At 42.7% G+C, this 115,343-nt stretch carries 98 protein-coding genes (2 of these 98 cut by a window edge); 61 read left to right on the top strand and 37 right to left on the bottom strand.

Going from position 1 to position 115,343, the window contains the following annotated elements:
• Nucleotides 1-252: the final stretch of an orotidine-5'-phosphate decarboxylase gene (gene pyrF, locus AC1RM2_RS30795; protein ID WP_492989292.1), read on the top strand. Its footprint begins 579 nt before the window's first position; only the last 252 of its 831 coding nucleotides appear in the window; the start codon falls outside the window, past its left edge; its stop codon occupies nucleotides 250-252.
• Between the two features lie 49 nt (nucleotides 253-301).
• On the opposite strand, the gene AC1RM2_RS30790 is transcribed toward pyrF, so the two are convergent.
• Complete coding sequence (locus tag AC1RM2_RS30790) at nucleotides 302-1,717, bottom strand: B12-binding domain-containing radical SAM protein (RefSeq protein WP_492988966.1); 1,416 nt, start codon at nucleotides 1,715-1,717, stop codon at nucleotides 302-304.
• Between the two features lie 424 nt (nucleotides 1,718-2,141).
• Between AC1RM2_RS30790 and AC1RM2_RS30785 the strand changes: the two genes are divergently transcribed.
• Complete coding sequence (locus tag AC1RM2_RS30785; RefSeq protein WP_492988965.1) at nucleotides 2,142-4,109, top strand: S9 family peptidase; 1,968 nt, start codon at nucleotides 2,142-2,144, stop codon at nucleotides 4,107-4,109.
• A gap of 29 nt (nucleotides 4,110-4,138) precedes the next feature.
• Here the strand turns inward: AC1RM2_RS30785 and AC1RM2_RS30780 are convergent, their stop codons facing one another.
• A complete protein-coding gene (locus AC1RM2_RS30780; protein WP_492988964.1) occupies nucleotides 4,139-4,504 on the bottom strand; it encodes a hypothetical protein in 366 nt (121 codons plus the stop codon).
• A gap of 115 nt (nucleotides 4,505-4,619) precedes the next feature.
• On the opposite strand from AC1RM2_RS30780, the gene AC1RM2_RS30775 reads away from it, so the two are divergent.
• From AC1RM2_RS30775 to AC1RM2_RS30750, 6 genes are all read left to right on the top strand, one after another.
• Nucleotides 4,620-4,772, top strand: a complete 153-nt coding sequence (locus AC1RM2_RS30775) for a DUF3330 domain-containing protein (protein ID WP_492989291.1) — start codon at nucleotides 4,620-4,622, stop codon at nucleotides 4,770-4,772.
• Nucleotides 4,735-6,675 carry a prolyl oligopeptidase family serine peptidase gene (locus AC1RM2_RS30770; RefSeq protein ID WP_492989290.1) on the top strand — a complete coding sequence of 647 codons (1,941 nt, stop codon included), beginning with the start codon at nucleotides 4,735-4,737 and terminating at the stop codon, nucleotides 6,673-6,675. The genes AC1RM2_RS30775 and AC1RM2_RS30770 overlap by 38 nt, the downstream gene beginning before the upstream one ends.
• A gap of 103 nt (nucleotides 6,676-6,778) precedes the next feature.
• On the top strand, nucleotides 6,779-7,201 hold the full coding sequence (locus tag AC1RM2_RS30765) for a hypothetical protein (protein WP_492988963.1): 423 nt from the start codon (nucleotides 6,779-6,781) through the stop codon (nucleotides 7,199-7,201).
• A gap of 96 nt (nucleotides 7,202-7,297) precedes the next feature.
• Nucleotides 7,298-8,761: a TolC family protein gene (locus tag AC1RM2_RS30760; protein WP_492988962.1), complete on the top strand. Its 1,464-nt coding sequence runs from the start codon at nucleotides 7,298-7,300 to the stop codon at nucleotides 8,759-8,761.
• Between the two features lie 12 nt (nucleotides 8,762-8,773).
• Nucleotides 8,774-12,028, top strand: coding sequence for an efflux RND transporter permease subunit (locus tag AC1RM2_RS30755; protein ID WP_492988961.1), 3,255 nt, complete (start codon nucleotides 8,774-8,776; stop codon nucleotides 12,026-12,028).
• Nucleotides 12,029-12,032: 4 nt separating this feature from the next.
• Nucleotides 12,033-13,115, top strand: a complete 1,083-nt coding sequence (locus AC1RM2_RS30750; protein WP_492988960.1) for an efflux RND transporter periplasmic adaptor subunit — start codon at nucleotides 12,033-12,035, stop codon at nucleotides 13,113-13,115.
• A gap of 70 nt (nucleotides 13,116-13,185) precedes the next feature.
• On the opposite strand, the gene AC1RM2_RS30745 is transcribed toward AC1RM2_RS30750, so the two are convergent.
• From AC1RM2_RS30745 to AC1RM2_RS30725, 5 genes are all read right to left on the bottom strand, one after another.
• Entirely contained in the window at nucleotides 13,186-14,550 is a 1,365-nt protein-coding gene (locus AC1RM2_RS30745) for an exonuclease domain-containing protein (protein ID WP_492988959.1), read from the bottom strand.
• Between the two features lie 378 nt (nucleotides 14,551-14,928).
• Complete coding sequence (locus tag AC1RM2_RS30740; protein ID WP_492988958.1) at nucleotides 14,929-15,687, bottom strand: ABC transporter ATP-binding protein; 759 nt, start codon at nucleotides 15,685-15,687, stop codon at nucleotides 14,929-14,931.
• A gap of 189 nt (nucleotides 15,688-15,876) precedes the next feature.
• Nucleotides 15,877-16,167, bottom strand: coding sequence for an Asp-tRNA(Asn)/Glu-tRNA(Gln) amidotransferase subunit GatC (gene gatC / locus AC1RM2_RS30735; protein ID WP_492988957.1), 291 nt, complete (start codon nucleotides 16,165-16,167; stop codon nucleotides 15,877-15,879).
• The gene (locus tag AC1RM2_RS30730; RefSeq protein WP_492988955.1) at nucleotides 16,164-16,895 is read right to left on the bottom strand and encodes a lysophospholipid acyltransferase family protein; all 732 of its coding nucleotides are present in this window, start codon (nucleotides 16,893-16,895) and stop codon (nucleotides 16,164-16,166) included. Before AC1RM2_RS30730 ends, gatC begins: the two co-directional genes overlap by 4 nt.
• A gap of 108 nt (nucleotides 16,896-17,003) precedes the next feature.
• Nucleotides 17,004-17,636: a lysophospholipid acyltransferase family protein gene (locus AC1RM2_RS30725; protein WP_492988954.1), complete on the bottom strand. Its 633-nt coding sequence runs from the start codon at nucleotides 17,634-17,636 to the stop codon at nucleotides 17,004-17,006.
• Between the two features lie 159 nt (nucleotides 17,637-17,795).
• Here AC1RM2_RS30725 and trpS point away from each other — a divergent pair, with 159 nt between their 5' ends.
• The 4 genes from trpS to AC1RM2_RS30705 all read left to right on the top strand — a co-directional run bounded on the left by trpS (nucleotide 17,796) and on the right by AC1RM2_RS30705 (nucleotide 20,995).
• On the top strand, nucleotides 17,796-18,791 hold the full coding sequence (trpS, locus tag AC1RM2_RS30720) for a tryptophan--tRNA ligase (RefSeq protein ID WP_492988953.1): 996 nt from the start codon (nucleotides 17,796-17,798) through the stop codon (nucleotides 18,789-18,791).
• 120 nt (nucleotides 18,792-18,911) lie between these two features.
• Nucleotides 18,912-19,526, top strand: coding sequence for a deoxynucleoside kinase (locus tag AC1RM2_RS30715; protein WP_090652037.1), 615 nt, complete (start codon nucleotides 18,912-18,914; stop codon nucleotides 19,524-19,526).
• A gap of 100 nt (nucleotides 19,527-19,626) precedes the next feature.
• Entirely contained in the window at nucleotides 19,627-20,361 is a 735-nt protein-coding gene (kdsB, locus tag AC1RM2_RS30710) for a 3-deoxy-manno-octulosonate cytidylyltransferase (protein WP_492988952.1), read from the top strand.
• 55 nt (nucleotides 20,362-20,416) lie between these two features.
• The gene (locus AC1RM2_RS30705) at nucleotides 20,417-20,995 is read left to right on the top strand and encodes a hypothetical protein (RefSeq protein ID WP_492988951.1); all 579 of its coding nucleotides are present in this window, start codon (nucleotides 20,417-20,419) and stop codon (nucleotides 20,993-20,995) included.
• 258 nt (nucleotides 20,996-21,253) lie between these two features.
• Here the strand turns inward: AC1RM2_RS30705 and AC1RM2_RS30700 are convergent, their stop codons facing one another.
• Complete coding sequence (locus AC1RM2_RS30700) at nucleotides 21,254-24,283, bottom strand: glycosyltransferase family 117 protein (RefSeq protein ID WP_492988950.1); 3,030 nt, start codon at nucleotides 24,281-24,283, stop codon at nucleotides 21,254-21,256.
• A gap of 426 nt (nucleotides 24,284-24,709) precedes the next feature.
• Between AC1RM2_RS30700 and AC1RM2_RS30695 the strand changes: the two genes are divergently transcribed.
• The 5 genes from AC1RM2_RS30695 to AC1RM2_RS30675 all read left to right on the top strand — a co-directional run bounded on the left by AC1RM2_RS30695 (nucleotide 24,710) and on the right by AC1RM2_RS30675 (nucleotide 32,454).
• Nucleotides 24,710-25,846 carry an FIST signal transduction protein gene (locus AC1RM2_RS30695; RefSeq protein WP_492988949.1) on the top strand — a complete coding sequence of 379 codons (1,137 nt, stop codon included), beginning with the start codon at nucleotides 24,710-24,712 and terminating at the stop codon, nucleotides 25,844-25,846.
• 3 nt (nucleotides 25,847-25,849) lie between these two features.
• Nucleotides 25,850-27,382 (top strand): response regulator, encoded by a 1,533-nt coding sequence (locus tag AC1RM2_RS30690; protein ID WP_492988948.1) that lies wholly within the window; start codon nucleotides 25,850-25,852, stop codon nucleotides 27,380-27,382.
• Between the two features lie 199 nt (nucleotides 27,383-27,581).
• The gene (gene pyrG / locus AC1RM2_RS30685) at nucleotides 27,582-29,192 is read left to right on the top strand and encodes a CTP synthase (protein WP_492988947.1); all 1,611 of its coding nucleotides are present in this window, start codon (nucleotides 27,582-27,584) and stop codon (nucleotides 29,190-29,192) included.
• A gap of 21 nt (nucleotides 29,193-29,213) precedes the next feature.
• A complete protein-coding gene (gene yidC, locus AC1RM2_RS30680; RefSeq protein ID WP_492988946.1) occupies nucleotides 29,214-31,034 on the top strand; it encodes a membrane protein insertase YidC in 1,821 nt (606 codons plus the stop codon).
• Nucleotides 31,035-31,251: 217 nt separating this feature from the next.
• A complete protein-coding gene (locus AC1RM2_RS30675; RefSeq protein ID WP_492988945.1) occupies nucleotides 31,252-32,454 on the top strand; it encodes a sensor histidine kinase in 1,203 nt (400 codons plus the stop codon).
• On the opposite strand, the gene AC1RM2_RS30670 is transcribed toward AC1RM2_RS30675, so the two are convergent.
• Nucleotides 32,455-33,243: a hypothetical protein gene (locus AC1RM2_RS30670; RefSeq protein WP_492988944.1), complete on the bottom strand. Its 789-nt coding sequence runs from the start codon at nucleotides 33,241-33,243 to the stop codon at nucleotides 32,455-32,457.
• 76 nt (nucleotides 33,244-33,319) lie between these two features.
• Nucleotides 33,320-34,336 (bottom strand): chitinase, encoded by a 1,017-nt coding sequence (locus AC1RM2_RS30665; RefSeq protein ID WP_492988943.1) that lies wholly within the window; start codon nucleotides 34,334-34,336, stop codon nucleotides 33,320-33,322.
• Nucleotides 34,337-34,518: 182 nt separating this feature from the next.
• Between AC1RM2_RS30665 and AC1RM2_RS30660 the strand changes: the two genes are divergently transcribed.
• From AC1RM2_RS30660 to AC1RM2_RS30650, 3 genes are all read left to right on the top strand, one after another.
• Nucleotides 34,519-35,067, top strand: coding sequence for a cob(I)yrinic acid a,c-diamide adenosyltransferase (locus tag AC1RM2_RS30660; RefSeq protein WP_492988942.1), 549 nt, complete (start codon nucleotides 34,519-34,521; stop codon nucleotides 35,065-35,067).
• A gap of 92 nt (nucleotides 35,068-35,159) precedes the next feature.
• A complete protein-coding gene (locus tag AC1RM2_RS30655; protein WP_002996718.1) occupies nucleotides 35,160-35,381 on the top strand; it encodes a DUF2795 domain-containing protein in 222 nt (73 codons plus the stop codon).
• A 103-nt stretch (nucleotides 35,382-35,484) separates the two neighbouring features.
• Nucleotides 35,485-35,631: a lmo0937 family membrane protein gene (locus AC1RM2_RS30650; protein ID WP_143065512.1), complete on the top strand. Its 147-nt coding sequence runs from the start codon at nucleotides 35,485-35,487 to the stop codon at nucleotides 35,629-35,631.
• Between the two features lie 34 nt (nucleotides 35,632-35,665).
• On the opposite strand, the gene AC1RM2_RS30645 is transcribed toward AC1RM2_RS30650, so the two are convergent.
• Together AC1RM2_RS30645 and queA are read right to left on the bottom strand one after the other, a co-directional pair.
• Nucleotides 35,666-36,388: a 2-C-methyl-D-erythritol 4-phosphate cytidylyltransferase gene (locus AC1RM2_RS30645; protein WP_492988941.1), complete on the bottom strand. Its 723-nt coding sequence runs from the start codon at nucleotides 36,386-36,388 to the stop codon at nucleotides 35,666-35,668.
• A 387-nt stretch (nucleotides 36,389-36,775) separates the two neighbouring features.
• Nucleotides 36,776-37,825: a tRNA preQ1(34) S-adenosylmethionine ribosyltransferase-isomerase QueA gene (gene queA, locus AC1RM2_RS30640; protein WP_090652026.1), complete on the bottom strand. Its 1,050-nt coding sequence runs from the start codon at nucleotides 37,823-37,825 to the stop codon at nucleotides 36,776-36,778.
• 238 nt (nucleotides 37,826-38,063) lie between these two features.
• Here queA and AC1RM2_RS30635 point away from each other — a divergent pair, with 238 nt between their 5' ends.
• Complete coding sequence (locus tag AC1RM2_RS30635; protein WP_492988940.1) at nucleotides 38,064-39,311, top strand: ABC transporter permease; 1,248 nt, start codon at nucleotides 38,064-38,066, stop codon at nucleotides 39,309-39,311.
• Nucleotides 39,312-39,319: 8 nt separating this feature from the next.
• Nucleotides 39,320-39,847: a DUF3347 domain-containing protein gene (locus AC1RM2_RS30630; RefSeq protein WP_492988939.1), complete on the top strand. Its 528-nt coding sequence runs from the start codon at nucleotides 39,320-39,322 to the stop codon at nucleotides 39,845-39,847.
• A 12-nt stretch (nucleotides 39,848-39,859) separates the two neighbouring features.
• Here the strand turns inward: AC1RM2_RS30630 and AC1RM2_RS30625 are convergent, their stop codons facing one another.
• The gene (locus AC1RM2_RS30625) at nucleotides 39,860-43,129 is read right to left on the bottom strand and encodes a PAS domain S-box protein (protein WP_492988938.1); all 3,270 of its coding nucleotides are present in this window, start codon (nucleotides 43,127-43,129) and stop codon (nucleotides 39,860-39,862) included.
• 153 nt (nucleotides 43,130-43,282) lie between these two features.
• Here AC1RM2_RS30625 and AC1RM2_RS30620 point away from each other — a divergent pair, with 153 nt between their 5' ends.
• The gene (locus AC1RM2_RS30620) at nucleotides 43,283-44,569 is read left to right on the top strand and encodes a citrate synthase (protein WP_492988937.1); all 1,287 of its coding nucleotides are present in this window, start codon (nucleotides 43,283-43,285) and stop codon (nucleotides 44,567-44,569) included.
• A gap of 235 nt (nucleotides 44,570-44,804) precedes the next feature.
• Here the strand turns inward: AC1RM2_RS30620 and AC1RM2_RS30615 are convergent, their stop codons facing one another.
• From AC1RM2_RS30615 to AC1RM2_RS30600, 4 genes are all read right to left on the bottom strand, one after another.
• The gene (locus AC1RM2_RS30615; protein WP_492988936.1) at nucleotides 44,805-45,827 is read right to left on the bottom strand and encodes a SusE domain-containing protein; all 1,023 of its coding nucleotides are present in this window, start codon (nucleotides 45,825-45,827) and stop codon (nucleotides 44,805-44,807) included.
• Between the two features lie 79 nt (nucleotides 45,828-45,906).
• Nucleotides 45,907-46,842 (bottom strand): RagB/SusD family nutrient uptake outer membrane protein, encoded by a 936-nt coding sequence (locus AC1RM2_RS30610; protein ID WP_492988935.1) that lies wholly within the window; start codon nucleotides 46,840-46,842, stop codon nucleotides 45,907-45,909.
• 17 nt (nucleotides 46,843-46,859) lie between these two features.
• Entirely contained in the window at nucleotides 46,860-47,501 is a 642-nt protein-coding gene (locus AC1RM2_RS30605; protein ID WP_492988934.1) for a hypothetical protein, read from the bottom strand.
• A 20-nt stretch (nucleotides 47,502-47,521) separates the two neighbouring features.
• The gene (locus tag AC1RM2_RS30600) at nucleotides 47,522-50,467 is read right to left on the bottom strand and encodes a SusC/RagA family TonB-linked outer membrane protein (protein WP_492988933.1); all 2,946 of its coding nucleotides are present in this window, start codon (nucleotides 50,465-50,467) and stop codon (nucleotides 47,522-47,524) included.
• A gap of 347 nt (nucleotides 50,468-50,814) precedes the next feature.
• On the opposite strand from AC1RM2_RS30600, the gene AC1RM2_RS30595 reads away from it, so the two are divergent.
• The 4 genes from AC1RM2_RS30595 (at nucleotide 50,815) to AC1RM2_RS30580 (ending at nucleotide 55,557) form a co-directional block, all read left to right on the top strand.
• Nucleotides 50,815-51,984, top strand: coding sequence for an alpha/beta hydrolase-fold protein (locus AC1RM2_RS30595; protein WP_492988932.1), 1,170 nt, complete (start codon nucleotides 50,815-50,817; stop codon nucleotides 51,982-51,984).
• Between the two features lie 121 nt (nucleotides 51,985-52,105).
• Nucleotides 52,106-53,998 carry a RecQ family ATP-dependent DNA helicase gene (locus AC1RM2_RS30590; RefSeq protein ID WP_492988931.1) on the top strand — a complete coding sequence of 631 codons (1,893 nt, stop codon included), beginning with the start codon at nucleotides 52,106-52,108 and terminating at the stop codon, nucleotides 53,996-53,998.
• A 268-nt stretch (nucleotides 53,999-54,266) separates the two neighbouring features.
• Nucleotides 54,267-54,866: a GIN domain-containing protein gene (locus AC1RM2_RS30585; RefSeq protein ID WP_492988930.1), complete on the top strand. Its 600-nt coding sequence runs from the start codon at nucleotides 54,267-54,269 to the stop codon at nucleotides 54,864-54,866.
• 502 nt (nucleotides 54,867-55,368) lie between these two features.
• Complete coding sequence (locus AC1RM2_RS30580) at nucleotides 55,369-55,557, top strand: hypothetical protein (protein ID WP_090652016.1); 189 nt, start codon at nucleotides 55,369-55,371, stop codon at nucleotides 55,555-55,557.
• A gap of 235 nt (nucleotides 55,558-55,792) precedes the next feature.
• Here the strand turns inward: AC1RM2_RS30580 and AC1RM2_RS30575 are convergent, their stop codons facing one another.
• Nucleotides 55,793-55,930, bottom strand: a complete 138-nt coding sequence (locus AC1RM2_RS30575) for a hypothetical protein (RefSeq protein WP_492988929.1) — start codon at nucleotides 55,928-55,930, stop codon at nucleotides 55,793-55,795.
• Between the two features lie 92 nt (nucleotides 55,931-56,022).
• On the opposite strand from AC1RM2_RS30575, the gene AC1RM2_RS30570 reads away from it, so the two are divergent.
• Both AC1RM2_RS30570 and AC1RM2_RS30565 read left to right on the top strand, forming a co-directional pair.
• Complete coding sequence (locus AC1RM2_RS30570) at nucleotides 56,023-56,271, top strand: hypothetical protein (protein ID WP_492988928.1); 249 nt, start codon at nucleotides 56,023-56,025, stop codon at nucleotides 56,269-56,271.
• Between the two features lie 34 nt (nucleotides 56,272-56,305).
• Nucleotides 56,306-56,503 carry a hypothetical protein gene (locus AC1RM2_RS30565; RefSeq protein ID WP_147052093.1) on the top strand — a complete coding sequence of 66 codons (198 nt, stop codon included), beginning with the start codon at nucleotides 56,306-56,308 and terminating at the stop codon, nucleotides 56,501-56,503.
• A 97-nt stretch (nucleotides 56,504-56,600) separates the two neighbouring features.
• On the opposite strand, the gene AC1RM2_RS30560 is transcribed toward AC1RM2_RS30565, so the two are convergent.
• A complete protein-coding gene (locus AC1RM2_RS30560; RefSeq protein ID WP_090652012.1) occupies nucleotides 56,601-56,930 on the bottom strand; it encodes a YbjQ family protein in 330 nt (109 codons plus the stop codon).
• 62 nt (nucleotides 56,931-56,992) lie between these two features.
• Nucleotides 56,993-57,274 carry a pyrimidine/purine nucleoside phosphorylase gene (gene ppnP / locus AC1RM2_RS30555; protein WP_492988927.1) on the bottom strand — a complete coding sequence of 94 codons (282 nt, stop codon included), beginning with the start codon at nucleotides 57,272-57,274 and terminating at the stop codon, nucleotides 56,993-56,995.
• A gap of 193 nt (nucleotides 57,275-57,467) precedes the next feature.
• On the opposite strand from ppnP, the gene AC1RM2_RS30550 reads away from it, so the two are divergent.
• A complete protein-coding gene (locus AC1RM2_RS30550) occupies nucleotides 57,468-58,040 on the top strand; it encodes a hypothetical protein (protein WP_492988926.1) in 573 nt (190 codons plus the stop codon).
• 130 nt (nucleotides 58,041-58,170) lie between these two features.
• Here the strand turns inward: AC1RM2_RS30550 and AC1RM2_RS30545 are convergent, their stop codons facing one another.
• Entirely contained in the window at nucleotides 58,171-58,563 is a 393-nt protein-coding gene (locus AC1RM2_RS30545; RefSeq protein ID WP_492988925.1) for a hypothetical protein, read from the bottom strand.
• A gap of 198 nt (nucleotides 58,564-58,761) precedes the next feature.
• On the opposite strand from AC1RM2_RS30545, the gene AC1RM2_RS30540 reads away from it, so the two are divergent.
• On the top strand, nucleotides 58,762-59,697 hold the full coding sequence (locus AC1RM2_RS30540) for a cation diffusion facilitator family transporter (protein ID WP_492988924.1): 936 nt from the start codon (nucleotides 58,762-58,764) through the stop codon (nucleotides 59,695-59,697).
• A gap of 164 nt (nucleotides 59,698-59,861) precedes the next feature.
• The gene (locus AC1RM2_RS30535) at nucleotides 59,862-60,266 is read left to right on the top strand and encodes a hypothetical protein (protein ID WP_492988923.1); all 405 of its coding nucleotides are present in this window, start codon (nucleotides 59,862-59,864) and stop codon (nucleotides 60,264-60,266) included.
• Nucleotides 60,267-60,447: 181 nt separating this feature from the next.
• Here AC1RM2_RS30535 and AC1RM2_RS30530 read toward each other — a convergent pair whose 3' ends face one another.
• Both AC1RM2_RS30530 and AC1RM2_RS30525 read right to left on the bottom strand, forming a co-directional pair.
• Complete coding sequence (locus AC1RM2_RS30530) at nucleotides 60,448-61,206, bottom strand: oxygenase MpaB family protein (RefSeq protein ID WP_492988922.1); 759 nt, start codon at nucleotides 61,204-61,206, stop codon at nucleotides 60,448-60,450.
• Nucleotides 61,207-61,210: 4 nt separating this feature from the next.
• Nucleotides 61,211-61,600, bottom strand: coding sequence for a ribosomal maturation YjgA family protein (locus AC1RM2_RS30525; RefSeq protein ID WP_492988921.1), 390 nt, complete (start codon nucleotides 61,598-61,600; stop codon nucleotides 61,211-61,213).
• Nucleotides 61,601-61,705: 105 nt separating this feature from the next.
• Between AC1RM2_RS30525 and AC1RM2_RS30520 the strand changes: the two genes are divergently transcribed.
• Nucleotides 61,706-62,263: a sugar O-acetyltransferase gene (locus tag AC1RM2_RS30520; protein WP_492988919.1), complete on the top strand. Its 558-nt coding sequence runs from the start codon at nucleotides 61,706-61,708 to the stop codon at nucleotides 62,261-62,263.
• A 9-nt stretch (nucleotides 62,264-62,272) separates the two neighbouring features.
• Complete coding sequence (locus AC1RM2_RS30515) at nucleotides 62,273-62,689, top strand: hypothetical protein (protein WP_492988918.1); 417 nt, start codon at nucleotides 62,273-62,275, stop codon at nucleotides 62,687-62,689.
• A gap of 16 nt (nucleotides 62,690-62,705) precedes the next feature.
• Here AC1RM2_RS30515 and AC1RM2_RS30510 read toward each other — a convergent pair whose 3' ends face one another.
• Nucleotides 62,706-63,413 (bottom strand): DNA alkylation repair protein, encoded by a 708-nt coding sequence (locus AC1RM2_RS30510; RefSeq protein WP_492988917.1) that lies wholly within the window; start codon nucleotides 63,411-63,413, stop codon nucleotides 62,706-62,708.
• A gap of 286 nt (nucleotides 63,414-63,699) precedes the next feature.
• Between AC1RM2_RS30510 and mutS the strand changes: the two genes are divergently transcribed.
• From mutS to AC1RM2_RS30490, 4 genes are all read left to right on the top strand, one after another.
• Nucleotides 63,700-66,309, top strand: coding sequence for a DNA mismatch repair protein MutS (gene mutS / locus AC1RM2_RS30505; protein WP_492988916.1), 2,610 nt, complete (start codon nucleotides 63,700-63,702; stop codon nucleotides 66,307-66,309).
• 161 nt (nucleotides 66,310-66,470) lie between these two features.
• Nucleotides 66,471-67,034: a C40 family peptidase gene (locus tag AC1RM2_RS30500; protein WP_492988915.1), complete on the top strand. Its 564-nt coding sequence runs from the start codon at nucleotides 66,471-66,473 to the stop codon at nucleotides 67,032-67,034.
• Between the two features lie 102 nt (nucleotides 67,035-67,136).
• A complete protein-coding gene (locus AC1RM2_RS30495; RefSeq protein ID WP_492988914.1) occupies nucleotides 67,137-67,748 on the top strand; it encodes a hypothetical protein in 612 nt (203 codons plus the stop codon).
• A gap of 117 nt (nucleotides 67,749-67,865) precedes the next feature.
• Nucleotides 67,866-67,994, top strand: coding sequence for a hypothetical protein (locus tag AC1RM2_RS30490; protein ID WP_255369896.1), 129 nt, complete (start codon nucleotides 67,866-67,868; stop codon nucleotides 67,992-67,994).
• Here the strand turns inward: AC1RM2_RS30490 and AC1RM2_RS30485 are convergent.
• Nucleotides 67,981-69,894: a DUF3857 domain-containing protein gene (locus AC1RM2_RS30485; protein WP_492988913.1), complete on the bottom strand. Its 1,914-nt coding sequence runs from the start codon at nucleotides 69,892-69,894 to the stop codon at nucleotides 67,981-67,983. The genes AC1RM2_RS30490 and AC1RM2_RS30485 overlap by 14 nt on opposite strands.
• Nucleotides 69,894-71,873, bottom strand: coding sequence for a DUF3858 domain-containing protein (locus AC1RM2_RS30480; RefSeq protein WP_492988912.1), 1,980 nt, complete (start codon nucleotides 71,871-71,873; stop codon nucleotides 69,894-69,896). Before AC1RM2_RS30480 ends, AC1RM2_RS30485 begins: the two co-directional genes overlap by 1 nt.
• Nucleotides 71,874-72,003: 130 nt before the next feature.
• Between AC1RM2_RS30480 and AC1RM2_RS30475 the strand changes: the two genes are divergently transcribed.
• Complete coding sequence (locus AC1RM2_RS30475; RefSeq protein ID WP_492988911.1) at nucleotides 72,004-73,041, top strand: exonuclease domain-containing protein; 1,038 nt, start codon at nucleotides 72,004-72,006, stop codon at nucleotides 73,039-73,041.
• Between the two features lie 218 nt (nucleotides 73,042-73,259).
• Here AC1RM2_RS30475 and AC1RM2_RS30470 read toward each other — a convergent pair whose 3' ends face one another.
• Both AC1RM2_RS30470 and queG read right to left on the bottom strand, forming a co-directional pair.
• Nucleotides 73,260-73,853 carry a hypothetical protein gene (locus tag AC1RM2_RS30470; protein ID WP_492988910.1) on the bottom strand — a complete coding sequence of 198 codons (594 nt, stop codon included), beginning with the start codon at nucleotides 73,851-73,853 and terminating at the stop codon, nucleotides 73,260-73,262.
• A gap of 195 nt (nucleotides 73,854-74,048) precedes the next feature.
• The gene (gene queG / locus AC1RM2_RS30465) at nucleotides 74,049-74,975 is read right to left on the bottom strand and encodes a tRNA epoxyqueuosine(34) reductase QueG (RefSeq protein ID WP_492988909.1); all 927 of its coding nucleotides are present in this window, start codon (nucleotides 74,973-74,975) and stop codon (nucleotides 74,049-74,051) included.
• A gap of 163 nt (nucleotides 74,976-75,138) precedes the next feature.
• Here queG and AC1RM2_RS30460 point away from each other — a divergent pair, with 163 nt between their 5' ends.
• A complete protein-coding gene (locus tag AC1RM2_RS30460) occupies nucleotides 75,139-75,504 on the top strand; it encodes a SpoIIAA family protein (protein ID WP_492988908.1) in 366 nt (121 codons plus the stop codon).
• A 55-nt stretch (nucleotides 75,505-75,559) separates the two neighbouring features.
• Here the strand turns inward: AC1RM2_RS30460 and AC1RM2_RS30455 are convergent, their stop codons facing one another.
• Complete coding sequence (locus tag AC1RM2_RS30455; RefSeq protein WP_492988907.1) at nucleotides 75,560-76,243, bottom strand: hypothetical protein; 684 nt, start codon at nucleotides 76,241-76,243, stop codon at nucleotides 75,560-75,562.
• 203 nt (nucleotides 76,244-76,446) lie between these two features.
• Here AC1RM2_RS30455 and AC1RM2_RS30450 point away from each other — a divergent pair, with 203 nt between their 5' ends.
• The 20 genes from AC1RM2_RS30450 (at nucleotide 76,447) to AC1RM2_RS30355 (ending at nucleotide 102,982) form a co-directional block, all read left to right on the top strand.
• The gene (locus tag AC1RM2_RS30450) at nucleotides 76,447-77,013 is read left to right on the top strand and encodes an acyl-CoA thioesterase (protein WP_492988906.1); all 567 of its coding nucleotides are present in this window, start codon (nucleotides 76,447-76,449) and stop codon (nucleotides 77,011-77,013) included.
• Nucleotides 77,014-77,124: 111 nt separating this feature from the next.
• On the top strand, nucleotides 77,125-79,068 hold the full coding sequence (locus AC1RM2_RS30445) for a tetratricopeptide repeat-containing sensor histidine kinase (protein ID WP_492988905.1): 1,944 nt from the start codon (nucleotides 77,125-77,127) through the stop codon (nucleotides 79,066-79,068).
• A gap of 208 nt (nucleotides 79,069-79,276) precedes the next feature.
• Entirely contained in the window at nucleotides 79,277-80,359 is a 1,083-nt protein-coding gene (locus AC1RM2_RS30440; protein WP_492988904.1) for a fatty acid desaturase, read from the top strand.
• Nucleotides 80,360-80,565: 206 nt separating this feature from the next.
• Nucleotides 80,566-82,101: a hypothetical protein gene (locus tag AC1RM2_RS30435; protein WP_492988903.1), complete on the top strand. Its 1,536-nt coding sequence runs from the start codon at nucleotides 80,566-80,568 to the stop codon at nucleotides 82,099-82,101.
• Between the two features lie 143 nt (nucleotides 82,102-82,244).
• Entirely contained in the window at nucleotides 82,245-83,153 is a 909-nt protein-coding gene (locus AC1RM2_RS30430; protein WP_492988902.1) for a sugar phosphate isomerase/epimerase family protein, read from the top strand.
• 172 nt (nucleotides 83,154-83,325) lie between these two features.
• Nucleotides 83,326-83,880 carry a gluconate 2-dehydrogenase subunit 3 family protein gene (locus AC1RM2_RS30425; RefSeq protein ID WP_492988901.1) on the top strand — a complete coding sequence of 185 codons (555 nt, stop codon included), beginning with the start codon at nucleotides 83,326-83,328 and terminating at the stop codon, nucleotides 83,878-83,880.
• 3 nt (nucleotides 83,881-83,883) lie between these two features.
• Nucleotides 83,884-85,599, top strand: coding sequence for a GMC oxidoreductase (locus AC1RM2_RS30420; RefSeq protein ID WP_492988900.1), 1,716 nt, complete (start codon nucleotides 83,884-83,886; stop codon nucleotides 85,597-85,599).
• A 240-nt stretch (nucleotides 85,600-85,839) separates the two neighbouring features.
• Entirely contained in the window at nucleotides 85,840-87,519 is a 1,680-nt protein-coding gene (locus AC1RM2_RS30415; protein WP_492988899.1) for a GMC oxidoreductase, read from the top strand.
• A 24-nt stretch (nucleotides 87,520-87,543) separates the two neighbouring features.
• Complete coding sequence (locus tag AC1RM2_RS30410) at nucleotides 87,544-88,974, top strand: Gfo/Idh/MocA family protein (protein ID WP_492988898.1); 1,431 nt, start codon at nucleotides 87,544-87,546, stop codon at nucleotides 88,972-88,974.
• A gap of 156 nt (nucleotides 88,975-89,130) precedes the next feature.
• Nucleotides 89,131-89,703, top strand: a complete 573-nt coding sequence (locus tag AC1RM2_RS30405; RefSeq protein ID WP_492988897.1) for a gluconate 2-dehydrogenase subunit 3 family protein — start codon at nucleotides 89,131-89,133, stop codon at nucleotides 89,701-89,703.
• Between the two features lie 413 nt (nucleotides 89,704-90,116).
• Nucleotides 90,117-91,268, top strand: coding sequence for a Gfo/Idh/MocA family protein (locus AC1RM2_RS30400; RefSeq protein WP_492988896.1), 1,152 nt, complete (start codon nucleotides 90,117-90,119; stop codon nucleotides 91,266-91,268).
• Nucleotides 91,269-91,277: 9 nt separating this feature from the next.
• On the top strand, nucleotides 91,278-92,330 hold the full coding sequence (locus tag AC1RM2_RS30395) for a sugar phosphate isomerase/epimerase family protein (protein ID WP_477446666.1): 1,053 nt from the start codon (nucleotides 91,278-91,280) through the stop codon (nucleotides 92,328-92,330).
• Nucleotides 92,331-92,386: 56 nt separating this feature from the next.
• Nucleotides 92,387-93,694, top strand: a complete 1,308-nt coding sequence (locus tag AC1RM2_RS30390) for an MFS transporter (protein ID WP_492988895.1) — start codon at nucleotides 92,387-92,389, stop codon at nucleotides 93,692-93,694.
• Between the two features lie 177 nt (nucleotides 93,695-93,871).
• Nucleotides 93,872-94,312, top strand: a complete 441-nt coding sequence (locus tag AC1RM2_RS30385; protein WP_492988894.1) for a c-type cytochrome — start codon at nucleotides 93,872-93,874, stop codon at nucleotides 94,310-94,312.
• Nucleotides 94,313-94,477: 165 nt separating this feature from the next.
• Nucleotides 94,478-95,368: a hydroxypyruvate isomerase family protein gene (locus AC1RM2_RS30380; RefSeq protein WP_492988893.1), complete on the top strand. Its 891-nt coding sequence runs from the start codon at nucleotides 94,478-94,480 to the stop codon at nucleotides 95,366-95,368.
• Between the two features lie 50 nt (nucleotides 95,369-95,418).
• A complete protein-coding gene (locus AC1RM2_RS30375; RefSeq protein WP_492988892.1) occupies nucleotides 95,419-96,294 on the top strand; it encodes a sugar phosphate isomerase/epimerase family protein in 876 nt (291 codons plus the stop codon).
• A gap of 16 nt (nucleotides 96,295-96,310) precedes the next feature.
• Entirely contained in the window at nucleotides 96,311-97,081 is a 771-nt protein-coding gene (locus AC1RM2_RS30370; protein ID WP_492988891.1) for a 3-keto-disaccharide hydrolase, read from the top strand.
• 279 nt (nucleotides 97,082-97,360) lie between these two features.
• Nucleotides 97,361-101,563: a hybrid sensor histidine kinase/response regulator gene (locus tag AC1RM2_RS30365; protein ID WP_492988890.1), complete on the top strand. Its 4,203-nt coding sequence runs from the start codon at nucleotides 97,361-97,363 to the stop codon at nucleotides 101,561-101,563.
• Between the two features lie 36 nt (nucleotides 101,564-101,599).
• On the top strand, nucleotides 101,600-102,382 hold the full coding sequence (locus tag AC1RM2_RS30360) for an NIPSNAP family protein (RefSeq protein ID WP_492988889.1): 783 nt from the start codon (nucleotides 101,600-101,602) through the stop codon (nucleotides 102,380-102,382).
• 261 nt (nucleotides 102,383-102,643) lie between these two features.
• Nucleotides 102,644-102,982 carry a response regulator transcription factor gene (locus tag AC1RM2_RS30355; RefSeq protein WP_192910120.1) on the top strand — a complete coding sequence of 113 codons (339 nt, stop codon included), beginning with the start codon at nucleotides 102,644-102,646 and terminating at the stop codon, nucleotides 102,980-102,982.
• Between the two features lie 73 nt (nucleotides 102,983-103,055).
• Here AC1RM2_RS30355 and AC1RM2_RS30350 read toward each other — a convergent pair whose 3' ends face one another.
• The 8 genes from AC1RM2_RS30350 to AC1RM2_RS30315 all read right to left on the bottom strand — a co-directional run bounded on the left by AC1RM2_RS30350 (nucleotide 103,056) and on the right by AC1RM2_RS30315 (nucleotide 113,680).
• Nucleotides 103,056-104,726, bottom strand: a complete 1,671-nt coding sequence (locus AC1RM2_RS30350; protein ID WP_492988888.1) for an alpha-amylase family protein — start codon at nucleotides 104,724-104,726, stop codon at nucleotides 103,056-103,058.
• A gap of 108 nt (nucleotides 104,727-104,834) precedes the next feature.
• Nucleotides 104,835-106,133 (bottom strand): sensor histidine kinase, encoded by a 1,299-nt coding sequence (locus AC1RM2_RS30345; protein ID WP_492988887.1) that lies wholly within the window; start codon nucleotides 106,131-106,133, stop codon nucleotides 104,835-104,837.
• A complete protein-coding gene (locus tag AC1RM2_RS30340; protein WP_492988886.1) occupies nucleotides 106,117-107,490 on the bottom strand; it encodes a sigma-54-dependent transcriptional regulator in 1,374 nt (457 codons plus the stop codon). The genes AC1RM2_RS30345 and AC1RM2_RS30340 overlap by 17 nt, the downstream gene beginning before the upstream one ends.
• Before the next feature lie 75 nt (nucleotides 107,491-107,565).
• The gene (locus AC1RM2_RS30335) at nucleotides 107,566-108,753 is read right to left on the bottom strand and encodes an ABC transporter permease (protein ID WP_492988885.1); all 1,188 of its coding nucleotides are present in this window, start codon (nucleotides 108,751-108,753) and stop codon (nucleotides 107,566-107,568) included.
• A 29-nt stretch (nucleotides 108,754-108,782) separates the two neighbouring features.
• Nucleotides 108,783-110,015: an ABC transporter permease gene (locus AC1RM2_RS30330; RefSeq protein ID WP_492988884.1), complete on the bottom strand. Its 1,233-nt coding sequence runs from the start codon at nucleotides 110,013-110,015 to the stop codon at nucleotides 108,783-108,785.
• Nucleotides 110,016-110,037: 22 nt separating this feature from the next.
• On the bottom strand, nucleotides 110,038-110,703 hold the full coding sequence (locus tag AC1RM2_RS30325; RefSeq protein ID WP_492988883.1) for an ABC transporter ATP-binding protein: 666 nt from the start codon (nucleotides 110,701-110,703) through the stop codon (nucleotides 110,038-110,040).
• A 167-nt stretch (nucleotides 110,704-110,870) separates the two neighbouring features.
• Entirely contained in the window at nucleotides 110,871-112,328 is a 1,458-nt protein-coding gene (locus AC1RM2_RS30320) for a TolC family protein (protein WP_492988882.1), read from the bottom strand.
• A 107-nt stretch (nucleotides 112,329-112,435) separates the two neighbouring features.
• A complete protein-coding gene (locus AC1RM2_RS30315; protein ID WP_492988881.1) occupies nucleotides 112,436-113,680 on the bottom strand; it encodes an efflux RND transporter periplasmic adaptor subunit in 1,245 nt (414 codons plus the stop codon).
• 556 nt (nucleotides 113,681-114,236) lie between these two features.
• Between AC1RM2_RS30315 and AC1RM2_RS30310 the strand changes: the two genes are divergently transcribed.
• Nucleotides 114,237-115,343: the 5' portion of a hypothetical protein gene (locus AC1RM2_RS30310; protein WP_492988880.1), read on the top strand. Its footprint extends 204 nt past the window's final position; only the first 1,107 of its 1,311 coding nucleotides appear in the window; it begins with the start codon at nucleotides 114,237-114,239; its stop codon lies off the right edge, out of view.

Genomic DNA, 115,343 nt, shown 5'->3' with positions numbered 1-115,343 from the left:
ACCGAATTTACCAACATTCGAAAATATGCGCCGGATAACTTTCTGCTGGTACCGGGCGTAGGCGCGCAGGGGGGCAGTCTGGAAGAAGTGTGTAAATACGGTATTACCAAAGATTGCGGCCTGATTGTAAATGCATCACGCTCCATCATCTACGCCGGCAATGACGAAAACTTTGCCGAAGCCGCCCGTGCTGAAGCATTGCGCATGCAGCAACAAATGGAAGTGGAATTGGAAAAGGCGGGAGTTTTATAGTATCAAGTAGTAAGTATCAAGTATCAAGATTTTTGAGTAGTTGATTAGGTTAAGCTTCTGGTAAATATAGGGGCATTGGTTCATCTGTATTGCCTTGGTTATTGCCGAAGTTTATTTTTGATAGCACAGTTTCGAGGGCTGGGAGCGTATTGTTTAGGTTTTTTGTTTTGATGAGGAAATTCCAAACCGGTTCAAATTTTTTCCAGCCGCCTGCATAAAAAAAGTGTTTGAGTTTGTGCATATGCGATTGGTGCTGAATGCTGGCCTTGAATATGTTGTTCCATTTATAAAATTCCTTATAAGCCCACCAGTAACCGTCCTCCAGTTCCTGTGCGCTCAGCCCAATGGTTTGGTAAACCACTTTGCGGGTATCATACAAATCCCAGTTTTTGGTAATTATCCTTCCCTGCCTTTCCATAGTTTTAAATAATTCGGTACCGGGATAAGGAGTTAACACGTGATAGGTTGATGTAGTAATAGAATGTTTTACGCCCCAATCAACGGTTCGCTTAAAAACATCTTTGTCATCATCATCCAACCCAAAAACAAAACTGCCGTTTATCATGATGCCAAGGCTGTGGAGCCTGTTTACGGCTTTTACATAATCTTTTTCGAGGTTTTGCTTTTTATTACTTTGTTTAAGGTTTTGCGGCGAAAATGTTTCGAAGCCCACAAATAAACTCCTTAATCCCGCTTCGGCGGCCTTTTCAATAAGGTTTCCCCTTAATATCGAATCTACAGTTGCCGCTCCCTGGAAAACACGGCTCATACCCTTCATACCGTCAAATAAAGCAGCCGAGAATTTAGTGTTGCCCAATAGGTGATCATCTAAAAAATATAAATGCCTGCCCGGCAGCCGATCAATTTCGGCAAGGGCATCGTCAACCTCCTGGGTATAAAAAGTACGCCCTCCTTCAAAAAAAGCATCCTTATAACAAAAGCTGCAATGATGCGGGCAGCCCCTGGTTACCACAATGGAGTTTGGTACAAGATACAAATGCCTTTTGATGAGATCACGGCGAATTGGCGGCACTTTTTCGAGCGTACGGATGGTTGAATTGTATATTTTTTGAGGGCAGCGGTTTTTAAAATCCAACAAAAATTTAGGAAATGTATCTTCTCCCGGCCCTGTAAAAATACTATCGGCGTGTGGCGCCGCCTCAAATGGCAGGGATGTAACGTGCAGGCCGCCAAGAATAACGTAAGCTCCCTTTGCCCGGTAATGGTCGGCAATTTTGTAGGCGCGGTAAGCATTGGTGATGTACACCTGGATAATCACCAGGTCGGGGTTGTCGTCTAAATTAAGTTTCTCTACATGTTGGTCCTGCAAATCTATTTCATCATCGGGAGATAGATAGGCCGCCAATGTTGCCAGCCCAAGCGGCGGGAATAGCGAATATTTTATCGGCCTCCAAAACGGACTTTCGGCTTCGGTTAAGGCGGGGAGGATCATTTTAACTTTCATGTCTATTGTAAATAAAAGTACTTTGGTATACAAAGTAAATGAATCGAATTTAATTAAACAAGCAATCTGTTTTATAAATTTGGTTTGCCTGCGGAACATACTATTCCGATAAGCAAAAGGATGATTTAATTCGACCAAAGACCATATGTATGAAATGCCGGCTTAATCAGCGTGGTCAATTAAATAATATCTATCGGTGGTCAACTGTTGCGATTTTGTTGCGATTTTTACTTTGTGACAATTGGTAATTTGTTGATTATTAGATAAATAATGTTTTTTGTTGTTTCACCTGTTGCGCAACACTACAGTTTGGAATAATACACTTTTCAAAAAGTCTTAACTCTTGATTCTTGCCTCTTGATTCTTCTTTGCAGATTCTTATTATTGGAAAAATCCCTAACTTACCACCTCGTAAGTTGACGCTATGAAAAAAATACTACTCTCGCTTTTTGCGCTATCCTGTGCGTTGTATGCTACTGCTCAAACAAAACCATTTAAACCAGCCGATTTTGATAAAATCCCAACTGTAAGCGATCCGCAGCTTTCGCCTGATGGCAAATGGGTGGCCTATAGCGTATCTGAAGTTGATACGGCAAAGGATAAACGGGTATCGCACCTGTGGATGCAAAGCTGGGATGGTAAGGAGTCATTGGAGTTAACGCATGGCGACGAAGCAGCTTCGGCGCCGCGATGGTCGCCGGATGGTAAGTATTTGTCGTTTGTTTCGTCCCGCGATTCAAAAAAGGGCGGCCAGATCTGGCTGATGGACAGGCGCGGAGGCGAAGGCGTGAAGCTGACAGACATTAAAGGCGATGTGGGCGAATATGCCTGGTCGCCGGATGGTAAAAAACTGGTAATTGTTATTGGCGACCCTGAAAATAAGGGTAAAGAGGAGCCAAAAACACCCAACCCCATTGTTATTGACCGTTATCATTTTAAACAGGATATAGAAGGGTACCTGCAGCACCTGCACAAGCATTTGTACCTGTTTGATGTTACAGCAAAAAAGCTTGATACCTTAACCAAGGGAGATAAGGATGAGAGCTCGCCGGTATGGTCGCCGGATGGCAAAACGATAGCTTTTGTGAGCAACCGCAGTGCCGACCCTGATAAAAACGAAAATACCGATATTTTTACCGTTGATGCCCGGCCAAATGCCAGCATACTCCAGGTAACATCATGGAAAGGCCCCGACACAAATCCGCAATGGAGCCCCGACGGTAAACTGATTGCCTTTTTGCGTTCCACCAGCGACGCCGATTACATGATGTACGATCAAAAGATGTTGTGCACCATGGATGTGGTTGGTTCAAACAAAAAGATACTTACCCAGCAGCTCGACCGCCCGGTTACTGACCTGGCCTGGGCAAAAGACAGTAAGAATATCTCGTTTTTGGTAGTTGACGACCGTGAACGCTATGTGGCCAGCGTGAACGTAAACAACGGTAAAATAAGCACGGTAAATAAAGGCACGTACAGCATTACCGATATCAACACCAACTTAAGCGGCAACTGGGTTGTTCAAAAAACAGATCCATATACCCCTGCCGAGTTATTCGCGTTGGAAGGGGGGAAACTGCGCCGCTTAACCTTCCATCAGCAAGCCTGGTTATCCAATGTTAAACTGGCCCATGTAGAAGGTTTTGAATCTGCCAGCGCAGATGGTACTCTGGTTAATGGTATTGTTTTAACGCCCGATAGTAATGCCAAAAAGTTACCCTTTATTTTGTTTATACACGGCGGCCCCGTTGGGCAGGATGAATACGCCTTTGACGCCGTAAGGCAGGTTTTGGCCTGCGCGGGTTATGCCGTTGCCGGCGTAAATTATAGGGGTAGCAATGGCCGTGGCCTTGATTATTGCAAGGCCATTTATGCCGATTGGGGAAATAAAGAGGTTAAAGACCTGCTGGGCGCGGTAGATAAACTGGAAAAATTAGGCATTGCCGATCCCGACCATTTAGGTATAGGCGGATGGAGTTATGGCGGTATCCTTACCGATTATACCATCGCATCTGATACCCGTTTTAAAGCCGCGGCCAGCGGCGCCGGCAGTGCCTTGCAATTAGCAGTTTATGGCAGCGATCAGTATGTTTTACAATACGAAAACGAAATTGGTGTACCCTGGAAAAATGCCGATAAATGGATTGCCTTATCGTATCCTTTTTTTCATGCCGATAAGATCAAAACACCTGTACTATATATGTCCGGTTTGAAAGATTTCAACGTACCAACCATCGGCAGCGAACAAATGTACCAGGCCCTGCGGTCGCAGGGGGTACCTACGGAGTTAATACTTTATCCAAATTCATACCATAGCATCACCAAGCCAAGCTACCAGGTTGATAGGTTGCAGCGGTACGTGGATTGGTATGATAGGTATTTGAAGAAGTAGGGCATTTAAGATTATTCGATTAAGAAGAATTATTCATTGTCATGGCTTCTTCTTAGCTTAACTGTTCTTAGTAAGTCATCTTTAACTGCCGGGCTCAGTGTGTCAAGTTCGGAAAGATCGACGACGTTATAAGTCAATTGATATTCCAGCGTTGAAACTATATGTGACCCACGCATGTCATCATATTGGCGGGCGATATGCTTATTAAAATCGCGTATTTCTGCATATAATGTAGCATAATGCTCTTGATGATTATCGTCCTCAGCTCGCCATTTCGCTAAAAGAGAATGAAAATTTTCCATGCCTCTTCTAAACTCTTCTTTTATTCCTTTGGCTATAAGGTCACGAACTATCTTTTTATCTGTTTTGTTTAATTCCTGATATCTGTTTTGCATGGCTTTAAGTTCTAATGATCACAAAAATAATTATTAGTCAATACAGGTTACATCAATTTTATCGCAAGCAAAAGTTAACTTCTTTTGCTTCGCCACATAAAAGTCATTCGATGTAATCTATCATCTAATCTACCCAATAATTGCTAAATTACCTGCGCTTACATCTGCTTTTGAACCCCATGAACAAAAATATACTGCTCATTATTGCTGCATTCGCTGTTACAGGCGTTATGGCGCAAACGGCAAAGCGCCCTTTAAAACCGTCTGACGTAAATAATATCCCCACACTTGCCGATCCGCAATTATCGCCTGATGGTAAGTGGTTGGCTTATAGTGTTTTGGATGTGGATACGGCAAAAGATAACCGGGTATCACATTTGTGGATGCAAAGTGTTGACGGCAAGCAGCCTATTCAACTCACTTATGGTGCCGAACCGGCTTCGTCGCCAAAATGGACGCCGGATGGTAAGTTTTTGTCATTTGTATCAGAGCGCGATTCAAAAAGCGGCGGACAGGTTTGGCTGATGGACCGCAGAGGAGGCGAGGGGCATAAATTGACAGACCTGAAAAAGGGCAACCTGGAAGATTACGCATGGTCGCCGGATAGTAAAAAACTGGTGCTGGTGATTAAAGACCCGGAGAATGACGGTCAAAAACCTAAAACAATTCCGCCTATAAAAATAGACCGTTACCATTTTAAGCAGGATATTGACGGGTACCTGCAACACAGGCACACGCATTTGTACCTGTATGATATGGAGAGCAGAAAACTGGATACATTGACGACCGGCGATAGGGACGATCAATCGCCGGTGTGGAGCCCGGATGGCAAATACATAGCTTTTGTAAGCAACCATACTAATGACCCCGACAGGAACGAAAATTCGGAAATTTTTACGGTTGAGGCCAAAGACGATGGCGAGATTAAGCAGCTGACTACTTTTACCGGCCACGATATTCAGCCGCTTTGGAGCCCGGATGGTAAGCACATTGCCTACCTGCGATCGACAAGTGACGCCGACTATTATATTTATCAGCACGATTTGTTGTGCGTGATGGATGCCGACGGAAAAAATAATCGGGTACTTACCGAAGCACTCGACAGACCCGTAAGCAATGTAGCCTGGAGCCGCGATAGCAAAAATATAGGCTACCTGGTAAGCAGCGACCGCACCAGGTATATTGCTCAGTACAACTTGATGCTCCGTAAATCAACTATAGTATATAAAGGTGCCGAGTGCAGTTTTGAAAACGTTATTGGTGCAACGCCCGGCGTGTGGATTGCTAAAATGAGCACGCCCTATATGCCTCATGAACTGGTGGCTATCGAAAACGGCAAAATCAGGCGGCTCACTTTTCACCAGGACAAGTGGCTAAGTGGGGTAAAACTGGCTTATGTGAAAGGTTTTCAATCTTTTAGTGCCGATGGTACGCTGGTATCGGGAATTTTGTATACCCCCGATAGCGTAGTAAATAAAAAGCTGCCATTCGTCTTGTATATCCACGGCGGCCCTACTGACCAGGACGAGTTTGAATTTGATATGATCCGTCAAACTTTAGCTTCGGCAGGGTATGCGGTGGCCGCGGTAAACTATCGCGGTAGCACAGGTCGAGGGCTGGAATACACCAAGGCGATTTATGCCGATTGGGGTAATAAGGAAGTTCAGGATTTGTTGGGCGCGGTTGACGAAATGGTGAAGTTTGGCATAGCCGACCGTGACCATTTAGGTATAGGTGGCTGGAGCTACGGCGGTATTTTGACCGATTATACCATAGCAACCGATCCGCGCTTTAAAGCAGCATCCAGCGGGGCGGGCAGCGCTATGCAACTGGCTATTTATGGCAGCGACCAATGGGTGGTTCAATATGATAATGAACTGGGCGCTCCCTGGAAAAATCCTGAAAAATATATCAAGTTATCATATCCGTTTTTTCATGCAGATAAAATCAAAACCCCAACGCAGTTTATGTCTGGCCTGAAGGATTTTAATGTGCCAACCAGCGGCGGCGAGCAGATGTACCAGGCCCTTAAATCGCAGGGAGTGCCTACCCAAATGGTGCTTTACCCCGGTCAGTTTCATGGCATTACGGTGCCAAGCTACCAGGTAGATAGACTACAGCGCTATATTGATTGGTATGATAAGTATTTAAAAGGCCCCCCAACCCCCTGAAGGGGGAGCTTTAGTCCGGTTTATGTAGAATTCATGAAGATTGCTCTCGCCGACTCAATTGCAACAATACTTTTGCATAAAAACATATTTTTTATTTTGATGTTTGCATCCGAAAGAATACCGTGTGACAATGTTGAGCGAAAAAAATGGTGTAGTTAAAGATTTAAAAGTGCTGCTTGTGGTGGCTTGGTATGTCTTTATAGCTGTTTCGCATATTTTTTTGCTTCCCAAACTCACTGAACAAGGCAACCGGCCCGCTTCAGGCCACAATTCTATCTTCAAAAGAAACTCCGATAATTTAACGCTGAATGCTGTGCATTGGAATTTTATTCAGCGCACAGATAAGGTGGTGATTAATGATAAAAAATCGGTGATCGACCTCCTGAAGGCGGTTATCAGCAGTTTTATCCTGCTTTTCTTTGCCCTCAAGATTTGGACAATGCGACCCGTTTGGCAACCGCTTTCCCGTGTTCTGTTTAGTGATTACCGGTATTCATACCTTTCTTTCTGTTCCTTCCGGATTTGATGTGATGGCCTGTTACGGGCATCCGCCTAAGCTATCCTGCTTTAGGCGTTCATTTAAATTTATTTAAATCATTTACCGGTATTAGCCAGGTTTGCTATGTTCTGTTCTGTTTTACATAGTTTGCTGCCCGGCGTGCGGTACCGGTACATCAAATTCCAGGAAACGTATATGCAAATCATAAAACGAAATGTATTCATACTGATGGGACTGCTCATCAGCCTGAATACTTTTGCACAGCAAAATATAACACCTATCGGCCTTAAAACCCTGCTGAACCAGGTAAACGCCAACGCACCGGCGCTGATTACAGATTCGGCGGCAATAGGCATCCGCCAGGCGCAGGCAGCCGAAACACGCAGCAATTGGCTGCCCAATTTAAAGCTTAATTACCAGGCCGATATTGGTACAAATAATAACGTAGCCGGGCCCTATTTTGGTTTTGGGATTATCCCGTCCGATTCGCGGGGAGTGCGTACACAAAGTAATACCACCGCGGTATCTGCCAATGTAGGCGTAGCCGCCCTGGATTGGGAAGTATATAATTTTGGCGCTTATGGTGCCCAAAATAAAGTGGCTAATTCCGATATCCGGGTGCAACAAAGCCAGTTTGCCAACTCAAAATATCAATTACAGGCTTACACCATCGGCAATTATTTATTGCTGATGAGGCTGCAAAACTTTTTGGATATTCAGTCACGAAACATTCAGCGTAATGTCGAGATCAGGCGATCTGTACAATCATTGGCCAAAAGCGGTGTAAGAGCAGGCGTGGATACCAGTATTGCCGAAGCCGAACTCTCCAAAGCCCGGTTAAATTATATCGAGCTGGCCAACCAGGTAAAACAGGTACAATTGCAGCTTTCGGCAGTAAGTGGCTTGCCCTATCAATCTATAGTACCTGATACTGCCACCGAAACCGCATTGATAGATCGGCCTGCCACATTACAGCCAATTGAGCAGGATACTGTTAACCACCCGCTTATCAATTATTACCGGTCGGTTTATCAAAACAGCCTGCAACGCGAAGATTTGGTGAAAAAAAGCTATAATCCTAAAATTATGTTAGAGGGTGCCGTGTGGGGCAGGGGATCAAGCGTTGATGCAAATGATCATTTTAACAGCCTATCCACCGGCTGGGGCTTCGACCGTAATAATTACCTTGTGGGTATCGGTATCAGCTATAATTTGTTCGATCTGCGCCGCAAGCAGCTAAAACTCCGCACCCAAAAGGTCGAAACCAGTTATAACTCGCGTAAGCTTCATGAACAAAAGCAATTGCTTGCAGTAAACGCTAACCAGGCCGATGTGGAGCTGGAAACCGCCCGCCAGCGCCTGCAGGAAATTCCACACCAGTTGAGGGCCGCTAATGACGGATATCGGCAAAAATTGTCGCTTTATAAAAACGGCCTTACAGATATCATCGAACTGAACGCGGCGCTCAATATCCTTTATCGTGCCGAAACTGATTTCGCACAGGCAAAATACAGTTATTCAAGCGCGTTGTTCCAAAAAGCGGTTACCGATAACCAGGTAAACGCAGTTTTAAACCTCTTAAAATAAGCTAATATGTCAATGGTCACATCCGCACTCAAAAGGCCCATTACTACGGTGGTTATCACCATGAGCCTTTTACTTTTTGCAGTGCTTGGTGCAATAAAAATACCTATCGATATTTTCCCGCAGTTAAACCTGCCCACTATATATGTAATTGAATCGTACGGCGGCATGTCGCCACAGCAAATGGAGGGTTTTTTCTCTACCCGTTTGCAAGATCAGTTTCTGTATGTAAACGGGATAAAAAGTATCACCAGTAAAAATATACAAGGTTTAACCCTCATCAAACTGTCGTTTTACGAAACTACCAACATGGCCGAAGCATCGGCCCAGGTGGCTTTGCAGGTAAACAGGGCAACCGCTTTTTTTCCGCCGGGGGCATTGCCGCCGCAGGTAATCCGGTTTGATGCTTCTTCATTACCGGTTGGTCAGCTGGTTTTTTCCAGCCCTACACGTAGCTTAAAAGATATTTATGATCTGGCTGCTACCAAAATACGGCCCATGTTTGCAACTATACCCGGGCTTTCGGCACCGCCGCCATTTGGGGCAAATGCACGGTCGATAACCGTGAGTGTTGATCCGGATAAGTTACGCAGTTACAATTTAACACCCGATGAGGTAGTTGAAGCCTTATCTAAATTTAACGTGATGTCGCCATCGGGTAATCTACGGTTAAATAACACCATGTTTTTAACCACCATGAACTCGCTGATTAAAAGCCCGGATAACTTCGGCGATATACCCGTAAAAACGCAAAATGGCGTACCCATATTTATAAAAGATGTGGCCCGCGTTGCTGATGCTGCAGACGTTACGGTGGATTATGCCCTAATTAACGGCAAGCGTTCGGTTTATATCCCGGTGGTAAAAACAGCCGATGCTTCTACCTGGACAGTAGTTCAAACCCTTAAAAGCAAACTGCCCGAAATGCAAAGCCTGCTGCCCGATGACGTAAAGGTGAGCTATGCCTTTGATCAGTCGGTATTTGTGGTTAACGCGGTTAAAAGCTTGATGACCGAGGGTGGACTGGGCGCCCTGCTTACCGGTTTAATGGTACTGCTGTTTTTGCGCGATTGGCGAAGCAGCCTTATCGTAGTAATAACCATCCCGGTTTCTATCCTGATAGGGGTGTTATTGTTGAGCCTGTTCGGGCAAACCATCAACATCATGACATTGAGCGGGTTGGCCCTGGCTATCGGTATCCTGGTAGACCAGGCAACTGTAACCATCGAAAATATCCATCAGCACCTGGAAATGGGTAAATCAAAAAAACAGGCAATTTATGATGCCTGCGAAGAGATCTCGTTCCCGCTGTTGCTGATATTGTTGTGTATCCTGGCGGTATTCGCGCCATCGTTCATGATGTCGGGGGTGCCTAAAGCGATGTTTTTACCACTTTCATTATCAATCGGTTTAACCATGATCGTATCGTACATCCTTGCCCAAACAGGTGTGCCGATATTAAGTAACTGGCTTATTAAAGCCGAACGTTATCAACACTATCACCATGGTAAGGTACACGCCCATGCAGGCGAATCATTGGATGATAAGGAACAAAAACAAGTTGAAAAACACCTGCAAAACGAGCAGGCGCATCCCGAAAACAACGACCTGTTTGAAAAGGTTAAACTCTGGCTCATTAACACCCTTAATAATTCTATGCCCCGAAAGCGGCTTATTGTGTCTGTTTATTTAGGCGTGGTTATCATTTTAGCGGGATTATGCTTTGTTTTTATCGGCAAGGATATGATGCCAAAAATTAATAACGGGCAGTTTCAGATCAGGCTGAAAGAGCCGGACGGTACCCGGTTGGAGCGTACCGAGGATGCCTTTAAACAGGTATTGCAAGTTATCAATCAAACGGTAAATAACCATGTAGAAATTACATCGGGATACGTGGGGTTAATACCCAGCAGCTACGGTACCAGTAACCTTTATATTTTTAATACCGGTACCCAGGAAGCCGTATTACAGGTAAACCTTGATGAAAAGTATAAGGTAAATATGGATGAACTAAAAGATGCGCTGCGCAAAAACATCCATTATAAACTTCCCGAGCTGCAAATAACCTTTGAGCCAATAGATATGACCGAAAAGATCATGAGCCAGGGAGCCTCGTCGCCTATTGAAGTACAGGTGGCCGGTAAGGATATGCTGCAGATTGAAGGTTACGCCAACAAGGTAGTAACCAAGCTGAAGAATATCAGTTATTTACGCGATGTGCAGATAGAGCAGCCTTTGAAGTTCCCTGTAATAAAAATTACTTTGGATAGGTTAAAAGCTGCTCAGCTGGGGCTGAATATTAAAGATATTGCCCGCTCGGTTACGGCAAGCACATCATCCAGCCGTTTTACTGATAAAAACTTGTGGCTTGATGAAAAAGGTGCCTATACCTACCAGGTGCAGGTACAAATTCCCGAGTATGTAATGAACACCCTGGATCAGCTGAAAGAGGTGCCGCTGGTAAAAGGGCAAAGCAGCCCGGTTTTAAGCGATATTGCCACATTTACCACAACCTACGTCCCCGGCGAGTACGACAGGGCCGGGCCAAGGCGGTTTTTAACTATCAGCGCTAATATTTATAAGACCGATTTGGGTACTGCCACTACAGATGTGCAAAAAGCGCTGAACTCAATAGGCGCACCCCCAAAAGGATTGATTGCCACCATGGGAGGAATGTCGACCCTGTTAACAGATACATTGGGCAGTTTACAAAACGGACTAATGCTTGCCATTGTAGTTATCTTTTTATTGTTGGCTGCCAACTATCAATCTTTTAAAGTATCGCTTGCTGTATTATCAACAGTGCCGGCGGTTATTTTGGGATCGTTGCTGATGTTGCTGCTTACAGGATCAACCTTAAACCTCCAATCCTATATGGGGATGATCATGTCGACCGGGGTATCCGTGGCCAATGCCATTTTGATTGTAACCAATGCCGAAAAATTGCGGATTGATTATAAGGACGCCACGAAAGCGGCTATAACCAGTGCATCCATCCGCTTACGCCCCATCCTGATGACCAGCCTGGCCATGATAGCAGGTATGATCCCTATGGCTTCGGGCATGGGCGAAGCAGGCGAGCAGTCGGCACCTTTAGGGCGTGCGGTTATTGGTGGTTTGTTTGCATCAACGCTTGCGGCCTTATTCATTTTGCCCCAGGTATTTGCGTGGGTACAGCAAAAAACAGATTTTTTATCGCCTTCGCTAATGCCTGGTGAACCCGACGAACAATCAGCTAAAATAACAGAACCAGAAACCTCCATAGTTTAAAATCATGAAATTTCAATCAATTATATTAATAGCAGTCGTAAGCCTGTTTGCCGCATGCGGTGGCAATCAAAAGCCGGTAGATATTTCGGCCCCGGCTGCAAAAAGTAAAGCGGGTACCGAAACGGGTATTGTAACAGAAAAAGCCTTATCGAGTAACGCCCGCCTGCCCGGCCAGCTTAAGCCTTATAACGAAGTAAATATTTTCCCGAAGGTAAATGGCTTCGTGAAAAGTATGTACGTAGATAGGGGTACCATTGTAAAAAAAGGACAACTATTGGTCACCCTTGAAGCGCCCGAAATGGAATCGCAATTGCAGGCTGCCAATTCAAGGTATCTGCAAGCGCAGGAAAATGCCGTTGCCAGTAAAGAAAAATACCAGCGGTTAAAAGAAGCTGCCAAAGAGCCTGGCTCGGTATCGCCGCTCGACCTGGATAACGCATCGGCCAAAATGAGGGCCGATGAAGCCATGGCAAAATCAGAACAATCCAACGTGGCTTCGGTACGTACCATGCAGGATTATTTGAATATCCGGGCACCGTTTGATGGAATGATTGTTCAGCGTAATGTTTCGCCGGGTGCGCTGGTTTCGCCGGGTAAAGGAACAGACCAGCCAATGTTAATCCTGCAGGATATCAGTAAATTGCGTTTAGAGGTTTTTATCCCCGAAGATTATGTAGATAAGGTAGATTTGACCAGGCCGGTGAATTTTACCTACAATTCTGTGCCCGGTACACAGCAAATAGCCAGGATCAGCCGGTCGGCAAATGCGTTGGGCAGTATGCGGTCTGAGGCTATTGAGATTGATGTTGAGAACAAAAACGGCAACTTAAAACCGGGCATGTATGCCGAGGTGCATATCCCGATGCTATCGGGTGCTAAGTCATTACTGGTTCCTAACCAGGCCATCGTCCGGTCGACAGAGCGCGAATATGTGATTGTGGTGAAAGATGGCAGGGCCCAATTACAGGATATTAAAGAAGGGCTTTCCCGGAACGACTCGACCGAAGTATTCGGCAATTTAAAAGCCGGTGATACCATTGTAAAACATGCCAGCGACGAAATGCGGCAAGGGGATGCGATAAATTAATAGCAAATCATGAAACCTTACGAAGTTTCTGAAACTTCGTAAGGTTTATTACGGCGGCGTTACGCCAAGCCTACGTAAACACCACCATTCTATCCGGGTACCTTGTAGCATAACTCGATACAATATTCTTGATATAATCATTGCCCGGGTAGGGGGTCAGGTAGTTTTTGAGCTGCTGCACGTTATCGGCATCAAAATAGTGCGAGATGTACCCCATGCCGTAAAACTGGCCTTTTTCAACTAAAATACAGCTGTGTTCATCGCCGTTGCGGCCTTCATCGCGGATGGCGTAGGTGGGCAGGGCAAGTTTCAGCTGGTCGATTGCGTTGCTTACTTTTTTATTGTAGTCCTCTACAGATTCAACACCTTCGCAGGCACATTGGCTGCCTGCGGTACCGGTACATGGGGCCGTGTTGGTTTGTATAAAGCAAAGCTTGGGGCATAGGCCAAATGCTTCTATCAGTTTATTGAGCAAATTATAGCCATCCAGCAATGAGTTACAGGTATAAATAACATCGCTGAATTTGCGGCGTTTATCAACCGCCAGCCTGGTATAGCCGCGCTGATCTTCAAAGGCATACAGGCAATAGGCGTTTTCAAAGCGTTTTAATGAGCGGTTGTATTTTGGCCAAAGGCGTTTAATCTCGATGGCCTCCAGTACAAAGGCAATCAGCTCGGTGCCGCAAACCTGGTAGCTTACCTGGTGAATATTGCGTAAAAACTCCTGCCGTTGTAAGCCCGGGTTGTTGCCGGTAAAATGGCTGCTTACCCGTTTCTTGATGTTTTTGGCTTTGCCAACATAAATCACTTTCCCTTTTTGATCATGAAAATAATATACACCCGGTGAGTATGGCAATTGCTCTACATCTTTTTTTGGCAGGTTGGCTGGCAATACCTGTTCTTTCGAATTTTGCTTAAGTGCTTGTTTAATATGGCCTTCTGTATCGCTGTTTATTAACAGGGTAAACAATTCTGCCGTGGCTTCGGCATCGCCGGCGGCACGGTGGCGGGCTTCGTTACCGATGCCTAAATGGCGGCACAGGCGGCCAAGGCTGTAGGATGGCAGGCCCGGCAATATCTTGCGGCCCAGGCGTACGGTACAAAGCTTGTTTAGCTGTAAATCGTATCCGGCGGCGGCAAGGTGATAGCGTACAAATGAATAATCGAAGTTTACGTTATGCGCGACGAAGATTTTGCCGTGTATCAAATGGTAAATATCAGCTGCTACATCCTCAAAGGGAGGTGCGCTTTGCACCATCTCGTTGGTAATACCTGTTAAGGCGCTGATATATATCGGTATTTCGCGTTGAGGGTTAACCAGGGTTTGAAAGCGTTTTACAACTTTTTTACCATCATGTATGCATATGGCAATTTCTGTAATGCCATTGGCGCTGGCATGCCCCCCGGTAGTCTCTATATCAACAATTGCATACATATTTCAAATGTAATACAAGTTTGCTAATTATTTTAGTGTTATTTTTATTTTTCTTAGTCCGAAAGTTGGGAAGTCCAAAAGGCAGTAAGACGGAAAGTTAAGAAGATCGAAAGTTTTGAAAATCAAAATAGCTAATGGAATGAGCAATATAAGCATCAACCCACACCTTGTTTTTATTGGCTGATCCTGGCTAAATGATCCAGCTACCGAAGGGGGTATTGGCCAACAACAGGCACAAGTATTTTGATGCGCCTAAATTGAGCTCAGTTTAGTGTTAACCATGATTAAATATAAGATATTGATTGTTAAATACTTACAAGTATTTAACCTGAAATGTGTTAAGTTATGTTAACCCAATTAGATGCGTTTGCCCTGCTCTTAGTGCGCATCCATTTCTGTGTTTTCCACAGCAAGTCTTCTGTCAACTTTTTGGATATGCTCGTTTTGGTAATCTTTTTCAATGAGGCCGTCGCGCATACGTACAATGCGGTGTGCGTGCATGGCAATATCTTCTTCGTGGGTTACCAGTATAATGGTATTGCCTTTGGCGTGAATGTCTTCCAGCAGCCCCATGATTTCTATAGATGTTTTGGTATCCAGGTTACCGGTAGGCTCATCGGCCAATATAATAGAGGGATTATTGATAAGCGCCCGGGCCACGGCCACACGCTGGCGCTGCCCACCCGAAAGCTCGTTGGGCTTATGATCAACCCGGTTCTCTAAACCAACATTTTTAAGAGCGGCATTGGCGCGCTCGGTACGTTTTTCTTTGCTGATGCCTGCATAAATCAAGGGCAGGGCAACGTTATCAAGGGCGGTATTACGGGGCAATAAGTTAAATGTCTGGAAAACGAAACCGATCTCGGAGTTACGTACTTCGGCCAATTCGTTATCAGTCATGTGGCTCACGTTTATCCCGTTCAGGATATACACACCCTTGGTTGGTGTATCCAGGCAACCCAAAATATTCATCAGCGTTGATTTACCCGAGCCCGAAGGGCCCATCAAAGCCACAAATTCGCCTTTATTTATGGTTAACGATACCGATTTAAGCGCGTGAATAACTTCGCTACCTATCACGTACTTGCGTCCAATCTCGTTTATGGTAATTAAAGGCTTGTCTTTTAATGGCTCCATGAATGTTTTTTTATTTGGACTGCTAATAGGTACGGAATGTTACAAGCTTTTTGTTTTTAATTGGTCGGGAAGTCCGAGAGTCCGGAAGACGGAAAGACCTGACGTTTTTGTTAAGCGGAAAAGTCTGAAAGTGTTGTTTCACTTACTGTCCGACTTTCTGACTTCTGGACTTTCCGACTTCTTTAAATATTACTTCTCAATCACCTTAGCCACCAAAAAGTAGTCTTTATCGTGCTTCGGGGCGTTTTCAAGTGCTTCTTCGTGGGTTATCTGTTGTTTTACCACGTCGTCGCGCAGTACGTTGGCGCCATCGGTCATATAAACCAAGGGCTCCACACCGGTGGTATCCAGTTCGTTTAGTTTGGCCATAAAATCAAGAATCTTGCTCATATCCTGTATCATGTCCTGCTTTTCGGTCTCGCTTAACTCTAAGCGGGCCAGGTGGGCAACTTTTTCAACTGTTTCTTTATCTATGGTCATGCAGTTTGCAGTTTTTTATTAATCAAATCAAATACTTGGTCACGCAGTGCATCGGCATCATCCAGTGTTAAATGGGCCGTTTCAATGGGTTTATGTACAAATATATTACAAATTCCGGGTCTGCTGCCATATTCTTTGCCGGTATCCCAAAGCACTTTCCAGGTATCAAGGGATGATATGGGCAAAATGGGCACTTTCATTTCGATAGCCAGCCTGAACGGGCCGTTCTTAAAACTATGTAACTCGGGCGGATAATTCTTCGGGATAGTCGCTTCGGGGAAAATAACTACGCTCACCCCGTTTTTAATACGTTCTGCAGCAGTTTTAAAAGCGCGGAATGACGACATTTTACTTTCCCTGTTAACCGTAACATCAATGGTTTTAAAGAAATAGCCAAGTACATAGTTGTTTAGCAATTCTTCTTTCCCCATAAAACAAATATTGTTTTTAAGGATGGTATTGATGGCCGATACGTCAAGGTTTGATGTGTGGTTGCCGCATATTACGTAAGTTTTTTTCCAATCCGGCGGCTCTTCAAAAGTGGCGCTGTAAAAAATTCCCGAAATGCTCGAACTCAAAAAAATAATAAGTCGCCGCATTTGGTTAATGTACCGGTACCGGCTGGTTTTTTGCCTGAGTATAAATAAAACCGGGTAACAAAGGGTGAAAAAGACGGCTATGCTATACCTGTAAAAATTGGTATGGATCCTTTTCAGTGTTAATTTCATGTTCCCCAAATGTAAAAAAAATACTTGTTTCAGAAAGCTCAAAGCTTCATGCGCAAAGCCTAAAGCTAAAATTTTCACGTTAACTTCATTTGCAGGGCTCAATAAATTTTATGCAATTGTTTGAGGTTTTTCTGAAGCGGCCAGTTTTTGTTGGATGATGGCGTAAACGTCATCGCGCAGGGTATCGGCATCGGCAATGGTAAGGTTACTGGTATTTATCGGTTTATGTACGTAAAAGTGGCAAATGCCGGGCCTGCTGCCATATCTGGTGCCGGTATCCCAAAGTATTTGCCAGGTGTTTACAGATGTTACCGGGATGATAGGTATTTTATGTTCAATAGCCAGGCGAAATGGCCCGTTTTTAAACTCGGCCAATTTGGGGGGATAATCATCCGAGATCATACCCTCGGGGAAGATCACCAGCGAAACTCCTTCCTTTAACTTTTCAGATGCTTTTTTAAATGCCCGAAAAGACGACATTTTACTTTCGCGGTTAACTGGGATATCAACCGAGCGGAAGAAAATGCCGGTTACCAGCCCGTCCTCCAGTTCCTGCTTGCCCATAAAGCTGCAATTGCTGTTTACAAGAATGCACATGGCCGAAATATCGAGGTTGGATGTGTGGTTGGGACATATGATATAGGTTTTGCTCCAATCAACTGGCTCCTCATACTTAAAATTATAAAAGATACCCACCAGCGCCGAACTTATGAATCCCCAGGCACGCCGCAGCTTGTTCATGCTATGGTACCGCGATGGATTTTTAGAGAAAAATTTGAAAAAAGGCCATAATAAAAAGTAGGATAGCGCTACACACAATACGTATAAATAGATGTGCACTTTTTTCAATATCATTTTCATCGTCATCAAAAATAGAAAAATTCCTTACTTTCGCCACCTATGGAAACTGTTGTTAGTGGCATCCGTTCGACCGGAAATTTGCACTTAGGAAACTATTACGGGGCTTTGCAGAACTTTATAAAAATGCAGAATGAATATAACTGCTTTTTTTTTATTGCCGATCTGCACTCGTTAACCACGCACCCAACACCTGCCAACCTGCATAGTAATGTAAAGCAGGTTTTGGTGGAGTACCTTGCCGCGGGTATCGACCCGGAAAAGGCGACCATCTACGTACAATCAGATGTGCCCGAGATTAGCGAGCTATATTTATATTTAAACATGAATGCCTACCTGGGCGAACTGGAACGCGCTACATCGTTTAAAGACAAGGTGCGTGCCAGTCCCGATAATGTGAACGCGGGCCTGCTTACCTACCCGGTATTAATGGCCGCCGATATCATTATCCACAAAGCCACCAAAGTACCAGTAGGTAAAGACCAGGAGCAACACCTGGAAATGGCCCGTACCTTTGGTAACCGTTTTAACCGGCTGTATAACCACGATTATTTTCCTGAGCCTTTTGCATTTAATTACAGCAGCAACCTGGTGAAAATTCCGGGGTTGGATGGTAAAGGCAAAATGGGTAAATCGGAAGGGGAGGGTAACGCTATTTTTCTTGGTGATAGCCCCGAAGCTATCAAAAAGAAAGTAATGCGTGCTGTTACCGATGGCGGGCCAACAACCGAAAACCAAACCAAACCCCAGGAAATTCAAAACCTGTTTGATTTGATGAAGGTAGTATCATCTGCCGATACGGTTGCCCATTTTGACGATTTGTATAATAAAATGGCTATCCGTTACGGCGACCTTAAAAAGCAGCTTACCGAGGATATGATCATCGCTACGGCACCCATCCGCGACAGGATAAATGCCATTGCTGCCGATGCTGACTATTTAAGGAAGGTTGCCGCCATGGGCGAAGAAAAAGCCCGCGCAAGCGCTTCAAAAACCATCAGGGAAGTACGGGAAATTATAGGGTTTAAGAAATTTTGATTGGTTCATAGTTGATAGTTGATGGTTCATGGTGTATATTAGGCGGAGTTTGAATTTTCGAAAATGTATATTATGTAGATCGTCGGCTATGATCTATGAACCATTAACCATGAACTAAAAATGCACATAGCTATTGTAGGAAATATTGGCGCCGGTAAAACCACGCTGACTGAAATGCTGGCCCATAACTACGGCTGGGAACCACTTTTTGAAGCCGTAGACAATAACCCCTACCTGGAAGATTTTTACAGCGACATGAAACGCTGGAGTTTTAACCTGCAAATTTATTTCCTGAACAGCCGTTACCGCCAGATCATCGATATCCAGAAAACCGGCCGCAATATTTTACAGGACCGTACCATTTATGAAGATGCCTACATATTTGCCGAAAACCTGCACGATATGGGCCTAATGACCACCCGCGATTATCAAAACTACGAATCGATATTTGAGAATATTACCGAGTTTATAAAACCGCCAGATTTGCTGGTTTACCTTAAAGCATCGGTACCAACACTGGTAAGCAACATACAGCGCCGCGGCCGCGAATATGAAATAGGCATCCGCCTGGATTACCTGTCAAAACTGAACGAGAAGTACGATAAATGGATCAAAAACTATAAACTGGGTAAATTGCTGATCCTCGATAAAGACAACCTCGATTTCGCCAATAATACCGAAGATATGGCTACCATAGTTCAGTTGATTGAGCGGGAAATTAATGGGTTGTTTTAGTGGTTAGTTAGGTTTTACGTTGGACGTTTTAAGTTTTACGTAAAACAAATGAAAAAAATATTCAAAAACGTATAACGTAATACGTAAAACGTACAACTGAATGAACATTTTAGGTATAATCCCCGCCCGTTACGCGTCTTCCCGTTTTCCCGGCAAGCCGTTGGTTGACATTGCCGGTAAAAGCATGATTCAAAGGGTGTATGAGCAGGCAAAGAAATGCGTTAATGTTGCCGAGGTGATAGTGGCTACCGACGATAGCCGAATATTTGACCATGTACAGGCCTTTGGAGGAGTTGCCGTGATGACAGCCGATTACCATCAAAGCGGCACAGACCGCTGTGCCGAAGTTGCCTCCTTGCATCCTGAATACGATGTGATTATCAATATCCAGGGCGATGAACCTTATATCGACCCGGAACAGATTACCAAGTTGACAGCCTGCTTCAATGATGCAAATACCCAAATAGCTACGCTGATAAAAAAGATACTGACCAGGGAGGAATTGTTTAACTATAATTCGCCTAAAGTAGTTATCAATAAACTATCCGAGGCCATATATTTTTCAAGAGCTACGTTGCCGCATATTCGCGCACAAGAGCCCGATAACTGGCTTGAATTTTATACTTATTTTAAACACATAGGCATTTATGGCTACCGGGCAGATGTGCTGCAGCAAATTACCAAGCTCCCCATCTCTGGCCTCGAAAAAGCCGAAAGCCTTGAACAACTGCGCTGGATTGAGAATGGCTACCGTATAAAAGTTGCCGAAACGGAGCTGGAAACACACGCTGTTGATATACCTGCCGATTTGGAAAAATTGAATTTGTTTAAATAAATATTAACTTGCACCCGTAGCAAATAATTTAAAACTAAACCTTAATTACATTTTAATGAAAATTTCTTTATTGACCATTGCCTTGCTTTTTGTAGTAGGCCTTAAATCTTATGCCCAGGATGATTATATTATCACCGCCAAAGGTGATTCTGTCCCCTGTAAAATAAAGATACCCTTTGGTGGCGGCACCGCTACTTATTTCAAAAAGGGGATGTACGAGCCCAAATCAATGGCTTACTGGGAAGTGAAGCGATATTACATTGCCGATAAAAAACAACTTTTTCAATCAGTAGTACTAAAGGGCACTAAAGACCATTATTACATGAACCTGCTGGAAAACGGCAAGATAAAGCTGTTTGAAGTTAAAGACGTGGATTATTCCCGCCGTGGTCCGGGTATGTATGACAAACATGTAACCATGGTTTGGTTTATTAACGCCGGTGTAGATACCGTTCAGGAAATAAAAACTACAATGGGCTTTGGGGCTTTCCAGGGTAGGGAAAAACGCCGTGATGAGTTGTCAGAGATGTTAAAGGACAACAAGGAATTGTATGATCTGTATGTAACCAACGAAGTAAACTTTAAAGACCTCAGAAGAATTATCCACTCCTACAATACCGGCGAACCTTTTTAAAGCTCCTAAGAACGAAAATTATTCATTGCCGTTGACTTTAGTCAACGGCAAAAGAAAGCATCAAGGCGGGCTTTAGCCCAATTATTCAAGCGGAATTTTGGCTAAAGCCTCTCGTCTTTTAATTCTTATTTCGTTGACTAAAGTCAACGGCAATGATTTATAAATAATCTAAATCAAATCGAGACGGCTTCTAAAGCAAAAGGCTAAAAGGCCAATGGTTGGGCTTTCAGCCTTTTGCTTTATGCTTCCAGCTCATTTTTACCTGTTCTCCAACACCGCAAACTTACTCCCGTAATCATTTAGCTCATCCTGGAACTGTTTATGTAGCCCGCTTTCGTTATATGCTTTGGTGGTTTCTGCCAATCCGTTCAACACATACAGCTGAAATTGTACCTCTCCAGGGTTAAGGGCTTCGGGTTTATCTTTTAAAAGGGTGTAATTATAGGCAAGCTGGTCGGTAAGGTAATTGCCTATCCCTTTGGCATAACGGTTGGCCAGTTCTTTATCATTGAGTTTATAGGCTAACTGTGCCAACAGCAGTTTACGGTGAGCGGTATCAATGTTGGGGTTGATGTCGGGCATTTCCTGGTCAAATTTGTGTAGCGCATTTAGGGCAAGGTCGTTGCGGCCGTCCTTAATCAGTCCTTGGGCAAGGTCATGAAAGGTAGTTTCCATGAAGGGGTAAAACTCGGTTTTGCTTACATCGTCAAGGTAGCGGGCATGTTTAAAATTGCCATATTTAAACTTGTTCATTACGTTATTATACATCACCAGGCTGTTTACCTTGCCTAATTGGTCGTGCACTGCGGTATCGGCTTTAAATGGAATGAGGCGATAGGTAAAACCTTCTTTATACAGGTAAGGCTGCATTCCCATCATGTATTCAGGAGCTACGCCGATGGTGAAACATACCGGGCGTTTCCAGTCGTTATGTGCCAGCAGGTCTATTATGGCCAGTTTATCCTTATATAGGTAGTCGCCGGTGAATTTCCACTCCATGCTGTTGGTCAGCTTAGCTTTTTGCTGCGGGGTTACAACACCGTTTTTTACCAGCTCGTCCGGTTCAACTTTAAGTTTAAAGTTTTTGGTGGGCAGGTAGTTCATACTTTCGCCGCTTTGGTATTGCACTTTGGTGCGTTCATCATCTGATGTAATAAAATCAAATACCTCCTTTACGTCAACAGAACCGGGTATTTTGGCATCGTTATAAGCCATAAAATCGCGTACGCCCTGTTTGTATTTATCAAAAGGCATGGTAATGGGCAGCGGGGCCGACTGGTTCATGGGCTTTTGCATCTGGCGGATATACCAGTCACCGCTAAACAGGCTGGTACAAACGATGCGCACATCGGGCCTCACGCCTTCAACCTCCTGATCGTACCAAAGGGAGTAGGTGTCGTTATCGCCATTGGTAAACAGGATGGCATTTTTGGGACACGAGATCAGGAAATTATAAGCCATATCATGCGGTGTCATCTTGGTCGAGCGGTCATGATTACCCAATTCCTGCCTGGCCATTAAAACAGGCGCTACAAGTAAGCAAACAGTCACTGAAGCCAATGCCGCTCCCTTGGCGTTTACTTTATGCCGTATAAAATCGTTAATAGCCAGCACGCCCAGGCCTATCCAGATGGCAAAGGCGTAAAAGGAGCCCACGTATGAGTAATCGCGCTCGCGGGGCTGAATATTGGCCTGGTTAACGTATAATACAATAGCCAGCCCTGTAAAAAACCAAAGCAGGCCAATAACCATGGCATCGGCTTTTTTGCGCTTAATGTGGTAGGCCATACCCAATAAACCAATAACCAAAGGCAAGGCATATAACGGCGTATACGTATTGGCATTGGTTACCGATTTGGGCAGATGTTTGCTGCCATCAAACCAGCCCGATGTCCAGTTGCCATCAATGGATGCCGTGCTGGTTTGGCCATCAGTGTCGTTGTACCGGCCAACAAAATTCCATAAAAAGTAGCGCCAGTACATCTGGTACATTTGCCAGCTTAACATCCATTTCATGTTATCGGCAAAAGTGGGGCTTTGCCCGTCGGCTAGTTGCAGCCATTGTTTGTAAAACTGCACATTTTGAGCATATTGCGGATCGCCATGGGTGCTGTGCATGCGCGGTATAAGCGTATTATGATCATAGGTATTGATGAGTTTTTTGCCGCTTACTTCGTACCGTTCGGCCCCTTTGCGGTACAGGTTTTTACCTTCCTGCTGACCGGTAAGTTTGGCATCAAAGTAGGGGCCGTAAAGCAGCGGCGTTTCGCCATACTGGATGCGGCCAAGATAATCGTTAAACGTAAAGGCATTATCCGGGTGCGAGTTATTCAGATCGGTATTGGCGGTAGCCCTGATAGGGATATAAAAAAAAGATCCGTAGCCAAAGTAAATGAAGGCCAGGCAAATCAGCGCCAGGTTTAGCGCAGGTTTTTTATGGCGGATGCTGTACCAGATACCCAAGGCTAATGAAGCTACAATAAGCAGTACAAAACACATGGCGCCGCTGCCAAAACCCAGGCCCAGTGTATTCACAAAAAACAGATCGGCGTAAGCCGCGAATTTGATGGTGTATTCCCTGATGCCATATTGTACCAAACCAAGTAATACAATACTTAGCAAAAATACCACGATGCCGCTTTTTACAGTTGGGTTTTTATACCTGCGGAAATAATATACCATGGTAATGGCCGGGATGGTTAACAGGTTAAGCAGGTGGATACCTACCGACAGGCCCATGACATAGGCTATCAAAACTATCCATTTATCGGCGCCGCGTTCATCAGCATGTGCCTCCCATTTTAAAATGGCCCAGAATACTACAGCTGTACAAAGCGAGGACAGGGCGAATACAATAGTCTCTACCGCCGAAAACCAAAAAGTATCGGTATAAGCAAAGGCTAAAGAACCAACCAGGCCGGCTCCCATTATCGCAATCAGCTGTGATGATGTGATTGTTTCGCCTTTGGCGATAAGCAGCTTTTTGGCCAGTGCGGTAATTGTCCAGAACAAAAATATTACCGTGACGGCGCTTGCAAGGGCCGAACCGAGGTTGGTAAAATAAGGTACTTTGGTTTTATCGCCCATGGATAGCAGCGAAAATACTTTGCCCAGCATCGCAAACATAGGGTAGCCCGGCTGGTGCGATACCTGCAGGCGGTAGGCGCAGGCTATAAATTCGCCGCAATCCCAAAAGCTAACTGATGGCTCGAGGGTTAAAATGTAAGTTGCGAGGGCAATGAGCAGGCAGGCCCAGCCCAGCAGATTGTTGATTTTGTTGTACTGCATTATCAATGAGGTTGTAATAGTTTTATCATACGTTAATGCGGTACAATTTCGAAGTAAATTATCAGAAGGCCATAGGCATTAACATCCGCTTAACATCTTTTAACAAAATTTAACTTATTGATTTTGAGCAGGTAGGCAAAACCGGAATGCCGCAATGTTACGGCATATAACAGCCGTTTGTAAATAGAAACTAAAAAAATCAACATTATTAAATATTCAACGTATAAAAGAGATAAGCCGAATTAGTAAGTACCCGCAAAGCAGCGGAACAAAATGCTTGGTTAACCAATAAGAAAAACAGATAACTATCATTAATTAAGGAAATTCACCATTACAATAAATGGTTCAGATATTTAATATTTTTGGCCGCTATTGATCTTTCTTTTATTAAATTACAACAGTACCCCAGGATAAACCTTTTCAGTCATGAGAACCAGACAGCATCATTTTATCAATAACAAGTGGATAGATTTCAATGCCGATAGTGAATTTGAGGAGGCAAAATGCCAGCTTGTACTTGTATTTGGCGCCGCCCAGTTAATTACAGTGCCAGCAGTTTATGAGTATCTGCAAATAAAATATCCCGCTGCCGATATTGTTTTTTCTTCAACTTCGGGCGAGATACTGGACAACGAGGTTTATGACGATAGTATTGTAGTTACTGCCATCGAGTTTGAAAAATCAGGCATAAGTTGCGCTACAACCCATGTAAGTAATCAAACCAGCAGCTTTGAAACCGGCGCTTACCTGATGTCGCAGCTGGATAAAAATGGCTTGAAATGTGTGTTCATTATCTCCGATGGTACGTTTATCAATGGCAGCGACCTGGTGGCTGGTTTTAATAGCGATAACCTGAGTAATGTACCGGTAACAGGTGGCCTGGCAGGCGATGCAGCCAGGTTTAACAGCACTTTTACCAGCCTTAACAGCATACCCGTGCAAGGTAATGTAATCGCCATTGGCTTTTATGGCGATAATCTGGTTATCAGACACGGTTCAAACGGGGGATGGGATGAGTTTGGCCCGCAGCGTACTATTACCAAATCTGATAAAAATGTATTGTTCGAGATTGATAACAAGAGTGCGCTTGACCTTTACAAAGAATATCTTGGCGAATATGTAAAAGAGTTGCCGGGATCGGCCTTATTGTTTCCATTGTCGTTAAGTATACCTGGCTCCGATAAAAAGTTAGTACGTACAATTTTGAGTGTTAACGAACAGGAAAAATCCATGACCTTTGCAGGTAACCTGCCAGAGGGGAGCCACGTGCGGCTGATGAAAGCCAATTTTGATAAGCTGATAAATGCATCGTCAACTGCGGCAACAGATGCTTCGGATAGGGCGGCGGCCACTAATCTTGCCATTATGGTGAGCTGCGTAGGTCGTAAACTGGTGCTTAACGAGCGTACCGACGAGGAATTAATGGTGGCTAAACAGGTTTTTGGCGATAAAACGGTGATTGCAGGCTTTTACTCCTACGGCGAGTTATCCCCATTGAACAAAGGCTCAAATTGCGAACTGCACAATCAAACCATGACCATTACCACTTTTACTGAGAACTAATTTATGGACTACCATTACCTGTTAGCTAAGCAAATAAGAAAAATGCTGCCGGCCCAATACCTGCAGGATGAGGCTATTTTGCAGTTTTTGAGTGCTGTAGATAATAGTTTTAAAAACTTCGACAAATCAATAAAACTTGCCGATCATGCCTTTAACATCAGCGAACGCGAATACCTGGCTGTAACGGATGATCTTAGACAGCAAAATGAGATCAAAAAAAGATCTATACAGCAATTGAAGGAAGCTATAAAAGCACTTAGCCCCGATGTTGAGCTAAACTTTTCCGATTCGGATGATGACCTGATCCATATCATCAGTTTTTTGCAGGAACGTATAACCAAGGCCAAAGAACTGGAAGTAGAGCTTATTCAATCAAAGGAACTGGCCGAAAAAGCGGCCATGGCCAAAGCGCAGTTTCTGAGTATCATGAGCCATGAAATACGTACCCCAATGAATGCCGTAATAGGCTTCACGCATTTACTCATTCATCAGGACCCTAAGCCGGAGCAGAAAGAATTTTTGGGCTTTTTAAAATTTTCGGCCGAAAACCTCTTGGTGCTTATTAATGATATATTGGATTTTAGCAAAATTGAGGCGGGTAAAGTTGAATTTGAACACGTTGATTTCAGTATTACCGATCTGATAAAAAACACCCGCTTATCGCTTTTGCAAAAGGCAAACGAAAAAAACATCCAGATAAAACTGATGATGGATCATGACCTGCCAAACGCTATTATTGGCGATCCGGTTAGGCTGGGACAGATTTTGACCAATTTAATAAGCAATGCAGTTAAATTTACCGAAAAAGGAAAGGTTACCATTACAGCTACAATGGCCGGTAACGACGGCGACAGATCAATCATCGATTTTGAGGTTGCTGATACCGGTATAGGAATTATGCCCGATAAAATTGACCATATTTTTGATAGCTTTAGCCAGGCCAGCACCGATACTACCCGCAAATACGGAGGCACGGGATTAGGTTTAACCATTACAAAACGCCTTTTGCAGTTACTGGGTACCGATATAAAAGTGAAAAGCGAATTTGGCGTAGGATCTGTTTTTAGCTTTAGCCTTGCGTTTAAAAAAAGCAAAAGGCACTTGAGCAGTACATCAGACAGCGACGAGTTTTATGCCTTAAAAAGTTTAAAAGGCACCAGGTTGCTAATAGCCGAGGATAACCAGATTAACGTAATACTGGCTAAGCATTTTATGAAGCAATGGGATGTAGAGTGTGATGTGGCCGAGAATGGCGAAATTGCACTGATGCTGGTACAAACCCGTGATTACGATATGGTGCTGATGGATTTACAGATGCCCGAGATGGATGGCTACCAAACCACCACGGCAATACGCAACTTAGAGGGCGAGAAATATAAAAACCTGCCCATTATAGCGCTTACCGCTTCGGCCATGCTGGATATACAGGATATGGCATTTACCGTTGGGATGAATGATTACGTGAGCAAGCCATTTAATCCTAACGAACTTCACCGCAAAATAGCTTTGTATAGCAGGCATAAGACAACAGTTTAACTATTGTCATTTCATCGGTTTGTATATTTTGTAATTATCTCAATTATAAAATGTTACAAATCCGCATGTTTATTAAATACCATGGTTCGGCCGTTTTTTCTCCACAAGTGCGCCAAAGCCTGAAAATTTTCTTACTTTTGTATCCCGTACACAAACATTTGGTTTCGGTATAAAACCGTGGCCATTTTTCAAAAAAATCATGACTAAATATATTTTTGTTACGGGTGGCGTTACCTCGTCTTTAGGGAAGGGTATTATCTCAGCCTCATTAGCCAAATTACTTCAATCGCGCGGTTATCGTGTCACAATCCAAAAGTTTGACCCCTATATCAATATTGATCCGGGAACGTTAAACCCTTACGAGCATGGCGAATGCTACGTAACCGAGGATGGCGCCGAAACAGATTTAGACCTTGGTCATTACGAACGCTTTTTAAATACCCCAACATCAAAAGCTAATAACATTACTACCGGTCGCATTTATCAAAATGTAATCAATAAAGAGCGTGAAGGTGCTTTTTTAGGTAAAACGGTACAGGTGGTACCGCACATTACCGACGAAATTAAACGCAATTTCCGCATCCTTGGCGAAAGCGGCGATTACGATATCGTAATAACCGAATTAGGGGGCACCGTGGGTGATATCGAATCATTGCCATATATCGAGGCGGTACGCCAGTTCAGGTGGGAGATAGGATCGGGTAACTCATTGGTTATTCACCTTACTTTGGTTCCTTTCCTTGCGGCCGCAGGCGAGTTAAAAACCAAGCCAACCCAGCACTCTGTAAAAATGCTGCTTGAATATGGCATTCAGCCCGATATTTTGGTTTGCCGTACCGAGCATCACCTGAATATGGATATCCGTAAAAAAATCGCGCTTTTCTGTAACGTGAATATCAACGCGGTAATCGAATCTATAGATGCATCAACCATTTACGATGTGCCCTTATTGATGCTGAAAGAGCAACTGGATAAAACCGTACTTACCAAATTAAAACTATCGCACAAAAATGAGCCAAGTCTTGAAAACTGGAAAGATTTCCTGGGCCGTTTAAAAAACCCTACCGCCGATGTGCGCATCGCCCTGGTAGGTAAATATGTAGAATTACCGGATGCCTATAAATCCATCACCGAAGCGTTCATTCACGCGGGTGCTGCCAAAGAGTGTAAAGTAAGGGTTGAATATATACCATCAGAAAGCCTGACGCCCGGAAACGCTGTAGAAAAGCTTAAAGGCCTGCACGGTGTGCTGGTTGCCCCCGGTTTTGGCGAGCGCGGTTTTGAAGGTAAGATTGAAGCTATCCGCTATGTTCGCGAAAACAATATACCTTTCTTTGGTATTTGTTTGGGCATGCAGTGCGCGGTAGTGGAGTTTGGCCGTAACGTGTTGGGCCTTGAAAATGCCAACAGCACCGAAATGAACCCCGATACCAAGCACCCGGTTATTGGTATGATGGAAGATCAAAAAACCATCACCAACAAAGGTGGCACCATGCGCCTTGGGGCCTATGCCTGCGAGTTGAAAAAGAACAGTAAGGCTGCGGCTATATATGGCAAAACCAGCATATCCGAAAGACATCGCCATCGTTACGAGTTTAATAATAACTACCTAAAACAGTACGAAACCGCTGGATTAATCCCTTCGGGAATTAACCCCGAGAACAATTTGGTGGAGATTGTAGAGTTAAAAAATCACCCGTTTTTTGTGGGCTCGCAATTTCATCCCGAATTAAAATCAACAGTTGCAAATCCACACCCACTTTTTATTAACTTTGTCGCCGCTTCACTGGCTTATGCCCGTAAGAAATAAGTAATTGTACGATACAATATAATGGATAAAAATACTTTCACAGGATTATTCCTGATTATGGCTATCATAGCCGGCTCAATTTATTTTTTAAAGCCGAATGAAGCCGAATTGAAAAAAGAACGCCTGGTGCAGCACCAGGATTCGGTAAAAAAAGGCTTGTTCAATAAAACCAATACGCCGGTTGCCGCTAAGGTTGATACTGCTAAAGCCGCGGTTAAAACCGTTGCCGATTCGGAAACTTTAAAAAGCCCCTTCGGCGCTGCATCTGTAGGCAGCGAGAAGTTTATCACCATAGAAAACCAGGAATTAGTAGTTAAACTGAATACCAAGGGTGGTAAAGTAGCATCTGTTGAGTTAAAAAATTACAAAACCTTTGATAAAAAGCCGCTGGTACTGTTCAGTGGCGATAAAGGTCATTTTGGTTTAAACTTTAACGTTGGCGCTAAAAGCATCAATACCGACGAGTATTATTTTACGCCAAGTGGTACCGATTTAAAAGTAGCCGAAAAAGATTCGGCTTCCATTACCCTGCGTTTAAGCTACAGCCCTACACAATATATTGATTATGTATACAGCTTAAAAGGTACCGGCTTTAAATTAGGTCTTACCATTAAGCCAACCGGGCTTGATGGCGTTATGGCCAACAGCAGCAACCTTAACCTTAACTGGGCAGCCAGCCTGCACAAACAGGAAAAGGATATGAAACAGGAGCGCCAGTATACCACTGTTTACTATTACAATACCGAAGGTACTATTGATTGGCTGAATGAAAATAAAGACGATCAAAAAGAAGTTGCCGACAAAAAGATGAACTGGGTTGCCTTTAAACAACACTTTTTCTCCAACGCGCTGATTGCTAAAAATGGCATAAGCAAATCAAGCCTTGCAGCTACAACAGATGTGGCCGATACCACTGATGTCAGGCAATTGAAGGCCGATTTAACTTTGGCACGCTCGGCCGATGGCAGCGTTCCTTTGGAGTTTTATTTTGGCCCTAACCGTTACTCAACGCTAAAAGCACAGGGAGCCGACCTGCAAAAACTGGTTAACCTGGGCTGGGGACCTTTAAAATACATTAACCAGTTTGCGGTATTGCCATTGTTTAACTTCCTGAACCAGTTTAACTGGAACTATGGGTTAATCATTTTGATACTGACAATTGCCCTTAAGCTGGTATTATCGCCGCTTACTTATAAATCGTACCTGTCGATGGCTAAAATGCGTGTGCTGAAGCCCGAGATGGACGAGATAAAAACGAAGGTGGGAGAGGATAACCCAACACTTTTACAACAGGAATACCTGAAGCTTTATAAAAAAGCGGGTGTAAACCCATTGGGTGGCTGTTTGCCTTTGGTAATACAGATGCCAATTGTTATCGCCTTCTTTAAGTTTTTCCCAAGCTTATTTGAGCTGCGCGGACAAAGCTTTTTGTGGATGCACGACTTATCAACTTATGACTCGGTAATCAAATTTGCGCCTATCATGAATGTTGATCACATCAGTTTGATGTGTTTGCTGATGACCATCTCTACATTGATCTATACTTATTTTAATAACCAGATATCCGGAGCTACCGGGCAGATGAAATATATCGGTTACATTACGCCGCTGATATTCCTGATCACTTTGAATAGCTATCCATCAGGTTTGAATTATTACTACTTTTTGGCCAACATGCTTACCTTTTTACAACAATACCTGATTAAATTCATGGTGGATGATAAAAAGATTCATGCCCAAATCCAGGAAAACAAAAAGAAACCCGAGGAAAAGAAAAAGAAATCAGGTTTCCAGGCCCGTATGGAAGAAATGATGAAAAATCAGCAACAGGCTAAAAAATAAATTTCGGACCGAAAGATCTAAGCGATGAAATATCCCGGGAGGTTAGCCTTTCGGGATATTTTGTTTTTGATAGATGGGAAACGACAATTGTGCTAATACAAGGCTGTAGTTGATTTATCGAATACACGGGCGAGTTGTAATTTTAATGATACAAATATTCCTTAATTGCAATTACATTTTTTTAACTTAGAAGCTGTTTTGTTATCAATAAAATTTAATGATAAAACCCTCTGTTCCGGAAAATGAAAATGAGCGTCTCGCCGCTTTAAACTCCTACCAAATTCTGGACACCCTGCCCGAGCAGGCTTTTGATGAAATCACCCTCATTGCATCCGAAATTTGCCAAACGCCTATCTCGTTAGTAAGCTTAATTGATAACGACAGGCAATGGTTTAAATCGAACAAAGGTCTTGAAGCTACTCAAACACCTAAAGAACTTGCTTTTTGCGCTCATGCTATTTTAGAGCCCGAAAAAGTAATGGTTGTTGCCGATGCGCAAATTGATGAGCGATTTGCCGATAATCCACTGGTAACAGGAGCTCCACAGGTAGTTTTTTATACAGGTGTGCCTTTGATTAATCCGGACGGATATGCGCTGGGGACCCTTTGCGTTATTGACCACAAAGCACGCCAGCTCAATAACGCCCAAATACTCGCCCTTAAAGCACTGGCTAACCAGGTGGTGGCACAGCTTGAACTTAAAAAGAAAGTTAACGAGCTTAACACAGCCCGGCTCCAACTGGAAGAATCAAATCAATATCTTGAAAAATTTGCTATGATGGCGGCTCATGATATCCGCAACCCGCTCACCAATATTTTGCTTACCGGGCAGGTATTAAAAGATAGGTTTAAAGATAAGCTTGATGAAAAAGGGAACAAATTTCTGGATATCATTAATGCATCGTCCTATAAATTGATCTCGTTGCTTGAAAAGATGCTCGACTATTCAAAATCGAGTAAGGTGCTGATGCAGAACAGGGAGGAAGTTGAAGTAGCGCCCTTGTTAAACGATGTGCTTAAAATGGTAAATGTACCCTCTACTTTTACAGTTAATATATCATCGCGGCCTGTTAAAATTACAACGTCGGTTGTGGCGTTTGAGCAGATTATGACTAACCTGATCAATAACGCTATCCGTTATAGCAACAAGCCAGAGGGTATTATACAAATTGAATTTACTGCCGACAGCTGGTTTTACACTTTTACTATTACCGACAACGGCATAGGCATTGCCCCGGAAAATCACACCAAAATATTTGAGCCCATGACCACACTGGGCGTTAAAGACAGGTTTGATATCCAAGGCTCGGGCGTTGGTTTAAGTACCGTAAAAAGCCTGGTTGAGGCATTAGGGGGTACGGTAAGGGTTAACTCGGTTATTAACGAGTTTACTACGTTTACTTTTACGCTTAAAAGGTAGCTATTTCCACCATTCAGCTTTTTCTTCTTTTAAAGCCATTTTTGAATTTGGCTTATTGCCAATATAAGCATCTCTAACGGTCTGCCAACCATACTTTAAGTACTTGTCATTAGGGCTAAATTCACCCGCCCCTAAATCCAAATCGCCGCTATTTGGGATTCGAAAATCGCCCCAATTGCAGCGCTGGGTAAAATTGCTGTCGTACATTTTCCAGATGCCGGCAAACTCGTTGTTGGCATAACCATCGGCATCTAAATCAATATCGTCGTAAATAATGGTGTTACTTTTATCCAAATAGAAAGACGTTTCGAAGCTTCCTTCAAATGTGCCGGAGTGAGGCTGCCCTTTGGTTTCGGCAAAGCTGTAATTTCCCTTCATTACAAACCGGCCTTTTATCCCTTTGTTTTTATATTCATCATCAACTCCATAGGAAATATTTTCAAGCTTAGATATATCGGTTATGGCGATAGTTCCAGTGAAGTCGCAGATGTTGGTTTTAACCATTGATCTACCTACCACCGTATACGTATTAGTTGCTGGTATCTTTTTAATGGATATGAATTTGACTCGAATACGTTGGTATTGATCTCCTATAAACCCATAAATATTTTGATTTGTTGTTTTTGTCCACAGTTTGGCAAAATCCCGGCTAATAAATTGAGGGGCTAAATTCTTTTTAATGGCTGGGCCATTCGTTCCCTCCCGGCTTTTATTTGGTTTGGCGCTGGTTTGCGCAAAGCAAAAATGTACAATCGTGATTAGCAAGAAAAATAAAGCAAGCTTTTTCATAGTCTAAATATAAGATTATGAAATTATCCGATGAATTTGTTACGCTTATTTTATTTTACGTTGAAAGTTAATCTGTTTAATATTTATACGGCTTCATTGTAGCACATGAACAGGCGCAATTTGTATCGGTGACGCCGAGCTTCTTTAAAAAGAACTGGTAAAAGCCAATACGATCTGTCATTCCGAAGTTATCGCCTTTGCCACATTCTACGTCGCCGTTAACAATGTTGATCGTCATGCCAAAGCCGGGTGTGGTACGGCCGTTTGCTTTATCATTAGCTGTGGGTTGCCATTTTCCGGTCATTACATCATGGGCCGATGGCTTGTGGGTTTCGGGGGTCATCCAAAAATATATGGCGGCTTTAAAAGCTATAACCGGGTCTTGCTCTACCAATTCGGGGTTGTTGAGCAATATTTTTGAGTTGCCAAAAATAATGTTCGAGGCAAAACCATAGTTTCCGTTATAACTTAATTGCATAGGGCCGCGGCCGTAGTATTTTTTCCCTTTAACCGCGGGATATTCGTCGCTGTCGGATATATATACGTTTGATGTATTGTCTTCATGTATCAGCATTAATCCGTCGGTATAACTTCCGTTCATGCCGTGGCGCGTTTCGTGAGCTATTTGTGCAAAAAATGCCGCGAGTTCTTTTTTGTTAATGTCGGCTGGCGAGGCAGTGCAAAAGTCGCCATAGTCAACAGTAAACACGCTATCGGGTTTCTTTTTCGCCCATTCTTCATTCCAATCGGCATCCTGACGGGCAACAGAATCTTTACCCGTTTTTTTGTTGGTGCGGATAAATTGATAAACCGACACGGCCCTGCGGGATACCTTTACTTTAACCAGCCCCAATTCATTAACCGCTTTAATAAATGCGGCATAAGTATAAAATTTATTACGTTGTGGGAAAAGCTCATTGAACTGTTTCTCGGTAAGTATGCTGCTGATAGATGCCTTAGGTGCAGTTGTAACTATTGCGGCAGTATCCTGAGCTTTTTTATCCCCGGTGCTGCCGCCGCAGCTAACAGATGATATAATCATGGTGCTGGCGGCAACAAACAATAGCTTAGATGATAATATGATCGATTTCATGATTTTCATTAAATAACGGTTTTGACTATATTATAGGTGCAAGTTTAACGCTATCATTTTATAAAAGCATTTTATATGTAAAAATTACACAAAAGTGTTGTGTTATAATATTGGAATTGCGCTATTTGTTTCCAGTAAAAGTGATATATTCACTTTGGCCGAAATGGGTACGAAAAGAATTCATGAAGATATATACTAAAACAGGAGATAAAGGGTTTACATCATTGATAGGCGGCACCCGGGTAGCTAAATACCACTTGCGGATTGAAAGCTATGGAACTGTTGATGAGCTAAACTCGTACATCGGCCTTATTCGCGATCAGGATATTGCCGATCATGATAAGGAGATATTGAAGCAGATACAGGACAGATTGTTTACAATAGGCTCCTGTTTGGCAGCAGATCCCGAACGGTCAAAAATGGTGATACCTGATTTGCATATGGAAGATGTGGAGTTGCTTGAACAAGAAATGGACAGCATGAATGAACAATTGCCCGAGCTGCGTCATTTTATTTTACCGGGTGGCAGTAATGCCATTTCGTTTTGCCATATTGCAAGATGTATATGCAGGCGCGCCGAGCGGATAACCGTTGAACTGGCTACCGGGAGTACTGTAGATGAAAAAGTGAATATTTACCTGAACAGGCTGAGCGATTACCTGTTCACTTTGGCCCGTAAGATTGGATATGATGATAAAGTGCCTGAAAATCAATGGATACCGAGAATTTGATAATGTGAAAAAAAATATTGATATTCCACTTAAAAATATTATAGTTTTGCGAAAAAGTTAATTTACTTATAAATTATAAAATATAGAGAAATATGTATTGGACACTTGAACTTGCATCGCATCTTGAAGATGCCCCATGGCCAGCAACAAAAGATGAATTAATTGATTATGCTATCCGTTCCGGAGCCCCTGTTGAGGTGATTGAAAACCTGCAGGCGTTGGAAGATGATGGTGAACCGTACGAAAATATAGAAGAGATATGGCCGGATTATCCGACCAAAGATGATTTCTTTTTTAACGAAGACGAATACTAATCAGCATAAAAAAGCCTCTGAAAGGGGCTTTTTTATTTAGGTCGCATTTTTGGAATGATTTTAGTAATAAGCTTAACACATTTATCACTTTAAACATACAAAAATGAGAGGCTTATTGTACATCATCGCGGTTATCCTGGTAATAGGATGGCTATTCGGCTTTTTCTTTGGACACGCCGGCAATTTAATTCACATCCTTTTGGTAATAGCCATTATAGCTTTACTATTAGGCGTAATCAGGCGGGCCTAACAAACCCCTGTAATAAAATAAAAGAGCCGCTGAACTATACAGTGGCTCTTTTGCTTAAAAGTAATTCTGCTATCGCAATGTCTTCCGGGAACGTAATTTTGATGTTTTCATGACTGCCCTCGGTAAGTTGGATATCAATCCCGGTTTGCTCAACAACGCTGGCATCATCGGTAAATTTAGGGCTGAAGGCTTGCTCATAAGCTTTTCTTAATAAACCGGCTTTAAAGGTTTGGGGTGTTTGTACCAGGTAAACTTCATCCCGCAATAAACTTACCGATTTATAGGCATTGCCCTGCCTTACCGAATCGCGGCTTTTAACGGCTGTTACCGCGTTGCCATGCTCATGGGTATGGTTGTATGATGTTTGGATGATAGAAGCGCTGGTGAGCGGCCGAACGGCGTCATGCACGGCAATCAAATCGTCATCGTCACTACAAATAGCATTTAACCCGTATTTTACAGAATGAAAGCGTGTTTCGCCGCCGGCTACTAATAGGTGAGGAATGCTGAAATCGTATTTTTTGCACAACTCATGCCAGTATGCATGAAAATCAGGATGAAGAACAAGTACGATATCGGGATTAACGCCGGAATTGTAAAATGCCAGCATAGTATGCATTAATACGGGCAAACCATTAATCAAAAGAAATTGTTTTGGCACGGCAGTCTGCATACGGGTACCCGAGCCCCCGGCTACTATAATAGCATATTTAGATTTGAGATTTGAGATTTGAGATAGGAGATTGGCTTCGGTCATTTTTCTTTTGTTTAACCATTTACCTGCCGTGCTTCGTTCTTCAGCACGATAGCTTCAATTTTTCTGTCATCCTGAGTAACTTTTATTTGCGCACAAATGATCGCATTGCAAGTGACACTTTTTTTTCAATTGATAATCAGTAAGTTACAAATGTGTCAATGGCAGGCACGAAGGATCGATCGGCTATGCATGACCCATAGAAAAGTTCGCGAATAGATGCTTCGTTCCTCAGCATGACAGTTTTTTATTTTTGAATGTCATTCCTCTTTGAGAATTTCATGAAATTTTACTGCTCAGGATGACATTAATTTTCAGTAAATCTAAAACAAAAAAAATGAGATATGAGTTTTAGTCTCATATCTCAAATCTGATATCTCAAATCTAAACTTATATAATCAGCATGGCATCGCCATAGCTGTAGAAGCGATATTTTTCTTTAACGGCAACCTCGTAAGCGTTCATTACATGCTCGTAACCGCCAAATGCCGATACCATCATCAACAGGGTTGATTCTGGTGTATGGAAGTTGGTGATCATGGAGTTTGCAATGCTGAAATCGTACGGAGGGAAAATGAACTTGCTGGTCCAGTCGTTAGCAGCTTTCAATGTTTTACCAGCAGATACTGCCGATTCGATGGCACGCATAGAAGTAGTACCAACAGCACATATCCGTGCTTTGCGCTCAATACCGCGGTTTACAATATCGGCTTGTTTTTGCTCGATAATAAACTGCTCCGAATCCATTTTGTGTTTGGTTAAATCCTCCACCTCAACCGGGCGGAAAGTTCCTAAACCTACGTGAAGGGTAACTTCGGCAAAATCAACACCTTTTAATTCAAGGCGTTTCATCAGCTCTCGGCTAAAGTGCAAACCGGCAGTAGGGGCTGCAACAGCGCCTTCGTGTTTGGCAAAAATAGTTTGGTAGCGTTCTTTATCTTCGGCAGTAGCTTTACGCTTGATGTATTTTGGCAGCGGTGTTTCGCCCAGAATTTCTACATTGCGGCGGAATTCCTCGTCGGTGCCATCAAACAAAAAGCGAATGGTACGGCCACGTGAGGTGGTATTGTCAACAACTTCGGCAATTAACAAATCGTCATCGCCAAAATATAATTTATTGCCTACGCGTATTTTACGGGCCGGATCAACCAGCACATCCCATAAGCGTAGTTCTTTGTTTAGCTCGCGTAATAAAAAAACTTCGATGGTAGCGCCTGTTTTTTCTTTATTTCCATACAAACGGGCAGGGAATACTTTGGTATTGTTAAGGATCATTACGTCCTTATCATCAAAATAGTCAAGTACGTCTTTAAATATTTTATGCTCAATTTTGCCAGAATCCTTGTGTAATACCATTAAACGGGCTTCGTCGCGGGTAGCTGATGGGTTGTGTGCAATTAATGACTCTGGTAAATTGAATTTAAATTGAGATAATTTCATGTTTGTGTATATGAATTTTCAGGGCGCAAATGTATGAATTTTTTTGTTAAATTCACGGATTTTTTTAAGGGTCTCCTTGTTTTATAAACCTTTAAGTTTAATATTAAAATGCTGTAACTTAAACGCAGCAATACCGTCTAAAAAACAAAAACATTCAACCGGGTAAAATCTGTTCTTTTTGGCTTTTGCTACGGTGCAAATGCAGTAAGGTTAACCATTGAAACCAAAATAAGTTTATATGCTGTTTTTAAAACTTTTCGGGGAAAGCTTTTTGTTTGCTTTTGATGCGCTAAAACAAAACAAAACCCGCACAACGCTTTCGTTATTAGGGGTAACCATAGGCATATTCACCATTATAGCTGTATTTTCGGCTGTTGATACTCTGCGAAATAACCTGCAAAGCAGCGTTAATAAACTGGGTAACAATAGTATTTACGTGGAAAAATGGCCATGGGTAGGGGGCAGCGATTTTCCGTGGTGGAAATACCTGCAAAGGCCGGTAGCCAAGCTTAAGGATTTTAATGAACTATCTCGCCGTAGTCAAACCGCCAAAGCATTATCCTACGAAATTAGTATCGATAACCGCACCATTAAATATAAAAGCAATACAGTTGATGGCGCGCAAATAGATGCAGCCTCACAAGATCATAATAAAACCTGGAATTTTGATTTTGCCGAAGGCCGGTATTTTACCGATATGGAATCAAAAACCGGCGCGCCCATAACTGATATTGGATTTGATATAGCCCAAAATCTTTTCCCGGCGGGCGATGCAGTAGGCAAGCAGATAAAAGTAATGGGGCGTTATGTTACGGTTGTTGGCGTATTTTCAAAACAGGGAAAAGATATGCTTGGCATATCGACTGATAAGGAAGTGCTTTTGCCGTTAAACTTTGCCCATAACCTGATAGATATCCAGGCCGAAAACTATCACCCGTCGATTATTGTGCGCGGTAAAGATGGTATCCCTACAGACGATGTGGAAAGCGAGATCAGGGGGCTGATGCGTTCAATCAGGAGTTTAAGGCCCGGGGTCGAAGATAACTTTGCGCTTAACCGCACCACTATGTTAACTCAGCAATTAGATAGCGTTTTTAAAGTTTTAAATACTGGGGGAGCCATAATAGGTTTGTTTTCGATGCTGGTTGGCGGGTTTGGTATAGCCAACATCATGTTTGTATCTGTAAAAGAACGTACTAACATTATAGGCATCCAAAAATCATTGGGTGCTAAAAACTATTTCATATTATTACAGTTTTTAATTGAATCCGTATCACTTTGCCTCATGGGGGGATTAATAGGCCTGTTGTTTGTATACTTTTTAACTTTTGGCATCAAAGCCGTATTTGATGTGCAGGTGATACTTGGCGCTTCAAATATTATAACAGGGTTAAGCTTCTCGCTGATAACAGGTGTTTTATCCGGAATTATACCGGCCTATTTTGCCTCGGTACTTGACCCTGTTGAAGCAATACGGACTAACTAACGTAATAAATGAAAATTATAAACCGTATTTCTGTTCTTGCCGTTGTGGCAGCCATATCGGCATGTAACCAACCTGCAAAACAGCAGGACGCTGTCAAAACCGATACTACCGCCGTTAAAGTTGTAGATGCAAAAATTGCAGATACTGCTAATACAACCCAGGCTTTTTCTGCTTACATTGAACTTAAAAACCAATTTCTGAAATCGGATGTAGTAGGGATTAAGGCAGCAGCTTCGGTACTTGAAAATAAACTTATCGGTATTAAAGGTTGCTCGGAAACTGCAACGCTGGCCAGGAAAGTTGTTGCAACCGATGATATCAAAGATCAGCGTGCTGCCTTTTTAACGCTAAGTAATGATGTAATTACCCTGGTAAAAGGAAGCAAGATAAAAACCGCCACCATTTATGTTGATTATTGCCCTATGGCTGATGGCGGTAACGGGGGCTATTGGTTGTCGCTCGATAAAAAAATACAAAATCCATACTTTCCCGAGCAGATGAAAGAATGCGGATCTGTTAAAGAAAAGATGAATTAACAGCTTCTTTATTTACTGATCGATGTTAACTGCCGGGTTGTAGTATTTGGCTGCTTTTTCAAACAAAGTTTCTGGCGCAAAAGGCTTGGTAAGATAATCGCTCATGCCCGCATCTAAAGCCTTGTTATAGGTTTCGGGCATGGCATCGGCCGTTAACGCTATAATGGGGATATCCGGGTGCGATCTTTTGATAATGGCGGTAGCCTCAAATCCATCCATAACTGGCATCTGTAAGTCCATAATAATAAGGTTGTAGCTGTTGTTGTTTACCATATCTACGGCTATCTCGCCATTTAGCGCCTCATCGGTACTGGCATCCCACTTCCTCAAAAAGCGCGTGGCAATCATCAGGTTCATCTTATTGTCGTCAACCACTAATATATTCATTCCGGTAAGGCTAAATGTAAGTCCGGCCACTGCGGGCGTCATCGCCTGATGGGCGATGATTTTTGGAGCTATATTAAAGGTAATGGAGAATATAAAGGATGTGCCTTTTCCCAGTTCGCTTGTAACAGATATGGTGCTGTTGTGCAGTTCAACCAGGCGTTTGGTAATGGCAAGGCCAAGGCCGGTACCACCATAGTCGTTATTAATTACCTGCTTATCCTGCATAAACGGGTCAAAAACAATATCAAAGCTATCAGGACTGATGCCTATCCCGGTATCAGTAACAGTAAACCTCACGGTAACCGCCGTGTTGCTTATCAGTTCTTTCTCCAGCTTAATACTAACGCCGCCTATATGCGTAAACTTTACAGCATTGCTCACCAGGTTGTTCATTACCTGGCTTAAGCGCATGTTGTCGCCGGTTACCATTTCTGGTATACCTTCGTCAATTACAACATCCAGGGATAATTGTTTTTCGGCAACCCTGGGGTGAAAGGACTGCTTTATTTTATGGATCAATTGATGAAGGTTGAACGGCGAATTGTTAAGCTCAAGTTTGCCTGCCTCAATTTTATTATAATCTAATATATCATTTATGATAGCCAGCAGGTTCTCGCCCGAGAATTTTAATGTATTCAGGTATTCCATTTGCCCTGGCAAGGGATTTTCTGAAAGCAATAAATTGGTAGTGCCAATAACCGCGTTCATCGGGGTGCGTATCTCATGGCTCATGATCGACAAAAACTCCGATTTGAATTTTGACGCTTTCTCAGCTACTTCTTTAGCCCAGATTAACTCCTGCCGCGCTTTTTGCTGGTCGGTTATATCTTCGCCTATGCTGGTGGTTTCTCTAAGGTCGCCGTTTTCGTCAAAAATAATGGTGTTTTGCCAGCTTATAACCCGCTCCTCGCCATTGCGGCAAATAATAGGGTTAATAAAATGGGCTTCAACCGCATTGTTTTTAAACCAGTTGGTCATAAAATCTTTTAAGTCGTGCGGTATAAAGTGTTCCATCCAATTCATGCCTGCAATTTCGGCCTGGGAGTAGCCAAGCAGTTTGGCCAGGTATTTATTGCAAAAAATTACGTTGCCATTTTTATCTAAAGTAACGGCTGCCAGGTTAATGGTCTCTAAAACCAGTTTGTATTTGCTTTCCGATTGCCGGTAATCCAATTCGGCTTGTTTGCGTTCGGTAATATCCTGCAGGGTGCCAATAATTTTACGGATGCTGCCATCGTCGCGCCTCATCAGCTTACCTATAATTACACTTAGGTATTTTATATTACCATTTGGGGTAATTATTCGGTACTCTTGCGAGATATCTTTTAAGTTTTCGGGGTTTCTGATTAATTGCTTTAAAATGTGCCTGTCATTAGGATGAACATATTTTAATAACAGTCTCATCTGGTTTAATCCCGGTAAGTCAACTGCCGAAACTTCATGTATAATGTTCAATTCATCCGACCAGGCAAGCAGGTTTGTGGTTAAGTTCCATTTCCAGTTGCCTATTTTTGCAATGGTTTGGGCTTCCACCAGTTCTACCTGGCTAACTTTTACCGCTTTTTCGGATAATTTAGCTTCTGTGATATCCTGTAATACCCCAAAGATCTTTTTACCGGTACCATCGTCATTCTGTAACAGTTCGCCACGGATTATCTTAATATACTTTAGATTCCCTTTTGGCGTAATAAATTTATGCTCAAACTGCGGTTGTGTTATTTGATGAATGCTTGACAGGTAGGCTTCCGCATTTTGGCGGTCGTTCGGGTGGATGAGGCTGATATAGTAGTGGAATTTACTGATATTAGCCGGTATAGTGTCAATTTCCAGCAGGGTGAATAAATTATCAGACCAATAGGTTTCGCTTGAAACGCTGTCATACCACCAGTTGCCGGTTTTGGATATAGCCTGGGCTTCAAGTAAAAGGGCCTCGTTGGCTTTCAGCGCGTTTGCATATTTTTTTTGTTCAGATATATCTACAAAAACTACCGAAATACGTCGCATATAAACGCCGTTCCGGTCGAAAATAGGCACAACCTTAGCAATAAACCAAAGATCGGGATTGAAATCCGACATGAAATCAAATGATATTGGCAAGCGGTTTTGTATAACGAAATCAAGCGCTACATTATATTTATTCGCCCTGTCTTCGCCCAATACATCTTCTATCTTTTTACCTATAAATGCTTTCGGGTCAATTGATATTTTTGTTAAATTACTAAACCAGGCGTTTTGGCAAACCTTATCTTCATTAAACTCATAAATAATATCGTTCAACGAGTTAATGAGCGAGGTAAGGTCTTCCCTGTTTTGGCGTAGCATACCGTCATTAGCCAAAAGGTTACTATTAAGCTGCATTACATTATCTACAGCATTTTTAAGCTTATATTGAAATGATTTTACAACCAGGAATGATACATAAGCTATAATGGAAAAAACTACAATAAGCACCACCAGCACCGGCATCGATATGTTTAGCTGCGGGGCATTAATATACGCAGTTATAATTGCCAGCAGATTAAGGCAGCATATAATAACAAACTCCCAGCCCTGTTCACAAAACAGGGTAAGGGCTATAAATATGGTAATTGAACTAAAAAGGTACGCATGCTCAAAACCGTTTATGCTTAATAAAAAGAAGTTGTTAATGATCAGAAAGGAAAAAATTGTGACATAAGTACTTACAGTATAGATGGTTTTGTTGTTGCCGAAAGACAGGCCAAGTGAAATAATACAAAAAAAACTGTTAATAAGCCTCAACCAAATTGGGTCATATGAGTTATAATAACAAAGGTAGTGTAGCGAAGGGCTTGCAATAAATAAGCCGATGAGCAATAACCGGTAAATTGTGTCGTCGTTTTGGATTATTAATACTGTTTTAACTTTCAACGACATTAACGGATACTTTTTAATGATTCAGGACAATATTACTTAGCAGAAGAGGGGTAATTTAATAATTTTGCAGTTAAAAATTTACAAATAGTAAATTATCTTAGCGGGTATTAATACGCAGATTTAATTACATTTGTTGCAGATACAAAAATTTCTATGTCGGAAACAGCAGAGCTAAAAATTGGTGATAAAACATTTGAACTCCCGGTAATTGAGGGTACAGAAGGCGAAAAAGCAATAGATATTTCAAAACTAAGAGATCAAAGCGGTTACGTAACGCTGGATATCGGCTACAAAAATACGGGCGCTACCAAAAGCGCTATTACTTTTTTGGATGGCGAAAAAGGCATCCTTAAATATCGTGGTTACTCTATAGAACAGCTGGCCGAGAATGCCAGTTTTATTGAGGTAGCTTACCTTTTGATATACGGTGAATTACCTAAAGAACAAGAACTGGCCGATTTTCAATACCAGATAAGCCGCCATACCCTGGTTCATGAGGATATGAAGAAGTTTTTTGATGGTTTTCCGTCAAAATCACATCCTATGGGCCAATTGTCGTCGTTAATTGGCGCACTGGCTGCTTTTAACCCCGAATCGTTAAAACCCGGATTATCTGCTGATGAAGTGAACCTGGAGATCATGAAGCTGCTGGCCAAAATGAGCACCGTGGTATCATGGATCTACAAAAAATCATTAGGTCACCCGGTTGTTTACCCTCAAAACAAATACGACTACGTTACAAACTTCCTGTACATGACGTTTGCCGAGCGTACAGAAGATTATAAAGTTGATAGGGTAGTGGTAGATGTAATGAACAAATTACTAATACTGCATGCCGATCATGAGCAAAACTGCTCAACCTCAACAGTACGTATTGTGGGCTCATCGGATGCTAATTTATACGCCTCTATTTCGGCGGGTATTTCGGCACTTTGGGGCCCTCTGCACGGTGGTGCCAACCAGGCGGTGATAGAAATGCTCGAGAAAATTAAAGACGACGGCGGAGATACCGATAAATGGATAGCCAAGGCAAAAGATAAAAACGATCCTTTCCGCTTAATGGGCTTTGGTCACCGCGTGTATAAAAATTTCGACCCGAGGGCTAAAATCATTAAGAAAGCTTGTGATGACATATTAGAAAAATTAGGCATTAATGACGAGGTACTGGAGATAGCCAAAAAACTGGAAGAAGTTGCCCTGAAAGATCCATATTTTGTTGAGCGTAAGCTGTACCCTAATGTTGATTTTTACTCAGGTATTATTTACCGGGCTTTAGGTTTCCCAACTGAAATGTTTACCGTATTGTTTGCCCTTGGCCGCTTACCAGGCTGGATTGCCCAATGGAAAGAGATGAAAGCCAACAAAGAGCCCATTGGCCGCCCGCGCCAGATTTATACCGGCGATACCGACAAAGAGTATAGGGATATAAAGGAACGGTAGTTTTTTGGTTCATTAGTTCACTGGTTCATTGGTCTGCTTGTTTAGATCGGCAGCTTATGATAAAGCAATAAAGAAAAAAGCGATTGGTAAACCCGATCGCTTTTTTTATGTAGTCAATAGCCTGCGTACAAGACCAATGAACTAATGAACCATTGAACCAATGAACTAAAAAGAAAAAGACCCGCTGGTTTTCACCGGGCGGGCCTTTCAAATCAATCAACCGTAAATAAGTATCTTATAGTTTTGTAATAGTATAAGTATTGGCGTTGGCATCAAGTACTATTTTGTAGTTGCCGCTTGCCGCCACATCAATGTTTGGTCCGTTTTGGGTAAGGCCGGATGTTGGGCCGCCAAGGTTAAAGTCCCAGCCATGATTAAATCTGAATTTGAATTGTTTGCCACCAACAAGGGCAACGGTAACAGCGTATTTTTTTGTTCCTGCATCATAGGTCATATCGGTATCATCGCTCCAGCCACCTGGTGTAGCATCGCCAATAACAGCCCATATTTGTTTGGTAGCAGTAAACGTCATTTTATCTGCGTTTAAGTCAAGATGCAAAGCATATAAACCAGCCGATGGAACAGATAAGTTGCCACCAGAGGTACTTACCTTGCCGCTGCCTGCGTCGCCATAGGCTACATCCCAGGTTCTTTTAGGTGTAATTTTAAACTCAAGATTACCCGGGGTATAAGCAACGAAACCATCGTAAATGTTATCGCTGTTTGGCGATTTTAAGCTATCTGCCGTTGCCGGGCTCCATCCCTGGTAAGCACCGGGTACATATACGTAGCTGGCCAGTTTGTAAGGCTTTACCGTTAACGTAAGCACATTTGTGTACGATATTGAGTTAGCTGCAATAGCAGATTTAACACGCACTTCCAGATCGGTACTGTTGTCATAAGATAGCGCCATAGTAAGTAATATTGCGTTTAAACTGCCAACAGTGTATGACTGCGTAGTTCCGCTTAAAGCAACCTCGGTTAGTTTGGTTGATTTAAAGCTGCTGCCTTTTACATCTATTTGCAAGGTGTAGCTAACTTTTGCAGCATACCCGGTAACCGAAGTGGCGGGCCATGAAAAAGTAACTGCAACATCAGTTGCATGATCCTTTGACAACACAGGAGCGGTAGATGTAGCCGCTAATGTACCTGCCTTGCCAACGTTTGCAACCACCCTTGTTTCATCCTTTTTACAGGATGGCAGCAATAATAGCCCAAGGCTGCTTATCGCTAAAATTTTGGTTAAAAGTCTTTTCATTTTTCTCTTTTAATCTGTTTAATAAATGTTTTTATAAAGTACCATAAGGCACTTTGCGCCTTATGGTAAGTAATGAATGCTATTTATAACCCGGGTTTTGTTTTAAAGTAGGGTTGTTAACTATATCTGCTGATGGTATTGGCATTAGGTTAAGATCGGTAGATACACTTGTACCGGCTTTAACGCCACCTTTCCAGGCCCAGATGTAATCACCACCGGCAAATTTGCCAAAACGGATCAAATCTGTCCTTCTGTGCATTTCAAACAGGAACTCGCGGCCTCTCTCATCAAGTATGAAAGGAAGTGTTAGTTGTAGCGCTGTGATATTACCGGTTACACTACCATTATAAGCTCTTGTACGTATCTGGTTTACATATTGTAACGCTGTAACCAGGTTGCCACCAGCACCGCCGCGCAAAACAGCTTCGGCATAAATCAAATAGGCATCAGCTAAACGGAACATCGGGAAATCTGTGTCCGGGAAGTTACCGGTTGCGTCAGAACCCACAGCTCCTGTCGAGGTTACATTTCTGAATTTTTGGATGGCATAACCGTCAGTAAAGGTGTACTCGTCGTTTATCTCCAGATTTTGTCCATCTGTAAAGAAAAGAGCCCTTTTATCGGTATTTCCGCTTGCGTCGCTAAATAAACTTACATACTGTTTTGTCGTACGCAAACCAGACCAGCCTCCATTAATACCAAAGTCGGAAGGAGTCATTTTACCGCCAACCTGGGCATGTACAAGGTATGTAATGCCGCCGTACCCGGTTGTATGGATACCGTCAAATGTAATAGGGAAAATTATCTCGTTTGATTTGTTGTTATCGGCAAGGAACAGGTTTTTAAAATTAGGTTCCAAAGTATAACCGGCAGATATTACTTTGCTGGCATAAGTTATAGCATCGGTGCTTCTGTCTGTACCTGTATAAACTTTGGCGTTAAGGTAAAGTTTAGCCAGTAACATCCAGTTAGCTGCCTTATCGGCGCGGCCATACTCAAAACGAGGTGCCCCCATGTCTGCTTCGCAAGTTTTTAACTCACTTTCAATGTATGCGAAGATTTCGGCACGTGATTTTGCTTTGGAAAAAATACACCCACAACGTCATTTTCGGTTACAAATGGTATGGAGCCGAAAAGGTCAATGCCATGCCAATAAGCTAACGCTCTTATGAAGCGGGCTTCCGCACGGTATTGTTTTGCTAATGTGAGGTTATCCCCGGTAATACCATTGCCTGATAATTTATCGTCGGTTGTTTGACGGATAAATTCATTTGATATTGAAATGGTGTAAAATATCCGGTTATACATGGCTGTTATAAATTCGTTTTGCGAATTCCAGGTCATGTTGTGCAAGTTATGAATGGTGCCATCATTCCATACAATAGCGGCTTCGTCTGTGGTTAATTCCTGCATGTTGTAATATTCGCGCAGGTAATTGCTAAAGCCTTCATCAATACCCGCGATATCGGCATTGCCTGCAGGGCCTTGTTGTCCGCTTAACGCAAATGATGTATATAGTTTTGCCAGTATAGATTTATAATTGCTAAAATCTTTATATACCTTATCTGTGGTCACCGCATTTTTCGGCGTCAGATCTTTTTTACATGATGTTAAATTAACCGATAAACCTATCGTTGCGATAGCTAACAGTTTAATTAAATTTCTTCTTTTCATATCTATATCTGTTTATGAAATTATAAGCTCAGGTTTAAACCAAGGGTGTATACTCTTGGACGCGGATAGAAGTTGTTGTCCACACCGCCATTTACTTCAGGATCAAGGCCTTTGTATTTAGTGATCACAAATACGTTATTCACATTAAATGACGCCCTTAAATTGTGCGTTCCTTTAATGTGAAAGGTATAACCTAAGGTAGCATAGTCCATACGTACAAATGACGCGTTTTCTACATAGTAGTCAGAGTACAATTGGTATTGCTGGAACTGTGTTTGTAAAACGCTTGAAGGAAGGTTGCCCAGATAGCCCGAGAATTTTAATCCGGCATAAGCGCCGTTAGCCGCCGACTGTGCATTGTACAGATAGTTACCGAGGTTGGCCCTTGCACTGAATCCTAAATTCCATTGTTTATAGGAGAAATCTGAATTGAATCCCATAAATACCTTTGGTTCAGATTGTTTGTATAAATATTTGTCGTCAGATGAGCTTCCGTTTTTGTTTCTGTCAACATACACTCCTTCAAGTGGAAGGCCATTTTGGTCATAAACCTGTTGATATACATAAAATGCGCTCGGACTTTGACCTGCTTTGTATAAACCAATGGTGTTTCCAACACCGCCAGGAATGCCAGTTACAGCAATGGTTTGATTAGGGTCGCTTGTTAAGGATATATTGGTGATCTTTCGTTTATTTAGAGACAAATTGTAACCAAGTTTCCAGTTAATATCTTTTGTTGCAACGGCGATAACATTGATATTGAAATCTACACCTTTAGTGGTAAGGTTACCAATATTTGCAAGTATATAGTTACTAAGGTTAGTACCTGCGGGTATTGGGGTATAAATTAAAAGGTCTTTGGTTTTTTTGTTATAAAACTCAATAGTACCGTTCACTCTCCCGTTAAACAGCCCATAATCAAGGGCCAGATTGGTAGTAGCAGTTGATTCCCATTTTAAATTTGCATTATACCTGTCCGAGCGTAAGGTATTTACAAAGGTACTCCCAAATTGGTACTGCGCAGCAGTATTACTTGGCTCATAAACGGCCAGGTATGGGAAATAGTCACCACCATCCTGCTGACCGGTGATGCCGTATCCTGCTTTCAGTTTTAAGTCTGATAAGAAATCAACTCCTTTTAAAAACGACTCTTCTTTTGCTCTCCACGCAAATGCAACAGATGGGAAATATCCGTTTCTATGTAATTCAGAGAAACGTGATGACCTATCGTCTCTTATAGTTGCAGTAAGCAAATATTTTTCGTTGAAAGCGTAATTTAAACGTGCAAACGGCGACTCAATATAATATTGGCCATATGATGGTGAGGCTGCGCTGCCCACAGGAGTGGTTTTATCGGCTTTATACCCCTGAAATGTGCGATAATAGCTATTGAAATATTGGTAAGAATAGCCTGCCTGCAAATCTAAATGGCTCTTAATTTCTTTAAAATCTTTGGTGTATTTTAAATAATAGTCGGTATTGTAAGTATACAATTCGCTAAAATAATGCGAATATGAACCTCCTTGAGCAAAATTAGAGGCTGCAGATGCAGGTATAAAAGTATATCCTTTACCATCACTTAAATCGCCGCCAACAGTAGCGTTAAATTGCAGTTCTTTCAAAAACGGGAAAGTATAATTAACATTTAAGGTACCTATTCCCCTGGTTGCCCTGCCTTGGGCATCTTGTTGGTTTAATAAGCCAACGGGGTTACGTGGGGCAAGGGTATTTGGATTGCCACTACCATCGAGCCACTCAAAATAACCACCATATTTGCTTTTATCATTTGAGTACACTGGTTGAGTTGGGTCAAATGCAATGGCATTGCCAATAGCGCCGGCAGCAAAATGGCTTAAGGTATGTGAACCTTTCAAGTTTAGGTCTACTTTTAAGCTGTTGTGTAAAAAATCGTGACTTATGTTAAAAGCAACGGTAGTTCTTTTTAAATTATCGGTTTTAACTATCCCATCCTGATCCAGATAGCCAACTGATAGTCTGTAAGGCAACCCTTTTATGCCGCCAGTGATACTCAAGTTATTATCGTAAGTGTAAGCCGGGCGGTAAATTAAACTTTGCCAATCGGTATTTGCGGTACCCAACAAGCTGGCCTGACCGGGGCTTTGCGCTTTTACAGCGGTGCGAAATTGGTCGGCGCTCAAAACGCTTACTTCTTTGGTTACTTTTGATAAAGATGATTTTGAATCGAAATCAATATGCAACTTACCATCTTTCCCTTTTTTAGTAGTAATGATAATTACGCCGTTGGAGGCACGCGAACCGAAAATTGCTGTGGCTGATGCATCCTTGAGGATATTGTAAGACTCGATGTCGTCGGGATTGATTAAGCTTAAAGGATTAGATACCCCACTGATACCATTATTACTTAGTGGTATTCCGTCAACTACAATAAGTGGATCATTGCTGCCTGTTAAAGAAGCACCTCCACGGATGCGGATGGTACTTCCCGAACCCGGCGCACCGCTGTTTGATGTAATTTGCACACCAGAAACTTTACCGGTAATTAATTGCTCAGGTGTAGTTACTGGTCCCTGGTTAAAATCCTTGGCCGAGATTGAAGTTACCGAGCCGGTAAGATCTTTCTTCTTTTGGGTACCGTAACCTACTACAACCACTTCGTTAAGATTTTGATTGTCGGGTTTCAATGAAAAGTTAACCTCGATAGCTGTATTACCTACTGTTACAGCTTTCCTTAAAGCCACATAACCTAAAAATTTAGCGGTTACGGTAACGTTCCCGGTCTTAACACCGGTAATGGTGTAGTTACCATTGCCATCGGTAGTTGCACCTATGGTTGTACCGTCAATAGTAACGGCAGCACCGGGCAGGGGTGCGTTGGTTTCGTCTAATACTTTCCCTTTAATGCTTCCTGTTTGGGCAAATGCCATCACTGACATCATTAGAAAGGCACAAAGAAGAACGTACTTTTTTGAGTAATTTTTTCTCATTTACTTTTTGGGTTTTTGTGAATAAAAAAGGCTTAATTAGCCGGTGTTAAATTGGTCTGATAATTTTGCTGAAACAGCACGCGACTAATTTACATTTAGAAATAATAAAAGCAAATTTTATATAAAAGATAATTTTGACCGGATTAATTAAGTTATAATTAACTTTAATGAAACAGTAAACAGAGTGGTACTTTTAATACTTTTTGCCTTTTTTTGTGGGAAATTTGCAAACTGGCTAAGATTTGTACAAAACTAAGTGTCAAAATTACACAATAGGCAATTTTACTAATATGTAACGATTTTCCGGGAACGTTCCCGGAAAATAATTGTCAACAAAACAATTAATAATGATAAAAAAAATATTTTTCTGCGCGTTTTGGGTTTTTGCTCAAACTTTTTTGCTTTTCGGACAGGTAAAAACAACCTTTAAAACGGGTAAAATAGCACCCCTGAAAGGCTCATCCGAGGCCCTGTTTTTGGCAGGTAATTTTAATGGATGGAACCCGGCCGACAGTGCCTGGAAACTGATACCGGATGGTAGTGGAGGCTACCAGCTTTTAACAGCGATGCCTAAAGGTATTTATAACTACAAAGTAACCCGTGGCAGCTGGGATAAAGTGGAATGCACTGTAACCGGCAGGCCGGCCGATAACCGCAGCCTTATAATTACCGGCGATACTACAGTAGTTTTAGATGTTGCCGCCTGGCAGGATAATTTTGCCGCGGTCGAAAAAAAACACACGGCTACCGCGCAGGTGCATATCATCAGCGATAAATTTGAAATGCCCCAGCTGGGCAGGGAGCGCCGTATATGGATTTATCTGCCGGCAAATTATACTTCATCGAAAAAAAGGTACCCGGTTATTTATATGCACGACGGGCAAAATCTTTTTGATAATTATACCAGCGGTTACGGAGAGTGGGGGATTGACGAATTGCTGGATAAAGTATCACAAGAAAAGCAGTGTATTATAGTTGGCATTGATCATGGCGGCGATTTCAGGATCACCGAGTATGATCCTTACGATTCAAAATATGGCAAAGGGCGGGGTGATGACTATGTAGAATTCCTGGTAAAAACGCTAAAACCTTATATCGATACACATTATAAAACCTTAGCCGATGCAAAATACACTACAATAGCAGGCAGCTCGATGGGGGGCCTTATATCAATGTACGGCACATTAAAATATCCGCATGTATTTGGCAACGCCGGCGTATTCTCGCCCGCTTTTTGGATAGCGCCCCCGATTTACGATCTGGCTAAACAGAAAGCTATCAGCAATAAAACCCGTTTTTATTTTGTTTGTGGCGATGCCGAAAGCGAAGACATGGTTTTGGATATGCAAAAAATGGCATCGATAATAAAGAATAATGGAGCTAAGCCCGAAAACGCCCCCGTAACCATCATCAAAGGTGCCAGCCACAACGAAAAGCAATGGCATGGCGACTGGCCGGAATTTTATAATTGGTTGATGGAGCCCGGAAGTCCAAAAGTCGGGAAAGTCCGAAAGTAGCCTCAGATCTGAGCTCACGGATATCCGGCAATTTTTGTTTTTTTAAAAACCGCGACATTGTACCTGCCCGACATTTATTATCTTTCGGACTTTACCGACTTACGGACTTTCCGACCAACAAATGACTATTGAAGAAATATTAAAACAGTACTGGAACCATGATCATTTCAGACCGATGCAGGCCGAGATCATCAAGTCTGTTTTATTAGGTCATGATACCCTGGCTTTGCTGCCTACAGGTGGTGGTAAATCTGTTTGTTTCCAGGTGCCTGCGTTAGCTAAAGAGGGGGTATGCATCGTCATATCACCGCTGATTGCCCTGATGAAAGACCAGGTTGAAAACTTAAAAGATAAGGGAATTAATGCCGTAGCCATCGTGTCTGGAATGGGCCGGCGCGAGATTGACCTGGCACTGGATAACTGTATATATGGCACGGTTAAATTTTTATACCTGTCGCCCGAGCGGTTGCTATCAGAGTTGGTTCAGGAACGGATAAAATACATGAAGGTTAACCTGATAGCGGTTGACGAAGCGCACTGTATCTCGCAATGGGGCTATGATTTTCGCCCACCGTACCTGCACATTGCCGATTTACGCCAATTGCACCCCAACGTACCTGTGCTTGCCCTTACCGCCACAGCTACGGCCGATGTTAAACAGGACATCCAGAATAAGCTGCAATTTAAAAATCCGGTTATTTATCAGCAAAGTTTTGAGCGCAGCAACATCAGCTACGTTGTTCAGGATGCCGAAAACAAATTCAGGCGGATGCTGGATATAGCCAAAGGGGTTAAAGGCAGCGGCATTGTATATGTGCGTAGCCGCAAGGATGCCGCCGAAATTGCCAAATACTATAACGAAAATGGCATCAAAGCTGATTTTTACCATGCCGGCCTGCCAATGGACGAACGAGCCGACCGCCAGGAAGACTGGAAAAATAACCGCACGCGGGTAATTGTAGCCACCAACGCTTTTGGGATGGGTATTGACAAGCCGGACGTTAGGTTTGTTATCCATAAGGATATGCCCGAAAGCCTGGAAGCCTATTACCAGGAAGCCGGCAGGGGAGGCCGTGATGGACAAAAGGCTTATGGCGTGTTGTTGTACACCCATGCCGACAGGCTGCGACAGGAAAAGTTGTTTGAACTCAATTTTCCAACTGTTGATGAAATTAAGCACGTTTACCATTGCCTGGCCAATTACTATCAACTGGCGTACGATGCAGGCGAGGGCCTCAGCTTTGATTTGGACCTGGGTGCATTTTGCAGCCGTTTTAAGCTGGATGCTATAAAAACGCTAAATGCCTTAAAGTTTTTGGAAAAAGACGAGTACCTATCGTTCAATGAAAGTGTTTTTCTGCCATCGAGGTTCAGGTTTGAGGTGGTTAACGAGGTGTTGTACAACTTCCAGATTCAGAATGCGGGCTGGGACCCGTTTATAAAAACGCTTTTGCGATCATACGGGGGCGCGTTTGAAAATTATGTTAAAATAAAAGAATATGACCTGTCAAGACGTACAACATTAAGCGTTCAGCAGGTTGTTGAAGGTTTGTTGCAGCTGCAGCAGTTTGGCTTAATAAGCTACCTGCAGCAAACAGATAAACCACAGGTTACTTATTTAAAAGCGCGGCAGCAATCAAACAGGCTTTTTATCAACAAAAACTACATCCAGGAGCGTAAGGAAACCTACCGCCAAAAAATGGAGGCGGTTTTTGCGTATGCTGTTCATAAACAGTGCCGCAGCCAAATGTTGCTGGCTTACTTTGATGAACCCAACGCCCGCAAATGTGGCATCTGCGATGTTTGCCTCGACGAAAAGCGCCACAAAAACGAAGATGAACTGTTTGATAACATTACCAACGAAGTTGTACAACTGCTCAGCATCTCAACCCCCGATATCGGTACATTGATAACCACCATCAACATCGGTACCGAAAAAGATAAAATGGAAACCATCCGACTGCTGCTTGATGCCGGCAAAATAAAAACCGACGGGGAGAAGTATTACTTATAGTCATTGGTCATTTCGCTTCGCTGTCATTAGTCATTTGCATCGCTGTCATTGGTTATTATATAATTTTCTGTAACAGGGTACTCACAACTCGCTCCTGGTAACAAAATTCCTCCACAATTCACCGTGTAAATTATACGCTTCACCGACAAAAAACCGGCGTACAACTAATACACCGGAAACGGCTGTAACGATTTTTAGTGGAGATCGTCATATAGGTGTATTTAAAAAACAACAAAAATAATTACTTGACAATCAAAATATTAATACCATGAAAACTAACTTAATAGCCATTTTTACAGTAATAGTTACCGTATTGGGCATCACAAATTCAACTTACGCATCTGTAGATAATAACAACAATAAAGGCGTAGTTTTAACCGATATCAGCAACATCAATAAAATAGAAGTTTACGGTAACGTACAGGTATACGTTACTACCGGGGCAGCCGACCAGGTAAAGGTTTACAACCAATATTATGCCGAAAGCGCCTTGGTACAATCACAAAAAGGTGTATTGAGGATATCATCATACAAAACCGAAAAACTGGTGGTTTGGGTTACTGCAAAAGAGCTTTCCTCAATAACCGCTTACGATAACGCTGAAATAAAATCATTCGGAAACCTATCCGCCATCGAGCTCGATGTTAAACTATACAACAATGCATCAGCTGATTTGAAATTAGATGCCTTTAGCACCCGTGTTACCATGAATGATCGTTCAAAAGCAAATTTAAGTGGTAATGTAACCGAATATAGCCAGGTACACAACATAGCGTCAAGCGTTAACCGCACTTACCTGGTAACCGAAACCGCCACCGATAAATTAACCGGTGCACCAGCCAAAGCCGCCGAATATGCAGGAATATAATCTCTTTAGTTCACTGGTTCATTAGTTCATTGGTCTTGTCTGTTGGATTACCAGACAGGGCCGATGAACTTTTTTATTGTAGCTTAAAGATTTTGCCCGGCATGCCCGCGTTCCAATGACCAATGACCAATGACCAATGACCAATGACCAATGACCAATGACCAATGACCAATGACCAATGACCAATGACCAATGACCAATGACCAATGACCAATGACCAATGACCAATGACCAATGACCAATGACCAATGACCAATGAAATGTGGTAAAAAATCGTATATTTGCATAATAACGGAAAATTATAGCTATTTCCTCATAGCCGCCACTGTCAATTTTTATTGATCAGGGTTCATTTTTATCCCCGCTGATACCGTTGCTGCCCGGAAATTAATTGATGAGATCCTCTTCATGTGATACCAAATACTGAACGTGAGTTCTGTTGATCAGATTGATATTGTTGCAAACCAGGAAATGCGCATTGTTTAACTAAATTATAATAAACATGGCTAAATCGCAGGCAACCTTCATGAAAAAACAACTCGAAAAAAATCGTCAGAAAAAAAAAGAGGATAAAGAACAACGTAAACTGGAGCGCCAGCAAAACGGCGGCGGCAGCGACCTGGACAGTATGATGGCCTACGTTAATGAGTTTGGCGAAATTGTATCTACTCCCCCCGAAAAAAAAGGATAATCCATCCGCTTACAATATTATGTAGTGTAACACAATGAATGTTTACACTACATAAAAAATTGTAAGTTTTTATATAAAATACGCTTCATGTTAATTCCTTTAATTGACAGCTTTACGGGTGATGTCTCAGTTTGATGTTATTCCGAAAAATCTGCAACATTTAAATTGAACCTTTTTAGTTTTTAATTGTCGTACCTAAAAATACCTACGATTAAATTGCTATGAAAATCAACTTTTACTTACTGGTTTCTATTGCTTTAATGGCATCCTGTTCTGGTGGCAATAACGTGGCCGATAACGATACAACAATTTCAGAACTTTCGCCGGCCGACACGCAATTGGGCAGTGCAGCCAATGCCCCGGCTATAAACATGCGGTATTGTTTTTTTTTATACGGAAGGCGACAAGGCGCAGGATACTACGCTTGTAAGTATTTATATAAATGGCGATAAAGTTACCGGCAACATGAACTGGACGCCGAAAGAAAAAGACACCCGCAAGGGAACGTTAACAGGCACACTTGCCGGTAATGCTATTAAGGCAATATGGAACTTTAACCAGGAAGGCAGCGTCGACACTATGGCTGTTGAATTTCAGTTGCGCGGAAACGCCCTTGCGCAAAAGCCATACATTTATAATCCTACAACCGGCAGGCAGCAAACCAACAGCGCGGCTGCTTATAGCGTAATTTACAATATGAAAAATTGTAAGTAATTATTAATTTAGATAAAATTATCACCATCAAAAAATGAAGACCAGGGACACCAGCATACTTTATCTTGTATTAGGTTTGTATACACTAATGATCAGTTGGCATTATAATCATTCGCCTATTTTATTGCTTATTCATTACCTGATCTGGCCGGTTTACCTGGTGTACGAATTACTGATTGGCCATCTTGCCCATGGACTGTGGCGTACAATTCCGCTATCGTATTTTAATTAGCGTAGCGCTAACCTTACAATAAACGGTATAGCCCAAAGTCTTAAGCAGAATTTAACTTGTAGCTTAAGACTTTGGGCTGTTGTATTAATGCGTTTAATCAAACTTTTTCAACCACAACAGCAGTACCGTATGCCAATACTTCGGTAATGCCCTGCATCACTTCGTTAGCGTCGTAACGCATATTGATAATGGCATTTGCCCCAATAGCCTGTGCATGCTGAATTAAAAGCTGGTAGGCTTCTTCTCGGGCATTTTCGCAAAGCTCGACATAAATAGAAAGCCTGCCGCCAAAAAGCGACTGAAAACCACCAGCAATATTGCCAAGCGCGCTTCGGCTGCGTACGGTAATGCCACGTACAACACCTAAATGTTTAACTATCCGGTACCCGTCTAACCCGGTACTGGTTGTAATAAGCGAAGTATCCATTGTTTTATTTAATTTATGATTATTAGAGCGCCGCTAAGCTTAAATGTTACAATAGTAGCTACTTACCTGTATTTACACAAATAGGAGCTTTGTACGTTTGTTTTTACTTTGAATTTGGTATTGGCCTCAACTTCAAATGATTGGCCGGCCGTATAGCTTTCCCATTCTTCTTCGCCGGGTAACAACACCTCCAGCTGGCCCTCAATAATGGTCATACTCTCATGGCTCGATGTGCCAAATTCGTACTCACCTTTTTCCATTACACCGATAGTGCTTTTCCCTTCGGCACTGGTATAACCCAGCGATTTTACTGTGCCTTCAAAATATTCGTTTACGTGAATCATGTTTATAAAATTAAACGCCTAATATGCCTAAATAAAACCATTTGTTTGATAAATGCCAGCCTCAAATAATTTCGCCCAAAACCGCCGAATGTTAAAATATGTGAAAAAATTAACATTGGTTGTAATTATTAATCTGCAAAGAGCGTTATTTGCATAAAATCTGCAAGGCGTATTGTTTGCACAAAATTTATATATGAGGAAAATTCAACTTATTGTTCTGTTACTTATATCGGCTATCTACTTCCAAGGCTGTAAAAAAGACGTTGTTACTTCTGCTTCTACCACATCTGATAAAATACTGGCTGCAAATATTAATGGTGTTGTTTGGTACCCGGATACGGTTACCGCACGGATTACTTTTAACAGTACTACAAAAGTTAAAACCTTTTCGGTAATTGGTACTGCCAATTCAAAGCGGGTTATCTTTAATATCAATGTGCCTAACAGTACAAATACTAATAGTTTTCCTTTGGCTACTTACAAAGTAGATGGCACGGGAAAATTAAACATGGCTTATTACACCCAACAAAGAAATGATGCAGGCGTTTATGTGTTTGTACAAACCGGCACTGTTGAACCGGGCTCCGGATTGGCTACCATAACTGCAATTGATACGGTTGCCAAAGTAATTACCGGAACGTATTCGTTTACCTCAAAAAAAGTTAATCTTAATCCTGATGGAAGCTATCAATCCATAGAAATATCGCAGATACTTTTAGGCACTTTCGATAAATTACCATATCAATTAGGGGATGGCAATTTATAGCCGGGCATAGCCAGGTATTTTGCAAAATATTAAAGCCCCTTGTTGAAAAACAGGGGGCTTTAATATTTTTATTCATGATTTAGCTAAAGTCAAAACCGCCCTTCCCGGGCTACAACTAAAATACCAGGTACTAAGCTGGTTTTGTAGGCGAGGGAGTTGTAGGCATAGGTGTGGGCGTAGGCGTAGGCGTAGGACTTGGGTTTGGCGTAGGTGCAGGGTTGGGAGTCGGGGTTGGGCTCGGAGTGGGCGTAGGGCTCGGATTTGGTGCTGGTGTTGGCGACGGAACAGGTGCCGGGTCGGTAGGTGTTGGTGTTGGCGACGGCACAGGTGCCGGCGTTGGCGCCGGAGCAGGTGTTTTTGGCGTCTTTTTCTTTTTGCCCGGTATGGTATCAGTTACCATCCCGTTTTTCACAATAATTCGGTTGTTGTCGGTGCCATTGATGGCCGTATGATTGGCGGCAAAAACTACCGAACATGCAAATGATAATGCTACAGCTGCTGCTGTTAACTTCAAATTTTTCATAATAATTTATTTTAACATTAATAAATTAACTTAAATGATAACAGTGCCGATAAACTTTAGTTTTCATTAATTGTGATAACTCTTTTTTTGAACAAAAAAACTACCAGCATTTTTAGTCATCAGCGACTGCAAAAGTGTGCCACTCAACATTAGCGTTTTGCTAAAACAATATATTGCGTTAACGCTTTATGGTTTTGTATGGCATCATCAAACAAGTCTATTTACGCTGCGCTGGCGGCAAATTTGCTTATCGCTTTAACCAAATTTATGGCAGGCTTTTTTAGTAACAGTGCCGCTATGGTAGCCGAGGGGGTACACTCTGTGGTTGATACCGCCAACCAGGTATTATTATTGTTTGGCTTGCACCAAAGTCGCAAAAAGCCCGATACAAAGCATCCTTTCGGTTATGGTAAGGAGCTGTATTTTTATTCGTTCATCGTGTCGATACTCATATTTGGCCTTGGCGGGGGCGTTTCCATATACCAGGGTATTGCCCATATCATCACGCCCGAAGTTCCGGGTAACCCAACCTGGAATTATGTAGTTTTGGGTTGTTCGGTAATTTTTGAAGGCTCATCGCTTTTTATAGCGGCAAAAGCGTTTAATAAATTGCGGGGCGAACTTTCCTGGTGGCAGGCTATTACTAAAAGTAAAGATCCATCAACGTTCTTGGTTTTGTTTGAGGATAGCGCCGCGGTGGTGGGTTTGGTTATTGTAGCTGTTTGCCTGTTTATTGGGCATACCTACCATATTAACTATCTTGATGGATTAGCGTCGCTGCTGGTTGGTATCATACTTATTTGCGTATCGCTGATACTGGCGCGCGAAAGCCGCAGCCTGTTGATGGGCGAGGGGATAGGCTTATCAACCAAAAAACGGATCACCGAAATTGTTGAACAGGATGCCGATGTATTAAAGCTGATGCATATCATGTCAACCTATCAATCGCCAAGCGAAGTATTACTGATGCTTATTATTTCGTTTAAGGATAACCTTGATACGGCGGGCATTAATAATGCCATTATCCGCATCCGCAACAAGGTGAAAGACGAATATAACCTTATTCACTTTGTTATCATCCAGCCCGATACTTTTATGGAAAAGGTGAGCGCGAACGTACAGTTGTATATTTAACTGTAAACAGGAAATATAAAACTTATATCTTAAAAAAAATGGCTATAATGCGGCACTAAACTTATTGCTATGAATAGTAAACAGCCTGCAGCGGGCACCCCAAAAACGCGTTAAAAACAACATCAATTATACACCTGGCCTTAATAGCCGGACAGGTGTTGTTTATGATAGTAGCTTATATAACCAATAAAAACATCAAATACTTTGATTATAAAGACAGCAGGAACGATGTGTTTTTTTACATAGTGCCCTTAATGGCTATTACCTGTACGGTGGTTGGCGGCTTTTTGTTTAACCAGCAATTGGGTAAATTCCATCAGCAGGCGGCGGGCTCGGGTAAAACACTTTCAGAAAAACTGCAAGCATATCAATCGTCCTTAATTGTAAGATACGCACTGCTGGAAGGCCCTTCATTATTCGGTATAGTTTGTTTTTTGATAACGAGCAACCTGTTTTATTTGCTCATTTCGGCATGTTTGATAATTACAATGATTAGTTTAAGGCCATCGGTTAATGCAGCGGAAGCTTACCTTCAATTAAGTTATGACGAAACGCAGCAATTACGCTGATGTTTGTCCGGAAGTCGGAAAGTCCGAAAGTCCGCAAGTCGGAAAGTCCGCAAGTCTCAAGTCGAGAAGATGACAAAGGCAAACTGGGTTTGGAAGTCTTAAGGCGAAAGTCTTACGTCAAAACCAGAAGAGATCCGTCGGATGTTTTAACTTCCCGACTTCCCGACTTTCGGACTTCCGACTAAGCATTATCCATACTAATAATCTGGGCTTTATAAGCCACCGGGAGCAGTGCGTTGCGTAAAAACGTTTCCACCTTCAGCATCCTCAAAAATTTATATGCCCATATCACGGGTAAAAGCCAGGGCAGTTTTCCTAACGGAAGATGCCTGCCTACCAATGGTGGCACCACCAGCAGTTGTGCCTGTTTTAACACCTCGTAACGGGAAGGGCCGAGGTGTTTTTTGTACTGGCGGTATAAATCCAAAGTCAATTCGCCACAAACCAGGTTATGTTGTAAATGTTCATTGCGCATATCCAGGTATTCAAAGTAGTTTTTTGGTAGGCCAGCAAGCCCCATGCGCTGGCCTACCCGGTTGAAGACCATAAAGGTTTGGCCCTTTTCGGCCTGGGTTAGTTTGCGCTCCAATAATTCATATGACCGGATAGACAGATCAATCAACAGGAACAACACATCGCGGTAAGCCCAATCCGGAATTTGTGCCGCGCGGCTGTTTTCCACACCTTTGTGAATGGCGTTTATCCTGTCGATAGCTTTTAAAGCGGTTTCCTGGTCCGAAAAAATGATCTGCCTTGAATATTCAACGGTCGAAAATAACCGTCCAAGCGGGTCGGCAGGCAGGCGGCCGGTAAAGTACAGCCAGTCAACCGCTTTGTTTAGCGCAAATTCGGCTGCCGCGCCAGCAAAAATAAACAGGATGGTATCGGCCTTGCCCCAAATTTTCCGCACTATCGAATCCTCGCTTACAAAATATTCCATGAGTTTATGCTGATTTAATTGAAGAGTAATTTGTTGGCCGTGCTTTTTCGATGCCGGTTACCAATGCTATGCCTAATGTATAGCAAAGCAAATCCATCCATGAAAAGGAAGTGCCCAATAAGAGTGCCGCTATTTTGGAATGCTGCATGCCTAACAACTTTACCAGGTGAAAATATTGCGAAACCTCGGTTACGTAAGCAAAAAACAGCACGCCAAACGCTGTAGGCAACACTGGTGTGTTAACAAATGCTTTTACAAAACAATACAACAGTATTACCACTAAAAAATCGCCGCCAAAAGGCCTTATGACGTTATCGTGCATGTATTTACCTATTAAAACTTCGGTTATGAAGAGTAGTATGGTAAGTATGAAATAACTTTTGTTCAATTTCATTTATAAAGTACTTTGATATGCAAAGTAAATAAATATTGAATTGAAATGCAAATTTTTAAATATTACAACCGTTGGCTTCCTAAACGGCAATTGATATATTTAACCATGCAAAAATCCGAACTTCAAAAAATGCTGGATGGCGACCTGTACGATGCCAGCGATGCCGAACTGGTTGCCGGTCGCTCAAAAGCGCGTAAATTATTTACCCGTTATAACGCGCTTGATTACGATGATAAAGAGGGCAAGAGGAGTGTTTTAAAAGGGCTGCTGGGCGGTTTTACCAATGCCATTGATATCCAGTCACCATTTTACTGCGATTATGGCTTTAATATTTTTGCAGGCGATAATCTGTTTCTGAACTTTAACTGCATTATACTGGATTGTGCCCGCGTAACGCTGGGCAATAACGTATTTATGGCGCCCAATGTACAGCTGTATACCGCTTATCATCCCGTTATAGCTTCCGAACGGATAAAAGGCCCGGAATATGCTGCGCCTATAATCATAGGCAACAATGTATGGCTTGGCGGTGGCGTAATTGTTTGTCCCGGCGTTACCATTGGCGATAATACCACCATTGGCGCAGGCAGCGTGGTAACCAAAGATATTCCGGCCAATGTGGTGGCGGTTGGGAATCCTTGCAGGGTGATAAGGGAGATATAGTAAGGTCATATGCCCGAATTTTTTGTACAACTATTCTGCGATCAAAATAAAGGTTATTCTATCATTATCGAAGATGATGGTAAAGTAGCGTATGCTTACCTTATGCTGGCCAAAGAAATTATAGGAGATTTATGGCTTTATAATAATGCAACTGCCCCTGAAGAAATTAATTGGAAACAACAGGAGTTACCCTATTTAAACCCACTTACTTTTTTAAAGGAAGGTATACAAATTGCACCCATTGTAAACCGGCAGGAACTATTGTGTCATTGGACAATGGATTCCTTAGGGGAGGAAGTGCGGGTAGTGGAGATTTTATTGAGAGGGGTTTTGATAGGCAGACTTAAACCCGGCTCTCTGCCGGGGTATTCGGCTTTGGTAACGAGAGATGGACCGCTGGCCAAAATTTTGGCAGATGAAGCTTAGGTAGCGTTTAGATATTTTAACACTTAACCGTCTTCTTCTTCATCCCCGGTTTGCGTCTTGCGCGCGATTTTTCAATATAATCTACAGCAACCGGTACCTTGCACGCAGTTCCGTTCTGATCTACAAATACAGTCCCTATTTTATTGCCCGCGGCGATGGCTTCATCCATTAATGCATCTACATAGGTGCCCAAAGCGATGATAAACCCGTTCATGGTTGACCGTACCCGGTTTGGCGATGAATGGATAGTTTGCTCAACACGATTTAGCAACTCCCGTAATACGCCCAAATCCAGTTCGCTATCCGGTTTAAACGAAACAATATTGCTTAAGGTAGACCAGCCCCCAGCGGCAACGTATTCCCTGCTGTCATTTATCCACTCCAGGGCCAGTTCAAATCCATATTGGCCTTCGGTGGCTACCCAGGGTACCGTATATTCGCTGATGTTGTTGGATACCGCCTCATTAACCCAGGTTTGCAGGTCGGCCTTGGTCATTTTGGCATCGTCGGCAATCAGGCCGGCAAGGTACATGGCATCGGCGTTGCCGGTGGCATACAAATCTTTGGCCAGCTGGTAATCTTTTTTAACCTTTTTTTGGATGGTTTTTAAAAATTCAACCTTCACCCCAAAAAACGGCTCTTTAACCCCATGTTTTAACAATATATTTTTGATGCTCTGGCTGCCATTAGCCTGCAGCTCGGTCATGATTTCGGCTACGTTCATTTTATCAATATTTATGTATAAAATTATACTATTTCCTGGTTTTTCTAAATAGATTCGTCATACAATATAGCGGAATTGCGTTTGAACTAAGGTAGGTGGCCTCTACGAGGCAAAAAAGAGATTTTAGCATCTCAAATCCCCCCCCCCCGCACCCGAACCACACAACCCGACTCCCGCAACCCGAGGCCAGCAACACGGATATCCACATCCATCCAACTTTTCCACAATGCCCTAAAACCACGGGCAATGCATTAACTTTACCCGATTAACAAAAGGAGTAAACCGCTTGGCTAAAGACACTACCAAAGAAACCCCATTAATGCAGCAATACAACACCATCAAGGTGAAGTATCCAGGTGCTCTGCTGCTGTTCCGCGTGGGCGATTTTTACGAAACTTTTGGCGAAGACGCCGTTAAAGCCGCAGGCATATTAGGCATTGTACTTACACGCCGGGGCAACGGCGTGGGCACCCATATTGAGCTGGCCGGCTTTCCGCACCACTCGCTGGATACCTACCTGCCCAAGCTGGTACGTGCCGGGCAACGTGTAGCCATCTGCGACCAGCTGGAAGATCCCAAAACAACCAAAACTATTGTCAAACGCGGTGTTACCGAGCTGGTTACGCCCGGGGTAGCTACCAATGACAATATCCTAAATCAAAAAAGCAATAACTACCTGGCATCGCTGCATTTTGAAAAAAACAGCATAGGCATTGCCCTCATCGATATTTCGACAGGCGAGTTCTGGACAGCACAGGGCAACAGCGATTATATTGATAAGCTGCTGCAAAGTTTTTCGCCCAGCGAGGTTATTTACCCTAAAAGCCGCACCCGCGATTTTAAGGATAACTATGGCGACCGCTTTTACACCTATGCCCTTGATGAATGGCCCTACAGCGGTGATTACGCGACCGAGACGCTGCTGAAGCACTTTGGTGTAAAATCGTTAAAAGGTTTTGGGATAGATAAGCTTAACCTCGGTATCATAGCCGCAGGTGTAGCCATACATTATTTAAATGAGACGGAGCACCGCAACCTGCAGCACATCAGTGCCATTGGCCGGATAGAAGAAGACCGGTATTTATGGCTGGACAGGTTTAGCGTACGCAACCTGGAACTGGTAGGATCGACCAATGATAATGCCCTTACCCTGGTTGATGTGCTTGACCATACCTGCTCGCCCATGGGTGCGCGTTTGCTGCGCAGGTGGATTGTGATGCCTCTTAAGGAAATTAAGCCTATAAACGACCGCCTGGGCGTTGTAGAGTACATGATTGAGCACGAAGAGCTGCGCGAAAACCTGCAAAACTGCATCCGCCAGATAGGCGACCTGGAGCGGTTAATCAGCAAGATAGGTTTACAAAAAGCCAACCCGCGCGAGGTTTGCCAGCTTAAAAAAGCACTGATGGCTATCGGCTCCATCAAAAAAACTGCTGAAGCATCTGAGAGCCTGCCATTACGTGCTATTGGCGAGCAGTTAAATCCCTGCGTAACTATCTGCGAGAAAATAGAACGTGAGTTAAACCCCGAGCCGCCGGTAATGATCGTAAAAGGATCGGTGATGAACGAGGGGATTAACGAGGAACTGGACAGGCTACGTAAAATAGCGTTTGGCGGCAAAGGATACCTGCTGGAGATACAAAAACGCGAGGCTGAAGCTACGGGCATCCCTTCGCTTAAAGTATCGTTTAATAACGTTTTTGGATATTACCTTGAGGTGACGCATAGCCACCGCGATAAGGTGCCTTCGGAGTGGATCCGCAAGCAAACTTTGGTTAATGCCGAGCGCTATATTACCCCCGAGCTAAAAGAATACGAAGAGCAGATTTTAGGCGCCGAGGAAAAGATCCTGGTGATTGAAACCCGCCTTTATAATGATTTGTTGTATTCGCTGGCCGAATATATAAAGCCTATTCAGCTGAATGCGCAGCTGATAGCCCGTTTGGATGTGCTGCTTAATTTTGCGCATATATCCATCAAAAACTATTATGCCAAACCCCAGATGAACGAGAGTAAAGTGCTCGACATTAAAGGTGGCCGCCACCCCGTGATTGAAAAGAACCTGCCGCTGGGCGAAAGCTATATCACAAACGATGTATACCTGGATTCGGAAACGCAGCAAATCATCATCATTACCGGGCCCAACATGGCGGGTAAGTCGGCGTTGCTCAGGCAAACCGGTTTAATTGTATTGATGGCGCAGATGGGCTGCTTTGTACCGGCCAAATCGGCTTCGATTGGGTTGGTCGACAAGATATTTACCAGGGTAGGGGCATCGGATAACCTGTCGTCGGGCGAATCAACCTTTATGGTGGAGATGAACGAGACGGCAAGTATCCTGAATAACTTGTCCGACAGGAGTTTGATCCTGCTTGACGAGATCGGCCGTGGTACCTCAACTTATGATGGTATTTCCATTGCCTGGTCTATTGCCGAATACCTGCACAACCACCCAACAGCAAAGGCCAAAACGCTGTTTGCCACCCACTATCACGAACTGAACGAGTTGAGCAACACGTTTAACCGCATCAAAAACTTCAACGTATCGGTAAAGGAAGTTGGTCAGCAAATCATTTTCCTGCGTAAGCTGGTACCCGGCGGCAGCGAGCATAGCTTCGGGATCCACGTAGCCAAGCTTGCCGGGATGCCCCAAAAAGTGCTGACCCGCGCCAACGAAATTCTGAAGAAACTGGAAAACGAACGGACAGGAGGAGAGCACATCAAAGAAAGCATCCGCAAGGTGCAAAAGCAGGCCGTGCAGATGCAAATGTTCTCGATAGACGACCCGGTACTGGTAAAAATCCGCGATACGCTGAACAACCTCGATGTAAATACGTTAACACCCGTTGAGGCGCTGATGAAGCTGGATGAAATACAAAGGGTGATAAAGTCTTAGATTTCAGATGTGCAGATTTTAGATGTGCAGATGGAAAGGTAGGCCGTTTTATATTTTATAAAACATCTGCACATCTGGAATCTGAAATTTGCACATCTGAAATGTTAAATTGTTAAAAACATCCATATTTTGCCATCGCTTTTAAATTCTACATTTGCAGCATGACCAAACATCGCCTACTTTTCTACTGCTTCGTTTTGTTTTTTGTGCCGATAGTATTAACCTCTTGCCACACCCGCAAGGCAGCTATGCGTGGCCGGCCGGGCGAAATGGTAAAACCGGATGGAGACATCGCCTCTAAATACTCAGAAATTATGGGGGTAAATAAAAGCGATATTGAAAATGGCAGGCTGTATGCCTTTATCGAGCAATGGATGGGCACCCCCTACAAATTTGGTGGCCTTGATAAAGATGGTGTGGATTGTTCAGGACTGGCCTTTTTGCTGGAGCAGGAGGTATATGGCATCACCATCCCCCGCATGACCAGCAAGCAAATAACCGTTATTAAACGCAAATATGAAGACGAACTAAAAGAAGGCGACCTGGTTTTCTTCGATTTTGACGGCAAGCAGTTTAGCCACGTGGGCGTTTACCTGCAAAACGGATATGTAGTGCATGCCAGTTCAAGGCGCGGCGTAATTATCGTAAAACTTCGCGACCCATCATTGTATAAATACTTTTCAAGAGCAGGCTCTGTGGATGAGGGGACTGCGCAAGCAAATTAGACTTTTTAATATCGAGTAATTACCATTAAGTTTCAAGATTTTATTTTGTCTAAGTCTGATTGTTAAATGAAATGCATTTTTGAAATTAATAGCAGGTGTAATTTGGCAGAATCAGCTGAATTAAAACACGAAAGGTTTGTTGGGTTTTTAAAACAAATTGGTATTCCATGGGGAATACAGGAGAATGTCGATATCGATACTCCGCAATTTGGAGAAGAGTTTACCGCCACAGCCAATATCACGAAGTTCCTAACGAACGGAGTTAAAATGAGTATCTTTTATAGGTACAGGAATAGATTAGATGATCATCACTCTTCGGACGATCGAATTTATATCGAATTTAATTCCAAAAAAATAGATTATGAATTCTTAATTAATACCGTTTTTCCGCACTACATTATAGCATTTGGAGCATACAGGGCAGATATTTTTAACGAAATGCTTATCTATAAAGATTTTGAACGATCAAGGAATAAAAATCTTAGAAAAAGTATTGTCCGGATTTATCCCGTAGTTTTTTACGATTCGCAATTTTGTAAAGAGGTGTTTAGAACGAACGTCAAAGAGATTTTGAAAAAATTATCGGGTCAGGTTTACAAGGCATTATTGCATAATGATGGGATTATAATTATTGCTGATATAAAACCTTTGTCGGTAGAGGAATCCGATGCATTCGACAGAAAAATACGAATGACATTAAAATATAATGCTTGAAGTAAAGTCTGTAAAATAATTTTCGTTCTCCAAAATACTGGTAGTCCGTCGTTCTGAAATCTAATAGTCGCAAAATACTTCGTCTAAAAGTCCAAAAAAGAATATTTTTGCAACCTTATGTCAAAGCAAAAAGAAGAATACTCGTTTTGGACTAAATATAAAAAGTTTGCCGGTAACGAGATCACCCTTTACCTGGTCATGATTATTGGTATCATCCTGGGCATCGTGATATTTAGTTATCTTTAATCAGCGTTACATTGCTGTTGTCGGTTTCGCTTACCGATTGGTAAAAATCTACAAAGGCCTGGTATAGTTCTTTACTGTAGGTACCGTCAATTATTTGCAGCTTTCGCTTATAAATTAACTGGTTTCCGACAACAGTGGCAGATACCGAGAAATTGCCAAATGGTTTTTCGAGCGAAATACTGGCCGGCCGCATATCTACATGATACCCTTTGGGTAGGGTGTAGGTAATTTCGTCTTCATCGGTATAACCCGTGTTAATGTATAAATCATAATGCCTGTTGCGTACCTCGCGCGGGGTATTATCTTTTCTGTTGGTGGCATTGGCCAAAAAGTCTATTTTACCATTAACGGCCGACCCATAATCCGGGGCAGTTAGTTTGATTGTTTCTGTGAGGCTTGGGTGGATGTTTTTATCGTCCTTAAAATCAAATTTTTCTATATCCAGGTTATTAATAGCGTAAATTTTCTGGAGTATTTTCACTTGTTCTTTTGGTGGCTCGGTAAGCAGGTAGGTACGGTTATCATATTGCAAGCCTTTAAAACTGGTAAGCATACTGCCCGACAATGTTCCGTCGGCAGCCAGGGTAAAATCGGCCTTGCATTGCTGTGTATTGGTTTTTGCCGGGTATTTTGGGGTATGTATCAATTTACCGCCTTCTGGCGTGCAGGCTAATACGTCGCGGTCGTCGGTAAAATCACTCAGAAAGCCAAAAGGAATTTGCTGGCTGGTACATTCTAAAAAGGTGGTGTCGTTTTTAAAAGGCAGGCACAGGATTACGTGGTCAAACTGGTTCATGCTCGCAAAATCTGTAAGCGGGCTGCGTTTTAGGGTTCCCGACTTTACAATACAGTAATAAGAATCGATGTCTACGGCCTTAAAAAGTGATTGCGTATAGTTTACCAGGGCTTTACAATCGCCATAATTTTGCGCATCAACGTCGCTTGCTAAAAACGGCTGATAGCCGCCTATACCAACCTGCACGCTAATGTAATGTGTTTTGCCCTGCATATATTCATATATCTTTTTGGCTTTGTCTTTAGGATTGGTAATACCCTGGGTTATTTCCTGCATCTTGTAAATAGTGCTTGGGGGTAATGCCTTGCGCGACGATAGCAATTTATCATAGATCCATTTACCCATGCCGTTCCAGTCATTAAAAGAGCCCGTTACGCCAAGGTAATTAAATTCCGACGCAGGCGAAATTTTCACCCTGCTGCTCATCTTTTCATAAACAGGACTGTAAGGCTCAGATTTTGATGCTTTAATATTACTTATCTGCCAGCTATAGGTCTTTTCGCCCTGTTTATTTGTACCTTCAACCAAATGCGAGGGCATGTTAATTTCTTTGTATCTGATTTTAAAATCGGGTTTGCAGCTAAATGTATAAGCGCTTTTTTCAATAGACACGTCAACTGATGGTTTAGGCTCCCAATCCTGGAAGCTTAATGATTGCTTCGATTTATATTCATATTCATAAACAACCGTGTAAGGATAATCAGTTACAGCAGGCTGAAAGTGTTTTACCTTGGTATCTTCAAACAAAGCCGAGCGACTTACCGCGCCGTCGTCCTGGAAATCACTTTCAGAAAACTTGCCAATAGGTTTGCCAAATTGGTTATAAACCAATCCTTTTATGTTTTTAATCACGTTCGCTTTATCGTGAAATATCACAATTTCGGCTTCATCGTCGCCATTTTTATTTAATATGGTTACCGCGGTTTTAATACGGTAATAGGTATTATCCAGGTCTTTTACCTCAATGTTCATGTCGTTACTCCGTATAACGGCGCTGGCATAGGGTAGCAAATCTTTAGGTATCAGCGATGCATCATAATTTTCCTGCGCGTTTGCGCTCAATACGGATGCAAATAATAAAATAAGCGATGTAAGTACTTTCATTATTTTTTCTTGAAAACCATATCTGCCTTTTCTGTAAGTATTATTTTGTTATACAATTCTTTAAGATAAGGATATTCTTCAGATGTATAAATAGGTTTGGTGAATTTGGTGATATTTGAAAAGGTGAAAGTATTATCCACATTTTCAAAGCTGGTTGCATACAAGCCGCCATCGCCAGGCATTTTAAAGGCTACTGTTTGTGGTGGCGTTTCAACGGTATATCCCTGCGGTAGCCGCATAGTTAATATCAACCTCTCGTCAGATGCCATTCCCCAATCTACAGGGTAATCCCTTTCGGCCAGCTTAAACGGATTTTTGGTAATTTTTTCCCATAAAAAAGGGTTAAACACCAGCCTGTTGTGGTTAGTATTGTCATAAGCGTCAATTTCAACTTCAAAAGTTTCGCCAAGCGGCATGTCAAGGCTATCCAGGTTTGATATATTTGATTTCAGGATTTTTAGTTTAGGGAGTTTTTCGTCCTGGCTTTCAATATATTCGTCAACAGAGTTGAATTTTTTGATGGCTTTCCGCTTTTCATAGGCGTTATATCCGCGGTAATAGTTGGTAATGGTGCCTTTTAGCTTACCGTTGTCAAGTAAGGTTAAATCAAGTGCCCTGGTTGTCGATTCTTTTTGAAGCCCGCTTAACTCCATCCAGTAAGATGGTTTATCAAGATTTATTACCCGCCCTTTGTCATTAAGGCATTTTAATGGTAACAGGCCAAATGATAACAGCGGGTCTGTAGCATCAAGCAAGTAGCTTTTATCGCCAATATTCACTTTGGCAATCACGTAATTAAAATCGTTAATTACGGGGTAAAGCATATTAATATTGCCGTTGTTACGGGTTGATAGTACTACAAGCTCGGTATTAAGGTCGGCCGCCCTTAAGGCTGCCCCAAGAGCAAGGTTAATATCACCAATAGTGCCCGTATGTGCTTCATATGCTTTTTTTATACCGTCGGGGCTGTATAGCGATGTAATGTCATTCCATTTAAACCACTTTTGCAGGTAAGCATAAATTGCCTTTGCTTTTTCAAGCTCGTCGGTTTTACCGGCTATTACCGGTGCTATCCTGTCTTTCATCAATTCTTTGCGTTTAAACTGCGAGCCAAAATAATCATCGGTTTTTAGCTGGTGCTCAATATCTTTCCATGTTTTAGATACAACGGTTTTGGCCCCGGTGTATGGGTTAGTCCATTCAACCTCATCAAAATATATAGCCGATAGAAAGTTTTTGGGCGATGTCATATAATCTTCAGATACAAAAGCCGGGATATCTGTCATCTCATAGGTGATATATGAACAATCGCATTTGGCGCCATGTGATGAAAAGCATTCCCTTTCAACCTCCGATGTGGATTTTGAAAGTTTCTGACCGCCGCGTAATGAGGCGTTAAACACCCAAAACGCAGGAATATGTACATCATATTTTGAATGGGCTTTAGGTATCTCGTCCTGGAAATCCCAATTCCTAAATTCATCAATATAAGGCGAGGTTAGTTTGTACTTAAAGTCAATAACGCAACCCGGCCGTAAGGCAGGTAAGGCAAACTTTACAGTACTGCGGTATTGGTAATCTTTTACAGTATACACCTTTTTTACATCCAGCGGGGCGCTCCGCATCAGGCCATCATCGTCACGGTAATAGGTGGTACCTGTTATATCAACTACCTCTTCGGTTGTTTCTCCGTTTGCGCTGTGATGAAAAGGTATCTCAATGGTGCCGTGTTCAAGCCCTTTTGTATCAAATATTTTTATGCGGGCATGGTAATCAAATATCAGGCGTACATGGTCGTCGCTTACCATATCTATCCGGGTTTTCCCAAATTCATTCAGGAAAAGGGCGTGTGCCGAGGTGTCTTTTGCGTATTTTTTTAGTTCAAGGTCTTCGGTGGTTACACTCCCTTCAAAATCCTGGGCCTTTATAATGTGTTGAGCACCAATAAATAAAACAATAATAAGTAGCAGTTTTTTCATACAATAATCGCGATAATTAGGATGGTATTAATTTAAAAATAAAACTTAGATATTAATTAAATTAAAAAATTTATTGTGCTGATTCTTTTTAGGACATTTGCGACCTTTACAGTAATACTGAATCATTACAATGAAATTAAAACTAAAACGCCCGCTTGCTTTTTTTGACCTGGAAACTACAGGAACCAATATAGGGGTTGACAGAATAGTAGAAATATCCGTGATTAAACTACACCCCGATGGCAGCGAAGAAGTTAAAACCTGGCGTGTTCATCCGGGAATGCCAATTCCGCTGGAGTCGTCACTGGTACATGGTATTTATGATGAGCATATAAAGGACGAGCCGGAGTTTAAAGCTCTGGGCCAGGCCATTGCCGAATTTATTGGCGATAGCGACCTTGCCGGCTATAACTCCAACAAGTTTGACATCCCGATGCTGATGGAAGAGTTTTTACGCGCAGGCGTATCTTTTACTTTAGACGACCGGCATTTTGTGGATGTACAAAATATATTTCACCAGATGGAGCAGCGTACGCTTAAAGCAGCTTACCAGTTTTATTGCGATAAAAAAATTGAAAATGCCCACTCGGCCGAGGCTGATACCCGTGCAACCATGGAAGTTTTGCTGGCGCAGATTGAGCGCTATGAAAACATGGAATGGGAGGACAAAAAAGGAAATATTACCGTGCCGGTTGTTGGCGACGTAGAAGCGTTACACAAGTTTACCAACTTAAGCAAGCCGGTTGATTTTGCCGGCCGGATGGTTTACAACGAGCAGGGCGAAGAAACTATTAACTTTGGCAAGCACAAAGGCAAAAGGGTTGAGGATGTGTTAAATGCCGAACCAAGCTATTATTCATGGATGATGCAGGGCGATTTTCCGCTATACACCAAACGTAAGTTGGAAGAGATACACACCCGCTGGAATGCCAAAAAGAATGCAGAGCGCCAGGCAAAAAACGCCGCTCAGCAGCCAAAGCCAGCCGACCAGGTCCATGCGCCACGCCCGGAGGCTCCCAAAGCCGATTATCCTAAAAAAGAATTTCATAAACCTGATCATACCAAAACTCAATATCCGCCCAAGCCTTTTAAAAAGAAGGAAGAACCGGCCCAGCCCGTTAATGACGATATGCTGGCACAGTTGGCATTGAAGTTTAAAAAAGGTTAGTTTAGATATGAGATGTTAGATATGAAGGTAGCTTAGATTTGAGATGTTAGATATGAGATTTGAGACTTTTTGACAAGTTTCAATAAATTAAAAAGCCCCGTCAGGGGCTTTTTACATATCTCATATCTCATATCTCATATCTCATATCTCATATCTCATATCTCATATCTCATATCTCATATCTCATATCTCATATCTCATATCTCACATCTCATATCTCACAACCCTTCGGTATCAACAAAAAAACTTTTGGTTTGCAAAGTTGGGTTAGCTTCAAGGTTAATAGTATCCCGTTGTTTAAGGGCGTGGTGAACCTCCGTCGGTGAAATTGCCTGGTAACTAAGGATAGTTTTTTGCGCCCTGGGAATAATCATGTTGACCAGGCTGTCTGCTTTAAACAGGTATAGACCAATATAGCCCGCCTGGGTATCTACCTCGACCCGGCCGTTTGGCGGAGTTTTTAATGTAAACCTTGCTTTAAATGGCTGATACATGATAATCGACATATCAATTTTGTTATCCTGGCCCAAATGATATGATTGGCCGTTTGGCAACAGGTTTTTAATAAGCGGATCTTTTTTGATATTAAATGTATAATATGCTGTACCGAGCATGTCATTCTCGACAGCAGCGTTGCTTGTAAAGGAAAGGTGATAATCGCCGTTAATGTCGCTAACAACACTGTCTTTCAATTGCTGGTATTTGGCAAGCCCCAAAATATTTTGATAATAAAATATCTGTACAACCACATTACTGGCAATTACAGTTGGCCCCTGTGTATTAATATGTCCATGTATGGTGGTAGTTACCATGCGTGGTTTTTTTTTACAACTACCAAGCGTAACGCAACTCGCAAGCATTAACAAAATATAAAATAAATGATTACAGCGATAAGGGTTCATTTGCAGGTTTTGGGTTATAAGTAAAATGTTTTAGGTTTTATTTAAAAGCCTAAACGAGTGCAAGGTAGCAAACGCTACAAGCAATAGTAAATAAAAAATATGTGTTTATCGAAGGAAATCAATATTGCGCTTTAGGCCGCTGAATTTGGTACGTTTTACAGCCGAGTTTTTAAATACTTTTTGGAAGACATCCTGGGTGATATCCTGCCAGTCGGCAGCTTTCAGGTGCAGTAAATCGGGGTGCGGGGTAAAGGCCGGTTCGGTGTTTAAAACGGAGAAACGGTTCCATGGGCATACATCCTGGCATACATCGCAGCCAAACATCCAGTTGTCCATTTTTCCCTTGAACTCTACAGGGATCTCGTTTTTTAGTTCGATGGTGAGGTACGATATGCAGCGGCTGCCATCAACAACGTAGGGCCCAACAATGGCATCAGTAGGGCAGGCATCAATACAATTGGTACAGGTGCCACAATGATCGGCAGTGGGGGCTATATCATATTCCAGTTCGAGGTCGATGATCAGTTCGGCCAAAAAAAAGAACGACCCTGATTTTTTATTGAGCAGGTTGGCATTTTTGCCTATCCAGCCCATGCCCGATTTTTTGGCCCAGGCCTTATCCAGTACAGGTGCCGAATCAACAAACACCCGGCCGCCCACTTCGCCAATTTGCTCGTTGATGATTTGCAATAACTGTTTAAGCTTATCTTTTATAACGGTATGATAATCCATGCCGTAAGCATATTTTGATATTTTGGGTGCTGTTGGATCGGTTTGCTGGTTATCGGTATAGTAGTTAATCCCTAATGAAATTACTGATTTGGCACCATCAACAAGCAGCCGTGGGTCAAGGCGTTTATCAAAGTGGTTTTCCATGTATTGCATTTCGCCGTGCATGTTTTTTTTCAACCAGTTTTCCAGCCGTGGCGCCTCCTCTTCCAGGAAACCTGCTTTTGATATGCCGCAAAACAAAAAGCCGAGCTTTTGCGCTTCACTTTTTATTAACTGGCTGTATACCGTCCTGTTTTGCATATCGGTGCAAAGATACTACAAATTAAAATTCGTAAAATAAACAGTGTTTGATGATGAATATTAAGCGGAAAGGCATTGTAATGGCATTTCTACAGAAAAAAATCCAGATTTTTTAATCAATGGTGTGGTTTTTGTAACTATTGGTAAATATAAATATATCTAAATGCTAACGCACTTGAGCTACCTGCCGAAACATGTTTTAGGGCTGCATGCCGTTGGCGAAATTACAAATGCCGACTACGAAAAAGCGCTTGAGCCCCTGCTTGACGAACACATAAAACAAAACGGAAAAATCAATTTTCTGCTTGTGTTGGAAACCGATATAAAGGATTTTGATGCCGGTGCCTGGTGTGGCAACATAGGCATCGGACTTAAATACTTTACCAAATGGAACAAATTAGCCATGGTTACTGATAAAGAGGGGGTAAGGGAATTTAGCCATCTGTTTAAATATATACTACCCGGCAGGTACAAAGGTTACACCTTAGATGAATTGGACGAAGCTGTAAAATGGATAGCAGGGAAATAATTTTTTGGGGCGGAACGCTATTTGTAATTGGGTAATATATTGATATAGGTACCTGCTAAAAAATCAGTGTACCGTCGTCATCTATAGCACATTTTGTGAGTATTCGGCAACTTATGGGTTCGCCATTTAGTGTGGCCGGGGTAAATATTTTATCTTCCTCGTTCAAAGCGTTAACATTCATGTTGAAGGTTTTTGAAAAATTACCGCTATAAATGGTCACTTTAAAATAGGCCAGCCTGCCACCAGGGCTAACCAGTAACTCAACCACACCGATAGATGCATCCCTGCTGATATCCATTAAATTTGCCGGCAACTTGAATAGCTTAAAATATGGAAGATACCCAAAGTATCGGCCACCTATTTTAACGGGTTTAGTTGTACGGTCGGTATCGGCCAGTTGTTGATCAACAAAATAATGCAGGTTTGATGTGGTATCTTCGTGTGCCTCGTATAAAAACTCTTTTTTGGTGTAATCGTAGTTTTGCAGCAAATGGCCTTGGGGATCATAAAAATGCCAGATACCTACTTTGATATCGTTGTCAAAGCGGCCATTGGCCAGGGCATAGGTTTTATTATAAATCATCTGGTACAGGCCATGCCTGGTACTTTTGTCGCTTTTTAAAACAGTTAGTTTTTCGGTAATATGCGCGTTTATTTTATGGCTGCGCTCAACAGTTTCCTGGGCAAGGGCCACATTTACAAAAAACAAGTAAACAATTAGCAGGGTTATGTTTCTCAAAGGTGTTATGGATTTTGGGTAAATATAAAACGCGGATACATCAATATCAAATACTTGGTTTGATATCCTGGTTTTGTTTTTAGCCGTTTGCGAAATAAGATACAACGAATCTTAACTGTTTTATGGCGGATATTAGCTATTGTAATTGTTTTGTTGCATTAATAGTATGGGTTGCTTAAACTTGTAGCCATAAACCATATTTCATGACTGCGCTAACCGATCAATCCGATTATAAAACGGTACGTTTTTCTGAGACCACGATAACCGAGTTGATGATCCCTTCTTATTCAAATTTTGGCGGCAAAATTCATGGCGGCATATTGTTATCGCTGATGGACAAGGTAGCGTATGTTTGCGCCGCTAAACATGCTGGTAATTATTGTGTTACCGCATCGATTGATACAGTTGATTTTTTACAGCCCGTTGAAGTGGGCGAACTGGTATCATTAATGGCATCGGTTAATTATGTAGGCAACACATCGCTGGTTGTAGGCATTAGGGTGGTATCTGAAAACATCAAAAGCAACTCGGTAAAGCATACCAATACCAGTTACTTTACCATGGTTTCAAAAGATGAGCACAATAAACCGGCTAAAGTACCCGGCTTAATACTGGAACACCGTGAGCATGTACGGCGCTTTATTGAAGCCCGGCGCCGTAAAGAAATTAAGCAAGGCTATATGAAAGAGGTGGAGCAGATAAAAATGCCCGACAACTATGAGCACTGCATTGAGCTTTTAAAAGGCGAAAGATGCCTGGTTGCAGGTTAAGCACTTTTAATACCGCAAGTTTTAATACCACCGGTTAAATAAAATTAAGATTAATTTGCCAAAAATGTTTGGCATAACATTGCAGATAAGAATTCAATCCCCTACTAATAAATGAGGCGAACTATTGGCCCGGTGCTGTTATTATTGCTAATGCATAGCATGTGCTATGCCCAAAAAGATGCGGCAATTGTTGCTGTTACCAATATAGCATCTATCAAAATAACGGTTGATAGCCTTAATAAAACCGCAGGCGAACGCTATATGGGGGAGCCCGACCAGGCACGCGAAATGGCCGGCAAAGCGTTGTTGCTTTCCGAAAAAATAAAATACAATACAGGGATAGGCTTAGCCTACGTAAACCTTGGCCATGTATATTGGTCGCAATCCTATTATCCTATCAGTTTATTTTATCTTAATTCGGCATTACCGTATTTGCCGAAAGATAACGCTACTTTGCTGGCCGAGTGTTACAGTGCGATAGGCCGTACCTACCTGGAACTTAAAAACTATCAGGAGGCAATCAATAGTTTAAACCAGTCTGCAAAATATGCCGGAAACGATACCAGAATGGTGGGAGAGTTTTACACCGAGAAGTCGCTGGTATATATCAGGATGCGTGATTATACCAGGGGCATGGCTACAAGCTTACAGGCACTAAAACTTTGCAGAGCCATCGGCGATGACAATAACACTAATATTATTTATACGCGATTGAGTTCGATACAGCGCCTTCAAAAACAGTTTCAAAAATCTATTGCATTTGATGATACTGCTTATTACATGAGTTTTAAAACCAATAACCGGAGGTTGCGCGCTAAAACCCTTATTGAATATGCCGATAATTATAATGGCCTGAAGCAGTTTGATAAAGCAATAGAGTATGCCACAAGGGGGGCTGTGCTTGCCGATAGCATTGGTTTGATGAACGGGATTTCGGATGCTTACAGAACCATCATGTTTAGTTTTGAGCAAAAGAAAGATTTGGCCAATGCGTTAAAGTTTCAAAAGAAGTATAATGGGGCCCTTGATTCGTTGAACGAATCTGATAGGAGACGTAATACCGAGCTGATCCAGAATTATTTTGCTTTAAATGCCCGCCTTAACGAAATAGCTGTAATTGAACAAAAGGCGAAAGAAGATAAGGATAAGATCCATTTTCAAAATGCCATCATTATCACGCTTATCATTTCGTTGTTGGTTGTATTAATAGCTTTATATATCACCTATTATAATTTTAAACAAAAGAATTTATTAAGTAGTAAGCTAAGCAGGCAGCATGAGGCCTTGCTGGTGCAAAAGGGATTGATTGAAGAGCAATCGGCTAACCTTGCGGCGGTAAATAAGTTGAAGGATAAGCTACTGGCCGTAATTGGACACGATTTGCGTACCCCTTTTGCAAACCTGCGTAGTATCATGGAGCTATTTGAGGATGATAACTTAAACCTTGAAGATATGCACGGCCTGATGAAAAAAATGGAACCGGTAATAAAAGGCGGCGAACTTACATTATCCAACCTGCTGGAGTGGGCGGGCAGCCAGATCAGGGGAATAAATTTAACGCCATCGGCTGTCGACATAAATCTGGTGGGAGAAGAGATGGCACAGATTTATAGTTACCAGTTGCAGCAAAAAAACATCAGGTTTCAAAATATAGCTATCACCGGCCACATGGTAAAAGCCGATGAAAAGCATATTAAGGTGATTATAGGTAACCTGATTAGCAATGCTATAAAGTTTACCGATGATAATGGCATTGTAACCCTAAGCAGCCACGTTGCGGATGGTGACCTTGTAGTTAATGTTAACGATACAGGCAAGGGGATTGCGGGGGACCAGTTGGTTAAGCTGTTTGATCTTAATTCGCACTTTACCCAAAATGGTACAATGGGCGAGGTTGGTACAGGCATTGGCCTGTTTTTGTGTAAAGAACTGGTGGAGTTTAACGGTGGCCGGTTATGGGTTAAATCAGAAGTAGGCAAGGGGAGTACCTTCAGTTTTAGTTTACCGCTGGCCGGCTGTGCAAAAATTATTCCTTTTTATGTTAACAAATCATAAACCTTTTACGTAGAAAAGTGTAGTAGTCAAAAAGATTTTCTGAAATATATATTATTGAATAAGTAATTTAATTATTTAGAAATCGTTTTAACTTCATATATAGATTTAGTGAAATCAATTATATTTTCTAAAATAATGATATGGTGAATTTTTTACTATATTGTGACAATATTTATTACTCCTAACATTTTTTATTCCTGCTAATTTAATGGCTTTTTTAAACACAGTGCTCGAACCACCCTCGTACGGATGGACGGATGAGGATGGTAACCTTGCAAAACCCACCAATGCAACAATTTTAAAAGAGTTTTTTTCGAGACTGAATGTTTTCCGGGACAAAAAAAACTGGCTTTCATTTTTAAGCTGGTTTTTAGTGCTTGCATTAACTCCATTCCTGTTTTTGTTCATATTCAAATATTTCAGTATTGTAGGTTTGATAGTTGCTTTTGTTTATAGCATGATCATTATGGGTACCCACGGCACCATATGGCACCACAGGTATTGCACACATAATGCATACACTTTCAGCAACAAATTCTGGCGTTTTTTTACCCAGAATCTTACGCTTAAAATTATTCCCGAAGAGATTTACGCCGTATCGCACCATGTTCATCACGCACTGTCAGATCAGCCCGGCGATCCTTACAATGCCCAGGGCGGTTTTATGTACTGCTTTTTGGCCGATGTAAACCATCAGCCTGTAGCCAGGAACATGACCGAGGCTTGCTACAAAAAATGTGTTAACTTAATGAAACACGTGGGCGTAACTCCCAATACCTATAAGCAATATCAAAAATGGGGTACAATTGCCAACCCATACCGCACCGTTATTGGCATCGTCCTTAACTGGGGCTTCTGGTTCACTGCATTTTACCTGATGGGCGGGTTGCCCTTAGCCTGCGCTATTTTTGGCTCGGCCGGATTTTGGGCTGTGGGTGTGCGCACCTTTAATTATGAAGGCCATGGTAAGGGGCAGGATAAACGCCGCGATGGTACCGATTATAACCGCGAGGATATGTCTATAAACCAATTGTGGCCTGGTTACGTGGCCGGGGAGTGGCATAACAACCACCACCTGTATCCTAAAAGTGCCCGCTCTGGCTTTAAGCCACATCAGTTTGACCTGGCCTGGTGCTATATCAAATTCATGAGCATGATAGGCGCCGTTAGTTCATACCGCGATTCGAAAAAGGAGTTTTTGCTTACTTATTGCAATAAAGTACAGGTGCCGGTTACAGCACTGGCTATAAAACATATGGAAGTTAAGCCGGTATTGGTGCGGGCAAAGTAAAAGTGCTGACTTTCAGGACTGCCTGTCTATAATATTATCTTATTTTAAAACGCCATTGCTGTTTCAGCGATGGCGTTTTGCTTTTATCTCCTTTTTTGTCGTGCGCCAGGACAAGGCTATTTATGTTAAAATAGTTACATTTTATTTACGATTGTAATTTATATATTAGCAATCCAGCTAATCATACAACTTAAACGCCATAATCAATGTTAAATAAGCTTTTCTGTTTTGCAGCCTGCTTGTCGTGCCTTGTTTTTGTTAACAAAAGGGTGCAGGCACAGGGCCTGGGAATATTTGATAATCAAACAGATGTAGGTATCAATAAACTTCCCGGCGGCGGGCAATATGATGCCAAAACGCAGCAGTATGAGCTTCGCGGGGCGGGGCAAAACATCTGGGCAACGCATGATGATTTTCATTTTGTGTGGAAACGTATGAAAGGCGATTTTATATTACGCACCAACGCCGCTTTTATTGGCAAAGGTGTCGAGTTGCACCGTAAGGTTGGCCTGATGGTACGCAGCACTTTAGATAGCAATTCAAAACATATAAATGCCGTTGTTCATGGCGATGGCCTTACCTCGTTGCAGTACCGCAAAACAGTTAGCGGAATTACCGAAGAAAAAAAAGCAAGTATCACTGCGGCCGATGTTATCCAGTTAGAGCGTAAGGGCAGTACCTACACCATGTCGGTAGCCCGTAAGGGCGACTTATTTGTTACCGAAGAAGTAAGCGATCTTGACCTTGGCGACGAAGTTTATGTGGGCATTTTTATCTGCTCGCATAATGCAGATGTAACCGAAAAAGCCACTTTTAGCAACGTACGGATTATAACCCCCGCACCGGCAACACTGGTGCCTTATAAACAATACCTGGGCAGCAGCATAGAATTGCTTAATGTAGAGACTCAAAATAGCACTATTGTTTACCAGTCGCCACGATCATTGCAGGCACCAAACTGGATGAAGGATGGTAAATCATTGATCTACAATAGCGACGGTTCGTTGTTTAAGCTTGATCTTAAATCCAATACACCGGTACAACTAAATACGGCGCCGGCAAAAAACAACAATAACGATCATATACTTTCTTTTGATGGCAAAATGCTGGTTATCAGCAGTGGCGATGGCGGCCCTTCTATAGGATACACCGTGCCGGTTACAGGAGGCCAGGCAAAAAGGATTACGGCACCTGGCGTTGGCGCAAGCTATATGCACGGCTGGTCGCCGGATGGTAAATATCTTGTATTTTGTGGTCAAAGAAACAAGGAGTTTGATGTATACCGCGTCCCATCAGATGGAGGTCCCGAAGAAAGACTAACCACTACGCCCGGTTTGGATGATGGGCCTGAATATACACCCGACGGAAAATACATTTACTTTAATTCGGTACGCAGCGGACTGATGCAGATTTGGCGTATGAAAGCCGACGGCAGCGAACAAACGCAAATAACTAATGATGATTATAATAACTGGTTCCCGCATATATCGCCCGATGGCAAATGGATTGTATATATAACCTTCTTTAAAAACGAAGTAGCCCCGGATGATCACCCTTTTTACAAGCACGTATTTTTAAGGCTGATGCCAATAGGAGGCGGCCCGTCAAAAGTAATTGCTTACTTATACGGAGGGCAGGGCACTATCAATACCCCGTCATGGGCGCCGGATAGCAAACACCTTGCTTTTGTAAGCAATTCAGATTTATTGTTCCCGGCATTCCCGATGGAGAAATTGAGATGAGAATCAAGAGTCAAGAATTAAGACAAAAACCGGTAAAGATTTACGGAAAACAAATTTTCGTTTTGGTTGGAATTACTTATATCTTGACTGCTGATTATAATCCTTGTCTTGACTCTTGATTCTTAACTCTTGATTCTAAAATTATGACTACACGCAGATCATTTTTAAAAACAGGCGCCCTGGCCGTTGCCGGTGCCTCCCTTTTGCCCGATAGCTTATTTGCCGCGCCCAAAAAACTCCAAAGGGTGGGGGTTCAGCTTTACAGTGTACGCGATGCTATGAAGCTTGACCCTAAGGGGACGCTAAAAAAAATTGCCGATGCCGGTTATCATCATGTAGAACATGCCAATTATGTAGACAGGAAGTTTTACGGTTTCCCGGCAAAAGAATTTAAAAAAATATTGGAAGATTTGACGCTCAAAATGCCAAGCGGCCACACCGTAATGACAGCGCAACATTGGGACGAATCAAAAAAAGATTTTACCGATGCCTGGAAGTATACAGTGGAAGACGCAGCCACCATGGGCCAAAAATTTGTAATAAGCCCATGGCTTGATGAAAAAGTGCGTACAGATTTGGACGCACTGAAACGCGCCATGGAGCAGTTTAACAAATGCGGTGAATTGTGCCAAAAATCATCAATGAAATTTGGCTATCATAACCATCACTTTGAAATAAGTACCAAAGTTGGTGATATCACGCTGTATGATTATATCATCCAAAACACTGATGCCGCATTGGTAGCGCAGCAAATTGATATTGGTAATATGTTAACTACCGGCGGACACGCGATTGAATTTATTAATAAATACCCCGGCAGATTTGAGTCGATGCACGTTAAGGATGAAATAAAGGTAGCCCCACATGATGGCGATGATACAGAAAGCTGCATTTTGGGCCAGGGCATTATGCCGGTGAAAGAGATAGTGAAGGCAGGTAGTAAAAAAGGCGGTACTTCACTTTTTATTATCGAGCAGGAGGCCTACCAGGGCAAAGATCCGGTGGAGAGTGTAAAAATTGATTTACAAATCATGAAAAAATGGGGTTATTAATAGTATAAAGGTAACTTACCACCATCAACGGATTTAATTTTTGAGGCGATTAGTTTTAAAAGCTAAAATTACTAAGTTTGAAAACCGTTTATAAATAAAATACACAGATAACTTTAGTTGCCCGTCCCCCTGCAGGTGAATAAATTGAAACTGCTAAAACAATTTACTTGATATGCACAGGCGTACTGTAATAAAAAATTTGGCTTTGATAATAGGTGGGGCAGCACTGCTTCCTGCATGTCACCGATCGGAAGGTAAAACGTCTGTAATCCTTAAAAATGTTGATATCAGCGCCGATCAGGAAAAACTGGTGGGCGATATTGCTGAAACTATTATACCAAAAACAACAACACCTGGTGCAAGAGATATGAATCTGCACTTATTCGTATTCAAGATGCTGGATGATTGCTACAAAAAAGAAGATCAGCAGGCATTTATGACAGGTATGGGGCAGTTTGCTGATGCTGTCAAAAATAAATATGACAAACCCTTTTCGGATTTAAGCCAACAACAGCGCGAAGCGATGTTGTTGAACATCGAAAATGATAAGGACGAGAAAAGCACAATAAATCCAAAAGAGCTCAAATCATTTTACGGGATCATAAAAAGTCAAACTGTAAATGGTTATGTAACCTCTAAATATTTCATGACCAAGCAAGTAGTGTATGAACTTGTACCGGGTCGTTATAATGCCCGTTTTCCATACAAACAAAAGCAATCAGCGTAAGTAATGGCTAATTTAAATATAGATAGCGTTAAAGACCGAACATTTGATGCGATAGTGATTGGCTCGGGGATGAGTGGTGGCTGGGCTGCTAAAGAACTTACAGATAAGGGCCTTAAAACCTTGATATTGGAACGTGGGCGCGATGTAAAACACATTAAAGATTATCCCACTACCAATATGTACCCCTGGGAGTTTGAGCACCGCGGCGAACTGCCGGCGGCCATAAAAGAAGCCAACCCTATAGTAAACCGCTGCTATGCTTTTGGCGAGGATGCCGCTCACTTTTTTGTAAAGGATAATGATCACCCTTATGTACAGGAGAAGCCGTTTGATTGGATTCGTGGTTACCAGGTAGGCGGTAAATCACTACTTTGGGCCCGCCAAACACAACGCTGGAGCGAATTTGATTTTGAAGGTCCCGCCCGCGATGGTTTTGCTGTTGATTGGCCCATCCGGTACAAGGATATTGCCCCATGGTACAGTTATGTAGAGAAGTTTGCCGGTATTTCCGGTAACAGGGATGGCATTCCCGAGCTGCCCGATGGCGAGTTTTTGCCAGCCTTCCCGCTAAATGCTGTCGAAACGTATTTTAGTAATCACGTAAAAAGTAAATATAGCAACCGGCATGTGATTAGTGCACGTTGCGCTCACTTATCTAAACCAAACCAAATCCATTTAGATCAGGGCCGGGTGCAATGCCAGGAACGCATTTTGTGTCAGCGCGGCTGCCCGTTTGGCGGTTACTTTAGCGCAAATGCTTCTACTATTCCCTGGGCATTAAAATCGGGTCATGCTACTTTACGTCCATTTTCTGTTGTGCAGGAGATTATTTACGACGAGAAAAAAGGTAAGGCAAGTGGCGTTCGCGTTATCGATACCAATACAAAAGAAGCGATTGAATATTTCGCCGATATCATTTTTGTAAATGCAGCTGCTTTAAATACCAACCTGGTGTTATTAAATTCAACTTCGCACCGTTTCCCTAACGGCCTTGGTAACGATAGTGGAGTGTTGGGTAAATACGTTGCCTTTCATAATTATTCGGCCCATATAGGGGCCGAGTATGACGGCGAAAAGGAGTGGACAACTGATGGCCGTAATCCGGCCGGCGGTGGTTATATTCCACGTTTCCGCAACGTTTACAAACAGGAAACTAATTTTTTACGCGGGTATGCTTCGGGCTTCAGCGCGTACCGTTACCAGCAGCGCCCATGGGATGGTGTTGGGGCCAGCCTGAAGGATAACCTGGTTAAGGACAACCTGAGCGGCTGGAAAGTAGGATCGCACATGATGGGCGAAACAATACCCAAAGAAAGCAACTACGTAGCCCTTGATAAAACGTTAAAAGACCAATGGGGGGTACCGCAACTGAAAATATCGGTTGACTATGATGATAACGACGAGAAGATGAAGAAGGACTACGTAGAGCAGTTGACAGAAATGTTTGCCTCTGCAGGTTTCACCAATATAAAAGCCAGTACCGATAACCGCGCGCCAGGACTTGATATTCACGAAATGGGCGGCGCCCGGATGGGTAACGACCCCAAAACATCGGTGCTTAATAAATGGAACCAGATGCATGCGGTAAAAAACGTATTTGTAACCGATGGAGCCTGCATGACCTCAACCTCATGCCAAAATCCATCCTTAACTTATATGGCCTTTACCGCACGGGCTGCTGATTATGCAGTGAGCGAAATGAAAAAGGGGAATATTTGAGTTTGCAGTTATGAGTACGCAGTTTGCAGTTAAAAATGTAAAGAGTTATCAGCAGGCAGTTGCCGGCAAAATAGGTTTTAACAATATTAATTAATACTGCCAACTGTAAACTGAAAGCTGCCAACTAAAGACATTGTGTAAAAAAAACACAATGAAAGTTTATTTGTAAAATAATTTTTATTCATACATTTAACCGAACAACCAAGTAATAAACAAAATTTAACAACCTAATATAATTGTATGTCTGCAAATACTTATGACGCTATTGTCATCGGCTCGGGGATATCCGGTGGGTGGGCCGCCAAAGAACTGACACAAAAGGGTTTAAAAACCATTATGCTTGAACGCGGCCGCGATATCAAACATATAAAAGATTATGTGAACGCTACTAAAGACCCGTGGGAGTTTACCCACCGTGGTGGCCGTACACAAAAAATGATTGACGATTACCCTGTTTTAAAACGCGATTATCCACTAAACGAGGTCAATCTTGATTATTGGGCCAGCGATAAAGACAGCCCCTACACAGAAACCAAAAGATTCGATTGGTTTCGTGGCTATCATGTAGGCGGCCGTTCATTAATGTGGGGCAGGCAATCATACCGCTGGGCCGATGTTGATTTTGAAGCCAACTTGAAAGATGGTATCGCTGTTGACTGGCCTATCCGTTATAAAGATATAGCGCCATGGTATAGCTATGCCGAGCAATTTGCAGGCATATCTGGTAACAAAGATGGTCTTGCAATTCTCCCGGATGGCGATTTTATGCCGCCAATGGAGCTGAACGTGGTTGAAAAAGATGTTGCCAAAAGATTAAAAGATCATTACAAAGAGGCCCGTGATATGATCATTGGCCGTACAGCCAATATCACCGTACCGCATAATGCCCGTACTAACTGCCAGTACCGTAACAAATGCTGGTTGGGTTGCCCGTTTGGTGCTTACTTCAGCACACAATCGGCTACGTTACCGGCTGCTATGGCTACAGGTAATTTAACAGTAAGGCCATGGTCTATAGTTACAAAAATTTTGTACGATAAGGATACTAAAAAAGCTAAAGGTGTTGAAGTACTGGATGCCGAAACCAACCAAACCTATGAGTATTTTGCAAAAATTGTTTTTGTAAATGCATCAACAATTAATTCAGCCTGGATTTTGATGAATTCGGCAACTGATGTTTGGGATGGCGGTTTGGGCAGCAGCAGCGGCGAACTTGGCCACAACCTGATGGATCATCACTTAGGTGTTGGCGCATCTGGCAGGTATGAAGGTTTTGAAGATAAATATTACTTTGGCCGCCGTGCAAACGGATTTTACATTCCCCGCTTTGCAAACCTTGGCGGCGATAAACGCGATTTTATTCGTGGTTTTGGTTACCAGGGTGGTGCAAGCCGCGAAGGCTGGAGCAGAGATATTGCCGAATTGAACATTGGCGCATCCTATAAAGACGCAATTACCGAACCTGGCTCATGGTCGGTTGGTATGGGAGGTTTCGGCGAAACACTGCCATACCATGAAAATAAAGTGACGCTTGATAAAACCAAAAAAGACAAATGGGGTCTGAATGTGGTTGCTATTGATGCCGAGCTGAAAGATAACGAGAAAAAAATGCGTATTGCCATGGAAGCCGAAGGCAAGGCAATGCTGGAAGCCGCAGGTGTTAAAGATGTACAAACCCATAGCACTAATCCATTCCTGGGCCGTGGTATTCACGAAATGGGTACCGCACGCATGGGTCGCGATCCTAAAACATCCGTACTTAACCAGTGGAATCAGGTTTGGGATGCCAAAAACGTATTTGTTACCGATGGTTCTTGTATGACATCTGCTGCATGCCAAAACCCATCACTTACCTATATGGCGCTAACTGCCCGTGCAGCTAACTATGCGGTTGAAGCTTTAAAGAAAAACGAGATCTAACAAAAACATCATAATACCATACCTATGTCTGAAGAAAAAGATAACGTTACTCCCAATCCATCGAGGCGGGATTTTATTAAAACCACTACGGTAGCTGCAGCAAGCTTCATGATCGTTCCGCGCTTTGTATTGGGCGGAAAAGGTTATATAGCGCCAAGCGACAAGCTTTTGATAGCCGGCGTTGGTGCGGGCGGTAAAGGCCAAAGCGACATTGCCAATTTTTATAAAAGCGGAAAAGCCGAGATAGCTTTTCTATGCGATGTAGACGACAGGCGTGCTGCAAAATCACGTGCCGATTTCCCTAAAGCTAAATATTATAAAGACTGGCGCGAGATGTATGATAAGGAGCACAAACACTTTGATGCTGTATCAATCTCGACTCCAGATCATAATCATGCCATCATAACTTATAAGGCCATGCAAATGGGCAAACACGTTTACGTGCAAAAGCCAATGACGCATGATATTTGGGAAGCCCGTTTATTAACCGAGGCAGCAAAAAAATATAAAGTAGTAACCCAGATGGGTAACCAGGGATCATCAAATGACGGCACCCGTTTATTATCTGAATGGTATGATGCCGATTTGATTGGCGATGTGCATACCGTTTACTGCTGGACAAACCGCCCGGTATGGCCGCAAGGTATTCAGTGGCCGGTAGCTAACCCTAATATCCCTAAAGAATTGGATTGGGATCTGTGGCTGGGTACTGCCCCTAAAAAAGATTACGTTGATAAATTAGTGCCGTTTAACTGGCGCGGATGGTGGGATTACGGAACAGGCGCCCTGGGCGATATGGGCTGCCACCTTGTTGAGGCTCCTTTCAGGGTATTGGGTATCCAGTATGCAAAAGATGTACAAGCCAGTGTTGGCAGTGTATATGTAGATGAGTTTAAAGAAGGCCATTTCCCTGAAAGCTGCCCTCCGTCAAGCCACATTACGTTAACATTCCCTAAAACTGATAAAACCAAGGGCGACGTTAAACTACACTGGATGGACGGTGGTATACAACCCGAAAGACCTGAAGAGTTATTGCCAAGCGAAAAATTTGGCGGCGAAGAAGGCAACGGAACACTATTTATTGGTACAAAAGGAAAAATGTACGCGAGTACCTATTCAGACGCACCAACACTATTACCAACTGCACTTACTAAGGATGCAAAAGCACCTCAGAAATGGGCGCGCGTACAGGGTGGGGCAAATGGTCACTATGCACAATGGGTAGAGGGATGTTTAGCAGGTTATGGTAAAACAGAGTTAAGCTCATCTTTTGATAAGGCTGGTCCGCTTACCGAGGCTTTGTTAATGGCAAACCTTGCAGTGCGTGGTCACGAATTACAAGGTGGCCGTATAAAGCTGGTTTGGGATAACGAGGCTATGAAGGTTACAAATTTTGACCCGGTTAACCAATACATTAAGCGCAATTACCGCGAAGGTTTTGAGCTGAAAGCTTAGTTTAATTATTGAATTATTGATTTACTGAATTATTGATTGAAGAATAGATGAATTCGCCAATAAATAGTTGCATATTCATTAATTCGATCAATTAGGAAAGTAAAAACTTAATAATTCAATAATTCATTAATTCGATAAATCAATAATTATAAAACGATGAATAGAAGAGACGCAATTGGCAGGGTGGGCTTGTTACTTGGAGGAGCGGTTATAGGAGCCGAGTTTTTCATTTCGGGCTGTAAATCATCGATATCCGCTTCGGGTATTGCTGACCTGTCTAAACCTGAAATTATTGCCTTCCTTGATGAGGTTGGCGAAACCATTTTACCAGCCACAACCTCTCCCGGCGCAAAAGCAGCCGAGATAGGTAAATTTATGGGCGTAATGGTAACTGATTGCTATAAACCCGAAGATCAGAAGATATTTTTAAAAGGTATTACTGACCTTGACGGTGCCAGCGATAAAAAGTTCGGCAAAAAATTCATGGAAGCAGATGCTAAACAACGCACAGAATTGCTTACCGAACTTGATGCCGAGCAAAAATCCTACACTAAAACTAAAAAACCTACAGACCCTAACCATTATTTCAGGATGATGAAGGAATTAACCTTGTTAGGTTTCTTTACTTCAAAACCTGGCGCAACCGAGGCTTTGCGTTACATAGCTGTACCAGGCAAATACGATGGTAATTTCCCATACAAAAAAGGCGATAAAGCCTGGGCTACCTAAGGGGTTGGTTTGTAGTTGAATGGGGTTGATTAGGTAAGTGGTTGAATAATAGAGCGGTTGATTGAAGTTGAATAAGAGAATGTTTGATTGAGTTAATGGGTTTTAATCCTATCAACCTGATTACATGATTTAACTCAGTCAACACAATCCAACCTAATCAACCCAATAAACCACTCACTTAATGATAATTGGTTTTTGGTTGGTTAAGTTGAATTGAGTTGATTAAGTTAGTGCAGATTGCCTGAGTTAAATAAATGGTCATTAAGTTGAAATATATAAACAGCAATGTTTTGAAAAATCAACTCAAATAGCCAAATTTACCCCATTCAATCGATTGTATTCTAATTTAATTGATCAACACAATTCAAACTTAATCAAACCAATTAACCACTCAACCAACTACCAAAAAAAAAATGAAACTAAGATTAGGAATGATTGGCGGCGGGCAAGGCGCGTTTATTGGCGCCGTGCACAGGATTGCCGCCCGCATTGATGGCGAATATGAGCTGGTTTGCGGCGCATTTAGCAGCAATGCCGAGAAATCAAAAGCAAGTGGTGTTTTGCTGGGTTTGCCCGAAAACCGCGTTTACAGTTCATATACCGAACTTATTGAAAAAGAAAAACAGCTGCCTGAAAACGAGCGCGTTCAGGTAATTAGCATAGTTACGCCCAACCATGTACACTTTGATCCATCTAAAGCTGCATTGGAAAATGGCTTTCATGTTGTTTTAGATAAACCAATGACATTTTCATTGGCCGAGGCTAAAGAACTGGAAAAAGTAATGAAATCAAGCGGCAAATTATTTTGCTTAACACATACTTACACCGGCTATCCGATGGTAAAGGAAGCTAAGCAACTGATAAAAGCCGGTAAACTGGGCACAATCCGAAAAGTTTATGTAGAGTATCCGCAAGGATGGCTAAGCAGCTTTTTAGAAGGAGATGATAACAAACAAGCTTCGTGGCGTACCGACCCAGGTAAAAGCGGGATAGCCGGCGCCATGGGTGATATTGGTACGCACGCTTTTAACCTTGCCGAATACGTAACCGGGCTGCAGGTAACAAAAATATGTGCCGATATTAACGTTGTTGTACCGGGCCGCAAGCTTGACGATGACGGGGCAGCATTACTAAAATTTGATAACGGGGCAAGTGGCGTGCTTACGGCTACCCAGATTGCCGCTGGCGAAGAAAATAACGTAAAGATTAGGGTTTACGGCGAAAAAGGCGGCCTTGAATGGCACCAGAGCGATGCTAACTCATTAACCCTGATGTATACCGATAAACCGATGGAAGTATGGCGCACCGGAGGTGGATATACCAGCTCATTTGCGCAACATAACACCCGCACACCGGCCGGTCACCCGGAAGGTTACCTGGAAGCTTTTGCCAATTTGTACCGCAATTTCGCCTTAACAGTGAAAGCAGGCCTCGAAGGCAGGGAAGCTACCCCAGAGGAGTTGGATTACCCTGGCATCGAAGAAGGGGTGCGCGGTATGGCGTTCATCGAAAATGTGATCGCTTCAGGCAAATCAGATAAAAAGTGGACTGAGTTTACTATCTAACAAAAAACTATGAAAACCATTAAAGGACCTGCAATATTTATAGCTCAATTTATAGGCGATAACGCCCCTTTTAACAGCCTTGATTCTATTTGCCAATGGGCAGCCGGGCTTGGCTACAAAGGCGTACAATTGCCAACTTTGGATGCCCGTTTCATTGATCTGCAAAAAGCTGCCGAAAGCAAAACGTATGCCGAGGAAGTAAAAGGTGTGGTAAACAGCCACGGCTTAGAGATTACTGAATTATCAACCCACCTGCAAGGGCAGCTGGTAGCGGTAAACCCTGTTTATGACGAACTGTTTGATGGGTTTGCTCCCGAGCAATACCGAAAAAATCCCGCAGAAAGGCAAAAATGGGCCGTACAGCAACTTAAATACGCTGCACAGGCGTCAAAAAATTTAGGCTTGCAGGCATCTGTTACTTTTAGCGGCGCGCTGCTTTGGCCTATGGTATACCCATGGCCGCAACGCCCTGCCGGAATTGTAGAAACCGCTTTTGAAGAATTAGCTAAACGCTGGACACCAATCCTTGATGTTTACGAGGATAATGGCATCGATTTATGCTACGAAGTACACCCTGGCGAAGACCTGCATGATGGTATTACCTTCGAAATGTTTTTGGATAAGGTGAAAGGACATAAACGGGCCAATTTATTGTATGATCCGTCGCATTTTGTTTTGCAATGCCTGGATTATTTAGAATATATCGACCTGTATCACGAACGCATCAAAATGTTTCACGTTAAGGATGCCGAGTTTAACCCGACAGGTAGGCAGGGCGTGTATGGCGGTTACCAGAACTGGGTTGATCGTGCAGGCCGTTTCCGCTCATTAGGCGATGGACAGGTTGATTTTAAAGCGATATTTAGCAAGCTGACGCAATATGATTTCCCCGGATGGGCCGTGTTGGAATGGGAATGCGCGCTTAAACATCCCGAAGACGGTGCCCGTGAAGGTGCGGAATTTATCAAAAATCACATCATCCGTGTAACCGAACGCGCGTTTGATGATTTTGCTGCATCAGGCGCCGACGATGTGCTTAACAGGAAGACACTGGGAATATAAAAATCAGTACATTTGAAATAGCCAATTAACCAATTAATTAAACTTAATATATTTAAATGCAAACCATTAACCGCACACAACTATTCAGGGCCAGTTGCTTATCCCTGTTGGTAACATCATTATCATTCGGTATCCGTGCCGGTATATTGAATGACCAGGGCGTTAGATTTCATCTTAACGCTTCAGAATTAGGCACAATAGCAGCTACAGCCTTTTGGGGCTTTCCCTTAGCCATCATAGTTGGAGGCTTTATCGTAGATATTATTGGTATGAAAAAATTGCTTGTGTCGGCTTTTGTTTTTCATTTGATAGGGATCGTGCTCACAATTTTTGCCGATGGCTATTGGACTTTGTTCCTGTCAACCTTAATGATCGGAATTGCGAACGGTACTGTTGAAGCTTCGTGTAACCCTTTAGTCGCCTCTCTTTATACCGATAATAAAACTACCAAGCTTAACCATTTTCACCTTTGGTTCCCGGCTGGTATAGTTATTGGTACGCTGGTAGTATTTGCATTGGATAATACGCTTGCACATGGTGCATTAGAAAAACCATATTGGATTTCGAAAGTTGAAATAGCTGTTATGCTTATCCCTACTTTAATTTACGGTTATCTTTTCTCTAAGTTAGATTTTCCGGTTACCGAACGCGTTTCGTCCGGTGTCAGTACAAGCGAGATGTACAAAGCCCTTCTCAATCCATTATTCCTGTTTATGATTATTTGTATGTTCGGTACAGCCATTACGGAGCTATTCACGAATCAATGGACGGATGTGCTGTTTAAAACAGTTACCAATAATGCAATCCTGATTTTAACTTTTGTGGCATCCGTGCAAGTATTAGGCAGGGCTTTTGCAAGCCCGATAGTTCATAGGCTGGCACCCCAGGGCGTGTTGCTTATCTCGGCAATTTTGTCAGCATTGGGAATTTATCTCATGATCCATTTACATGGCGATGCGATTTATTTCGCTGCAGTTGTCTTTGGATTAGGTGTTGCTTTTTTCTGGCCTTGTATGATTGGCTTTGTAGCCGAAAATCTACCACGTACCGGGGCAGTAGGCCTAAACCTTATGGGTGGAGCCGGGATGTTTGGCGTGTCAATTTATATGATATTTATGGGCGGATATTATGATGGCATAATGGTTCAGAAACTTCCCTCAGGTGCAAATATAGATGCTTACCGTTCTGCTGCTGCTGGTACCGATATGGCTAAGGCATTTGATGCGGCCAGATCTGCGGCTGGTCCCGAAGTATTAAATACAACTCTTATTATCCCCATTGCTTTAATTGTAGCCTTTACCGGTTTGGTGTTTTACATGCGTGCAAAGAAAAAAACAGCGCCATTAAACCAGGTAACTGTTTAACAAACCATATTTTTTAGGATAAAAATTGTATTTTTCGGCACAATTAATAAAAGAAATTAAAAACAGTATAAAGCGTCAAAATTATAGGTAAAACCTACCGGTGTTGATGCTTTATACTTAACTAAAAAACAAAATCAATGGGGGAAAGCCCTGTTACCCTAAAAACAAATTAACTCAATGAAAAAGGCTTTTTTTATTCTTGGTATCTGTGCGGTAGTATCTGCCTGTGGTGGCAATTCGGCAAGTAAAGGTGGTAGCGATAGTACCGCTGCTGCAAATCAAACTGCTAAGGCAACTAATTCTGATGCTGATACCAATGCTACTAAAACCGGCACCGAAGCTGCTGGTGGCTCGGCAGGCTCAAGCGCCGGCGAGAAACTGTTAGCTGCCAATGATTGCGCAACTTGTCATAAAGTTGACACAAAAGTTATCGGCCCATCCTTCCAGGACATCGCAAAAAAATATGATGCTTCTGAAGCCAACATTGATATGCTGGCCAAAAAAGTAATTTCCGGAGGTAGCGGTAACTGGGGTACAATGGCCATGACCCCGCATGCTGCACTTGCCGAAAACGATGCGAAAGAAATAGTAAAATATATTCTTGCACAAAAAAAATAAGCCGGATAATTTATCAGGGCAATAAGTTTTAAAAAATCAGGCTGATCATTTAATAAACCGGCAAGCAATTGCCGGTTGCTTTTGTTCTGTTTTATAAATTATTAACCGTGTGTAACCAATTATAATCCGGGATCAATACTTCCCGGAACAAACCGATATACAACCATGGAATCAAATCAAAACAGGCGGTCGGCTATAAAAAATATAGTAACCGGTACAGCAGCCATTACCGCGGCCGGCATGTTATCGTCATTTAAACCCGGGGAAAAAGAAATGGTAGTTGATACTGCGCTAAAAGGTAATATTAACCATGCCGTATGCCGCTGGTGCTATGGCGATATGACAGTTGAACAGCTTTGCGCAGCCGCTAAAGATATTGGCATAAAGGGCATCGACCTGGTTGGCCCGGCAGACTGGCCTACACTTCAAAAGTATGGCCTGTACTCATCCATGTGTAACGGCGCCGAAATTAACCTGACCGATGGCTTTGGCGATACACAATTTCATGCACAGTTGCATAAAAACTACAGCGAAATGATACCCAAGGTTGCTGCAGCCGGTTATAAAAACCTGATCTGTTTTAGTGGCAGCCGCCGTGGAAAAGACAATGAAACCGGTTGGAATAATTGCGTTGAGGGTTTAAAACCAATGGTTGAGCTGGCCGAAAAACACAATATTGTGTTGGTAATGGAACTGCTGAACAGCAAAATTGACCATAAAGATTACCAATGCGACAGGGTAGAGTGGGGTGCCGAACTGGCCAAAAGGATAGGATCGGAACATTTTAAACTGTTGTTTGATATTTATCACATGCAGATTGATGAAGGTGATGTGATCCGTAACATCCGTCAATATCACCCATATATTAACCACTATCATACCGGCGGCGTACCCGGCCGTAACGAGATTGACGAAACACAGGAGCTTTATTACCCGGCAATAATGAAAGCTATTGTAGAAACCGGTCATAAAGGTTTTGTTGCGCAGGAATTTATTCCGAAGCAAAAAGACAAGGTGGCATCGTTGCGTAAAGCAGTACATATTTGCGACGTTTAAACCTTATGGTGTCAACACACTCCAATGCTATATTAACCAAACAGAAATACATGACATCCAGAAGAACATTTTTAGCGCAGGCCGGTATACTTTCGGCAGGCGCAATGTTAGCGCCGTCTTTATTATCGGCAAAAGAAAAGAAAGGTGCGGGCCTGCAGTTATATAGCTTGCGCAACGAGTTACCTGCCGATGTAAAAGGTGTAATAGGTAAAGTGGCTAAAGCTGGTTACAAAGAAGTGGAAACCTTTGGCTATAACAAAGAAAAAGGCTATTGGGGACTGCCCAGCAAAGATTTTGGAACGTTGTTAAAAGATAACGGACTCAGCAGCCCAAGTGGTCACTATGGTTTAGACTCGTACTTTGGCGAAGGAAAAACCGATGATTTAAATATGTATATGGAGGTGGCCAACACTATTGGTCAAACTTATATCATAGTGCCTTCATTAAACCATAATTTCATCAAAACGGTTGACGATTGTAAAGGTGTTGCCGAAAAAATGAATAAAGCTGCCGAGATATGCAAGGCGTCGGGTTTAAAATTAGGTTACCACAACCATAACTTTGAATGGGCGCCGGTTGGCGATACCACGTTTTACGACGTAGTGTTAAACAATACCGACCCTAAACTCGTTAATATGGAGATGGATTTATACTGGGTGGTACGTGCCGGCCAGGATCCTTTGGCTATTTTTGAAAAACACCCCGGACGTTTTACTTTTGTACATATTAAAGACCGGGATAAAACTAACGGTAACCTGAATACCGAGATAGGTACGGGCGATATTGATTTTGTGAAGATATTGGGCAAGGCACAACAGGCGGGTATAAAACACTTTATTGTTGAGCAGGAGAATTTTACCAATATTGATCCATATGTAAGCATAGCCAAAAGCGCTGCCTACTTAAAAAGTACGCTTCACATATAATAAACCAAATAACAACATGAGATATTCAATAATATTAACAACCATTTTAGCCGGAAGCTTTTTTATGGCCAACGCGCAAAATGCTAAACCAGAGGATACCGAAATTTGGGAGCCAATTCCTAAAGCAGTAGTGCCGGGTAAGGTTTTGGGCGATGCCCCTTCTGACGCTATTATTTTGTTTGATGGTAAAGGCCTTGATGAGTGGGTTGACGTAGAAACCCAAACACCGGCTAAATGGACGGTAAAGGGCGATGTGCTTACTGTAAATAAAGCTACCGGAAATATAGAAACAAAGAAAAAATTTAATAATTATCAACTACACATTGAGTGGCGTGTGCCTGCGAGCATTACAGGCAGCGGCCAGGCCCGTGGCAATAGTGGCGTGTTTTTAGCATCAATAGGTAAAGGTGATGCCGGCTATGAGCTACAGGTTTTAGATTCGTACAACAACAAAACTTACGTAAACGGCATGGCTGGCAGTTTGTACAAACAGGTTATCCCGTTGGCAAACCCCGGCCGCAAACCGGGCGAGTGGAATGTGTATGATGTTGTTTGGACAGCTCCGGTGTTTAATCAGGACGGTACACTAAAATCTGCCGCAAGGGCAACCGTTTTCTTTAACGGTGTACTTGTTGAAAACAACTTCGAGCTACTTGGTCCAACCCAATACATTGGTAAGCCATCTTACGAAGGTAAAGCCCATGGTGCCTCGCCAATAAAGCTGCAAGCTCATGGCGATAAAAGCGAACCGCTTAGTTTTCGCAATATCTGGGTAAGAGAATTGTAAGTAATTATTAAAAATATTTGAGAAGCCTGTTCCAGATTTATGGAATGGGCTTTTTAAGTTTATAATGGCGTGTAAAACACTTCTATCCGAAAAAATTTCATCTTGCTTTTCAAGGTCTCGGTAAAAAACTCTCCGCTTTATTCTCATAAAAATACTTATATTGAACTTTTTATTCAATACTGACTTATTAGTATCTAAATAAAACCCTAAAGCCCGTTATGATGCCCCCTCATCTTAATGAGTTTTATTTAACCAATTAATTATCAATACGCTATCGATTTGAATATTTACAAGTGTTTATTTTTAAGTGTACTGCTGCAGCTTTTTGCTTTAAAAAGTTTTTCGCAGCAGGGCAACCTTAAATTTGAGCACTTTGGTACACGTGAGGGCCTGTCGCAGGTTAACGTAAGTTGTATTATGCAAGGTAGCCGGGGGTTTATGTGGATAGGCACCCGCGATGGCCTTAACCGTTATGATGGTTACAGCTTTATAAATTATAAATACAGTGCTACCGATAATAATAGCCTGAGCAGCAATGTGGTTACAGACGTGGTTCAGGATAAGCAGGGCAATATTTGGATTGCCACGGCCATTGGGTTAAATAAATACGATTTTAAGACCGGCCGTTTTTCGCGTTACCAACACGATGATAATAACGTTAACAGTTTATCGGGTAATACCATAAATCACCTGGCTATTGATCATGACGGCTATTTATGGATAGGGATGCAAAAGAGCGGGCTCGACCGTTTTGATATCAAACAAAATAAGTTCACGCATTATCGCCATTCTGCAACAAATAGCACATCATTGAGTAATGATAACGTTGCCACTCTGCTTGAAGATTCGAAACACAATCTTTGGGTGGGTACATCGGGCGGGGGATTAAACCTGCTTAATAAAAAGAGCAATTCATTCAGGGTGTTCCTGCATTCAGATGCGGATAATAATTCCATTTCCCAAAATGATGTTACCGCTATTTTTGAAGACGATAATCAAAGAATTTGGGTAGGTACCATGAATGCCGGGCTTAATTTATTTGACAGGGATAAACGCACGTTTAAACACTATCTGCATGGCGACAAGCAGCCTGGTACTATAGCGGGCAATACAATCCTGAGCATAGGGATGGACCTAAACGATAATCTGTGGGTAGGGTCGGAGAATGCCGGGCTTAGCATCTTTAATTTCCGCACGGGATCAATCAGCACCTACGCCCATGACGATATTGACAAAAACAGCATCAACGGCAATACTATTTATAGTATCTGCCGCGATAGGATAGGCAATATGTGGCTTGGCGCTTTTAGCGGCGGCGTTAATTTATATAAGCACAGTACAGGAAGCTTTACCCATTACCGGCATACATCATCATGGGCAAGTTTATCTAACAACTTTGTACTGGCGCTTTATGAGGATAATGATAAAAATCTGTGGGTAGGCAGCGATGGCGGCGGTATAACCGTTTTTAACAAAGATGGCAGCGTGAAACAATACATAAAGCAGCCAGGCAATAAAAATAGTATTTCGGCCAATTATGTACTAACCATTAACCAGGATCATCGGGGCGATTATTGGATAGGCACATGGTCGGGAGGAATTACTGTTTTTAATAAGGGTACAGGCAAATTCATACATTATTTAAATGACCCGGCTAACCCCAATAGTTTAAGCAACAATAATATATACGCGCTAATACATACCCGCGACGGCAATGCCTGGATAGGAACGTATAATGGCGGGCTAAACAGGTATGACAGCAAAACAAAAATGTTTAAAGCCTTCAGGTTTGATGCGCACAATGCAGGCAGCCCGAGCAGCGACAGAATATACTCCTTATTAGAAGATAGTAAAGGAAACCTTTGGATAGGTACTTTTGATGGTGGCTTGAATAAATTTAATCCGGCAACAAATTCTTTCACGCGCTTTATGCACAATGAAAAAACAAACAGCATCAGCAATAACGGCGTTTCGGATATTTTTGAGGATAGCAAAGGGCGGTTATGGATTAGTACTTTGTTGGGTTTGAATCTTTTTGATCCGGTTACTAAACACTTTACCATTTTTGGCGTAAAGGATGGGTTGCCCAGCGATATCATTTACGCGGTAAGGGAGGATAAAAAGGGTACGCTTTGGGTAAGCACCAATAACGGACTCTCTAATTATAATCCTGTTAAGCACACCTTTAAAAACTATACTGTTGAGGATGGTTTACAGGAGGATGAGTTTAAATCGCACTCAGCGTTGCAAACCACCGACGGTAAATTATACTTTGGCGGCATCAACGGCTTTAATGGATTTAGGCCCGAGCAGATTTTGAAGCCTGTTGGGTTTTCTCCAATATTAATTACTGATTTTCAGTTGTTTAATAAATCGTTAGCAGTAGCCCGCAATGCCAATGACCCTTCGCCGCTCAAACAAGATATTGTGGATACAAAGTCCATCACATTATCCTATCGTCAGTCGGTAATAACCATGCGCTATGCGGCGCTTGATTTTGCATCAGCCGACAAAAACCAGTACAGTTATATCCTGGAAAATTTTGATAAGGAATGGAATAACGTAGGTAGCCGCAATACAGCCTCATACACCAACTTACCTCCCGGGCACTATCAGTTCAAATTAAAATACAAAAATACTGCGGGTAACTGGTCGCCGGTTACACTTGGTTTGCAGATCACCATAGTGCCCCCTTTCTGGTTAACATGGTGGTTTAAGCTGCTGGGACTTTTAGCTATCATCGGCCTGGTTGATGCCTTTTTCAGGTACCGTATTATGCTCGAAAAGAAGCAAAAAGTGGTATTGGAACGTTTGGTTGAAGAACGAACCGACAGCCTGACCAAAATGACCATCGACGAAAGGATTTCGCGCGAGGCCGCCGAGAAAGCCCGCGAAGAGGCCGAAAAAGCAAAAGAGGATGCAGAGGCTGCCAACAAGGCAAAAAGTGTTTTCCTGGCTACAATGAGCCATGAAATCCGCACGCCTATGAATGGCGTAATTGGCATGGCATCGCTGCTGGCCAGCACAAGCCTAACTACTGAGCAGGAAGAATATACCGAAACCATAAAAACAAGCGGCGATGCCCTGTTGACAGTGATTAACGACATCCTGGATTTTTCTAAGATCGAATCCGGAAATATGGAAATTGAGCAGGAAGATTTTGATTTGCGAGAATGCATCGAAAGCGTATTAGACGTTTTTGCCGAGAAATCATCGCGTTCCAATCTCGATTTGGTATACCAGGTGCAGCACGATGTACCGGCTCAAATAGTTTCCGATTCGTTACGCTTGCGCCAGATTTTAATAAACCTGGTGGGCAACGCTATCAAATTCACTACGCAGGGCGAAGTATTCATCAGCGTATCAGTTAAAAGCAACCAGGACGAGGTACTTGAACTGCTGTTTAAAGTACGCGATACAGGTATCGGTATCCCCGAGGATAAGATGGAGCGCCTGTTTAAAGCCTTTTCCCAGGTTGATTCAAGCACCACCCGAAAATATGGCGGTTCGGGACTTGGGCTGGCCATTAGCGAAAAGCTTGTTAAAATAATGGGTGGCGAGATTACGGTAAAAAGCGAGGTTGGTATAGGCACAACCTTTGCCTTCAGCATCAAAACAAAAATCGGTAATAAGGCCAAACGCAATTATGTGTACCAGAATCTTGCCGAACTGGAGAATAAGCGCATCATGGTTATTGATGATAATTTAACCAATCGCGAGATTATGGAAACGCTGCTGCGCCAATGGAAATATGAGCCGGTGATGGCATCATCGGGCGCCGAAGCTATTAAAATACTGATGCAGACTGCAGCTGTCGACCTGGTAATAACAGATATGAAAATGCCAGGCATGGACGGCGTACAGGTAGCTAAAGAAATTAAAAAACAATGGCCGGCCTTACCCGTAATCCTGGTAAGCTCGGTAGGTGGCGAGCATCATAAAAACGAAGCAAACCTATTTGACGCCATATTGACCAAGCCCGTAAAACACCATGTGCTGCATAAACTGGTTACAGAACAATTAAAGAAGCTTACGCCTCAAAAAAAAGATGCACAACTTACTCATTCGCAATTTTCGGAAGAATTTGCAAAGCGGTACCCTATGCGTATTTTAATTGCCGAGGATAATGTTATTAACCAGCGGCTGGCAATCCATATTTTAACAAAAATGGGATTTACAGCGGATTTGGCCGAAAACGGGCACGAGGCTGTAAACGCGTTAATGGCTAAAGATTATGATGTGATATTGATGGATGTGCAAATGCCCGGTATGGATGGGCTTGAAACCACCCGCTTTATACGGCAGAATATGACCACACAGCCGGTTATTATAGCTATGACGGCCAATGCCCTGCCCGAAGACAGGGCTGCCTGCCTTGAGGCGGGTATGGATGATTATTTGAGCAAACCTATGAAGCTTTTGGATATTATGGATATGCTTGAAAAATGGGGTAAATACATCAATAAAATATCCGGAAATTAAAAGTTTGAATCTATATTTACGAAATTTTAAGTATTCATGAAAACACAACTTACCCGTATTTTTACCTTGGCTTTTGGCTGCCTGCTTTTGGCTTTTAGCTTATCTGCCTCTCCCAAAAGGTATTATTATGAGCTTAAAGTTTACCACTATAAAACATTGGATCAGGAGGCTAAAATTGAGCATTATTTAAAGGATGCTTATTTACCGGCGCTGCACAGGGCAGGCATACCCAATGTTGGCGTATTTAAACCCGTAAAACAGGACACTGCAGACAGGCGTATTTATGTTTACACCCCGTTTACCAGTTTAGATAAACTTACAGGTATTGACAAAAAATTACAGGGCGATACCCAATATTTTACCGATGGCGAGGATTATATGAACGCCGACTATAAGGAGGCCCCTTATACACGTATCGAAATTATGATATTGCACGCATTCCCTGGGATGCCGGCGCCCTCTGTTCCCCAGCTTACCGGTAATAAAGCAGACAGGGTTTACGAACTCCGAAGCTATGAAAGTCCTACAGAAAAATATAACTACAATAAAGTGCGCATGTTTAATGATGGCGACGAAATAGGCCTGTTTAAACGCCTCGGTTTTAACGCGGTTTTTTACTCGGAGGTAGTATCGGGCTCGCATATGCCCAACCTGATGTACATGACTACCTTTGAAAATAAAGAAGAAAGAGAGAAGCACTGGGCGGCGTTTGGCAACGATGCGTACTGGAAAACCCTTTCGGCAAAAGCCGAGTACCAGCACAATGTATCGAAAGCAGATATTTTCTTTCTTTTTCCGACGGATTATTCTGATTATTAGGCATCCCATTAGTTGTAGTTGCTAAAAATAACAATTGTATGTTTTTGTATCCTATTGTTACAGAAATGCTAATTGCTTATAAAATAGTCATTACAGGTTTGTACGGCTCATCTGTTTAAGCTGGCATCACACACCGTTTTTTTTGGAGATAACCTGAGATTAATATTAAATTGAGTTTTAAGCCAGAATATTCCTAAAACTGCTAACGTAGGCTTGATTTTTGCGGTGGAAATTGCATAAGTGGGAAATTTAAAGAAAATCATGATAGCGGACGATGATCCGGCGATTGTGGACGCGGTAGAGATTATACTGGATTTTGAAGGATACGAGGTTTCGTCGACGGTTAACGGTGCTACGGTGTTGGATATGAAAACAGAATTTCCAGACTTGCTTTTACTTGATATATGGATGTCTGGCTCAGATGGCCGCGATATTTGCCGCGAACTTAAACACCGGTCGGATACCAGGGCAATCCCCATTATTATGATATCTGCCAGTCGCGATATCGAACGCTCGGCGTACGAAGCTGGTGCAGATGATTTCCTGGCCAAACCCTTTGAAATTGATGACCTTTTGGGAAAAATAAAACGATTGTTATAAATAAAAAATCCTCTATTAATAGGCGGTACATCGTACTATTAACAGAGGATACAGGTAGCTGCAATATTATTGGTTAAGTCCAATCAAAATCCACCACTTTTTCGTCGAGTTTCCATTTTTGCGGTAGCATTGTCTCCATCCAATCTAAAGGTTCACCTAATGGTAACACTTTAGCTGCGCTGGCAAAGGCTTTTTTAACGGCAGTCTTTTGTTCGGTGCCCATAGCTTCGGGCTGGCCGGATACAAATAGGGGCGCACCACTTTCTGCCAATAATTCCAGCCACTGCTTATTCCGGCCCCATGCTATTTTGGTAGTTATACCTACACAATCACCATCTACAGCATAGAATTTATTATGCTGCGGCAGGCGGAAAGCAAGCGTGTTTACACCCATTTTGCGTGTGCGTTCCCATTCGTTACCGCTGGTGTCATCGCCTATGCGGCACATCTCAAAAATGCCCGCGCTTAAATGGCTCATGGTGTTACAGCCTATTACATATATCCCATCGCCTGCTGCTTCGCGGATATCGCGGTACAGGTCAAGTATGATTTCGGCTGTGGTTTTACTCCGGTCGTTATAATTCCAGTTGGGCGCTGTAATGCTGTCTTTCATGTCAAAGCCCCAACGGCCCGTGATATCGTAAGTGGTAAAATCGTGTTTAACCATTTCGTACCCCCATTGCTTGTAAAAGGTAAAATTGCGTTTAATACGCTCACGGTTTTCGGGAATGGTAGGGTCGAGCGTTGGATTTTTAGGATCGTCGCGGCCCGGAATTTTTGGAGCAAGCAAGCTCGTCTTTTCATCATGGCGGGCGCATAAGGGGCGCATCCATAAACCGGGGCGCATGCCCAGTTTCTTAATCTCGTCACCCAGCAGGTGCATATCCTTAAATTTATCGTTTGGCTTGCTAAAATCATCGTTCCAGCCGCCATCCCCCGGCAATAGGGGCGAATAGGTTGCCCAGCCCGCATCAATTACCGAAAAAGGTTTGTTATTGGTATCGGTAACCAGCTCGCTCATCATGGCGGTGGTTTGTTTTATCAGGTCGAAATTGTTGTTGCCATAGGCAAAATACCAATCGTTTATGCCGTAAATAGGTTGTTTGGGCAGTCGCGGTTTTTCGCACATCATACCACAAAAGCGATGATCGGTATGAAAAGCGTTTTCGCCCGGTTTGCTGTGTGTGGTTACAATATCTGCTGCATGCAGGGTGCGGTCACCCAACAATACGCCACTACCACCTGAGTGTGTATCCAGGTTAAGGTCAAGGTTGTTTTGGTCCAATCCCCACCAGCAAATACTGCCCGCACCTGTTTTTACACCAAAGCAGGCAGTTTGTTTGCCATCATTTATTAATATATACCATGGGCTTTTACTTCCGTCAAAGCCAGATTTCCATTTTAAATCGCCATAGGAGCGTTCCCAATGGTCGCCAAGGTATTTTGCCGATGATGGCGTATTATGTTTCCAGCGCAGCCTAACGGTGCTTAACTGCTGTGTGGGCGACTGTAGATAGATGGCTTTAGCATTGCCGTTGGTTTTAATCGTTACTTCGATATCCTTATAAGTGAATTTGGTACCGTTGGTGCCTTTTAGCTTAACCCATTCTTCACCGGATTGCGCCCAAACCTCGTCAGGTAAATTCATAGTTGTTGTTTGGGTTGATGTAGCATAAGTTAGGCGGCTAAAAAGTACAGCGGCACCGGTTGTTGCCGTCAGTTTCAGGAAATGTCGTCTTTGCATAGTGATGTTCTAAATTGGATGTACAACATTACTAAAAGCATTTAGTGATTTAAAATGAAATGTTGCAAATTGTTCTTGCTAAAACGACTAAAGCCAATTTTATGAGTGCTAAAACCAAATGGCAAACTCCGTTTGCCCGGCTACTACGGTTTTTAAACTAAATTCAAAACCATGGTTCAGGAGTATCTCGCGTGTTAAAGTAAGCCCTATACCTTGCCCATCTTTTTTTGTACTGAAGAATGGCGAAAACAGGTTGCTGTTTTGTTCGGCGGTGATGCCTTTGCCCGTATCGGCGATGATGAGTTTCCGTTCTTTGGAGAAGAGCGCGAATTTTACCAGGCCTTCATCTTCAATGGCTTCAATGGCATTTTTAACAATATTTATAAGCGCCTGCTCTAATTGTTGTTCATCGGCCATGATGCTTAAGGCTTCATCAGGCAGGTTAAATTCAAATTCAACGCCTTTTCCTTTGGCTTTTGCCTGCATAAGGACGGTTACCGACCTTACAAGCTTTTGAAGTAAAACAGGCTGTTTATTGGCTGGCGGGAGTTTCACCAGGTCGGCAAAGTTGCGCATAAACAGGTTGAGGTTTTGGTTGCGGTCCATTGCTATCTGTAAGGCATCCTTCAGGCTGTCAAACTCATGGCCGGCCCATAGCTGGTCTGTTTTCATGGCCGATTGCATAATGGAATTTACCGGTCCGATGGTGTTATTTACCTCGTGCGCCATCATGCGGATAACTTTGCCGTAAACCTTTTTCTCGGCCGCAAGGATCTCGGCAGTTAAATCCTCTATCATAATAAAATGGCGCGAAAAACCCCGGTCAACAAAATGCGATTTCTGAAGTTTGAAGGAATTGATGCCGTCCGGTTTCACCACTGCTGTTTCGCCGGATTTAAGCGATCTCATCTGTGCAAACAGGGGATGGTCCAGCTCATAAATGGAATTGCCTTGTAACTTATCATCCGATATAGCCAATAACTGCAGGGCCTTTGGGTTTATTTGCTGTATCCTGTCGTCAAAATCTAATATAACGATGCCGGTAGGCGAGGTATAGATCAGTTTTTCCAAAAAGAAATGTTGCTGTTCCTGCCTTGTACGTTCTGTTCTTAACTCGTCCATCATATGATTATATACATCAATTAATGTATCAACTTCGTGCCTGCCGGTTGATAAAAATTTCACGTTAAAATCCTTGTCTTTTATAGCATCAAGCCCCTGCATCAATAATTTTAAAGGGTTTATGAGTTGCCGGTAAAGCTGTACCGATACTACTACAGAAATAAGTACAAATACCTCAGTGGCGATAAATAAAATCTTGTCTTGCTGGAAAATAAAATAAGTGAGCACCAGCGTTACAAGGTGCAGTGTTACAACAAATAAAACATATTTAGTCCTCAGCTTCATCGTATGGTATCTGGTATTTGTCAAGCCGGCGGTAAAGCGCGCTCCGCGTGAGTCCAAGGGCCGCCGCTGCCCGGCTTATTTTGTTTTTGTGGTGGTCCATGGCACGTTTTATCATCTCAACCTCCACCTCTTCCAAAGTTAGGGTACCTACGCCAGGTAATTGCATGTTTCCTTTTTTTACCGGCGATAATTCCAACTGCGACCGGAAATCATCAATACCCAACTCGTCATTCCGGCTTACCAGTATTGATCGCTCTACCAGGTTTTTAAGCTGCCTGATATTGCCGGGCAATGGCAGTTGCTGCAACCATTTCATGGCGGCGGCAGATACCGATAATTGGGGCCGGTTGTAGATATCCTTTAGGTTATTAATAAAAAAGTCGACCAGTAGGGGGATATCCTTCGGCCGTTCGCGCAGGGCGGGTAGGTAAACGGTGATCAGGTTAATGCGGTATAACAAATCCTCACGAAAAGTACCGCGCGATACCATTTCGTTAAGGTTTTTATTGGTGGCACAAACCACCCGCGTATCTAAAGTTTTGGTACGGCTGCTGCCCAGCATTTCGTAAGTCCGGTCCTGCAATACCCTTAACAGCTTCACCTGGCTGCTGGCATCAAGGTCGCCAATTTCATCTAAAAATATGGTGCCCTTGTGCGCCATTTCAAAGCGACCCATCCGGTCAAAACGCGCGTCGGTAAAGGCCCCGCGGATATGGCCAAACATTTCGCTTTCAAAAAGCGAAGTAGAGATACCGCCCAGATTAACTTTGATAAATGGTTTATTGCGGCGCAGGCTGTTTTGGTGGATGGCCTCGGCTATCAGTTCCTTGCCGGTACCGCTTTCGCCCATAATCAGTATCGATGCATCTGTGGTTGCCACCCGGCCTATGGTTTCCAGGATATCCAGCATTTGAGGGTCCTGGCCAATAATGCTTTGAAAATTATAGCTTTTATCTAATTGTTTACGGGTATGGTGCTCTGTTTTTTTATCCTTTAAATCTAACAGTGTTTTAACGGTTTGTATAAGATGCTCGTTATTCCAGGGTTTATTGATAAAATCGTTGGCGCCCAGTTTCATGCCTTGCACCGCAAGCTGGATGCTGCCCCATCCTGTAATTAATATTACCGGAATAGCGCTGTTAAGCTGCTTTATGTTTTCAAGCAGATTCATCCCTTCACGGCCCGATGTATCAATAGAAAAATTAAGGTCGAGAATAATCAGTTCAGGATTTTTTTTCTTTATGATCTTCATGGCCCCGGCGGGTTCTTCGGCGCTCACAGCATCGTAGCCCTCGCTTTTGAGTAATAGCAAAAGCGAGGTGCGTACGGCAATATCATCATCAATAACCAGTATCATAATTGCAGGTCAATATCGTAATTAGTTAAAAGTATTGAGTGGTGAGTTTTTAGTTATTTTTATGATGCTCATATGCTATTCTTCGTGTAAAGCAACGGCAGGGTAAATGGCGGCCGCCTGCCTGCCGGGGTATAACGAACATAGGAATACCAGCAGGTAAATAAATATGATTGAAAACAGGATAGCTACCAGGTAAATCCCGGCCGAAAGATTAAACACGTTGAGCAGCGGGAATTGTATTGCGAAAAATGACCCGATGATAAGCGAAAATGTAGCTAATATCATTGATTCCATAATGAGTTGGTTAGATACCGAGCTACCGGTGGCGCCAACCGCCCGGCGTAAGCCAATTTCGCCACGGCGTTTATTAATGTTGTACCAAAGCACTCCAAACAGGCCAAGCGCCACGTTAATAACTAAAAAACAGCCAACAATACTTAGTACTATCATGGGCACTAAAGTAAAATAGTTGATATCCTTCCGTTTGTTTACCAGGTGCTCAATCTCTACATTGGAATTTTTCATGTAGTTGGCCAGCGTTTTATACAAGCGGGCCTCGAAGGCAGCACTGGCATTAGGGGTAACCTGTACCATGATCTTTCCAAGTGATCTGAAACTACCGGTATCAATCCGATGATACATGGCATCGCCTACAGCCGCGTAATCGCCTTTGGCTTTAACGCTTTGTATTACGCCTACAACCCTTTTTGGATTTTCTTCTTTTTCGCTTTCGAAAATTATTTTACCTACCGCTTCACCTTTCCCAAACAGTTTTTCGCGCAGATCACTATTGATCACTACGGATGGAACGCGGGTTACTATGTCGCCTTTATTAAACCACCTACCTTCAAGCAGTTTTATATTTAAAGTTTTAACGTAACTATCTTCGGCATTGTACATGTTTACATTACTGTAGTAGTGTTTATTATAACCTGCTGATCCTGTCCATGTATTTGCCGAAAAGGGAACATTGTCGCTGCAAAAGCTGATTTCCTTTACCTCGGGCATGGCCTTGACGGAATTGCGCAATGTTTCGTAATAAGTATCCAGCGAGTCGGTGTTTTTTGTTTGCAGGGCGTTGTTGTAACTAACAACCCATACGTTTTGGTAACTCATTCCCATTGGTTTTTTATAATTGTTATAGTAATAAACCAACAGGCTAAATACCGCGAATAACACCAGGAAGGAGAATAGCATCTCGGACATCAATAAAAAGTTTTGTTTCTTTTTATTCCAGATGAGTTTAAATAAATGCTTAAACATAATATCTTGATTTAAAGGATGAATAATTGTTATGAAGCTTTCAAAGCCGTTACTACGTTTAGTTTTGACATGCGCCAGGCGGGGTAAACGCCTGATAGCAAGCCAAAGAAAAAACAGATAAGCAGCCCTATTCCCAGTACTGTAAAATTGAGGGATAGTACAAGGTTTGGAATAAGGTTCATACTGTTTAGCCCCTGGATGGCGATAAAAGACAATACCACACCAATAAGCCCGCCCAACAGCGTGAGTATGATATTTTCGACAATAAACTGGTAAACCAAGGTGCCGGATGATGCCCCAAAAGCCTTGCGCACGCCAATTTCTGACGAGCGTTCCATAATGCGGGTAATATTGATATTTACCAGGTTAAGCGTTGGCAGCATCATTACCAGCAAGGCAAATATGCCAATGGTGGTTAATACAATCGCAACCCCCGATGTATTTTCGTTCCCTGTATCAACATAGCTTACAATATAAGGATCGGCATGGCTGAATATTTTATCAAACTCCTTGCTTTCCATTGGCAACCGGGCAACCATACTTTGGTATTCATCATGCATACGCGGCAAATCTGCTTTTGAATTTGCAAGCAATACACCAAAAAAACCTCCCCTGTACCCTTTATCCTTACGGTAATCAGTTTTTGATACAGTATAGGGCAGGTAGATGTCGCCGTAGGTCATATAGCTGGTTATAGGTACATTTTTTACCACGCCGGTTACCCTGTATTTTACGTTATCGGCCTCGAAATACTTGCCTACAACCGAGGGTACATCGCCGAAATATTGTTGTTTCATATCCTCTGATATGATCACTACTTTATCGGCATTATCAACCTGCTGTTTATTAAAAGCTTTGCCTTCAATAAAATCGTATTCCATAATATCCCAATAGGCATCATTGGTGTATTTATAGTTTACAGCAATCTTTTTATTGTTAACATAAGTATTTGTACCGCTGAATATTGAGGAGATACCCACCTTAACCGGCGTTTTTAAACTACCCGCATAATGGCTCAAAAAATAGTATGATAAAGGTCCCGAGCTTTGCCCGCCGGTTTTGTTTACCTCCTGCATTCTTGAAACGTATAGTGAGCGGTCGCGTTTCCTGTCGGGATAGCTGTCGCCGGCAATTTTATCTATAAAGGCGGTAAGTACAAGCAGTATGGTAAGGGTAAAGCTGATACCAAACAAACTGATAAAGGTGAAAAACTTCCTTCGCCTTAACACCGCTATGGCTATTTTAAAATAATTTTTAAGCATGACTGATTGTTTAAGCGGTTAATTATTGAACTTGCGAACCATCAAACAGGCGTACCAAACGGTGCGTTTTGTGGGCCATATTTTCATCGTGTGTAACCATTACAATGGTGGTGCCCTCGTTACGGTTAAGGTTAATGAGGATGTCCATAATTTCGTTGCCCATGGCGCTATCCAGGTTACCGGTTGGCTCATCGGCCAAAATAATATCCGGCCTGCCCACAATGGCCCTGGCTATGGCTACACGCTGACGTTGCCCGCCCGATAGCTGGGTTGGGAAATGTTTAATGCGGTTGGCCAAACCAACTTTTTCCAGTGCTTCGGTTGCCAATGCGCGGCGTTCTTTTGCGGTTGTATCGCGGTACAGCAGGGGCAGCTCTACGTTGTCAAGCACCTGCAAATCGTTAATCAGGTGGTAGCTTTGAAAAATAAAGCCCAACGTTTTATTGCGGAATTGCGCCAACTGCTTATCGCTCAGCTTTTCAGTTGATTTATCGGCAATTTTGATGTTTCCTTTTGATGGCGCATCCAGCAGCCCTATAATATTTAGCAGCGTGCTTTTGCCGCAGCCGGATGGCCCCATAATTGATAAAAATTCGCCTTTGGCCACGTCAAGGCTTATGCTGTTCAGGGCCAGGGTTTCTATAGTGTCTGTACGGTACACTTTTTCGATGTTTTGTAAACGGATCATATCTTTTTAATTATTGAATTATTGAATGACTGAATTATTGAGTTTTTTAATTATTGAATGACTGAGTTAGTGAATTAGTGATTTGGCTGATTAATTATTGAATTTGTCTTTTTTAATTATTGAAGCGATGGGCTTTTTGAATTTTTACTTTTGAATTTTGACTTTCCCTACTGGTAATTGATTTTCCTGTTGGCCTCGAAATCGTATAACGATAGGTAGCGTAACTGGTAGTAGGCGCCCCAGAAATCGCGGAGCGATGCCACATAGTCGCGTTTGGCCTGGTCGTTTTCGCGGAAGGCTATGCCAAGGTCGGTGATGCTCAGGTCGCCTAAAACATAGCGTTCGCGGGCTATCTGGTACTTTTCTGATGCTATACTGTCGGCTTCGGCGGTGTACACCAGCTGTTCTTTCATTACATTAAAAAGGGAAACCTGTGTTATAATCTGTTGTTTAAAAGTTTGCTTGTCCTGCTCTACTGCATATTCGGTAAACTGCTGGTTGGCCAGGGCCGTTTTGGTGCGCGATTTGGAACGCCCCCAATCCAGTATAGGCACGGCTAACTGCACCTGTAACACCTGCTGGTTTTGCGGGTTTTTGTAAACACCCGGTATGCTGGTTGATGTATTTGAGTAACCCAAATTGGCATTCAATGTGGCTGTTAAACCATTCTGGCCCTTTGCCTTTGCTACATCCCGTTTAGCCTCGGCCACCCGGCGTAAAAACGCGATGGCATCCGAGCGGTTGGAAAATGCCTCGGCCAAAACTTTATCTGCCGATACCTGCATCTGGCTAATTTGTTCGGGTACTACCAGTACAATTTTCTCTTCGCCTTCCTGCCCGGTATAGCTGCGCAGGTTAAGGGTTGCAATTTCCATATCGCGTTTGGCGGTGCCTACAGCTTTTTTGGCGTTTATTTGTTCCAGTTGCAATTGCAGTATCTCGTTTTTTGAAACCTTGCCCAATTCAAATTTGGTATTGGCAATGCTCATGATTTTTTGGGTATTAGCGTAATTGGTTTCGGCAATTTTAAGGTTAACCTGGGCCAGCAGTAAATCGAAAAAGAAACCTTCTACATCTATGGCTATTTTTTCCTGTGCTTCAATGTAGGCCTGTTTACTCTCGTTATATTTTAAAGGCTCAATGCGTTTATCCCACTTTAAACTATTAAACTGGAACAGGGGCTGGGTATACCCAATGCCATACGGGATACCATTGTAAAGCACATTATGCCTGTCGAAATCATCAAAACGCTGCAATTGCGTGGTCCCGTAAATCGTTCCGCCGGTGGCGGTAATGCTCTGGCTAAAATTAAGCGCCAGCGACGAATTATCGTTATGTATCGGCTGGAACTGTATGGTACCATCCGGCTGCTGTACCTGCGTAAACGTTTTGGTGTATCCCGGTAAAATGCTGCTCAGAGATAGCTGCGGCTGGTAGTTTGATTTATAAGTGCGGTATTCCCAGTATTTGGTTTCGCGCACCGTAGCAGCCTGCTTGGCGGCTATGGAGTTGGCCTTGGCCATCTCGACCACCTGTTGCAGGGTAAGCCGAAGCGTATCGCTGCTGCCCGCAGCAAATGCCCCTGAACAAATGGTTAGTAATAATATGGTGTATAAAAATTTCATTTGGTATGTACTTATTAAGCCCCACCCAAACCCTCCCCGGTAGGGAGGGCTTTAAAAGTTCTTTTTAAGTCTCCCCTACCGGGGGAGATTTAGAGGGGGCTGGTTGCTTAGTTTATCGTTACTTCCTTCGAGTTCTTAAACTCCGTCATGTCCGATGTAATCACTACATCCCCGGGCTTAACCCCATCCTCAATCTCCACATAATCAAAATTGGTAAGGCCGATATGAACGGTGCGCCGTTCGGCTTTGCCGTTGTTAATTACAAAAATGTCCTGTACGGTAGGGCCTTTAAATGCAGGGCCGTTGGCCACCCGCAGTATCTTGTTGTGGGTGGCCGTTACCAAAAACACATCCACTTTCATATTTGGCCGAAGTTGTTTGTTGGCGCGGTCATCCAGCTGGATATCGAAGGATATAATGCTGTTTTGTATCGATGGCGAAACATTGGTAACATGCCCGCGCAGTTGCGTATCGTTAATGCGGATAATGACCGGGATACCGCTGTGCAGCTGGTCCATCGAATTATCCGATATACTGCCCGATACCTTAAAACTGCCCAGGTTGGCAATACGGGCAAGGGTTTCGCCCTCGTGCACGTTGGCGCCTATGTTTTTGTTTACATAGGTGATAACACCCGTGCGGGTAGCCACCACATTGGCCAGGGCAAGCTTGCGTTGCAGGCCCTTCAAATCGTTTTCCTGTATGGCGGCAGCAATCTGGGCTTCTTTAATCTCTATCTGCATGGTTTGCTGCTTGTTTTTAATCTCGTTTTCCAGCTGCTTTTTTTCCAATTGGGCAACTTTCAAGTTAAGTTCGGCCTGTTCAATGCCCTCACGGGTACCGCCGCCGGCTTTAAACAAGCGTTTGGCGTTTTCAACGGCATCGGCAAGGCTGCTGATGCGCAGTTGCTTAATGTCGTTGTTTGATTGGATATCGTAAAAGCTTTTAGCAAGGTCAAGTTTTAGTTTAGCAATCTCATTCCGTTTTGATTCGAGGGTGAAGTTTAGCTTATCAAATTCTGTTTGGGTGGCCGATTTATCTAAGGTTAATATAGACTGGCCCGGAGTAATTTTATTTCCCGCGTCCATCAGCGCACTTTTGATAGATGCATTTATGGGGCTGGTGATGATCTCCTCAAACTCGGGCAAAACCTCGCCGGTAGCGTTAAGGGTATTTTCTATATTGCCAACTTCTATGGTGGCGGTAGTAATCTCTGCTTTTTTTACCGATGATTTGATAAATCCCCGAAGAGCAACAATCAGCAGTACTAATACCGTGATACTGATCACTGCAATCACCGCGCCTTTTCTTCTTTTTTGCGATGTTACCTCGAGCGTAATTTCCTTATCCATTGTGCTATAATTTGCACAGGGTTTTGCAAGAGGTATACCAATGTTAAAGTGCTTGTTATTAGTATTTTATGTAATTTTTATTTTGAAAAAGTGTCCGGTATCGGACAAATGTTTTGAATTTGGACAGTGGGTGTGTCCGAACTGGGATTCTTCGGATTTATCAAATTTTTTTGGATTTTGATTTGCAGGCGGAGGAATAATTGATAGTTAAGTAAAAAAACAAAAAAATCTGATAAATCTGCTTAATCCGAGTTCAGAAAAAAGCGTTAGGGACAAAAGCGGATACCGGCCTCGCGGATAAGGCCTGTGCAGTATGAGCGGTTGGCCCGGGCCGCAGGCAACGCCATGAAAATAGTATCAAGTAGTTAGTATCAAGTAGCAAGATTTTTTGATATGCAGATGATTTTGTCCGGAATTTATCGAATTAGAGGAATTCTTTGAATTAAAATTCTGCTAATTCTCAAATCCTGTAAATTCTGATTCAGACAAACATTCCTTCTGTAAACAATGTAATTATTATCTTGTTCCACATTTACATCGAACCGGATACTTGGCTATGAAGAAAATATTGCTCTATTTACCCCTGTTTTTTATGTTATCATGCGGACATGGACCGGCACAGCTGGACGAGAATAAGAAGCTTAATGCCCTTGCTACTGAGTATGTTAGGCTGGGCCTTAACATTGGCCAGTACGATACTGACTTTGTGGATGCCTACTACGGCCCCGACTCGTTAAAGCCAAAATTGCCGCCCGCAAAAGAGTTTCCGAAGGATAGTTTGCTGGCTAATACCAATATTTTAATGAACGAGTTGAAAATAATTTCGACTAATGCGCAAGTTGACAGCAATAAAATGCGGGCAGACTGGATGATCAATCAACTGGTGGCATTTGGCCGGCGCATCAGGATTTACTCGGGCGAGGAGCGGCCTTTTGACGAAGAGTCGAAGGAGCTTTTTGGCGCATCGGCGCCCGTTTATGACGAGGATCATTTTAAAGCGCAGATAGCTTTGCTGGATAGTATTTTGCCGGGCAAAGGGAGGGTAAGCGAGCGCTTTCAAAAACTGGCCAATAAATTCATTATCCCCAAGGATAAATTAGATCCGGTTATTAAGGCCGCAATTGCCGAAGCCCGCAAGCGTACACTGGCACATTACAGCTTACCGGCCGGTGAGGCATTTACGCTGGAATATGTGACCGACAAACCATGGAGCGGATACAACTGGTATAAAGGTAATTACAAAAGCACGGTGCAAATTAATACCGACCTGAAGATTTTTATTGACCGTGCCATTGATGTGGGCAGCCATGAAAGTTACCCGGGCCATCATGTATACAACATGTTGTTAGAGAAACATTTGTATCGCGATAAGGGCTGGGTGGAGATTTCGCTTTACCCACTATTTAGTCCGCAAAGTTTAATAGCCGAGGGCAGTGCCAATTATGGGATTGAGGTGGCTTTCCCTGGTGACGATAAAGCGAAGTTTGCCAAAAATGTATTGCTGCCGCTGGCCGGCCTGGATACAGCCGGTATCGACCTGTATTTTAAAGCGCTGGCTATCCGGGGCCAGCTGAATTATGCCCGCAACGAGGCTGCAAGGGGGCTGGTAAACAACACCATGTCTAAAGATAAAGCGACCAATTACCTAACCAAATATTGTTTG

The organism is Mucilaginibacter sp. GW822-FHT03E02, from assembly GCF_058801545.1.
Note: the sequence above shows the minus strand (reverse complement) of the source record. Positions and strands in the feature narration are given on the sequence as shown.

Excerpts from the sequence above, each read along its gene's own strand:
- AC1RM2_RS30790 (WP_492988966.1), bottom strand. The coding sequence starts at position 1,717 with ATGAAAGTTAAAATGATCCTCCCCGCCTTAACCGAAGCCGAAAGTCCG.
- AC1RM2_RS30785 (WP_492988965.1), top strand. The coding sequence starts at position 2,142 with ATGAAAAAAATACTACTCTCGCTTTTTGCGCTATCCTGTGCGTTGTAT.
- AC1RM2_RS30780 (WP_492988964.1), bottom strand. The coding sequence starts at position 4,504 with ATGCAAAACAGATATCAGGAATTAAACAAAACAGATAAAAAGATAGTT.
- AC1RM2_RS30770 (WP_492989290.1), top strand. The coding sequence starts at position 4,735 with ATGGCGCAAACGGCAAAGCGCCCTTTAAAACCGTCTGACGTAAATAAT.
- AC1RM2_RS30760 (WP_492988962.1), top strand. The coding sequence starts at position 7,298 with ATGTTCTGTTCTGTTTTACATAGTTTGCTGCCCGGCGTGCGGTACCGG.
- AC1RM2_RS30755 (WP_492988961.1), top strand. The coding sequence starts at position 8,774 with ATGGTCACATCCGCACTCAAAAGGCCCATTACTACGGTGGTTATCACC.
- AC1RM2_RS30750 (WP_492988960.1), top strand. The coding sequence starts at position 12,033 with ATGAAATTTCAATCAATTATATTAATAGCAGTCGTAAGCCTGTTTGCC.
- AC1RM2_RS30745 (WP_492988959.1), bottom strand. The coding sequence starts at position 14,550 with ATGTATGCAATTGTTGATATAGAGACTACCGGGGGGCATGCCAGCGCC.
- AC1RM2_RS30740 (WP_492988958.1), bottom strand. The coding sequence starts at position 15,687 with ATGGAGCCATTAAAAGACAAGCCTTTAATTACCATAAACGAGATTGGA.
- gatC (WP_492988957.1), bottom strand. The coding sequence starts at position 16,167 with ATGACCATAGATAAAGAAACAGTTGAAAAAGTTGCCCACCTGGCCCGC.
- AC1RM2_RS30730 (WP_492988955.1), bottom strand. The coding sequence starts at position 16,895 with ATGAAATTAACACTGAAAAGGATCCATACCAATTTTTACAGGTATAGC.
- AC1RM2_RS30725 (WP_492988954.1), bottom strand. The coding sequence starts at position 17,636 with ATGAACAAGCTGCGGCGTGCCTGGGGATTCATAAGTTCGGCGCTGGTG.
- trpS (WP_492988953.1), top strand. The coding sequence starts at position 17,796 with ATGGAAACTGTTGTTAGTGGCATCCGTTCGACCGGAAATTTGCACTTA.
- AC1RM2_RS30715 (WP_090652037.1), top strand. The coding sequence starts at position 18,912 with ATGCACATAGCTATTGTAGGAAATATTGGCGCCGGTAAAACCACGCTG.
- kdsB (WP_492988952.1), top strand. The coding sequence starts at position 19,627 with ATGAACATTTTAGGTATAATCCCCGCCCGTTACGCGTCTTCCCGTTTT.
- AC1RM2_RS30705 (WP_492988951.1), top strand. The coding sequence starts at position 20,417 with ATGAAAATTTCTTTATTGACCATTGCCTTGCTTTTTGTAGTAGGCCTT.
- AC1RM2_RS30700 (WP_492988950.1), bottom strand. The coding sequence starts at position 24,283 with ATGCAGTACAACAAAATCAACAATCTGCTGGGCTGGGCCTGCCTGCTC.
- AC1RM2_RS30695 (WP_492988949.1), top strand. The coding sequence starts at position 24,710 with ATGAGAACCAGACAGCATCATTTTATCAATAACAAGTGGATAGATTTC.
- AC1RM2_RS30690 (WP_492988948.1), top strand. The coding sequence starts at position 25,850 with ATGGACTACCATTACCTGTTAGCTAAGCAAATAAGAAAAATGCTGCCG.
- pyrG (WP_492988947.1), top strand. The coding sequence starts at position 27,582 with ATGACTAAATATATTTTTGTTACGGGTGGCGTTACCTCGTCTTTAGGG.
- yidC (WP_492988946.1), top strand. The coding sequence starts at position 29,214 with ATGGATAAAAATACTTTCACAGGATTATTCCTGATTATGGCTATCATA.
- AC1RM2_RS30675 (WP_492988945.1), top strand. The coding sequence starts at position 31,252 with ATGATAAAACCCTCTGTTCCGGAAAATGAAAATGAGCGTCTCGCCGCT.
- AC1RM2_RS30670 (WP_492988944.1), bottom strand. The coding sequence starts at position 33,243 with ATGAAAAAGCTTGCTTTATTTTTCTTGCTAATCACGATTGTACATTTT.
- AC1RM2_RS30665 (WP_492988943.1), bottom strand. The coding sequence starts at position 34,336 with ATGAAATCGATCATATTATCATCTAAGCTATTGTTTGTTGCCGCCAGC.
- AC1RM2_RS30660 (WP_492988942.1), top strand. The coding sequence starts at position 34,519 with ATGAAGATATATACTAAAACAGGAGATAAAGGGTTTACATCATTGATA.
- AC1RM2_RS30655 (WP_002996718.1), top strand. The coding sequence starts at position 35,160 with ATGTATTGGACACTTGAACTTGCATCGCATCTTGAAGATGCCCCATGG.
- AC1RM2_RS30650 (WP_143065512.1), top strand. The coding sequence starts at position 35,485 with ATGAGAGGCTTATTGTACATCATCGCGGTTATCCTGGTAATAGGATGG.
- AC1RM2_RS30645 (WP_492988941.1), bottom strand. The coding sequence starts at position 36,388 with ATGACCGAAGCCAATCTCCTATCTCAAATCTCAAATCTCAAATCTAAA.
- queA (WP_090652026.1), bottom strand. The coding sequence starts at position 37,825 with ATGAAATTATCTCAATTTAAATTCAATTTACCAGAGTCATTAATTGCA.
- AC1RM2_RS30635 (WP_492988940.1), top strand. The coding sequence starts at position 38,064 with ATGCTGTTTTTAAAACTTTTCGGGGAAAGCTTTTTGTTTGCTTTTGAT.
- AC1RM2_RS30630 (WP_492988939.1), top strand. The coding sequence starts at position 39,320 with ATGAAAATTATAAACCGTATTTCTGTTCTTGCCGTTGTGGCAGCCATA.
- AC1RM2_RS30625 (WP_492988938.1), bottom strand. The coding sequence starts at position 43,129 with ATGTCGTTGAAAGTTAAAACAGTATTAATAATCCAAAACGACGACACA.
- AC1RM2_RS30620 (WP_492988937.1), top strand. The coding sequence starts at position 43,283 with ATGTCGGAAACAGCAGAGCTAAAAATTGGTGATAAAACATTTGAACTC.
- AC1RM2_RS30615 (WP_492988936.1), bottom strand. The coding sequence starts at position 45,827 with ATGAAAAGACTTTTAACCAAAATTTTAGCGATAAGCAGCCTTGGGCTA.
- AC1RM2_RS30610 (WP_492988935.1), bottom strand. The coding sequence starts at position 46,842 with ATGGGGGCACCTCGTTTTGAGTATGGCCGCGCCGATAAGGCAGCTAAC.
- AC1RM2_RS30605 (WP_492988934.1), bottom strand. The coding sequence starts at position 47,501 with ATGAAAAGAAGAAATTTAATTAAACTGTTAGCTATCGCAACGATAGGT.
- AC1RM2_RS30600 (WP_492988933.1), bottom strand. The coding sequence starts at position 50,467 with ATGAGAAAAAATTACTCAAAAAAGTACGTTCTTCTTTGTGCCTTTCTA.
- AC1RM2_RS30595 (WP_492988932.1), top strand. The coding sequence starts at position 50,815 with ATGATAAAAAAAATATTTTTCTGCGCGTTTTGGGTTTTTGCTCAAACT.
- AC1RM2_RS30590 (WP_492988931.1), top strand. The coding sequence starts at position 52,106 with ATGACTATTGAAGAAATATTAAAACAGTACTGGAACCATGATCATTTC.
- AC1RM2_RS30585 (WP_492988930.1), top strand. The coding sequence starts at position 54,267 with ATGAAAACTAACTTAATAGCCATTTTTACAGTAATAGTTACCGTATTG.
- AC1RM2_RS30580 (WP_090652016.1), top strand. The coding sequence starts at position 55,369 with ATGGCTAAATCGCAGGCAACCTTCATGAAAAAACAACTCGAAAAAAAT.
- AC1RM2_RS30575 (WP_492988929.1), bottom strand. The coding sequence starts at position 55,930 with ATGTTTATAGCCGGGGCATTGGCTGCACTGCCCAATTGCGTGTCGGCC.
- AC1RM2_RS30570 (WP_492988928.1), top strand. The coding sequence starts at position 56,023 with ATGAACTGGACGCCGAAAGAAAAAGACACCCGCAAGGGAACGTTAACA.
- AC1RM2_RS30565 (WP_147052093.1), top strand. The coding sequence starts at position 56,306 with ATGAAGACCAGGGACACCAGCATACTTTATCTTGTATTAGGTTTGTAT.
- AC1RM2_RS30560 (WP_090652012.1), bottom strand. The coding sequence starts at position 56,930 with ATGGATACTTCGCTTATTACAACCAGTACCGGGTTAGACGGGTACCGG.
- ppnP (WP_492988927.1), bottom strand. The coding sequence starts at position 57,274 with ATGATTCACGTAAACGAATATTTTGAAGGCACAGTAAAATCGCTGGGT.
- AC1RM2_RS30550 (WP_492988926.1), top strand. The coding sequence starts at position 57,468 with ATGAGGAAAATTCAACTTATTGTTCTGTTACTTATATCGGCTATCTAC.
- AC1RM2_RS30545 (WP_492988925.1), bottom strand. The coding sequence starts at position 58,563 with ATGAAAAATTTGAAGTTAACAGCAGCAGCTGTAGCATTATCATTTGCA.
- AC1RM2_RS30540 (WP_492988924.1), top strand. The coding sequence starts at position 58,762 with ATGGCATCATCAAACAAGTCTATTTACGCTGCGCTGGCGGCAAATTTG.
- AC1RM2_RS30535 (WP_492988923.1), top strand. The coding sequence starts at position 59,862 with ATGATAGTAGCTTATATAACCAATAAAAACATCAAATACTTTGATTAT.
- AC1RM2_RS30530 (WP_492988922.1), bottom strand. The coding sequence starts at position 61,206 with ATGGAATATTTTGTAAGCGAGGATTCGATAGTGCGGAAAATTTGGGGC.
- AC1RM2_RS30525 (WP_492988921.1), bottom strand. The coding sequence starts at position 61,600 with ATGAAATTGAACAAAAGTTATTTCATACTTACCATACTACTCTTCATA.
- AC1RM2_RS30520 (WP_492988919.1), top strand. The coding sequence starts at position 61,706 with ATGCAAAAATCCGAACTTCAAAAAATGCTGGATGGCGACCTGTACGAT.
- AC1RM2_RS30515 (WP_492988918.1), top strand. The coding sequence starts at position 62,273 with ATGCCCGAATTTTTTGTACAACTATTCTGCGATCAAAATAAAGGTTAT.
- AC1RM2_RS30510 (WP_492988917.1), bottom strand. The coding sequence starts at position 63,413 with ATGAACGTAGCCGAAATCATGACCGAGCTGCAGGCTAATGGCAGCCAG.
- AC1RM2_RS30500 (WP_492988915.1), top strand. The coding sequence starts at position 66,471 with ATGACCAAACATCGCCTACTTTTCTACTGCTTCGTTTTGTTTTTTGTG.
- AC1RM2_RS30490 (WP_255369896.1), top strand. The coding sequence starts at position 67,866 with ATGTCAAAGCAAAAAGAAGAATACTCGTTTTGGACTAAATATAAAAAG.
- AC1RM2_RS30485 (WP_492988913.1), bottom strand. The coding sequence starts at position 69,894 with ATGAAAGTACTTACATCGCTTATTTTATTATTTGCATCCGTATTGAGC.
- AC1RM2_RS30480 (WP_492988912.1), bottom strand. The coding sequence starts at position 71,873 with ATGAAAAAACTGCTACTTATTATTGTTTTATTTATTGGTGCTCAACAC.
- AC1RM2_RS30475 (WP_492988911.1), top strand. The coding sequence starts at position 72,004 with ATGAAATTAAAACTAAAACGCCCGCTTGCTTTTTTTGACCTGGAAACT.
- AC1RM2_RS30470 (WP_492988910.1), bottom strand. The coding sequence starts at position 73,853 with ATGGTAACTACCACCATACATGGACATATTAATACACAGGGGCCAACT.
- queG (WP_492988909.1), bottom strand. The coding sequence starts at position 74,975 with ATGCAAAACAGGACGGTATACAGCCAGTTAATAAAAAGTGAAGCGCAA.
- AC1RM2_RS30460 (WP_492988908.1), top strand. The coding sequence starts at position 75,139 with ATGCTAACGCACTTGAGCTACCTGCCGAAACATGTTTTAGGGCTGCAT.
- AC1RM2_RS30450 (WP_492988906.1), top strand. The coding sequence starts at position 76,447 with ATGACTGCGCTAACCGATCAATCCGATTATAAAACGGTACGTTTTTCT.
- AC1RM2_RS30445 (WP_492988905.1), top strand. The coding sequence starts at position 77,125 with ATGAGGCGAACTATTGGCCCGGTGCTGTTATTATTGCTAATGCATAGC.
- AC1RM2_RS30440 (WP_492988904.1), top strand. The coding sequence starts at position 79,277 with ATGGCTTTTTTAAACACAGTGCTCGAACCACCCTCGTACGGATGGACG.
- AC1RM2_RS30435 (WP_492988903.1), top strand. The coding sequence starts at position 80,566 with ATGTTAAATAAGCTTTTCTGTTTTGCAGCCTGCTTGTCGTGCCTTGTT.
- AC1RM2_RS30430 (WP_492988902.1), top strand. The coding sequence starts at position 82,245 with ATGACTACACGCAGATCATTTTTAAAAACAGGCGCCCTGGCCGTTGCC.
- AC1RM2_RS30425 (WP_492988901.1), top strand. The coding sequence starts at position 83,326 with ATGCACAGGCGTACTGTAATAAAAAATTTGGCTTTGATAATAGGTGGG.
- AC1RM2_RS30420 (WP_492988900.1), top strand. The coding sequence starts at position 83,884 with ATGGCTAATTTAAATATAGATAGCGTTAAAGACCGAACATTTGATGCG.
- AC1RM2_RS30415 (WP_492988899.1), top strand. The coding sequence starts at position 85,840 with ATGTCTGCAAATACTTATGACGCTATTGTCATCGGCTCGGGGATATCC.
- AC1RM2_RS30410 (WP_492988898.1), top strand. The coding sequence starts at position 87,544 with ATGTCTGAAGAAAAAGATAACGTTACTCCCAATCCATCGAGGCGGGAT.
- AC1RM2_RS30405 (WP_492988897.1), top strand. The coding sequence starts at position 89,131 with ATGAATAGAAGAGACGCAATTGGCAGGGTGGGCTTGTTACTTGGAGGA.
- AC1RM2_RS30400 (WP_492988896.1), top strand. The coding sequence starts at position 90,117 with ATGAAACTAAGATTAGGAATGATTGGCGGCGGGCAAGGCGCGTTTATT.
- AC1RM2_RS30395 (WP_477446666.1), top strand. The coding sequence starts at position 91,278 with ATGAAAACCATTAAAGGACCTGCAATATTTATAGCTCAATTTATAGGC.
- AC1RM2_RS30390 (WP_492988895.1), top strand. The coding sequence starts at position 92,387 with ATGCAAACCATTAACCGCACACAACTATTCAGGGCCAGTTGCTTATCC.
- AC1RM2_RS30385 (WP_492988894.1), top strand. The coding sequence starts at position 93,872 with ATGAAAAAGGCTTTTTTTATTCTTGGTATCTGTGCGGTAGTATCTGCC.
- AC1RM2_RS30380 (WP_492988893.1), top strand. The coding sequence starts at position 94,478 with ATGGAATCAAATCAAAACAGGCGGTCGGCTATAAAAAATATAGTAACC.
- AC1RM2_RS30375 (WP_492988892.1), top strand. The coding sequence starts at position 95,419 with ATGACATCCAGAAGAACATTTTTAGCGCAGGCCGGTATACTTTCGGCA.
- AC1RM2_RS30370 (WP_492988891.1), top strand. The coding sequence starts at position 96,311 with ATGAGATATTCAATAATATTAACAACCATTTTAGCCGGAAGCTTTTTT.
- AC1RM2_RS30360 (WP_492988889.1), top strand. The coding sequence starts at position 101,600 with ATGAAAACACAACTTACCCGTATTTTTACCTTGGCTTTTGGCTGCCTG.
- AC1RM2_RS30355 (WP_192910120.1), top strand. The coding sequence starts at position 102,644 with ATGATAGCGGACGATGATCCGGCGATTGTGGACGCGGTAGAGATTATA.
- AC1RM2_RS30350 (WP_492988888.1), bottom strand. The coding sequence starts at position 104,726 with ATGCAAAGACGACATTTCCTGAAACTGACGGCAACAACCGGTGCCGCT.
- AC1RM2_RS30345 (WP_492988887.1), bottom strand. The coding sequence starts at position 106,133 with ATGAAGCTGAGGACTAAATATGTTTTATTTGTTGTAACACTGCACCTT.
- AC1RM2_RS30340 (WP_492988886.1), bottom strand. The coding sequence starts at position 107,490 with ATGATACTGGTTATTGATGATGATATTGCCGTACGCACCTCGCTTTTG.
- AC1RM2_RS30335 (WP_492988885.1), bottom strand. The coding sequence starts at position 108,753 with ATGTTTAAGCATTTATTTAAACTCATCTGGAATAAAAAGAAACAAAAC.
- AC1RM2_RS30330 (WP_492988884.1), bottom strand. The coding sequence starts at position 110,015 with ATGCTTAAAAATTATTTTAAAATAGCCATAGCGGTGTTAAGGCGAAGG.
- AC1RM2_RS30325 (WP_492988883.1), bottom strand. The coding sequence starts at position 110,703 with ATGATCCGTTTACAAAACATCGAAAAAGTGTACCGTACAGACACTATA.
- AC1RM2_RS30320 (WP_492988882.1), bottom strand. The coding sequence starts at position 112,328 with ATGAAATTTTTATACACCATATTATTACTAACCATTTGTTCAGGGGCA.
- AC1RM2_RS30315 (WP_492988881.1), bottom strand. The coding sequence starts at position 113,680 with ATGGATAAGGAAATTACGCTCGAGGTAACATCGCAAAAAAGAAGAAAA.